Origin of the sequence: Arthrobacter sp. zg-Y1143 (assembly GCF_030125565.1) — a bacterium.
GTDB lineage: Bacteria > Actinomycetota > Actinomycetes > Actinomycetales > Micrococcaceae > Arthrobacter_B.
This window is the reverse complement of the sequence record NZ_JASKLW010000013.1, coordinates 113,731-198,697: the sequence shown is the minus strand read 5'-3', so window position 1 is coordinate 198,697 and position 84,967 is coordinate 113,731. Positions and strand designations below refer to the sequence as shown.

80 protein-coding genes, 3 tRNA genes and 1 riboswitch (1 of these 84 cut by a window edge) are annotated in these 84,967 nt (G+C 66.3%); of the genes, 64 read left to right on the top strand and 19 right to left on the bottom strand.

Annotation, left to right across the window (positions count from 1 at the left end; genetic code table 11):
* Window positions 1–179 precede the first annotated feature (179 nt).
* From QNN98_RS15275 to QNN98_RS15220, 12 genes are all read left to right on the top strand, one after another.
* Entirely contained in the window at window positions 180–515 is a 336-nt protein-coding gene (locus QNN98_RS15275) for a hypothetical protein (protein ID WP_227913887.1), read from the top strand.
* Window positions 516–595: 80 nt separating this feature from the next.
* Complete coding sequence (locus QNN98_RS15270; RefSeq protein ID WP_227913888.1) at window positions 596–901, top strand: pore-forming ESAT-6 family protein; 306 nt, start codon at window positions 596–598, stop codon at window positions 899–901.
* 8 nt (window positions 902–909) lie between these two features.
* Window positions 910–1,299: a DUF6507 family protein gene (locus tag QNN98_RS15265; protein ID WP_283998210.1), complete on the top strand. Its 390-nt coding sequence runs from the start codon at window positions 910–912 to the stop codon at window positions 1,297–1,299.
* 243 nt (window positions 1,300–1,542) lie between these two features.
* Complete coding sequence (locus tag QNN98_RS15260; protein WP_283998208.1) at window positions 1,543–3,732, top strand: hypothetical protein; 2,190 nt, start codon at window positions 1,543–1,545, stop codon at window positions 3,730–3,732.
* Between the two features lie 260 nt (window positions 3,733–3,992).
* On the top strand, window positions 3,993–4,247 hold the full coding sequence (locus QNN98_RS15255; protein WP_229960680.1) for a hypothetical protein: 255 nt from the start codon (window positions 3,993–3,995) through the stop codon (window positions 4,245–4,247).
* Between the two features lie 49 nt (window positions 4,248–4,296).
* Entirely contained in the window at window positions 4,297–5,175 is an 879-nt protein-coding gene (locus QNN98_RS15250) for a hypothetical protein (RefSeq protein ID WP_283998204.1), read from the top strand.
* A gap of 155 nt (window positions 5,176–5,330) precedes the next feature.
* The gene (locus QNN98_RS15245; RefSeq protein ID WP_283998202.1) at window positions 5,331–5,465 is read left to right on the top strand and encodes a hypothetical protein; all 135 of its coding nucleotides are present in this window, start codon (window positions 5,331–5,333) and stop codon (window positions 5,463–5,465) included.
* 150 nt (window positions 5,466–5,615) lie between these two features.
* A complete protein-coding gene (locus tag QNN98_RS15240; RefSeq protein WP_283998200.1) occupies window positions 5,616–5,948 on the top strand; it encodes a hypothetical protein in 333 nt (110 codons plus the stop codon).
* 106 nt (window positions 5,949–6,054) lie between these two features.
* Complete coding sequence (locus tag QNN98_RS15235) at window positions 6,055–6,558, top strand: hypothetical protein (RefSeq protein WP_283998198.1); 504 nt, start codon at window positions 6,055–6,057, stop codon at window positions 6,556–6,558.
* A 661-nt stretch (window positions 6,559–7,219) separates the two neighbouring features.
* The gene (locus QNN98_RS15230; RefSeq protein WP_283998196.1) at window positions 7,220–7,714 is read left to right on the top strand and encodes a hypothetical protein; all 495 of its coding nucleotides are present in this window, start codon (window positions 7,220–7,222) and stop codon (window positions 7,712–7,714) included.
* Window positions 7,715–7,797: 83 nt separating this feature from the next.
* Window positions 7,798–10,074: an NAD-dependent DNA ligase LigA gene (ligA, locus tag QNN98_RS15225; protein ID WP_283998194.1), complete on the top strand. Its 2,277-nt coding sequence runs from the start codon at window positions 7,798–7,800 to the stop codon at window positions 10,072–10,074.
* Window positions 10,071–10,865, top strand: coding sequence for an inositol monophosphatase family protein (locus QNN98_RS15220; protein WP_283998192.1), 795 nt, complete (start codon window positions 10,071–10,073; stop codon window positions 10,863–10,865). Before ligA ends, QNN98_RS15220 begins: the two co-directional genes overlap by 4 nt.
* A gap of 14 nt (window positions 10,866–10,879) precedes the next feature.
* On the opposite strand, the gene QNN98_RS15215 is transcribed toward QNN98_RS15220, so the two are convergent.
* Window positions 10,880–11,494: a GNAT family N-acetyltransferase gene (locus QNN98_RS15215; protein WP_283998190.1), complete on the bottom strand. Its 615-nt coding sequence runs from the start codon at window positions 11,492–11,494 to the stop codon at window positions 10,880–10,882.
* 14 nt (window positions 11,495–11,508) lie between these two features.
* Complete coding sequence (locus QNN98_RS15210) at window positions 11,509–12,300, bottom strand: class I SAM-dependent methyltransferase (protein ID WP_283998188.1); 792 nt, start codon at window positions 12,298–12,300, stop codon at window positions 11,509–11,511.
* Between the two features lie 150 nt (window positions 12,301–12,450).
* On the opposite strand from QNN98_RS15210, the gene QNN98_RS15205 reads away from it, so the two are divergent.
* The 9 genes from QNN98_RS15205 to QNN98_RS15165 all read left to right on the top strand — a co-directional run bounded on the left by QNN98_RS15205 (window position 12,451) and on the right by QNN98_RS15165 (window position 21,242).
* Window positions 12,451–12,897: a TraR/DksA family transcriptional regulator gene (locus tag QNN98_RS15205; protein ID WP_283998186.1), complete on the top strand. Its 447-nt coding sequence runs from the start codon at window positions 12,451–12,453 to the stop codon at window positions 12,895–12,897.
* 170 nt (window positions 12,898–13,067) lie between these two features.
* On the top strand, window positions 13,068–13,562 hold the full coding sequence (locus QNN98_RS15200; RefSeq protein ID WP_283998184.1) for a GNAT family N-acetyltransferase: 495 nt from the start codon (window positions 13,068–13,070) through the stop codon (window positions 13,560–13,562).
* Between the two features lie 320 nt (window positions 13,563–13,882).
* Entirely contained in the window at window positions 13,883–14,179 is a 297-nt protein-coding gene (gatC, locus tag QNN98_RS15195) for an Asp-tRNA(Asn)/Glu-tRNA(Gln) amidotransferase subunit GatC (RefSeq protein ID WP_227913903.1), read from the top strand.
* Between the two features lie 8 nt (window positions 14,180–14,187).
* A complete protein-coding gene (gatA, locus tag QNN98_RS15190; RefSeq protein WP_227927349.1) occupies window positions 14,188–15,690 on the top strand; it encodes an Asp-tRNA(Asn)/Glu-tRNA(Gln) amidotransferase subunit GatA in 1,503 nt (500 codons plus the stop codon).
* Window positions 15,691–17,208, top strand: coding sequence for an Asp-tRNA(Asn)/Glu-tRNA(Gln) amidotransferase subunit GatB (gene gatB / locus QNN98_RS15185; protein ID WP_227927348.1), 1,518 nt, complete (start codon window positions 15,691–15,693; stop codon window positions 17,206–17,208).
* A 130-nt stretch (window positions 17,209–17,338) separates the two neighbouring features.
* A complete protein-coding gene (locus tag QNN98_RS15180; protein WP_227927347.1) occupies window positions 17,339–18,241 on the top strand; it encodes an aminoglycoside phosphotransferase family protein in 903 nt (300 codons plus the stop codon).
* Complete coding sequence (locus tag QNN98_RS15175; RefSeq protein WP_283998181.1) at window positions 18,242–19,048, top strand: hypothetical protein; 807 nt, start codon at window positions 18,242–18,244, stop codon at window positions 19,046–19,048.
* Window positions 19,045–20,148 (top strand): NAD(P)/FAD-dependent oxidoreductase, encoded by a 1,104-nt coding sequence (locus QNN98_RS15170; protein ID WP_227927345.1) that lies wholly within the window; start codon window positions 19,045–19,047, stop codon window positions 20,146–20,148. The genes QNN98_RS15175 and QNN98_RS15170 overlap by 4 nt, the downstream gene beginning before the upstream one ends.
* A gap of 185 nt (window positions 20,149–20,333) precedes the next feature.
* A complete protein-coding gene (locus tag QNN98_RS15165) occupies window positions 20,334–21,242 on the top strand; it encodes a hypothetical protein (RefSeq protein ID WP_283998179.1) in 909 nt (302 codons plus the stop codon).
* Between the two features lie 256 nt (window positions 21,243–21,498).
* Here the strand turns inward: QNN98_RS15165 and QNN98_RS15160 are convergent, their stop codons facing one another.
* Complete coding sequence (locus QNN98_RS15160) at window positions 21,499–21,789, bottom strand: acylphosphatase (protein WP_227913910.1); 291 nt, start codon at window positions 21,787–21,789, stop codon at window positions 21,499–21,501.
* 28 nt (window positions 21,790–21,817) lie between these two features.
* Window positions 21,818–23,386 (bottom strand): histidine ammonia-lyase, encoded by a 1,569-nt coding sequence (hutH, locus tag QNN98_RS15155; RefSeq protein WP_227927343.1) that lies wholly within the window; start codon window positions 23,384–23,386, stop codon window positions 21,818–21,820.
* A gap of 181 nt (window positions 23,387–23,567) precedes the next feature.
* Between hutH and QNN98_RS15150 the strand changes: the two genes are divergently transcribed.
* The 7 genes from QNN98_RS15150 (at window position 23,568) to QNN98_RS15120 (ending at window position 32,802) form a co-directional block, all read left to right on the top strand.
* The gene (locus tag QNN98_RS15150) at window positions 23,568–24,392 is read left to right on the top strand and encodes an IclR family transcriptional regulator (protein WP_227913912.1); all 825 of its coding nucleotides are present in this window, start codon (window positions 23,568–23,570) and stop codon (window positions 24,390–24,392) included.
* Window positions 24,393–24,536: 144 nt separating this feature from the next.
* Window positions 24,537–26,222 (top strand): urocanate hydratase, encoded by a 1,686-nt coding sequence (gene hutU, locus QNN98_RS15145; RefSeq protein WP_283998175.1) that lies wholly within the window; start codon window positions 24,537–24,539, stop codon window positions 26,220–26,222.
* 9 nt (window positions 26,223–26,231) lie between these two features.
* Window positions 26,232–27,458 (top strand): allantoate amidohydrolase, encoded by a 1,227-nt coding sequence (locus tag QNN98_RS15140; protein WP_283998174.1) that lies wholly within the window; start codon window positions 26,232–26,234, stop codon window positions 27,456–27,458.
* Window positions 27,455–28,852 (top strand): formimidoylglutamate deiminase, encoded by a 1,398-nt coding sequence (locus tag QNN98_RS15135; RefSeq protein WP_283998172.1) that lies wholly within the window; start codon window positions 27,455–27,457, stop codon window positions 28,850–28,852. The genes QNN98_RS15140 and QNN98_RS15135 overlap by 4 nt, the downstream gene beginning before the upstream one ends.
* A complete protein-coding gene (locus QNN98_RS15130; protein ID WP_283998170.1) occupies window positions 28,849–30,102 on the top strand; it encodes an amidohydrolase family protein in 1,254 nt (417 codons plus the stop codon). Before QNN98_RS15135 ends, QNN98_RS15130 begins: the two co-directional genes overlap by 4 nt.
* 43 nt (window positions 30,103–30,145) lie before the next feature.
* On the top strand, window positions 30,146–30,934 hold the full coding sequence (locus QNN98_RS15125) for a CPBP family intramembrane glutamic endopeptidase (protein WP_502864774.1): 789 nt from the start codon (window positions 30,146–30,148) through the stop codon (window positions 30,932–30,934).
* 26 nt (window positions 30,935–30,960) lie between these two features.
* Window positions 30,961–32,802, top strand: a complete 1,842-nt coding sequence (locus QNN98_RS15120; RefSeq protein WP_283998167.1) for a glycoside hydrolase family 2 protein — start codon at window positions 30,961–30,963, stop codon at window positions 32,800–32,802.
* A 75-nt stretch (window positions 32,803–32,877) separates the two neighbouring features.
* Here the strand turns inward: QNN98_RS15120 and QNN98_RS15115 are convergent, their stop codons facing one another.
* From QNN98_RS15115 to QNN98_RS15105, 3 genes are all read right to left on the bottom strand, one after another.
* Window positions 32,878–33,708 (bottom strand): alpha/beta fold hydrolase, encoded by an 831-nt coding sequence (locus QNN98_RS15115; protein ID WP_283998165.1) that lies wholly within the window; start codon window positions 33,706–33,708, stop codon window positions 32,878–32,880.
* A gap of 164 nt (window positions 33,709–33,872) precedes the next feature.
* Window positions 33,873–34,811, bottom strand: coding sequence for a type IV toxin-antitoxin system AbiEi family antitoxin domain-containing protein (locus QNN98_RS15110; protein ID WP_227913920.1), 939 nt, complete (start codon window positions 34,809–34,811; stop codon window positions 33,873–33,875).
* Window positions 34,812–35,051: 240 nt separating this feature from the next.
* Window positions 35,052–35,702 carry a VOC family protein gene (locus QNN98_RS15105; RefSeq protein ID WP_227913921.1) on the bottom strand — a complete coding sequence of 217 codons (651 nt, stop codon included), beginning with the start codon at window positions 35,700–35,702 and terminating at the stop codon, window positions 35,052–35,054.
* A 161-nt stretch (window positions 35,703–35,863) separates the two neighbouring features.
* Window positions 35,864–35,980: riboswitch (SAM riboswitch) on the top strand.
* 89 nt (window positions 35,981–36,069) lie between these two features.
* Here QNN98_RS15105 and QNN98_RS15100 point away from each other — a divergent pair.
* Both QNN98_RS15100 and metX read left to right on the top strand, forming a co-directional pair.
* The gene (locus QNN98_RS15100; RefSeq protein ID WP_229960643.1) at window positions 36,070–37,386 is read left to right on the top strand and encodes a bifunctional o-acetylhomoserine/o-acetylserine sulfhydrylase; all 1,317 of its coding nucleotides are present in this window, start codon (window positions 36,070–36,072) and stop codon (window positions 37,384–37,386) included.
* Window positions 37,387–37,393: 7 nt separating this feature from the next.
* A complete protein-coding gene (metX, locus tag QNN98_RS15095) occupies window positions 37,394–38,518 on the top strand; it encodes a homoserine O-acetyltransferase MetX (protein WP_502864773.1) in 1,125 nt (374 codons plus the stop codon).
* Window positions 38,519–38,531: 13 nt separating this feature from the next.
* On the opposite strand, the gene QNN98_RS15090 is transcribed toward metX, so the two are convergent.
* Window positions 38,532–39,305, bottom strand: a complete 774-nt coding sequence (locus QNN98_RS15090; protein WP_227913924.1) for a VOC family protein — start codon at window positions 39,303–39,305, stop codon at window positions 38,532–38,534.
* A gap of 111 nt (window positions 39,306–39,416) precedes the next feature.
* Between QNN98_RS15090 and QNN98_RS15085 the strand changes: the two genes are divergently transcribed.
* A complete protein-coding gene (locus tag QNN98_RS15085; protein ID WP_227927330.1) occupies window positions 39,417–39,839 on the top strand; it encodes an SRPBCC family protein in 423 nt (140 codons plus the stop codon).
* A gap of 30 nt (window positions 39,840–39,869) precedes the next feature.
* Window positions 39,870–40,190: a hypothetical protein gene (locus tag QNN98_RS15080; protein WP_283998162.1), complete on the top strand. Its 321-nt coding sequence runs from the start codon at window positions 39,870–39,872 to the stop codon at window positions 40,188–40,190.
* Here the strand turns inward: QNN98_RS15080 and QNN98_RS15075 are convergent.
* Window positions 40,187–41,050, bottom strand: coding sequence for an SGNH/GDSL hydrolase family protein (locus QNN98_RS15075; protein ID WP_442860187.1), 864 nt, complete (start codon window positions 41,048–41,050; stop codon window positions 40,187–40,189). The two genes, QNN98_RS15080 and QNN98_RS15075, sit on opposite strands and share 4 nt — an antisense overlap.
* A 74-nt stretch (window positions 41,051–41,124) precedes the next feature.
* Here QNN98_RS15075 and QNN98_RS15070 point away from each other — a divergent pair, with 74 nt between their 5' ends.
* Complete coding sequence (locus tag QNN98_RS15070) at window positions 41,125–41,778, top strand: alpha/beta hydrolase (RefSeq protein WP_283998160.1); 654 nt, start codon at window positions 41,125–41,127, stop codon at window positions 41,776–41,778.
* Window positions 41,779–41,814: 36 nt separating this feature from the next.
* On the opposite strand, the gene QNN98_RS15065 is transcribed toward QNN98_RS15070, so the two are convergent.
* Window positions 41,815–42,045, bottom strand: a complete 231-nt coding sequence (locus tag QNN98_RS15065; protein ID WP_227913928.1) for an RNA-binding S4 domain-containing protein — start codon at window positions 42,043–42,045, stop codon at window positions 41,815–41,817.
* Window positions 42,046–42,121: 76 nt separating this feature from the next.
* Here QNN98_RS15065 and QNN98_RS15060 point away from each other — a divergent pair, with 76 nt between their 5' ends.
* From QNN98_RS15060 to QNN98_RS15050, 3 genes are all read left to right on the top strand, one after another.
* Window positions 42,122–43,135 carry a DMT family transporter gene (locus QNN98_RS15060; protein WP_502864771.1) on the top strand — a complete coding sequence of 338 codons (1,014 nt, stop codon included), beginning with the start codon at window positions 42,122–42,124 and terminating at the stop codon, window positions 43,133–43,135.
* Window positions 43,136–43,322: 187 nt separating this feature from the next.
* On the top strand, window positions 43,323–44,711 hold the full coding sequence (locus QNN98_RS15055) for a glycine--tRNA ligase (protein WP_283998158.1): 1,389 nt from the start codon (window positions 43,323–43,325) through the stop codon (window positions 44,709–44,711).
* The gene (locus tag QNN98_RS15050; RefSeq protein ID WP_283998156.1) at window positions 44,711–45,616 is read left to right on the top strand and encodes a GNAT family N-acetyltransferase; all 906 of its coding nucleotides are present in this window, start codon (window positions 44,711–44,713) and stop codon (window positions 45,614–45,616) included. The genes QNN98_RS15055 and QNN98_RS15050 overlap by 1 nt, the downstream gene beginning before the upstream one ends.
* Window positions 45,617–45,717: 101 nt before the next feature.
* Here the strand turns inward: QNN98_RS15050 and QNN98_RS15045 are convergent, their stop codons facing one another.
* On the bottom strand, window positions 45,718–46,296 hold the full coding sequence (locus tag QNN98_RS15045) for a TetR/AcrR family transcriptional regulator (RefSeq protein ID WP_283998155.1): 579 nt from the start codon (window positions 46,294–46,296) through the stop codon (window positions 45,718–45,720).
* 131 nt (window positions 46,297–46,427) lie between these two features.
* Here QNN98_RS15045 and dusB point away from each other — a divergent pair, with 131 nt between their 5' ends.
* The 15 genes from dusB to QNN98_RS14970 all read left to right on the top strand — a co-directional run bounded on the left by dusB (window position 46,428) and on the right by QNN98_RS14970 (window position 64,838).
* On the top strand, window positions 46,428–47,600 hold the full coding sequence (gene dusB / locus QNN98_RS15040; RefSeq protein WP_227913932.1) for a tRNA dihydrouridine synthase DusB: 1,173 nt from the start codon (window positions 46,428–46,430) through the stop codon (window positions 47,598–47,600).
* An 8-nt stretch (window positions 47,601–47,608) separates the two neighbouring features.
* Window positions 47,609–48,892 (top strand): deoxyguanosinetriphosphate triphosphohydrolase, encoded by a 1,284-nt coding sequence (locus QNN98_RS15035; RefSeq protein ID WP_283998154.1) that lies wholly within the window; start codon window positions 47,609–47,611, stop codon window positions 48,890–48,892.
* 146 nt (window positions 48,893–49,038) lie between these two features.
* Window positions 49,039–52,425, top strand: coding sequence for a DUF5979 domain-containing protein (locus QNN98_RS15030; protein ID WP_283998153.1), 3,387 nt, complete (start codon window positions 49,039–49,041; stop codon window positions 52,423–52,425).
* A gap of 120 nt (window positions 52,426–52,545) precedes the next feature.
* Window positions 52,546–54,573: a DNA primase gene (dnaG, locus tag QNN98_RS15025; protein ID WP_283998152.1), complete on the top strand. Its 2,028-nt coding sequence runs from the start codon at window positions 52,546–52,548 to the stop codon at window positions 54,571–54,573.
* Between the two features lie 72 nt (window positions 54,574–54,645).
* Window positions 54,646–54,721: transfer RNA gene (locus QNN98_RS15020), tRNA-Asn, on the top strand.
* A 139-nt stretch (window positions 54,722–54,860) separates the two neighbouring features.
* Window positions 54,861–54,936 (top strand) — tRNA-Asn (locus QNN98_RS15015).
* A 338-nt stretch (window positions 54,937–55,274) separates the two neighbouring features.
* Window positions 55,275–56,447, top strand: a complete 1,173-nt coding sequence (locus QNN98_RS15010) for an NAD(P)-dependent malic enzyme (RefSeq protein ID WP_283998151.1) — start codon at window positions 55,275–55,277, stop codon at window positions 56,445–56,447.
* A 152-nt stretch (window positions 56,448–56,599) separates the two neighbouring features.
* Entirely contained in the window at window positions 56,600–58,030 is a 1,431-nt protein-coding gene (locus tag QNN98_RS15005) for a sugar porter family MFS transporter (protein ID WP_227913937.1), read from the top strand.
* Window positions 58,031–58,159: 129 nt separating this feature from the next.
* A complete protein-coding gene (locus tag QNN98_RS15000) occupies window positions 58,160–59,596 on the top strand; it encodes a sugar porter family MFS transporter (RefSeq protein ID WP_227913938.1) in 1,437 nt (478 codons plus the stop codon).
* A 101-nt stretch (window positions 59,597–59,697) separates the two neighbouring features.
* Window positions 59,698–60,480, top strand: coding sequence for a phage holin family protein (locus QNN98_RS14995; RefSeq protein ID WP_283998150.1), 783 nt, complete (start codon window positions 59,698–59,700; stop codon window positions 60,478–60,480).
* A gap of 36 nt (window positions 60,481–60,516) precedes the next feature.
* Window positions 60,517–61,161, top strand: a complete 645-nt coding sequence (locus QNN98_RS14990; RefSeq protein ID WP_283998149.1) for a CDP-alcohol phosphatidyltransferase family protein — start codon at window positions 60,517–60,519, stop codon at window positions 61,159–61,161.
* Between the two features lie 39 nt (window positions 61,162–61,200).
* Window positions 61,201–62,133 carry a DMT family transporter gene (locus tag QNN98_RS14985; protein WP_227913941.1) on the top strand — a complete coding sequence of 311 codons (933 nt, stop codon included), beginning with the start codon at window positions 61,201–61,203 and terminating at the stop codon, window positions 62,131–62,133.
* Window positions 62,130–63,326 (top strand): glycosyltransferase, encoded by a 1,197-nt coding sequence (locus QNN98_RS14980; RefSeq protein WP_227913942.1) that lies wholly within the window; start codon window positions 62,130–62,132, stop codon window positions 63,324–63,326. Before QNN98_RS14985 ends, QNN98_RS14980 begins: the two co-directional genes overlap by 4 nt.
* 72 nt (window positions 63,327–63,398) lie before the next feature.
* Window positions 63,399–63,472: transfer RNA gene (locus QNN98_RS14975), tRNA-Ile, on the top strand.
* A 181-nt stretch (window positions 63,473–63,653) separates the two neighbouring features.
* Entirely contained in the window at window positions 63,654–64,838 is a 1,185-nt protein-coding gene (locus QNN98_RS14970; RefSeq protein ID WP_227927319.1) for an acyl-CoA dehydrogenase family protein, read from the top strand.
* A 79-nt stretch (window positions 64,839–64,917) separates the two neighbouring features.
* On the opposite strand, the gene QNN98_RS14965 is transcribed toward QNN98_RS14970, so the two are convergent.
* A complete protein-coding gene (locus QNN98_RS14965) occupies window positions 64,918–65,484 on the bottom strand; it encodes a M23 family metallopeptidase (protein ID WP_283998148.1) in 567 nt (188 codons plus the stop codon).
* A gap of 466 nt (window positions 65,485–65,950) precedes the next feature.
* On the opposite strand from QNN98_RS14965, the gene rpsB reads away from it, so the two are divergent.
* The 6 genes from rpsB (at window position 65,951) to QNN98_RS14935 (ending at window position 71,351) form a co-directional block, all read left to right on the top strand.
* On the top strand, window positions 65,951–66,820 hold the full coding sequence (gene rpsB, locus QNN98_RS14960) for a 30S ribosomal protein S2 (protein WP_227913945.1): 870 nt from the start codon (window positions 65,951–65,953) through the stop codon (window positions 66,818–66,820).
* A 130-nt stretch (window positions 66,821–66,950) separates the two neighbouring features.
* Complete coding sequence (gene tsf, locus QNN98_RS14955) at window positions 66,951–67,790, top strand: translation elongation factor Ts (RefSeq protein WP_227913948.1); 840 nt, start codon at window positions 66,951–66,953, stop codon at window positions 67,788–67,790.
* 137 nt (window positions 67,791–67,927) lie between these two features.
* A complete protein-coding gene (gene pyrH / locus QNN98_RS14950) occupies window positions 67,928–68,659 on the top strand; it encodes a UMP kinase (protein WP_227913949.1) in 732 nt (243 codons plus the stop codon).
* Window positions 68,660–69,015: 356 nt separating this feature from the next.
* The gene (gene frr / locus QNN98_RS14945) at window positions 69,016–69,573 is read left to right on the top strand and encodes a ribosome recycling factor (protein ID WP_227913950.1); all 558 of its coding nucleotides are present in this window, start codon (window positions 69,016–69,018) and stop codon (window positions 69,571–69,573) included.
* 77 nt (window positions 69,574–69,650) lie between these two features.
* The gene (locus QNN98_RS14940) at window positions 69,651–70,538 is read left to right on the top strand and encodes a phosphatidate cytidylyltransferase (RefSeq protein WP_283998144.1); all 888 of its coding nucleotides are present in this window, start codon (window positions 69,651–69,653) and stop codon (window positions 70,536–70,538) included.
* A gap of 234 nt (window positions 70,539–70,772) precedes the next feature.
* Window positions 70,773–71,351 carry a DivIVA domain-containing protein gene (locus tag QNN98_RS14935; RefSeq protein WP_227913952.1) on the top strand — a complete coding sequence of 193 codons (579 nt, stop codon included), beginning with the start codon at window positions 70,773–70,775 and terminating at the stop codon, window positions 71,349–71,351.
* Window positions 71,352–71,411: 60 nt separating this feature from the next.
* Here QNN98_RS14935 and QNN98_RS14930 read toward each other — a convergent pair whose 3' ends face one another.
* Genes QNN98_RS14930 through QNN98_RS14915 form a run of 4 tightly spaced genes read right to left on the bottom strand, consistent with a single transcriptional unit; the run spans window position 71,412 to window position 75,343 of the window.
* The gene (locus QNN98_RS14930; protein ID WP_283998222.1) at window positions 71,412–72,911 is read right to left on the bottom strand and encodes a sodium/solute symporter; all 1,500 of its coding nucleotides are present in this window, start codon (window positions 72,909–72,911) and stop codon (window positions 71,412–71,414) included.
* Window positions 72,912–72,931: 20 nt separating this feature from the next.
* Window positions 72,932–73,357 carry a hypothetical protein gene (locus QNN98_RS14925; RefSeq protein ID WP_349643226.1) on the bottom strand — a complete coding sequence of 142 codons (426 nt, stop codon included), beginning with the start codon at window positions 73,355–73,357 and terminating at the stop codon, window positions 72,932–72,934.
* Between the two features lie 26 nt (window positions 73,358–73,383).
* Window positions 73,384–74,121, bottom strand: coding sequence for a LytR/AlgR family response regulator transcription factor (locus QNN98_RS14920; RefSeq protein ID WP_227913954.1), 738 nt, complete (start codon window positions 74,119–74,121; stop codon window positions 73,384–73,386).
* Between the two features lie 10 nt (window positions 74,122–74,131).
* Window positions 74,132–75,343, bottom strand: coding sequence for a sensor histidine kinase (locus QNN98_RS14915; RefSeq protein ID WP_283998142.1), 1,212 nt, complete (start codon window positions 75,341–75,343; stop codon window positions 74,132–74,134).
* Between the two features lie 268 nt (window positions 75,344–75,611).
* Here QNN98_RS14915 and QNN98_RS14910 point away from each other — a divergent pair, with 268 nt between their 5' ends.
* Both QNN98_RS14910 and QNN98_RS14905 read left to right on the top strand, forming a co-directional pair.
* On the top strand, window positions 75,612–75,983 hold the full coding sequence (locus QNN98_RS14910) for a DUF485 domain-containing protein (protein WP_227913956.1): 372 nt from the start codon (window positions 75,612–75,614) through the stop codon (window positions 75,981–75,983).
* A gap of 65 nt (window positions 75,984–76,048) precedes the next feature.
* Window positions 76,049–77,605: a monocarboxylic acid transporter gene (locus QNN98_RS14905; protein WP_227914058.1), complete on the top strand. Its 1,557-nt coding sequence runs from the start codon at window positions 76,049–76,051 to the stop codon at window positions 77,603–77,605.
* Between the two features lie 76 nt (window positions 77,606–77,681).
* On the opposite strand, the gene QNN98_RS14900 is transcribed toward QNN98_RS14905, so the two are convergent.
* Entirely contained in the window at window positions 77,682–78,161 is a 480-nt protein-coding gene (locus tag QNN98_RS14900) for an Lrp/AsnC family transcriptional regulator (protein ID WP_227913957.1), read from the bottom strand.
* Between the two features lie 160 nt (window positions 78,162–78,321).
* Between QNN98_RS14900 and pdhA the strand changes: the two genes are divergently transcribed.
* Genes pdhA through QNN98_RS14885 form a run of 3 tightly spaced genes read left to right on the top strand, consistent with a single transcriptional unit; the run spans window position 78,322 to window position 81,829 of the window.
* Window positions 78,322–79,467, top strand: a complete 1,146-nt coding sequence (gene pdhA, locus QNN98_RS14895) for a pyruvate dehydrogenase (acetyl-transferring) E1 component subunit alpha (RefSeq protein ID WP_502864778.1) — start codon at window positions 78,322–78,324, stop codon at window positions 79,465–79,467.
* Entirely contained in the window at window positions 79,464–80,489 is a 1,026-nt protein-coding gene (locus QNN98_RS14890; protein WP_283998141.1) for an alpha-ketoacid dehydrogenase subunit beta, read from the top strand. Before pdhA ends, QNN98_RS14890 begins: the two co-directional genes overlap by 4 nt.
* Window positions 80,489–81,829 carry a dihydrolipoamide acetyltransferase family protein gene (locus QNN98_RS14885; RefSeq protein WP_283998140.1) on the top strand — a complete coding sequence of 447 codons (1,341 nt, stop codon included), beginning with the start codon at window positions 80,489–80,491 and terminating at the stop codon, window positions 81,827–81,829. Before QNN98_RS14890 ends, QNN98_RS14885 begins: the two co-directional genes overlap by 1 nt.
* Before the next feature lie 86 nt (window positions 81,830–81,915).
* On the opposite strand, the gene QNN98_RS14880 is transcribed toward QNN98_RS14885, so the two are convergent.
* Both QNN98_RS14880 and QNN98_RS14875 read right to left on the bottom strand, forming a co-directional pair.
* A complete protein-coding gene (locus QNN98_RS14880) occupies window positions 81,916–82,383 on the bottom strand; it encodes a GNAT family N-acetyltransferase (protein ID WP_227913960.1) in 468 nt (155 codons plus the stop codon).
* Between the two features lie 60 nt (window positions 82,384–82,443).
* Entirely contained in the window at window positions 82,444–83,073 is a 630-nt protein-coding gene (locus tag QNN98_RS14875; protein WP_227913961.1) for a TetR/AcrR family transcriptional regulator, read from the bottom strand.
* 133 nt (window positions 83,074–83,206) lie between these two features.
* On the opposite strand from QNN98_RS14875, the gene QNN98_RS14870 reads away from it, so the two are divergent.
* Both QNN98_RS14870 and QNN98_RS14865 read left to right on the top strand, forming a co-directional pair.
* Window positions 83,207–84,811 carry a carboxyl transferase domain-containing protein gene (locus tag QNN98_RS14870; RefSeq protein ID WP_227927312.1) on the top strand — a complete coding sequence of 535 codons (1,605 nt, stop codon included), beginning with the start codon at window positions 83,207–83,209 and terminating at the stop codon, window positions 84,809–84,811.
* 6 nt (window positions 84,812–84,817) lie between these two features.
* Window positions 84,818–84,967: the 5' portion of an acetyl-CoA carboxylase biotin carboxylase subunit gene (locus QNN98_RS14865; RefSeq protein ID WP_283998138.1), read on the top strand. It continues 2,010 nt past the right edge of the window; 150 of the gene's 2,160 nt are visible here — the first part of the coding sequence; its start codon is at window positions 84,818–84,820; the stop codon falls past the right edge of the window.

Genomic DNA, 84,967 nt, shown 5'->3' with positions numbered 1-84,967 from the left:
GGATGGGTGGGGGATGGGTAGTTCTGCCCATGTGTTTTCCTTGACCGGTTTTGTTTTGGTGGGTTTGATAGGGGTTACCGGCAACGGAAAGGGATTTACCTGTTGGGGTGAATTCGTCCGGCTGACGGGGGAACAGTTTTGGACGAGGGCGCCGTGGGGTGCCAATAGGGAGTTTTTTCATGAAATTCGATATGGGTTCTTCTACGCTGGGTACGCTGACGCAGCAGACCGGGTCTTCGAATGAGGATTTGGGGCAGCTGGTGCGGAATCTGATGGAGGCTGCTGCTCCGTTGGAGGGCAAGTTCAACGGTGCCGGCCGGGTGAAGTTTGATGAGTTCAAGGCCCGCACTGATGAGGTGGCCAATGAGTTGAACAGTTCCCTGTCGGCGATTCTGACGGGCCAGTCGGAGATGGACCGGTCCTTCCAGACCGGTGACCAGGAGGCTGCGGATAACGCGGCCCAGCAGCAGGGTTCGGCGGCGTTCGACGCCGCACGGTTCGGTTCCTCGCGCTAGCGCGGGTTGAGCTTCTTCTTTTCTTCCTTTTCTTTTTCCGTTGTTGTTTCCGGCTGGTGCCGGTGTTGAAAGGATTTGTTATGTCCCAGGATCGTTTGAGCTATGACACTGATACGTCTTCTGCCGTGCAGGGGGATATCCAGTCGATTGTTGCCCGGTTGGAGTCGTTGATCGGTGAGCGTGAGAAGGCCGTGAACGCGGCGATGTCGGATTTCCAGGCTGATGGTGTGTCGGAGGAGTACCAGGCGGTGGAGAACCGTTTCCGGAATGCGGCTAATGAGACGCGGAACATTATTGCCCTGGTGAAGCAGACGCTGTCGCAGAATGATGAGACGGCTGCCGGTGCCGGTGCGCGGGCGAAGTCCGCCGTCGCCAATATCGGCTAGGACGCGCGGTGACGTACTCCATCCAGCCCGTGGAGGTGAGCGCCGTCCTGCAGGAAGTGGTGAACCACGTCGCCCAGTATGAGGGGCACGCGGTTTCCTTTCAGGGCGGGCTCAACGACCTCCTGGCCGCCGCCAAAAACAGCGGGGCAGTGGCGGACGCGTTGAACGGGTTCAACGAAAGGGTCATTACACCGGGAATGAACACCATTTCCGGGCGGACCCTTGCCGCAACCGAAGCCGTAAACAATGTCCTGAAGATCGTAGGGGCGGCGGACGGCCAGATGGCTACCGACGCCCAGACCGCCGCAGTCCAGCTGGCCCAGAGCACCTCCGGCGGTTCCTACGCGCCTGTTCCCCTGCACAGGCCCTCCCGCGGTGCTTCCATCGCTCAGGCATAGCCTCCCCTCCCGCCGCGCTGCCGGCGGCAGTGCCTGCCACCACCGAGTCAACGATTCGTTGCCCTGAACCGAAAGTGAAACGCCATGCCCGTGTTTGACGTGTCCGCGCTGGAGGCGATCATGCCTGAGCCGGAAGGGATCCGGGCGGCAGCTAAGTCCCTGCTTACAAGCGCCGCCGCCATCCAGTCCATTACGGAAAACGCAGCCCAGTCATGGGGCAAGCTCCAAGCCCAGGACGTGTACGTGATTGACGGCGCGGAGGTGGTTTTTTCTGCCTACCGGCCGATTCAGCGTGCTTCGCGGGACTTTGCGGATGATTTCGGGACGCTTGATGCGGCAGCGAACGTGTTCGCCGACGCGGTGGTGGACCTCAGAACCCGCCTTGCTGATGTGAAAGCCCGGGCGGCAGCCCTCAACCAGAAGGCTGCCGCTGATGACGAATGGACCAAGGACAAGGACCTCATCGCCGAGCAGGATTGGATCACCAATGAGCTCAATACCATCAGCGCTGAGCTCAGCGGCCACGAGCGCGCCTTCGCCCAGTCCATCAGCGACTTGTACAACGGCAACGAATATGTCGAGTACTCGGAGAACGGTCCCGCAGAAGGGCAGTTTGAGCATGGCATTCCCCGCGATGTATTGAACGCGGCAGCAGCCGAGGGCCAAGTGCCGTGGGCTCACCCCCAGGAGTTTGACAAACCCTGGTACCGGGACGCCGGAGACGCCTACTGGGCCTACACCAAAGCCTTTTTCGGAACCGGGCTGGACGCCGTTCTCGGCCTGGCGGCTCTTGCCGGTTTGGGCGGTAAGGACGCATTTGTCCAGAGCTGGAAGGGAGTGGGCACACTGGCGCACGACCTGTTCATCGTGACCGGTGCGGGCATGCCATTCATGATGGCGACGGGGCAGGAACAGAAGGTGAAAGACGCGGCCGGGAACCTGCTGGAAATTGCCAAGGACACCATTCACCTGGACGAGTGGAAGACGGATCCTGCCAGTGCGCTGGGGGCGACCGCCTTCGACGTGGTGACGACGATCGGAACGGGCGGTGCCGCCGCAGGCGTAAAAGGAGTCTCGGTAGCCGGTAAAGCGGCCGATGCAGCCGGTGACGCGGGGAAGCTGGCCAAGGCGGGCGAAGCGGCTGCCGCCGGGGGCCGAATGGCACACATTGCGGAGACCACCGGTATTGCCAAAGGTGTGCGGGCCGTAAAGGAAATCAGCGTCAAAATCGGTGAAATCAAGACCACTGCCGTCCAAACAATTTCGGAATCTCCGAAAACCGATCTCGGGCGCCTAGGCTCCGGCCACGACGCAAAGCACGCTGCGCCGGACACCCGGGCAGCCGCCCCCGATACGGTGACAAGGGCACCCGAAACGCAACCAAAAGCCCCCGGCGTGGACACTCCGGGCGGGCCCGCCCGCGGTCCGCACGTGCCAGAGGGGACCGTTCCTTCCAAAGCCGACCCCGACACGGGGAACGCCGGCAGCAAGCTGCCCGACGACGCCGCCGGTCCGAAGGCACCCGCACCCGGAGACAACGGTCCCCATGCCGGTGATGGGGGACTGGACGGCGGGACCAAGGGGCCGGGGAAGCCGGATGACCTGCCCACGGTTACCGCCGATGCCGCAGGCCAGCCGACCGAGGTAGAGTTCCCGGACGGAACGAGGATTTCGGTCGATTACCCAATAGAGACTCCCCGCAACGACATAATCCGGGAACTTAGTCCAGCATTGGAGTCCATTGGCAAGGACGAAGCCTGGTTGCGCAACGTCGTCGAGCAGGAAGTGGAGTCCCTTTCCGAAGACGAGTTGCAGGCACTGATGGAATTGCGGCATTCGATTCCCTCACTGGATGCGGATACCGTGATGCAGAAAGTGATTGACGGCAAGTCTTTTGAAGCGCTGCTGGACGGTTCGGACCTTTATGGGAACTCTGCGGGCGGCTTCATAACGAGGGCGTCAGACGCTGCGGACCTGCGCACACCGGAAGACGTCTACAACGCTTTGCGGCTTGACTACAAGAACACAAAGTATCTTCCCAACAATGACAAACCGGTGTACGCCGTCCAGTTCCGAGCAGGCAAGGGATTGGATGACATTCAGATTCCGGACGGCAGAGGCCAGGATGAGTTGCGGCGTCATGGCCTCGAGGCTGCCGACCCCACTGGACGACCTTACCCCGAGCCTCACGAAAAGCAGGATCCGTGGCCCAATACCGGCCATGGATGGACCGGGAGCACGGTCGATCACTCCAAGATCATTCCGGAGTACGCAGTCCGACAGGGAACAGGGGTGCCATATAACCATGGCGACGTAATATGGGAAATCAATGAAACCGGGGAACGCGTCCTGGTTGCCATTTTCGATAAGGACATGCCGGGCGCAAATGGAGCGAGAGGGATGTGGCGAAGAGTCGCGGGTTCCGGTGGCTAATTTAAGAATGCTGTTGGAATCCATAGCAATAAAGGCGCGAAAGGGTGCAAAGAGTGGCACAGCATCGTCCGACGGAGAGACTGCCTAATGGGATGCGTGTCCCGCAGTATTACGGGGTATGGCGGGGAGAATGGTTCTCCGCCCAGCTCACTCGTGAGGTTGCATCGCTCACGTCGTATGATCTGCAGCCGCCGAGCGCAGAGTGGTCTCCCTCACGGCACACGGATGAATCCGGCCACCCCAGGTACTGGTTCCTGGATGTGCCCGAAGACGAGCTTGACCGCTTGGTCAAAGTCACGGTGACGGCCAAGTGGAAGGGCAACGAGCTTGGCATCGTCCAGTATGCCGACGGTGTCGTTCACGCCCGGGTGGCGCCGCATCCGGCTCAGCAGGCCAGGATTGACCGGGGAGATATCCCAGAGATTGTCAAGGCTGACCGGATCGAGTATCACGGGACTTTCCGCTGGGAGGATCTGGAAGATGTCCAGATGGTTGAAAAGGACTTGAAGAAGTAGGTTTCGTCGGCACTTATCGCTGCCCGAGGGCAGCAGGAAGCAGAGTCTCGTGATTTTTCAGAAACCGCTCAGCCCGGCGCATGTGCGCACGATGGTGGAGGCCAACCGCGACTCGATCGCCGGGTTTGTCCTGAATGCCGCCGACGTCGCGCAGGTGAAGTCGCCCCGGGAACTGTATGAAGCGCACGGGCTGGGTTTCCCCGGCTCTCCGTGGGACCCGGCGGCGGACTACCTGGACGTGCTGCGTTTCGAGGCGCCGCCGTCGGTCTATGTGCATTCGGCGATGGCGCCGGGGTTCGTGGACCGGCCGCCGTTCACCGGTACCGGGTTTGCCCGCTGGGGCGGGGGAGTGGCCCCTGTGTGGTTCCTGGACGAGTGCCGGATTCCGCCGCGTGCCCAGTTGTGGCGGATCCGGGAGGGGCAGCAGGAGCAGTTGCTGGCTATGTATATAGATGTCGCCTCGGGGTGGGGCGTCTTGGAAGGCTCGGACATCCCCACGCCCCGGCACACCTCTCCGCAGACCGTGATCGGCTGGGTGGCTGTCTGGGACGGTTTCCAGTTCCCGGCGGACGTAGTGGGCGACAAGGCGGTGCTGGCTGCGGCGTCGGAACCGCCGGCCGAGATCGCCGGGTTCCGCCGGACGATGCGCGGGTGCTGGAGCCGCGAGGTGCCGCTCTCGGAACTGGATGACTTGTTCGAGGTCAACGCGGTGTGCCGGTGGCAGGGGCAGCCGTTCCGGATCACGGATGTGGCGCACGACGGCGGGGGCCGGGTTTTCCGTCTCTTCTACACCGGGCACAACGCCGATGTTGCGGAGTCGCTGGGCCTGAACAAGGCCGACGCCGGCGTGTACTGGACCGTCCAGCCGGAGTCTGCGGTGACGGACGTGGAGATGTTCCAGAACCGGCTCAAGCCGGCGGTGGGCTAGCGGCTAGGACAGGGATCGATTCGGTCTTCCTCATGGATGTGTTCGGCACTGTTGGAGGCCGACACAGACGCTGATATGGGATGCTTCGGCCTGGTCCGGGACCGCTTTTATTCACGCGACTCGCTAAAGACCGCGTCCACGGAGGGCAAGGTCCCTTGGGCCCACCTGCCGGTGCCGACCCCAAGGGCGACAACCCCAACACCCTGCCCGACGACGGCACTTCGGCGCCTGGCCAGACGGCGCCCGGACACACCGACGTGGAAACCCCGGGTCGGTCCTCGATGAATTAACTTGTAATTATGTGGAGTTCTAGCGGCCTGAAAATTACCGGCAAGTATGGCACTTGGAACGGCCAGGAAGCTGAATTACATTCGACTGCCCCTGTCGACGGGATGTTGCTGCTAGTCAAGTACGGCGGACAAGCGCCAGGGCCGGAGTGGATGACCATCGACCTTGGGAACCGGTTCCCAATCTCGGGCATAAGGCACGCGCTCGAGGTCCCGGTCGACGAGGTTTCGAATATTCATGCCGTAACAACTACCGGCGAATTGGGCTCGCGGGGCACTGTGACAATCCTTGCCGAGGCCAGGGACGGAAGGCTCGCAGCTTCTGCCAACGACCTTGGATTAAAAGAGTGGCTCATTATGGAATGCGGCTTCCACACCTATTTTGATGAGCCGGTTACCCGGTCATCGGCGTTTGGGTGGCTTCCGGCAGCCCTTGTTAGCAATATCAAATCCTCGGTTTCGTGGCGGAAGGACAATGACTCATAAGGACCTTCCAGGACCGTGCGGAGATGTCGCGGATAGACCGGAATGGCAATGAGGTGCTGGCGGCAATCTACTCTCTTGCGGGTAACCGTTGGATTAGTCTCTAAACATGTGGCTTTCCGATGGGAGAGAACTGACCGGATCTTACGGCACTTGGAAAGGGAAAATATTTGAACTGCGCCAGACAGCGCCTCTTGCGGATGGAACGTTGATTCTTGAGCGTGCGGGCGGGGACTCCCCGGGTCCTGAATGGGTGACTCAGGCCGGGGCCCACTCCTTCGGGAGGCCGCCCGTTGCGCATATACGGTTCGTTCCGGCCGATGAGGTCAAGGATATCCATGCCGTCTCCGCGGAGGGAATTTTCGGTTCCCGGTGCTGGGTATTTGTCCTCGCCGAAGATGGTAAGGGAAATCTTGCTGTTGAGGCGAGTGCGGCAAACCTGGTCTCGGATAAGAAGAGGTTGCTATCGCAATATGGATTCGAGGTCCGTCCGGGTGATCCGGTGGAGCGTACAAGTGTCCTGGGATGGCTTCCCGTCGAGCTGGTCCACGATGTTAAATCTGAAGTGGTGTGGCCCAAAGACGATGACTTACGACGAATCCCATGTTCGTAGGAGAGCAATTCGATAGGTTACACCATTCAAGAATCAGCCGTATGAGGCCAATGATGGCATTCGTGGGTTCCCGGGGGTTCTTTAGTCGTCGCTTGAGATTGGGCATAGGGCCGGTTTTCTTCTGTTCGTCGATGAACGGAGCAAGGCAAAATACCCTTCCCGGTCCTGCAAACCGTTCCAGGACCTAAGAACTCCGATAACCATGGCCAAAGCGAGAAAACGAAAAATCAAGGGACACGAGTAAATGTGCTCATGACTCCTTAAATCTCCCCGGTCACTCGGTCGGCAATTACTGTCCCACACATTGATAAGGTCCGGTCGCTGAGTGGGCCCGAATGTTGGCATCCGGCCTTAGCAAGCGCATTCTTTTGACGGCTTTGATGATTTACCCATGTTTCACCTCCGCGTTGGTGCCCCTGCAACTGGTGCAGATGGAGCTCACCCTACAAGTGGGCTCCGACAGGTCCGGAATGGTCTCCCTCGCCGCAATTTGATGAATCCGGCCAACCCAGATACTGGTTCCTTGGACGGAGCGGAATATCCCGCTCGGCAAAGGACGGACGCGGCGGGTAAAGCTCCTGGACCGTGGAAACGGCGGATGACGGCCGACACGGTGGGACCCGTGGGCCGGTCCATCGAACAATAAAGTAGCCTCGGTCCTATGTGGAGCTCCAGCGGAGAGAAGCTGTCCGGGTCGTACGGTACGTGGCAAGGGCAGGAAGTTGAACTAGATTCACCGGATCCGGATGACGGAATGCTCTTCCTCATAAAGTATGGCGGTGATGCCCCTGGTGCGGGTTGGCTGACGATCTACGACAGGGGAAGTTTCCCAACACCCGGTGTTCGACACTCGCTTGAGGTTCCCGCTGACGAGGTCACGGATATTCATTCCGTTCGGGCGATGGGGGACTTGGGTCTCGGGCGGGAGATTGAGCTTCTCGCTGAGGACCCTGACGGGAATTTTGCTGCCATCTCCGGTGAGTCGCTGCCGCCGGAGGAGCGGCGCCGGCTGGTGAGCGCTTACGGGTTTACCACTTTCTATGATGAGCCGGTTGAGAGATCCAGTGTGTTTGGATGGCTCCCCGGCGAAAAGGTCATAAACATCAAGTCCAACGTCTCGTGGCGGGAAAACGGTACCCCCGGGAAAGCCCCATAGCGGCTAGCGAGGACGGACGCCGTCGTCGGGCCACTGCGGCGCACAACTCCCGCAACCGGGCGGTATACGGCAAGATTGGTTAGGTGAGCACAGCCAAGACATCCCCGGAAACCACGGACACCCAAGCCGCTGTAGAGTCGGTCAGCACCGACACCCCGCCCGCCGGGGACCTGCGCGAGGAATACCAGGCGCTCGCAGAGCAGGTGCGCCGCTACCGGTTCGCGTATTACAACGAAGACGCGCCCCTGGTTTCAGACGCTGAGTTCGACACGCTCTACCGCCGCCTGGAGGAAATCGAGGCGCTGCACCCGGAGCTGGTCACCAACGATTCACCCACCCAGGAAGTGGGCGGCGAGGTATCCGCGGCCTTCGCCCCGGTGGAACACCTGCAGCGGATGTACAGCCTCGAGGATGTTTTCTCCCTGGACGAGCTGGACGCCTGGGTCCGCAAAACCGAGTCCTCCGTGGCCAACATCGCCCCCGGCGCGAAGATCAAATGGCTCACCGAGCTGAAGATCGACGGCCTGGCTGTGAACCTGCTCTACCGCAACGGCGAACTGGTCCGGGCCGCCACCCGCGGGGACGGCACCACGGGCGAGGACATCACCCACAACGTCCTCACCATCGCCTCCATCCCGCGCACGCTGAAGGGCGAAAACCTGCCGGCGGAAATGGAAATCCGCGGCGAGGTCTTTATCCCCTCGAAGGAATTCGCGCACCTGAACGAGACCATGGTGGAGGCGGGCAAGGCGCCCTTCGCCAACCCGCGCAACGCCGCCGCGGGCTCGCTGAGGCAGAAGGATCCCGAAGTCACCGCGCGTCGCCCGCTGAGCATGTACGTGCACGGTATCGGTGCCCGCGAAGGCCTCAACGTGGCCAGCCAGTCCGAAACCTACGAACTGCTGAAGCAGTGGGGCCTGCCGACGTCGCCCTATTACAAGGTGCTGGACACCTACGAGGAAGTGCTCAAGTACATTGCCGACAACGGCGAGCACCGGCATGACCTCTCACACGAAATTGACGGCATTGTGGTCAAGGTGGACGACTTCGGACTGCAGCGCGCGCTGGGCAACACCTCCCGGGTGCCGCGCTGGTCCGTGGCCTACAAGTACCCGCCGGAGGAAGTGAACACCAAGCTGCTGGACATCCGCGTCAACGTGGGCCGCACCGGACGCGTCACCCCGTACGGGATCATGACGCCGGTGCTCGTCTCCGGCTCCACCGTGGAGATGGCCACCCTGCACAACCAGGATGTGGTGAAGGCCAAGGGCGTGAAGATCGGCGACATTGTGGTGCTGCGCAAGGCCGGCGACGTGATCCCCGAAATCGTTGGCCCCGTCGTCGCCCTCCGCGACGCGCAGGATCCGCCGGTTCGCGACTTCGTGATGCCCACGCACTGCCCTTCCTGCGGAACCGAGCTGAAGCCGGCCAAGGAAGGGGACGTGGACATCCGCTGCCCCAACGCCAAGTCCTGCCCCTCGCAGCTGCGCGAACGGGTGTTCCACCTGGCCGGCCGCGGTGCCTTCGACATTGAGGCGCTCGGTTGGGAGGCGGCGATTGCGCTCACCTCGCCCGCCGAGCCGGAAAACCCGCCGCTGACCAGTGAGGCCGGCCTGTTCGACTTGAAAGTCGAGGACCTGGCGGACGTGCGGATCGAACGGCCAAAGCGGGTCAAGGGCGTGGTGGACGGCACCGAACTGGTCCCGTACTTCTACACCAAGGGCACCGCCAAGAAACCGTCGGTTCCTTCTGCCACTACCCGCAAGCTGTTCGAGGAGCTGGAAAAGGCCAAGACCCAGCCGCTGTGGCGGGTTCTGGTGGCGCTGTCCATCCGGCATGTGGGCCCGACGGCGGCGCGTGCGCTCGCCGGGGCCTTCGGGTCCATGGAGGCGATCCGCGCTGCCACCGAAGAGCAGCTGGCACACGTCGACGGCGTCGGCCCCACCATCGCCGCCGCGCTAACGGAGTGGTTCGCCGAGGACTGGCACCGCGAGATCGTGGACGCCTGGGCCGCAGCCGGGGTGCGGATGGCCGACGAGCGCGACGAATCGATGCCCCGCACGCTGGAGGGCCTGACCGTCGTCGTCACCGGCACCCTGCCGAACTTCAGCCGCGACGAGGCCAAGGAAGCCATCCTTACCCGCGGCGGAAAGGCCTCCGGGTCGGTGTCCAAGAAGACGGACTACCTGGTGGCCGGGGAAAACGCGGGCACCAAGCTGGAGAAGGCCGAAGCCCTGGGTGTCCGGGTGCTTGACGAAGACGGTTTCCGGACGCTGCTGGCCGAAGGTTCCGTACCGCTGGACGGCGAAGAGCCCGGTGACGGGAACGCTGCCGAAGCACTGGAGGAAGGTTCCGAATGAGCCCGCTGCCGGACGACGCTGATCCGCTGGAACTGCTGGAGGTGGCCCGTGAGGCCGCCGCTGCCGGAGCTGCGGTGCTGGCCCGGCGTTCGGCTGCGGGGCTGAACCCGGTGAACAAAAGCGCCGACGGCGACTGGGTCACGGACTTCGATACCGCCGCCGAGGTGGCCGTCCGCGAGGTTTTGGCCCGGCTGCGCCCGCAGGATGTGGTGACGGGGGAGGAGCTGGAAGCAGCGGTCCCGGTCCATTCCTCCGGCATCCGGTGGTCCATCGATCCGCTGGACGGCACCACCAACTTCATCCGGAACATCGTCTACTACGCCACCTCCGTGGCTGCGGTGAACGACGACGGCGAGTGGCTGGCCGGCGTCGTCCACGCCCCTGCGCTCGTGCGCGTCTATTATGCCGCCCGTGGGCACGGTGCCTGGCTCGCTGAGCACGGCACCGTCCGGAAACTCACCGGACCGGATCCGGAGCGGGTTGGGAAGCTGTTGGGTACCGGGTTTTCCTACAACGCCTCTGTGCGCGACGAGCAGTATGCCGCGTTGCCGGGCCTCGCCGGGCAGTTCGCGGACGTGCGCCGTCTCGGTTCCGCGGCGCTGGACCTGTGCATGGTTGCCGACGGGACGCTGGATGCCTACACCGAGCGCGGATTGAATGAGTACGACTATGCCGCCGGGGCGCTGGTCGCGGAGGAGGCCGGTGTGCCGGTGCAGCGGCCCGCGAAGCCGGGCAACGATGCCGAACGCGAGGCTGCCTTCACAACGGCCGGAGCTGCGCTGCTGGGCTAAGTGTGGCGGGGCGGCTAAGTGTGGCGGGGCGGTTCCGCCACGGCACTTCCGCCGGACCGGGATGCGCGCCATTCATCGGCCAGGAGTGCGTAGCGGAGGTCATCCAGCCAGCGCCCCGAACGGTGGAGGGACCCCTGGCGGGACCACCCCTCACGCCGCATTCCCGCTTTTTCCATGACCCGCCAGGAAGCGGTGTTGTCGGCGAAACACTCCGCCACCACCCGGCGCAGGCCCAGGTCCTCAAAGCAGACGCGCAGTAGTGCGGCCACGGCTTCGCTCCCATACCCCCGCCCGGCGAACTCCGGTGCAATGACGTAGCCGATCTCCGCCTGTGTACCGCGCGCCAACTCCTCTACTTCCTGCTGCGCCCATGCGTCCTGGCGGGCAAGATATAGGTCACCGATCAGGGTTCCGGCTTGTTCCACGGCGAAGGTGGCTGTCAAATGTTCCGGCTGCCGGAGTCGCTCCACGAAGGCGTCCACGTCCGTGGGCTGGGCTGTCATCCATTGCGCCACCTCGGGCTTCCGCCGGTAGTCAAACATGCGCGGCAGGTCTTCGGCTTCGGCGGGACGGATGGTGAGGCGGGGTGTGATGACGGGCCAGCGGGGGCCGGAGGGAGTCGCGGTCATGGCACCATGATGGCCTATCCGGTTCCCCGGACGCGCCTAGTGGCTTCGGCAGCCGTCTGGCACCGGGCGGCGATGATGATCTCCCGGCTCGTCGCTTCCACAAAGGGGCCGCCGTCCCAGTCCCCGTACCAGTCCGTGGAGCTGAAGCCGGCTTCCTGCAGCAGCCGTCCCAGGAGATCCGCGGGCGGGAATTTGAGGGTGCTTCGGCTGGCGAACGGTTCACCGTCGGATAGGAACGTGGTGCGGTCCTCGAAGATGACCACCGCGCCGTCGCTCTCTTCCTGCACCGAGATCAACTCCCACTCCACCTCGAGGGTCCCGGCGGAAGACTCCTGGCGCTCCGGTCCGGAGCGGCCGGAGTCCCACTCCAGCCACGCCTTGGCTGCCGGGTTCCTGGACTCAAAATAGAAGATGCCGCCGGGGACCAGGCGGGACCTGATGGCAACGAGCGTTGCAAGCATCTCCGCCTCGGTGAGCAGGCACTGGAAGGCGTGGCCGGTCATCACGGCTGCGTCAAAGGGTCCTGCCGGCAGGTCCTCAGCCGTCCCGGGGAGCCAGGTCACCAGGTCGGATCCCGGCCGGGACCGTGCGGCGTCCAGCATGCCGTGGGCGGGATCTATGCCCGTCACCGTGTGCCCCGCCTGCGTCAGCTCGACGGCGAAGCTGCCGGTTCCGCAGCCAACATCGGCGATCCGCAGCGGTTCCGTGCCCAGCAGCCCCGCATAAAAGTCGGTGTCCCACCGGCCGGCATTGTCCTCGTCGTAAAGCGCAACGAGGCGCGGCTCGTTGTAGTGTGCGTCAACCATGGATCCCCTTGTTCCTCCTCCGGATAGCCGGAAGCCTACCGGGATTAAGCCCTGAGGAAAGACCACTCTCCCCAGGCCGGGTTTCCCAGCCGAAGCGCGGATAATCTATGCGACGCATCCCGTGCAGCATCGACTCACAGGAGGTACCCCGTGCCCCGCAAAACAACCACCGCTCCGCGGGAAACCGTGCGGACGGAGCCCGTGTCCGCCCCGGCACTGCCTCGGGTGCAAACACCGCCGGAGCTGGACACCGCCTATTTCGCGACCCTGATCGATGAACGCATCGGCCGGACGCGGGAACAGATCGACACCTTGAACGCCGTCATCCGGGAAGTGACGTTGGCGGCAAAGGACATCCCTGCTGACGACGAACATGATCCCGAGGGCACCACGGTGTCGGTGGAACGCGCCAACGAAGTGGCCCTGCTGGCGGCAGCGGAAACGTCGCTGATCGAACTGCTCGATGCCAGGGTTCGGCTGGATGCCGGCGCCTACGGCATCTGCGAACGCTGCGGAAATCCCATACCGGCGGCCCGGCTGGAGATCCGTCCGGAAACGCGTTTCTGCGTCAGTTGCGCCGCCGCCCGCCGCCGGTGAGCAACCGGTGAGCAACCGGTAATCAACCGGCGAACAACCGGTAAACCCGCGCTAACGGATACAGGCGTTTTCCAGTGATGTGCGTACCCTCACCCCGGTCCGGAAACGGAGCGGGGTGAGGGTAGAATCTACGTGCACTTCAACTAGAGACGTAAGGATTCGTAACGCGCATGAGCATCACCATCCGGCTTGCCACCGAGGTTGATTTTGAAGATATCCGCCGGATCACCCGTGAGGCTTACCTGCACGGCAATCACATCGAGGCCGACAACCCCTACGTCAAGGAACTCGAAAACGTCGAGGACCGCGCCAAGCACACCGAACTGTGGGTGGCGGAACGGGACGGAAAGGTGGCAGCCTCCGCGGCCATCACCTACGCCGGCCAGCCCTACACCGACATCGCCATTGAGGGCGAGCTGGAATTCCGGATGCTCGCCGTCGACCCCGCCGTGCAGCGCGGAGGAGTGGGCCGCGCCCTGGTTAACGCCATCATCGACTACGCCCGGAACAAGGACGGCATCGAGGCAGTGAGCCTGACCAGCATGACCACCATGCTGAACGCCCACGCCCTCTACCTGTCCCTGGGCTTTGTCCGGGTGCCGGAGCGGGACTGGACCGTTCCCGGCGAAGACTACATTCTCTGGGTCTTCCGCAAGGCTGTCTAACCGTCCTTGCCCGCGGGGCCAGCCGCTCCAGCGCCCGACGGCGGCGGGGCGGCTTTCGCGTATCCCTGCCCGGCGACGGGCCGCGCCGGATGCGGTGCCTTGTGTACAGCTGATGCGGGCTACGGCTCCGCCAGGCAGCATCTGCTGTACGGGAGATGAGCCCGACTCAGCATCTGCTGTACGGGAGATGAGCCCGACCCAGCATCTGCTGCACGGGAGTGTGTGGCGGCGGCCTCCATGGGCGGCCGCCGAACGCCGTAGACTGGAACGGATACCGGTTTCATACCGAAACGTTCCTTTAGAAGACGCATGGGAGACTCATGTCTGAGATCAATCGTGAGGCTGTGGCGCATCTGGCGCGGCTGGCCCACATTGAGATGACCAACGACGAGCTGGACAAGATGGCCGGCGAACTCGATGTCATCGTGGATTCGATCAAATCCGTAAGCGAAGTTGCCGGCGAAGACATCCCGGCAACCTCCCACCCCATCCCGCTGACCAACGTCTTCCGCGAGGACGTTGTGGGGCAGACGCTGACCAATGACGAAGCCCTGTCCGGCGCTCCCGACAATGCCGCCGGCCGCTTCAAGGTCCCTGCCATCCTGGATGAGGAGTAAAAACTTCCATGAGTGAACTGATTACATCTTCCGCCGCGCAACTGGCCGCCAAGCTGGCCGCCCGCGAGGTCACCGCCGTCGAGGTCACCCAGGCGCACCTGGACCGCATCAGCGAGGTGGACGGCGCCGTCAACGCCTTCCTGCACGTCAACACGGACGAGGCACTGCAGGTAGCCGCCGACGTCGACAAGGCCCGCGCCGCCGGCGAGCAGCTGCACGAACTGGCCGGCGTTCCCATTGCCATCAAGGACCTGATTGTCACCAAGGGCCAGCCCACCACGGCCGGTTCCAAGATGCTCGAGGGCTGGATGAGCCCGTACGACGCCACGGTCATCTCGAAGATCCGGGCCGCACGGATGCCGATGCTCGGCAAGACCAACCTGGACGAGTTCGCGATGGGCTCCTCCACGGAGCACTCCGCCTACGGCCCCACCCGCAACCCGTGGGACCTGGACCGGATCCCCGGCGGATCCGGCGGCGGATCCGCGGCCGCTGTCGCCGCCTTCGAAGCACCGCTGGCACTGGGCACCGACACCGGCGGATCCATCCGCCAGCCGGCCGCCGTCACCGGCTCCGTGGGCGTCAAGCCCACCTACGGCGGCGTCTCCCGCTACGGGGCGATCGCCATGGCCTCCTCGCTGGACCAGATCGGCCCGGTATCCCGCACCGTGCTGGACGCCGCCCTGCTGCAGGAAGTCATCGGCGGCCACGACCCCCGCGACTCCACATCCCTGACGGACCCCGTGGGTTCCCTGGCCGACGCCGCCCGCAACGGCAACGTCGCCGGAATGCGCATCGGCGTCATCAAGGAACTGCAGGGTGAAGGCTACGAGGCAGGCATCCAGGCCCGCTTCAACGAATCGCTGGACATGCTTCGGGACGCGGGAGCGGAAATCGTCGAGGTTTCCTGCCCCAACTTCAAGTACGCGCTGGGCGCCTACTACCTGATCATGCCGTCCGAGGCTTCCTCGAACCTGGCCAAGTACGACGGCGTCCGGTACGGCATGCGTGAGCTGCCCGCCGAGCCGCCGCTGACCATTGAACGCGTTATGGGTGCCACCCGCGCCGCCGGCTTCGGCGACGAAGTCAAGCGCCGCATCATCCTGGGCACCTACGCCCTGTCCGCAGGCTACTACGACGCCTACTACGGTTCGGCCCAGAAGGTGCGCACCCTGATCCAGCGCGACTTCGACGCCGCGTTCGCGCAGGCCGACGTGCTGATTTCCCCCACCTCGCCCAACACGGCCTTCCGGCTCGGCGAAAAGCTGGACGATCCGCTGGCCATGTACCTGAACGACGTCGCCACCATCCCGGCCAACATGGCCGGCGTCCCGGGCATCTCGATTCCCGGCGGCCTGTCCGACGGACTGCCCGTCGGTATCCAGTTCCTGGCCCCCGCCCGTGAAGACATCCGCCTCTACCGCGCCGGCGCCGCCCTTGAGGGCATGCTGGAGCAGAAGTGGGGCGGTCCGCTGCTGGCCCAGGCACCCGTACTCGGAGGAGTGAAGTAAATGTCCGTCCACATCCAGGATGAAACCCTGTCCTTCGAAGAGGCCATTCAGAAGTACGATCCGGTGCTGGGGTTCGAGGTCCACGTGGAGCTGAACACCAAAACCAAAATGTTCTCCGATGCCCCGAACATCTTCGGCGACGAGCCCAACACCGCCGTCACCCCGGTGGACCTGGGCATGCCCGGCGTGCTGCCGGTCGTGAACAAAAAGGCCGTGGAGTACTCGATCCTGATCGGCCTGGCGCTGAACTGCAAGATCGCCGAATCCTGCACCTTCGCCCGGAAGCAGTACTTCTACCCGGACACGCCCAAGAACTTCCAGACCTCGCAGTACGAAGATCCCATTGCGTACGACGGCTACCTGGACATTGAGCTGGAGGACGGCACCGTCTTCCGGGTCGAGATTGAGCGTGCCCACATGGAAGAGGACGCCGGCAAGCTGACCCACATGGGCGGCGCTGCAGGCCGCATCCAGGGCGCGGACTTCTCGCTGGTGGACTACAATCGCGCCGGTGTGCCGCTGGTGGAGATTGTCACCAAGCCGATTGAAGGCGCCGGTTCCCGGGCCCCCGAGCTGGCGAAGGCCTACGTGGCCGCCATCCGGGAAATCGTGAAGAACCTGGGCGTTTCCGACGCCAAGATGGAACGCGGCAACGTGCGCTGCGATGCCAACGTCTCGCTGCGCCCGTACGGCCAGGAAAAGTTCGGCACGCGCTCCGAAACGAAGAACGTGAACTCGCTGCGCGCCGTCGAACGCGCTGTCCGCTTCGAAATCCAGCGCCACGCCGCCGTCCTGGACTCCGGCAACACGATTGTCCAGGAAACCCGGCACTGGCACGAGGACACCCGCTCCACCACCTCGGGCCGGCCGAAGTCCGACGCCGATGACTACCGCTACTTCCCGGAGCCCGATCTGGTTCCCGTGGTCACGTCCAAGGAATGGATCGAAGAGCTGCGGGCGCAGCTGCCCGAGCCGCCGGCCGAGCGCCGCAAGCGGCTCAAGGAAGAGTGGGGCTACTCCGACGCCGAGTTCCGCGACGTCGTCAATGCCGGCGTCATGGAGGCCATCGAGGAAACCATCGCCGCCGGAGCCTCCGCACAGGTGGCCCGCAAGTGGTGGATGGGTGAAGTGGCCCGCCGGGCCAAGGAAGCCGAAGTGGATCCGGTGGACGTAGGCGTCACGCCGGAACTGATCGTTGAACTGGACCGCCTGGTCCAGGCCGGCAAGATCAACGACAAGCTGGCCCGCCAGGTGCTCGACGGCGTCCTCGCCGGCGAAGGCACCCCGGAGGAAGTCATCGAAAAGCGCGGCCTCGCCGTCGTTTCCGACGACGGCCCCCTGCTCGAAGCCATCGACGCCGCCCTCGCGGCCCAGCCCGACGTCGCGGACAAGATCCGCGGCGGCAAGGTCCAGGCCGTCGGCGCCATCGTGGGCGGAGTCATGAAGGCCACCCGCGGCCAGGCCGACGCAGGCCGTGTGCGCGAACTGATCCTGGAACGCCTGGGCGTACAGGGCTAACACCCGGTATCCGTCCGTTCCGGACCCCGGCAGGCATTCCGCCTGCCGGGGTCCGTCGGGTTAACGGGAGGAATGCGGCGGCCGCGTCACCAACGTGACCGTCGACACAGCTGCCGGGTACTCTGGCGGCATGGCCAACCTTCCCGCTGCCGATATTGCAGCCGACCCCGCCCTGGTCCGGCAGCTGGTGCAGGAACAGCGTCCGGATCTCTCCGGTCTGGAACTCCGGCAGGAGGGCAGCGGCTGGGACAACCACATCTACCGGCTCGGCACCGACTACGCCATCCGGCTCCCGCGCCGGCGGTCCGCAGTCGGACTGACCGCCAACGAACAGCGCTGGCTGCCGGAACTGACGGCGGACGTTCCGGTGCCGACGTCGGCCCCCGTCTTCTGCGGCACGGCGTGCGAGCTGTACCCGTGGCCGTGGAGCATCACCCGCTGGTTCGACGGACAGGACGTCTCCCTGCAGCCGCGGGACCGCAACGTTGCCCTGGCCACCGGGCTCGCCGGCTTCCTCAACGCGTTCCACCGGCCGGCGCCGGCGGACTACCCGCGCAATCCGTACCGCGGCGGCCCGCTGTCCAGCCGGTATGAGTCGGTGCTGCAGCGGCTGGACTCCGGTATGGTCCCGCATGCGGCCCGGGTCCGGGAGCTATGGGACGAGGCACAGCAGATCCAGGCCTGGCCAGGCCCGCCGCTGTGGTTGCACGGTGACCTGCATGCCGCGAATCTCGTCTCCAAAGACGAGGCGCTGCAGGCGGTCATTGATTTCGGGGACATGACCGCCGGGGATCCGGCCACCGACCTGGCCACCGCCTGGCTGGTGTTCGACGCCGATGGCCGGTCCGCGTTCCGCAACGCCCTGGGCCGGCAGTACGCAGCCGATCCTTACATCTGGGACCGCGCCCGGGGCTGGGCGATCTGCATTGCCACCATCCTGCTGGCCAATTCCGACGACGCCCCGGGCCTGAACCTGGTGGGCTCGGAAACCCTGATGGAAATCCTCACCGGCGACCGCGAAGAGACGGACTAGATGGCGACCTGGCGGAACGCGGTCCGCATTTCGGTTGAGGGCGACGGCCATGTGCAGGAAGATATCTGCGGTTATGCCGGAGCGAGTGCCTGGGTGGTGGACGGTGCGACGCCGCTGCTGCCGCAGCTCGGACTGCCCGGACCCTCGGACCCCTCCTGGTATGCGCGCCGGCTGGATCTGCTGCTGACCGAAGCCGCCGCGGCTCCGGAGGCCGGGCACGGCGCCGGATCGGGGGAGCAGGTACTGGCCGATGCACTGGCCCGGATGGATGCCCTGGCGCAGGAGGTGGCAGGGGAGGAGCGGGCCAGGTTCCCGTCCGCAGCCATCTGTCTGGCGCAGCTGACCGAGGACGGCGTGGAGATCGTGGCCTTGGCGGACTGCCATGCGGTGGTGGAACTCGAGGACGCCTCCCTGGTCCACGTCACCCACGAGCCCGCAGACCTGCGGGTGCTGCACTTTGACGATGCCGCAGGCGAACGGGAGCAGTTGATCCGGGACAGGGAACTGCGCAACACTCCCGGACGGCTGTGGGTGGCCCGCCGGGAGCCGGAAGCGGCCCGGCATGCCCGCACAGTGCAGCTGCCCGCACCCCGGCGCGTTGTCCTGGCCTCCGACGGCGCGTGGCGGGCAGTGGACCTGGGCATAGTGGACGGTGCGGGCGGCTTCCTGCACGCCTGCCGCTCCGCCGTCGCCGCGCAGGAGATGCTGCTGGAGCTGCGCCGCCGGCAGCGTGAAACCGGCGAGAGCGCGGACGACGCAACCCTTATTACCGTGGAACGGATCGACGCAGCAGAAAGGCTCCCGTGACCGCAGCGGCAGAACACCTCACCTCCGACATCCTGGTTATTGGCGGCGGGATCGCCGGCCTCTCGTTGGCAGCAGAACTTGCTGCCGGCCACGGTGCGGCCGTGGTGCTGGCAGAGGCTGAACCCACGCTGGGCTACCACACGTCCTCCCGCTCGGCGCGGCAGCTGATCCCCAGCTACGGACCGCAGGTGGTCCAGGACCTGACCCTGCGTACGCTTGCGCTGATCCGGGCGGCCGAAGCCGGACTGCCGCAGCCCATCCTCACGCCCCGGAGCTTCCTGCTGGTGGGCGATGAAGAAGCCGTGCGGGACGGGGCCAGCTCGCACATGCATCCCGTGATGCCCGCCGAGGCACTGGCCCTGGCACCGGAATTGAAGCCCGGATCCTTCACGGCCGCAGGTCTGGACACCACCTCGGTGGCCTGCAATACAGATGCCCTGCTGGAGTACCACCGCGCCCGCCTGCTGGCAGCCGGCGGACAGGTGGTCACCGGCCGGCGGGTCGATGCCGCACGCCGGGCGGCCGACGGGGCCTGGATGGTTTCGGCCGAGGAGACGCGGTTCACCGCGCCTGTGGTGGTCAACTCAGCCGGAGCATGGGCCGACGGCGTCGCCGGTCTTTTCGGGGCCCGCCCCCAGGGGCTCACTCCCTACCGGAGGACGGCCGCCGTCGTCGACGTCGAACGGCCGCTGGAGCCGGGAGCGCCCATGGTGGCCGACGCCGCTGACCGCTTCTACTACCGGCCCGAAGGCACCCGGGTGCTGATCTCGCCGTCGGAAAGCGAGCCCAGCGTTCCGGAGGACGCCCGGCACCGTCCGGAGGACGTGCAGGCCCTGATCGACTTGGTGAACAGCGTCACCACCATGGGTATCTCGGCCGTGTTCCGGGCCTGGACCGGGCTGCGGACGGAAGCGGCCGACGGCGTGCCCGTAGTCGGCTGGGATGCTGCGGTTCCGGGGTTGTTCTGGCTGGCCGGCCAGGGCGGTTACGGCTTCCAAACATCGTCCGCTATTGCCGAATTGGCAGCCGGGATCATCAGCGGTGCGGCCGGGGAAAACAGTGCCTCCCGGGCCCTCAGCCCCGCCCGGCACAAAGTGTGACGAAGATCTCACTGCTTGGCACGTAACGAATCAGCCAAGGGCCGCCCGTATGGTCTTTAGGCGGCCGATCGATGCCTAGAGTTGTAGTACCAAGCTTCTCCGGCCGAAACTCCGGAACATCTCCAAAATCAGTGCCCGAAAGGTCAGTCTCAGTGCCAGAATTCTTGCCGCCAAAAGTCGTTGGTGTGCAGCAGCGTCCGCTCTACATCCGGGTCCGTTCCATCCTGACAATTCTTAGTACGCTGTGGCTGATTGCGGCCGTCATCGGGCTGGGGTTCTTTTCCGGCGGCACCACCTCCCTGGCCTTCTCACTGATCCTGCTCTACACCACCGGCGGTGCCCTGCTCGTAGTGGTCTCGGCAATCTACCGGTTCGTCACCCGGGCGGCACGCCAGCGCGTTGAAACCGTTCCCGAAGACAACGCCGCAGCCGTTTTCGTTGACACCACCCGGTCTGCCACCGAGGAAATCATGGCCGCGCTGCGGCCTGCAGCTCCTGCCGGCCGCCCCGCCGTGCGCATGCCGCAGAATGTAGACGCCCTGGACGTGGCCGCAGCCCTCGCGGCACGAACCGCTGCCCTGACCGCAGCCGCCGTGGCCGAGAAGTCCGCTGTAGCCGCCGCTGCCATGGTTGCGCCGGCCAAGACCGCAACCAAATCGGCGGTCAACAAGTCCGCTACCAAAAAGAAGTCCGGCCCGAAGCAGCCCGCCCAGCCGCAGAAAGCCCAGGCAGGCAAGTCCCGCCCCGCCGCTTCGCGCGCTGCCGGAAGCCCGGCAAACACTGCGCCGAAGAAGACCGCCGGAGGCAAGAAGTCCGGTTCGGCCGGCAAAGGTGCAGGATCCGGTGCCGCTGCAGGAAACGCCAAAGCGTCCGCTGCGCCTTCCCCGGTAAAAGCTTCCCCGGTAAAAGGAGGGGCAACCGGCTCCGCAGGAACCGCCGCAGGGAAGGCGCCGCTGATGAACGTTCCGGGAATCCGTACCGCCCAGCAGGATGTATTGCCGCGCCTTTCCGGCGCCCCGGCCTGCGGGCTCACGGCAGCCCCGGACCGTGCCGCTACAGTGGCCCGGCTCCGCGAATTGGTTTCGGCGGCCTAAGCGCGCAGCACAGTCCCGGACCCCTTCGGATACTCAGGTAGTTGTCAGGTTCTCTTCAGCACCTACCCAGACGGGCCGCTTATCGTAATTAGTACCTCATAAGGGTGCGAGTGATGAATGGACCGAGTAGTGACCGGTCCGGACGCCGGCAGACTAGGGTTGTTTCCCCCCAACCAACCCCAAGTCTGCCGGCGTTTTCCTTTTAACTTTTGGTTCCCCGGGGCTTACCTATGGGGGCAGGCCCGGTGCCGGGAACCTATTGTGCCCGGAACTCCCGGAATTCCGCGGTGGCCTCGGAAAACCGTTCTTCCACCCCGGTTACCGCCCCGGGCGCCTCGGGACCCTGAAGGAATGCCCGCAGCCCGTCCAGGGCCGGGCCGCTGCCCTCGGCAATCACCAGTACCGAGCCGTCCCGGTTATTGGACACCACTCCCGTGAGGCCAAGCCGCGTGGCCTGCTGCATGGTCCGGTAGCGGAATCCCACTCCCTGCACCTCACCGGTGACGACGGCGGTAAGCCGGCGGGTCTGTTCCTGTTCCTGATTCATCCGCCCAGCGTAGTCCCGGCGGAGCAGCTCACAGCAGGCCGGCTCCGATCCGTTCCTCCGCGGCGGCCAGCAAAGAGCCGTCGTCGACCAGGACCCGCACCGCTTCAATCTCGGGTGCCAGGTAACGGTCCGGGCCCGGCCCCGGAACCACGGCACGGATGGCAGAGCGCACGGCCGTAACGGCAGGAGCCGAACGAGGGGCGGCCAGGCCGCCGTCGCGCATGTCCAGGGCCCGGGCCGAGGTCAGCAGTTCGATGGCCAGCACCCGGGTCAGTCCGTCCAGGGAGCGGCGCAGCTTCAGGCCGGCCGCCCAGCCCATGGACACGTGGTCCTCCTGCATGGCGGAGGAAGGAATGGAGTCAACCGACGCGGGCACGGCCAGGCGCTTGAGTTCGGACACTATGCCGGCCTGCGTGTACTGGGCGATCATGTGGCCGGAATCCACTCCCGGATCATGGGCCAGGAAGGCGTTGAGGCCGTGGCTGCGGGACCGGTCCAGGAAACGGTCGGTGCGCCGCTCGCTCATGGACGCCACGTCCGCAACGGCGATGGCCAGGAAATCCAGCACATAGGCTACCGGGGCGCCGTGGAAGTTGCCGTTCGATTCCAGCCGTCCGTCCACGGTCACCACGGGGTTGTCGATGGCCGAGGCACGCTCCGCGCCAGCCACCGATTCGGCGTGGCCCAGGGTGGACCGGGCCGCGCCGTGCACCTGCGGGGCGCAGCGCAGCGAGTAGGCATCCTGCACCCGGGTGAAGCCGCCGGTCTTCTGTTCTTCGATCAGGGCCGACCCGGCCAGGACCGCCCGGATGTTCGCGGCGGACTCGCCCTGTCCGGACTGGGGCCGCAGCGCCTGGAGGTCCGCAGCGAACACGGCATCGCTGCCCAGCAAGCCCTCAACGCTCATTGCCGCCGCCAGGTCCGCGATGGCCAGCAGCCGGTGCAGGTCCGCAATAGCCAGCGTCAGCATCCCCAGCATGCCGTCGGTGCCGTTGATCAGCGCCAGGCCTTCCTTTTCCTGCAGCAGGACCGGTTCCAGGCCGGCCTCGGCCAAACCGGCGGCTGCGGGAACCAGGCGGCCGTCCCGGGTGCGGACCTCGCCCTCGCCCATCAGCGCCAGGGCGCAGTGGGACAGGGGCGCCAGGTCGCCGGAGCATCCCAGTGAGCCGTACTCACCCACCACGGGGGTGATCCCGGCATTCAGGAGACCGGCATAGGCGAGCGCCACCTCCGGGCGGACGCCGGTGCGGCCGGTGGCCAAGGTGGAGAGGCGGTTGAGCATCAAGGCCCGGATGACCTCGCGGTCCACTTCCGCACCGGACGACGCCGCATGGCTGCGGATCAGGGAGCGCTGCAGCTGGGTGCGCTGCTCCGGCGGGATCTGCTTGACCGCCAGGGCGCCAAAACCGGTGGATACCCCGTAATGCGGTTTCTCGTCTGCGGCGAGGCTTTCAATCACACCGCGTGAGGATGCCATCGCGGCCAGGGCCTCGGGGGAGAGGGCAACCTCTGCGCCCCCGCGGGCCACGGCCACGATGTCTCCGCCGCTCAGCGGACCGGTCCCCAGTTCAACGGCCGCCCGGGAAATGATGTCCATGTATCTCCGTCCTCGCGGAGAAAACTCTCCGTCATCCACATTGCCGGTGCATTCCTGTCCCGGCACCTCTGTTCCAGCATGCCTGTACCGGCACCTCTATCCCAGCACCAGTTCGGTGCCGAGCCTACCTCCGGGCAGGATTGTGTTTCTGGGATACCAGACGCTGCCCTAGACTCGGCGCATGTCCGCCAGCTATTCGCGCGTCCAGGTTCCCGCTGCGGCCCAGGTCCTGGCCATCCTCCGTTATCTGGGTACCCAGGCCGGGCCGGTGAGTGCCGCCGCCGTCGCCCGGGACCTGTCCCTGCCGCGGTCCACCACGTACCACCTGCTCGCCGCCCTGGCCGCGGACGGTTTCGCCGTCCACCTGCCCGAGGAACGCAAGTACGCCCTGGGCGCCACCGCCCACGAGTTGGGGACCGGCTATGCCAGGCAGGCACCGCTGCAGCGTATCGGACGGTTTCCGCTGCGGAAACTGGCCGCGCAGTGCCGCGCTACAGCGCATCTGGCGGTGCTGCAGGGCACCGATGTGATCTATGTGGTCGAAGAACGGGCGCCCCGGCAGCCACCGCTTGTGACCGACGCCGGTGTGCGGCTTCCGGCCCACCGCACCGCCAGCGGCAGGGCGCTGCTGGGGCAGATGACCGGTGCCCAGCTCAGGGCGCTGTATCCGGATCCTGCGGCGGTGCGTTCCTCCCGCGCCGGTGGAACGGGCCTGCCCGGCCTGCTGGCACAGATGCGGGAGCGCGGTTATGCCTGGGAAGAGAACGAGGTTACGGAGGGATTCTCCTCCCTTGCCGTGCCGGTGCTGGACCGGGCCGGACATGCCGTTGCCAGCGTTACCGTGACCGCAGACAACCGGGACCACGCTCCGGCTGGCCGGACGGACGGGGAAACGGCGGAGGGAACCGGTGGCAGCCTGGCCGTTCTGGCCGAACGCCACCTGCCGGGCCTAACCCGCTGCGCTGCCGAAATTTCCCGGCGGCTGGGCGGCACCGCCAGGGCCTAGCTGCCGCGACGGCACGGCGGTTCAGGCGGACTGGTCGACGGTCCAGCCTGGACGGGTCGAGGGCCAGCCGGGACAGGTCTGGTATCCCAGACATTGCCGCCGGAGCGGGACCCGGTCCGGGCCCCCTCGGTTACGGTCGGGGCTATGGCAACCACCTCCGATCCGGCCCGGCTGATCCGGGCACCGCGCGGCACCGCACTGACGGCCAAGAGCTGGCAGACCGAGGCGCCCCTGCGCATGCTGATGAACAACCTGGACCCCGAAGTGGCCGAACGGCCTGCAGACCTGGTGGTCTACGGCGGCACCGGCCGGGCAGCGCGCAGCTGGGAAGCCTATGACGCGATCATCCGCACCCTGGCCACGCTGGCGGATGACGAGACCATGCTGGTCCAGTCCGGCAAACCCGTAGGCGTGTTCCGCACGCACGAGTGGGCACCGCGGGTCCTGATCGCCAACTCCAACCTGGTGGGGGACTGGGCCACCTGGCCAGAGTTCCGCCGGCTGGAGGCAGAGGGGCTGATGATGTACGGGCAGATGACTGCCGGATCCTGGATCTACATCGGCACCCAGGGCATCCTGCAGGGCACCTACGAGACCTTCGGCGCCGTCGCCCGCAAACTGTTCAAGGATGAAAACGCCACCCTGGCCGGCACCCTGACCCTGACCGGCGGCTGCGGCGGCATGGGAGGGGCACAGCCGCTGGCAGTGACCCTGAACGGGGGAGCGGTGCTGATTGTCGACGTCGACGAAACCCGCCTCCGCCGCCGGGCCGGCAAACGGTACCTGCAGGAGGTGGAGACGGACCTGGACACCGCCGTCGCCAAGGTGATGGCAGCCAAGGCGGAGAAGCGGGCGCTGTCCGTGGGGCTGGTGGGAAACGCCGCGGAAGTCTTCGAAGAACTGCTGCGCCGGCAGCAGGCCGGAGAGATCAGCGTGGACATCGTCACGGACCAGACCTCCGCACACGATCCGCTGAGCTACCTGCCGGCCGGAATGCCAGTGGAACACTGGGCCGCGGAGGCTGCTGCGGACCCCGAGGGCTTCACCAAGAAGGCCCGCGAATCCATGGCCCGCCATGTTGCGGCCATGGTGGGTTTCCAAGACGCCGGTGCCGAGGTGTTCGACTACGGCAACTCCATCCGCGACGAGGCACGCCAGGGCGGTTATGCCCGTGCGTTTGAGTTTCCGGGCTTCGTTCCCGCCTACATCCGCCCGCTCTTCTGCGAGGGGATGGGACCGTTCCGCTGGGTGGCGCTCTCCGGTGATCCGCAGGACATTGCGGTCACGGACGCGGCCATGAAGGAGCTCTTCCCGGAGAACACCCGCCTGCACCGCTGGCTCGACGCCGCCGCGGAGCACGTCGAGTTCGAAGGACTGCCCGCCCGCATCTGCTGGCTGGGCTACGGGGACCGGGCCAAGGCCGGATTGCTGTTCAACTCCCTGGTCGCCGAAGGCAAGGTCAGCGCCCCGATCGTCATTGGCCGCGACCACCTGGATTCCGGTTCGGTCGCGTCCCCGTACCGGGAGACCGAGGCCATGGCGGACGGGTCAGACGCCGTCGCGGACTGGCCCCTGCTCAACGCCCTGCTCAACACGGCCTCCGGCGCCACCTGGGTATCACTGCACCACGGCGGCGGCGTGGGCATCGGCCGGTCCATCCACGCCGGCCAGGTGGGCGTGGCTGACGGCACCGAACTGGCCGCCCGGAAGCTGGAAACGCTGCTGACCAATGATCCGGGTACCGGGGTGATCCGCCACGCCGACGCCGGGTACGACCAGGCGAACCGGGTTGCCGAGGAGCGCGGTATCCGGATCCCCATGAACGAATAGGCCGGGCCGATGAGGGATAGGTACACGGACAAGATCATCCCCAGCGTCACTTCCCTGCTTGGGTCCATCCAGGACGTTGGCCGGGACCCCCGCCGGGGCGGCTACTCGCGCCCCGTGTTTTCCACCGCGGAGCTGGACCTGCGCGGGTGGTTTGCCACGGAGGCGGAACGGCGCGGCCTGCCGGTGGAAACCGACCGCAACGGGATCCTCTGGGCCTGGTGGGGGCAACCGCAGGAAGGCGCCCTGGTTACCGGCAGCCACCTGGATTCCGTGCCCGGCGGCGGAGCCTTCGACGGACCACTGGGAGTGGCCTCGGCGCTCGCCGCCGTCGACATCCTGCGCAGCCGCGGCGTCGAGCCCCGCCGCTCCCTGGCCATTGCCGTGTTCCCGGAAGAGGAAGGGTCCCGCTTCGGTGTGGCCTGCCTGGGTTCGCGCCTGCTCACCGGCGAGATCGACCCGGACAAGGCACGGAACCTGCGCGACGCAGACGGCACCACCTTCGCCGAAGCAGCCCGCGCCAACGGGCTGGACCCGGAGCTGCTGGGCAGGGACGGGCAGGCCCTTGCCCGCATCGGGGACTTTGTGGAACTGCATGTGGAGCAGGGCAGGGGGCTGGGCGACGGCGGTCCGGCAGTCGCCGTCGGCGGGTCCGTCCTGGGCCACGGCCGCTGGCGGATGAGCATAACCGGGCAGGGCAACCACGCCGGAACCACTGCGATGGCGGACCGCGCAGATCCCATGGTGGCCGCCGCGCAGATCATCCTCGCGGTGCAGCAGGCCGCGTCCGGCGTGGAAGGCGCCCGGGCCACGGTGGGACGGATCGAACCCGTGCCCGGCGGCACCAACGTCATCGCCTCCCGGGTGGATCTGTGGCTGGACGCCCGGCACCCGCAGGACGCCGCCGCGCTGGACCTGGTGGATACCATCCACGGCAAGGCGCAGAAGATCGCCGCGTTCGAGGGCTGCACCGTTTCCCTGTCCCGGGAATCCTGGACCGGGACCACGGACTTCGACGCCGAACTGCGGCGCAGCCTGGAGCTGTCGCTGCCGGGGGCGCCCGTGCTGCCCACCGGTGCCGGGCACGACGCCGGGATCCTTGCCGGGCACGTGCCCGCCGGCATGCTGTTTGTCCGCAATCCCACCGGGATCAGCCACTCGCCGGAGGAGTACGTGGAGGAGGCCGACGCCGACGCCGGAGCGGCGGTCCTGGCGGATGTGCTGCAGGACCTGCTGTGAGTGCGCCGGACCGGCAGGCGTCCTTCTGGTGCGAGCAGGGCTGGATCAACGGGGGCGTTGTTGGCGGTGTCCGGCTGGAGGTCGATGCCTTGGGAACAGTGACACGCTCCGAAACCGGCGTCCCGGCCCGCGCAGGTGACTGCCGGCTGGCCGGAGTGACGTTCCCGGCGGCGTCGAATGCCCACTCCCATGCCTTCCACCGGATCCTGCGCGGCCGCACGCACGACGCCGGCACGGGCAGCTTCTGGACCTGGCGCGAGCAGATGTACGAGGCGGCCGCCACACTGACCCCGGACCTGTACGGGCAGCTTGCTACGGCGGTGTTCACGGAAATGGTGGTCACCGGCTGGACCTCGGTGGCCGAGTTCCACTATGTCCACCACCGGCCGGACGGCAGCCCCTACGGGCAGGCGCATGCCATGGAGCGTGCCCTGGCACGGGCAGCCGTCGCCGCAGGCATCCGGCTGACGCTTCTGGATACCTGTTATCTGGCCGGCGGGTTCGGCGCGCCGCTCACCCGGGGCCAGCTGCGGTTCGGTGACCGCGACGGCGCTGCCTGGCTGCAGCGGCTGGCCTCCCTCCGGGAAGCGTTCGCGGAAGAATTCGATCCGGCACAGGTCAGCGTTGCCGCTGCGCTGCACTCCGTGCGCGGTGTTCCGGAGGAGGAACTGGAACTGATCTCCCGGAACCTTCCCGCGGACCTGCCGCTGCACATCCACCTCTCCGAACAGCCAGCCGAGAACGAAGCCTGTGTAGCAGCCACCGGACTCACCCCGGCACTGCTGCTGGCCAAGCACGGGCTGGTGACCCGGCGGCTATCGGCGGTTCATGCCACCCATCTGGGTGCCGAAGACATCACGGTCCTCGGCAATGCCGGCGCAACTGTGGTTCTGTGTCCCACTACGGAGGCGGACCTGGCTGACGGGATCGGCCCCGCGGCACAGCTGCGCGCTGCGGGTGCCCGGATCGCGCTGGGCACCGACCAGCACGCCGTCGTTGATCCCTGGCTGGAGATGCGGGCGCTGGAACACGGGGAACGCCTCCGCTCCGGGAAACGCGGCCGCTTTGCCCCGGCGGATTTGCACACTGCCGCTTCCCGTGCCGGAGCAGAAGCGCAGGGACGGCCGTCGCCCGGGCTGGCCGTCGGACAAACCTGTGATCTGATGTCAGTGGATCCAGGAACCATCCGTACCGCCGGTTCGGAGGCGGGCCAGCTGGCACTTACCGCTACGGCCGCGGATGTGCACACCGTCGTCGTCGGCGGCCGCATCCTGGCCCGGAACGGGCTGCACACCCGCCTGGGCGACCCGGCCGTTCTGCTGTCAGCCGCCGTCGCCGCCGTGGACTCGTCCCGGCACCGCACGCCACCCGCCGCAACCACGAAAGACTCATGAGCGCATCCACCCAGCCCACGGCAGCAACACTGATCACCAACATCGGCGAGCTCTCCACCCAGGACCAGTCCCGAGGAGCGGACGGTTCCGTGCTGCGGGATGCCGCCGTGGTGTTTGAGGGAGAACGGATCAGCTGGATCGGTGCGGCCTCGGCGGCGCCGGCCGCTGATGTGGTGGTCGACGCCGGCGGACGGGCGGGGTTGCCGGGATGGGTGGACTCCCACACGCACCTGGTTTTTGCAGGGGACCGCGGCGCGGAGTTCGAGGCGCGCATGGCGGGAGAGGCCTACGCCGCCGGCGGCATCGCCGTCACCACCGGCGCCACCCGGGACGCCTCGGATTACGAGCTGACCAGGCTGCTGCTGGCACGCGTTGCCGAGGCCGCAGCCGGCGGCACTACATATTTGGAAACCAAGACCGGCTACGGTCTGGGTGTGGAGGAAGAGCGGCGGCACGCCCGGATTGCGTCCACGGTTGCGAACCAGGTGACCTACCTGGGCGCGCATCTGGTTCCGGCCGGCGCTGATGCAGAGGAATACACGGACCTGGTCTGCACCGGCATGCTCGAAGCCGTGCTGCCGTATGTGCAGTGGGCCGATGTCTTTTGCGAGGTGGGCGCCTTTACCGAGGATCAGTCCCGCCGGGTGCTGCAGGCCTGCCGCGACGCCGGCCTGGGGCTGCGGGTGCACGGCAACCAGCTGGGCCACGGTGCCGGGGTGCGCCTGGCCGTCGAGTTCGGGGCGGCAAGCGTGGATCACGTGAATTACCTGACGAACGAGGACATCGATGCCCTTGCCGGGACGTGGGCACAATGGAACGGCGTTGGGCTTGGTGCTCCCGGTGTCCCCGGAACGGTGGCCACCTGCCTGCCCGCGTGCGACCTGTCCACCCGTGCACCACTGGCTCCGGCACGGCAGCTGCTGGATGCCGGCGTGCAGGTGGCACTCGCCTCCAACTGCAATCCGGGCACTTCCTACACCAGCTCGATGAACTTTTGCGTGGCCACGGCCGTGCTGCAGATGGGCCTTACCGTCCAGGAGGCGCTCCGGGCCGCCACCTTCGGCGGAGCCCTGGCCCTTCGGATGCACACCGGGAAAGAACGGGACGGGCAGCGGGCGGTGGGGTCGCTCGCCGTCGGGCACCGTGCGGATTTGCAGCTGCTGAACGCGCCCTCCGCGGCTCACCTGGCCTACCGGCCCGGCATGCCGCTCACGGGTGCGGTGTGGCGGGCCGGGCAGCAGGTGCGCTGAGCCACGGGGCGGAGCATGCACTTCGTCCGGCAGAATGGACACCATGCGTGCTGCCTCCCCTTCCGCCCCGGCCGGTTCACTGGATCCCCGGGCCCGGCGGATGCTGGTCTTCGAAATCCTGATTGTGCTCGGACTGTCCCTGGGCAGGTCCGGGGTTTACGCCGTCGTCGAGCTGATCGAAAAGGCGACTGAAGCGCCCCTGAGCGGGCAGACCACCACCTTGAATCCGGTGCTGGACGAGCAGCCCTGGTTCGATCTGGTGTACCAGCTGCTGGGGATCTTCTTCTCCCTGGTTCCGGTGGCGCTGGTGCTCTTCCTGCTGACCGAACCCGGTAAGTCGGCTTTCCTCCGGATCGGGTTCACCTTCGAGAAGCCGCTGCGCGATTTCCTGCTGGGGGTGGGGCTGGCGGCAGTGATCTGCGTCGGAACCCTGGGCGTGTATGCGGCCGGCCGGGCGCTGGGGATCACCACCGCGCTGGTTCCCGCTGCGCTGGACACTTACTGGTGGACGCTGCCGGTGCTCATCCTCTCCGCCGTGCGGCACGCGGTGCTCGAAGAGGTGGTTGTGGTGGGCTACCTGTTCACCCGGCTGCGGCAGCTGGGCTGGGGTGCCCCGGCGATCATCCTCACCAGCGCCCTGATCCGCGGCAGCTACCACCTGTACCAGGGCATCGGCCCCGGGATAGGCAATTTCCTGATGGGCCTGCTCTTCGGTGCGGTCTACGTCAAAACCCGGCGCGTGATGCCGCTGGTGATTGCCCACGCACTGGTGGACATCACGGGCTTTGTCGGGTTCGCGCTGTTCGGCCCGGCCATCGGCATCGGCAACTGAGAATGGCATCTGGAGATGGAGACACTGTGGCACTGCTGACCGCCTGGGGATCGGCCCTGGACCCGGACGCGGTGCTCCAGGAATACCCGCGCCCGCAGCTGGTCCGGGACAGCTACCTCAACCTCAACGGGTACTGGGAGTACGCCGTGACCCCCGCCGCGGTGCAACAGCCGCCGGACACATGGGAGGGGCAAATCCTGGTGCCCTTTTCTCCGGAGGCCCCGTTGTCCGGCGTCGGCCGCCAGTTGCAGCCCGACCAGGCGCTTTGGTACCGCCGGACGGTCCGGCTGCCCGAGGGGTTCGCCGGCGAGCGGGTGCTGCTGCACTTCGGTGCCGTGGACCAGAGCTGCACGGTAACGGTTAACGGGATACCGGTGGGCGGCCACGTGGGCGGCTACCTGCCGTTCACGCTGGACGTCACCGATGCCCTGGTCCCGGAAGGGGAGTTCGGGCAGTCCGGGCAGGAAATTGTGGTCCGCGTCCGGGACATCAGTGACACCGGATACCACAGCCGCGGCAAGCAAAAGCTGGACCGCGGCGGGATCTGGTACACCGCCCAGTCCGGCATCTGGCAGACCGTGTGGCTGGAGTCGGTGCCGCGGATCAGCGTTGGGCGGCTGGCGCTGGTCCCTGACCTCGAGTCTGTGGACGTTACGGTGCTGCTCGACGGCGGTGCCGGGCCGGGTGCAGGGGAAGGCGGATCGGTGGACGTTTCGGAAGGCCGAGGCCCGGACCTGACCGCCCTCGTTACCCTCTCCGCCGGCGGACGCACCGTGGCCGAGGCCGCCGTCGTACCCGGTGTGCCCTCGCGTATCCGCGTGCCGGACCCGCACCTGTGGACCCCCGATGACCCGTTCCTGTACGACGTTGAGGTGCGGCTGCTCGACGGCGGCCGCGAAGTGGACCGGGTGCAAAGCTACACCGGGCTGCGGACCGTCGGCATGGGACCCGATGCGAAGGGGCGGCAGCGGCTGCTGCTCAACGGCCGTCCGTACTTCCATGCCGGGCTGCTGGACCAGGGCTACTGGCCGGACGGGCTGTACACGGCGCCGTCGGACGCGGCGCTCGCCTCAGACATCCGCCGCGCCAAGGACCTGGGCTTCACCATGCTGCGCAAGCACATCAAGATTGAGCCGCTGCGCTGGTATTACCACTGCGACCGGCTGGGGATCCTCGTCTGGCAGGACCTGGTCAACGGCGGCAGCACCTACCGGAACTCGGTGATCAGGCCGCCGGCGGCCGGGGCGCCGCACCGCAGCGACGACGCGTACTTGGTTTTCGGACGGGACGACGAGCAGGGGCGCCAAGAGTTTCTGGCCGAACTGCGCGGCACCGTGGAACTGCTGCAGAACGCGGTATCCCTGGCCGTCTGGGTTCCGTTCAACGAGGGCTGGGGCCAGTTTGACGCCAATGCCGCCGCTCACCTGCTGCGCCGGCTGGACCCCACCCGCACCATCGACCACGCCAGCGGCTGGCATGACCAGGGCGGGGGAGACCTGAAGAGCGTGCACGTCTACGTGGTGCCGTTCCGGCTGCGGAAGGGCTGGCTGCGGGGCGGCCGCGCCGTCGTACTGTCCGAATACGGCGGCTACAGCCTGCGCATCCCGGGCCACACGTTCAACGCCAAGGAGCACGGTTACCGGAGCTTCCGGAGCCGCGCGGCTCTGAAACGGGCGTACCGGCGGCTGATGCTGCGGCAGATCGAACCCGCGGTGGCCCGCGGCCTGGCGGCCACGGTCTACACCCAGCTGACCGACGTCGAGGACGAGGACAACGGCCTGCTCACCTATGACCGGGCCGTGCTGAAGATCGATGCCGGCACGGTGCGGGAGCTCAACGCCCGGCTGATCCGCGCTGCGTGTTCCTAGTTAGAGAAATCGACCGGTTTGGGAAATCCCTGCCACGGCGCAGCGGAGGGATTTCCCAAACCGGCAGGAGAATCCCTAACCGGCAGCGGGAATCCGCAGCCAGCCCTCCATGATCCGGACGAAGGCTTCAGGTTGCTCGATCCAGGGGTAGTGTCCGCAGTCGGGCAGGAATGCGAGCTCGGCGCCGAGGGCATTGGCATACGCGCGGACGGGTCCGACGCCGGAGAGGATGTCCTCTTGGCCGCCCACCACCAAGGTGGGCGGCTGCGGCGAGGCAAGGATCCGGGCGGCGGCGTCGCCGGGGATCCGGTTGAACCAGGCCGATGCTGCGGCGAGGGTCATCGTCCCGACGCCGGAGTGCTGCCGCTCCGGTGCTGCCCAGCGGGCATATCCGGCGGGGGCCTCCACCTTCAGGGCATGCTGGAAGTCATCCTCCGTGCCGGGCTGCACCCCGGACATCGAGGTGAGGGCTGCGTCGACCAGCGGCTCGGACCGACGGTCGGCAAGATCAGGGCCGTCGTGCACCGTGCCGGTTAGCCAGGCTGCGGCCGGAGTGACCAGGGCCATTGAGCGGACGCGTCCGGGGAACTGCGCAGCGGCCGCCAGGGCCAGGCGTGTCCCTGCAGAGTGGGCGAGGATATCGAAGCCGGGCAGGCCCAGCGCATCGGCAACCGCGATGGCGTCCGCCGCGTCATTCCACCAACCGCGGGACAGTCCACCGGTCGCGGGGGTTCCCCGGGGATGGAGAACGGCAAGCGGACGCACGGCAGCCAGCCCGGCCAGGCCCACAAGGTAGGCCGGGTCGCGGCACGGTCCGCCCGGAAGCACCAGAACAGGCGGCTGGTCACCGGCGCCTTCGAGCTGCACGCATATCTGCACACCATCCGGTGCCGTGATTCTTTCCATTCGGACCAACTTACCGGTGCGGTATCTCCCTCCTGCGCCGGAAACGCTCCGGTTTGGGAAAATTCAACCGGTTTGGGAAATCCCTGCCACAGCGCAGCGGAGGGATTTCCCAAACCGGCAGGGATTTCCCAAACCGGCAGGGATTTCCCAAACCGGCAGGGAAATCAGTGCCTGCGGCGGGATTGGGGCAACCCGGCCCGGGCCAGTCGCCATGCCATGGACTCCGGGTGCTGCGGAGGTCTGCCCACGTCACGCCAGGACCAGCGGATAACGGCGGCGCCCGTTTCCCGAATAGCGTCTTCCCGGCGCTTTTCCCGCATCAGGGTGTCCCAGGACGGCGCGAGAGCTGAGCCGGCGGCCCCGTATTTCACCGCGCCGTCGAACTCGCCTACGAGACCGTGTTCTTTCCAATAGAAGTCGGTCCGGAAACGTCCTGCTGAAGTGTGGAATTCGTGCTGGAGTTCCGGAACGGGAAAACCCTGCCGGTGCAGTACTGCGCGCGAGTATGATTCCCCTGCCGACTCGGAGCGTGCGTCGGCAAAATCAATGACCCGCTGTGCTTTTGCCTGCTTTCCAGCGGCGGGCAGCGCCCGGGCCAATCCCCGCAGCTCATCCTTCGTGAGGGCAAACCGCGCAGGATCCGGACGCAGTACCCGGTCCATGGCCGGAACAGCCTGCTCAAAGGGGAGGTAGGCGGCCATGTCTATTACGGTCTGTGCCCTCGAAGTCAGGGGCACACCGTCCAGGGTGGTGACCGGCTCCAACAGTGCACGTTCGGCCCAGCGGAGTTCGCCACGGTTATGCCCATGCCTGGGCGGTACGGACAGCAGCAGAACTCCGCGTGAATTGCCAATCACGGGCAGCCCCCACATAACGGCGGCGGATTCCTGAATCAGAATCCGTTGCCCGTCACCCTGTTCCGCGGCTGCCCGGACGCGTAACCGTTGCTGTTCCCAAGGGGAGAGATTCCGCCATTGGTCTGCCTGCGCATAGACGCCGGGACGGAGCCGGACGAGTTGGCCTGCACGGCAGCGCAGGGCCAGGGATCGCCGGTCCGTTCCGAAAGCTTCGGCGTCGGCTGTGAAAATGAGCTCCGGGTCCATGCACCGAGGCTGCGTGGGCATAGGCAGGCCTGCGAGGCTAGACCCCGCTGTTGTGGAAAAACCGCAGGGCTGTGCTCCCGTGCAGGAGTGCTCGGGCCGAAGCCCCGCACTTTGTGGCAACGCCCGCACTTTGTGGCAACGCCCGCACTTTGTGGCAATCCCCGCACTGCGCGGCGCGGGAATCCGGACGCGGCGCGGGAATCCGGACGCGGCGCGGGAATCCGGACGCGGCACCCGAACCTAGATCTCGACGGGACCCTTGCTGGTGTCGAAGGTTACCGACATAACGCCCGGTGTGCCGGCCGGAGCGATCCAGGTGACTCCCAGGCCGTCCAGCGGCTCCTCGACACGGGTGCCCAGCCAGTCGCTGACCCGGGCGGCGGAACCGGCAATGGTCAGCGAGCTCAGCTTCACGGAGCCGGGCATGCCGGGAATGGCGTTGGACGGGTGCAGTGCCTCGGTCCCGTCATCCCAGCGCAGCAGGTAGGGCACCTGCGGATCGGCAATCAGGCCGTTGATGCCGATCTGCTGCCAGGTCAGCTCCTGGCCGTCCGGAAACTTCCGGTTGCCCGGCACGGAGGAACGGCCCAGCCGCTCTTCGAAGGGCGAGAGGTCATCCACCGCAACACACCAGCCCATCCAGCCGCCGCCGGATTCGGAGCGCTGGCGCACGGCCTGGCCGAAGGGGGCCTTGTCCGATGCCGGGTGGTTGAGCACCTCCACAACCTCGACGTACTGGTTGTTGGCCAGGGGGAGGATCATATTGCGGGTACCGAATCGGGGGTGGACGCCACCCTTAACGAAGTCGGCGCCGAGGGCAGCAGCAATCCTCTCGGTGGTGGCCAAAAGACCGTCAGATTCACAGGCGTAAGAAACATGATCCAAGCGCATGCGGCTCATTGTGGCACGTTGTGACCACCGTCTCGACTTAGGACCTCCTTACCGCCAATTTCAGTGCCGGCGGAAGCGAAACGGCGGATCGGGGCGCCACCGGGTTTCACGCAAAGTCATGAAGGTTGCGCTGGGCCCGGCTATCGGTTTTCATAGGTGCAGGTCATGAGTGCCAGCAGATAGCCCCGGCTTGCTGGCCGGCAACCCTCCAACCGCGGTGGGGTGCCCCGGGTGAAGACCTGGCCGTACGCCAAGAGGGCGTCCGGCAAGCGCGGGCCCCGCAGCCCTACCGGAATTCCGGTGTGCACGTTCGTGTACCCAAAACCGGAACGACGGCGTTGTGCGGCCCCTGGTATGAGGGAGCATCATGAGTGCAGATTGGTCTTTTGAAACCCGCCAGATCCACGTAGGCCAGGAGCCCGACGCCGTCACCGGCGCGCGTGCCCTGCCGATCTATCAGACGTCGTCCTTTGTGTTTCCCAGCGCTGAGGCCGCCGCGAACCGGTTCGCGCTGGCCGAACTGGAACCCATCTATACCCGGATCGGCAACCCGACCCAGGAAGCGGTGGAAAACCGGATCGCTTCCCTGGAGGGCGGCGTCGGCGCGCTGCTGCTGGCCTCGGGGCAGGCAGCGGAAACCTTTGCGCTGCTCAACGTAGCCCATGCCGGTGACCACATCGTGGCCAGTCCCAGCCTGTACGGCGGCACCTACAACCTGCTTCGGCACACGTTGAAGAAGTTCGGGATCGACACCACGTTTGTGCAGGACCCGGATGACCTTCAGCAGTGGCGGGCAGCGGTGCAGCCCAACACCAAGGCGTTCTTCGGCGAGGTGGTCTCGAACCCGCGGCAGGACGTGCTGGACCTGGAGGGCATCAGCGCCGTCGCGCACGACGCCGGCGTTCCCCTGATTGTGGACAACACCCTCGCCACGCCGTACCTGATCCGGCCGATTGAGTGGGGTGCGGACATTGTGGTGCATTCGGCCACCAAGTATCTGGGCGGGCACGGGACTTCCATTGCCGGGGTGATCGTGGATTCGGGCAACTTCGACTTCGCCGCCGACCCGGAGAAGTTCCCCGGCTTCAACACCCCCGATGAGAGCTACAACGGCCTGGTCTATGCCCGGGACCTGGGCGTGAACGGTGCGCTGGGCGCCAACCTGGCCTATATCCTCAAGGCCCGGGTGCAGCTGCTGCGTGACCTCGGTTCGGCGGTGTCCCCGTTCAACGCGTTCCTCATTGCGCAGGGACTGGAAACCCTGAGCCTGCGGGTGGAGCGGCACGTCGCCAACGCAGTCGCCGTCGCCAACTGGCTCGAGGGGCACGACGACGTCGTCTCGGTGGCGTACGCGGGTCTGGAATCCAGTCCCTGGTTTGAGCGCGGACGCAAGTATGGTCCGCGCGGCACCGGCGCGATTGTGTCCTTTGAGATCGACGGCGGGGTGGACGCCGGGAAGCGGTTTGTCGACGGACTGGAACTGCATTCCCACGTGGCCAACGTGGGGGACGTGCGCTCGCTGGTCATCCACCCGGCGTCGACCACCCACAGCCAGCTCGGTGCCGAGGCGCAGCTGGCGGCAGGGGTCAGCCCGGGGCTGGTGCGGCTGTCCGTGGGCATTGAACACATCGATGACATCCTGGCGGACCTCGATGCCGGCTTCCGGGCCGCCAAGGGAGCCTGAGCCTTCCGTGGCGATCCGGCACCCCGCTCTGCAGCACCCCGTCACCGACCGGGACGGGGTGCTGCAGTTCGCCTCCATTGGCGGACTCGACCTGGAAACGGGCGGTTACCTGCCCGACGTCGTCCTCGGTTACGAAACGTGGGGACGGCTCGACGCCGACGCCGGCAACGCAGTGTTTATTGCCCATGCGCTGACCGGCAGCACCCATGTGGCTCGGGGCGATACGGATGAACCGGGCTGGTGGGATGACCTGGTGGGGCCGGGCAAAACCGTGGACACCAACCGGTTCTATGTGGTGGCGGCGAACATGCTGGGCGGTTGCTACGGTTCCACCGGTCCCTCGTCCCCGGATCCGCAGGGACTGCCCTGGGGATCCCGGTTCCCGTTTGTCACCGTCCGCGACTCGGTGCGCGCCGAGGCACGGCTGGCCGACCTGCTCGGGATCCGGGCCTGGCACACCGTGCTGGGCGGTTCGCTCGGGGGAGCACGGGCCTTGGAATGGGCGGTTACCGAACCCGGGCGGGTGAAACGCTGCGCCGTCATTGCGGCGACGGCGGCCAGCACCGCGGAGCAGATCGCTTTTGCCCAGGCGCAGCTGGCCGCCATCCGGCTGGACCCGGCGTTCAACGGCGGGGACTACTACAACGGTGCCCCGCCGCTGGCCGGGCTCGGGCTGGCGCGGCGGATAGCCCACATCACCTACCGGTCCGAGCCGGAGCTGGAGTACCGGTTCGGGCGCAGACCGCAGGGAACCGAGGACCCCTTCGGTGCCGCGCTCCCGGCACAGAGGGGCCGCTACGCGGTGGAAAGCTACCTGGACCACCAGGCGGAAAAACTCGTGGACCGCTTTGACGCCAACACCTATCTGGTGCTCACCGAAGCGCTCGCGGGGCACGACGTCGCGCGCGGACGAGGATCCCTGCGCGGGGCACTGCGGGGGACCGGTGCCGAGTTCTTCATCGCGGCGGTCGAGTCGGACCGGCTGTACTTTCCACAGCAGTCAGCCGACCTGGCCGCGGCCCTGCCCCGGGGTACCTCCGTGCACCTGATCCGGGCACCGATAGGGCATGACGGTTTCCTGACCAACGCGCAGGAGATTGCCGGCCCGCTCCGGGCGGCGTTTTTCGCCTGAGCCGCGGGGCGGGCTAGTCTGCCTCGGCCTCCATCAGCCAGAAGGCGGCACCGGTGGGATCAGCCAGCTGGACCATCCGGCCGTAAGGGGAGTCTTCGGGCGGGGTGAGCACCGCCCCGCCCAGTTCCTCGGCCAGGTCGGCAGCGGCGTCAACGTCGGTGTGCCCGAAGTAGAGCTCCCAGTGCGAGGGGATCCCGTCGGGCAGGTCCGCGGCGCCGTCCATCACGCCGGCTACTGGCCGGCCGTTGCTCTGGACGGTGGTGTACCGGAAGTCGGCGGTATCGGAGAGGACTTCGGTCTCCCACCCGAAGACGTCCCGGTAGAACCGCAGGGCGGCCGGATAGTCGCTGGTCAGCAGCTCGTACCAGACCGGTGCCCCCGCCTCGTCGATCCGGGCGAATCCGGAATGGTCCGCCGGCTGCCAGATGCCGATGGTTCCTCCGGACGGGTCACCGAGCAGGGCCATTGATCCCTTGGTCCCCACCTGCTGCGGATCCAGCATCACCTGCCCGCCGGCCTCGGCAGCCGCATCCGCTGAACCGGCGGCATCCCCGAAAGCCAGGTATACCGTCCAGGTATCCGGGTAGGCGGTTTCGGGGGAGTTGGGCATCAGTCCGGCCACCGCCGAGCCCCGATGGAGGAAGTCGGCATACCCGCCCGGTTCGGACACAGCAGCCTCCCACCCCAGCAACCCGGCGTAAAACTCCCTGGCCCGCTGCGGGTCGGAGCTGGCCAGGTCCGCCCAGCACGGGGCGCCGGCGGGAAACGGGGCGGACACTTCGGGCATGGCAGTCCTGCTCTCGGGTGGGGGCCGGGAGTCCCAGCTATATCAACTGGGCCCGCCGGGCAACAGGGCGGTGCCCTTGCCAGCAGGGCCTATCCGTGCGAAAACAATGCCATGACTGACCGGATCCATCTGCAGGGGCGGGCCCAGTGCTCGCCGCAGGCCCTTTGGCATGCACTCGTTGACAACCGGGCGGCGTGGTGGCCGGACATGGATTTCTCGCCGCATCCCGGCTCTCCGCTGCAGGAGCGCTGGATGGAGGACGGGGTGGAGCATACGGCCAGCGGCACGGTCCTGGCCGTGGCCCCGGGCCGCCTTTTTTCCTTCCGCTGGACAGCTCCGGACTGGGAGGCGCACACAGTGGTCAGCTTTGAACTCACGCCGGCGGACGACGACGGCGGGGAGGGCAGCGCGACCGACGTCGCCGTCACCGAGAGCGGGTTCGCCGCCCTGAAATCTGGGCCGGCGTTATCCGAGGCGCACCGTGAGGGCTGGGCCTTCCATCTGGCGAACCTGATCGAGCAGGCAGAGAAGTGAGCAGGCGCGGCGCGGGTTAGTCTTGCCACCATGAGCAATGCAGCAGATGTGCCCGGCCGCCGCAGCCCGGCAGCCAGGATCCTCAAGGCCTCAATGGTCCCGCTGGCGGCAGCGGCGCTTGTGGTTGCCGGCATCGTCCTGGCCGCCACCGCACCGGTGGAGTCCTTCGGCTGGTTTGCCTACGGGCCGCTGGAGGAAGGCACCGGTCCGGGGAAGCTGCTGATGCTCACCGGACGAATGCAGCTGGGGTATCTGCTTGTGGCGGCGGGACTGCTCGCCGCTGCCTTCTGGGGCGGGTTCCGGCTGGGCCGGCGCGGGCGCACCGGCCAGCCGGCCGCGCAGAGCCGCTAGTCGGCTTCGCCGGCGCCCTGCGGCATCGGTGCCCCGAACATGGGGCCGGCCTCGGGCCGCTTGGCGGAAATACCGTCGCCGGAGGACTGGTGGCGCACCCGGCGGACCACCCAGGGCAGGAGGAATTCCCGGGCCCAGACCAGGTCCTCGGACCGGGCGGCACGCCATTTCTTGGCCTGCAGGGGTTTGGTTTCCAGCGGTTCCAGGGTGTGCGGGACATTGAGGGTGTCCAGCACCATGGCCGCAATGGTGTGATGGCCCAGCGGAGAGAAATGCAGCCGGTCCGGAGCCCACATCCGCGGATCGTTCAATTCGCGCAGCGCCCACATGTCCGCAACGACGGCGCCGTGCCGTTTGGCTACGGTCCGCAGGTTCTCGTTGTAGATGGCGGCACGGCCCCGGACACTGCTCAACACCGGAGTGTTCCCGAGGTCCGGTCCGGTAAAGAGGACCACGCCGGCACCGGCGGCGCGCAGCTGGGCCACGGCTCCGTCCATGCGTTCGGCCAGCCGGTCCGGATCGCCGCCGGGACGGATGACGTCGTTTCCGCCGGCGCAGATGGTCACCAGGTCCGGCTTCAGTGCCAGGGCCGGTTCCAGCTGCTCGTCGACAATCTGGTTGAGCAGCCGTCCGCGGATAGCCAGGTTCGCGTAAGCGAAGTCGGGCTGGCCTGACGCGAGTTCCTCGGCCACGCGGTCCGCCCACCCGCGGTTGCCGCCCGGACTGTTCGGGTCGGGATCGCCAATGCCTTCGGTGAAGGAATCGCCCATGGCAACCATCCGGGACCAGAGGTGAGCCGGCGGCTGCTGTCGTCCGGACTCGGGGGCGGGAGCGGCTTGGGACAGGTAATTTGTACTCACCGGTCAATTCTTGCAAACGGCCCGCAGGCTACGCGACCGTAGGTTGTAAATAAGGGCGTGCCAGAATTGGACCCATGACTTTCGAGAATCCCGTTGTCCTGTGGTCCAAGCCTGAAGCCGAACGCGCCGGCACTCCGCTGCTCGTCCTTTTTCACGGTCACCTGGCCAACGAGGAGGACCTCATGGGCCTCACCGACTACCTCCCGGCAGAGTTCACCATCGCCTCGGTGCGGGCCCCGCAGGCAATGGGCCCCGGCTACACCTGGTTCCCGCTGACGGCTGACGCCGACTACTCCGTGGAGGCCGTGGTGGACTCAGTATCCGCCGTGTCCAACTGGCTGGACGGCATCCGCACCGGGCACAGCAGCGTGAGCATGCTGGGCTTCTCCATGGGGATGGCCGTTGCCACCTCGCTGCTGCGCCACCGCCCCCGGGACTTCGCCGCCGTCGTCGGGCTGTCCGGTTTTGTAGTGCCGTCGCAGGACCACGCGTTCTTTTCTGACGGCGAGCTGGCGGAGCGCAAGGTCCCGTTCTTCTGGGGCCGGGACCAGGCCGACCCGGTGATCGACGCAGCCCGGATCGAATACACGCACGCCTGGCTCAATACGCACACTGCGCTGACCAAGATCCTGTACTCGAACATGGGCCACGGCATTAACATGCAGGAGCTGGGGCACGTGAAGGAATTCCTCACGCATACGGTGCTGCGCGGCGCCCGGACGTCCTAAGCCGGACGTCCCAGCGCCGCCGTCCGGGCCGAAAGGTCAGCCTTCGCGGACAATCCGGACAGTTTCACCGTTCACGGTTACTTCGTCACCGGCGTGCAGCTGCCGGCCGCGCCGCTCCTCGATGTCGCCGTTGACCTTCACCAGGCCGTCTTCGATCAGTTGCTTGGCATGGATGCCGTCTTCGGCCAGGTTCGCGAGTTTGAGCAGCTGGCCGAGGCGGATCATTTCGTCGCGGATGGGCAGGTCTTGGGCATCGGGGGAACTCATGCTTCCATTCTGCCCGATGACGACGGCGCCGGACGCAGGGGAACGGCGGGCACGCGGGCGGCGGTAGGGTGGACGCGTGCCAAATGCTGTGCGGATGTCCCCGCTGATCGGTCTGCCCTTGTCCCTCCTCGCCGGCGTCGCCATGCCGGTCCAGACGCGCGTGAACGGAACCCTCGGACAGCGGCTTGACGACGGCCTGGCCGCTGCGCTGGTCAGCTTTACCGTTGGCTTGGTAGTGATGAGCGCAATCAGCGTCATCCTTCCGCGCGGGCGCGCCGGCGCCTCCCAGTTGCTGCCTGCCCTGCGCGAACGGCGCTTTCCGCGCTACTACGTACTGGCCGGCATGATCGGCGGCTATTTTGTTCTTTCCCAGACCCTTACCGTCGCCGTGCTGGGCGTGGCCGTGTTCACGGTGGCCGCAGTCGCCGGGCAGACCCTGACCGGACTGGTGGTGGACCGGCTCGGGATCGGCCCCGCCGGTAAGAAGGCGCTGACCGTGATGCGCGTGGTGGGAGCGGTGCTGACCATTGCCGCGGTGGCCTGGGCTGTCAGCCCGAAGTTGACCGGCGGGCAGGATCCGTCCGCCTGGTTGTTGCCGGTGCTGCTGCCGCTGACGGCCGGCATGCTGATGAGTTTCCAGCAGGCCATGAACGGCACTACGGGCATGCACTACGGCACTCCCATCACGGCCACGCTGGTGAACTTCATCTCGGGCACCGTCCTGCTGGCCGTGATGTGGGGCATCAAGGTGGCTGTGTCCGGTCTGGGCAACCCGCTGCCGGGAGAATGGTGGCTGTACCTGGGCGGCCCGATGGGGTGCGTCTTTATTGGCCTGGCAGCGCTGCTGGTGCGCAGCCTGGGAGTGCTGCTGACGAGCCTCGGCCTGATCGGCGGACAGCTGATCGGCTCCCTGCTGCTCGATATTGTCTTCCCGGCCCCGGGAACCACAGTGGTGGCAGCCACGGTGCTCGGCACCCTGCTGACCCTGGCCGCCATTGTGCTGGCCACCCTGCCGTGGAACATGCCCGGCGGCGGTCCGTTCCGCCGTCGCCGTTCCTCCCGGCCGGACACCGCCGGCACGCCCCGCTGAGACGGGCAGCGACCCACCGAACGGCTCCGGTAGGTGGGCGGGCCCTGCTCGCCTTAAGCTGGTAGTTAAGCTTTGCCCGTTGGCACTGTCCCCGCATGCCCTTTGAAGCTGCGCGGACGGGCCCGGGACCACGAGCGGACCGCACCCAGCGGCCCTGTATACACGAAAAGAACGGCGGTACCATTCCATGGCTTCGACCAAATCCAAGCTGGATCCGATCATCTCCCTGGCCAAGCGCAGGGGCTTCGTTTTCCAGTCGGGTGAGATTTACGGCGGTTCCCGGTCCGCATGGGATTACGGCCCCCTGGGTGTCGAGCTCAAGGAAAACATCAAGAAGCAGTGGTGGCAGCACATGGTCCGCGGCCGCGACGACGTCGTAGGCCTGGACTCGGCCGTCATCCTGCCGCGCCAGGTCTGGGAAGCATCAGGCCACGTGGAGGTCTTCTCCGATCCGCTGGTCGAGTGCCTGAGCTGCCACAAGCGCTACCGTGCCGACCACCTCGAAGAGGCTTACGAGGAAAAGAAGGGCCACGCCCCTGAGAACGGCCTGGCCGATATTGCCTGTGCCAACTGCGGCACCAAGGGACAGTGGACCGAACCGCAGGAATTCTCCGGCCTGCTCAAGACCTTCCTGGGCCCGGTGGCCAACGAGGAAGGGATGCACTACCTGCGCCCGGAAACCGCGCAGGGCATCTTCGTGAACTTCAACAACGTGCTGACCACCTCGCGGAAGAAGCCGCCGTTCGGCATCGGCCAGATCGGCAAGAGCTTCCGCAACGAAATCACGCCGGGTAACTTCATCTTCCGCACCCGCGAGTTCGAGCAGATGGAAATGGAGTTCTTCGTTGAGCCGGGCACGGACGAGGAATGGCACAAGTACTGGATCGATAACCGCTTCAACTGGTACGTGGGCCTGGGCATCGACCCGGAAAACCTGCGGCTGTTCGAGCACCCGCTGGAAAAGCTGAGCCACTACTCCAAGGGCACCACCGACGTCGAATACCGCTTCGGCTTCCAGGGCTCCGAGTGGGGCGAGCTGGAAGGCATTGCCAACCGCACCGACTTCGACCTCGGCACGCACTCCAAGCACTCCGGCACGGACCTGAGCTACTTCAACCAGGCCACCAACGAGCGTTTCACCCCGTACGTGATTGAGCCCGCCGCCGGCCTGACCCGTTCCTTCATGGCGTTCCTGGTGGACTCCTACACCGAGGACGAGGCCCCCAACGCCAAGGGCGGAGTGGACAAGCGCACCGTCCTGAAACTGGATCCGCGCCTCGCTCCGGTCAAGGCCGCCGTGCTGCCGCTGAGCCGCAACGAGGACCTCTCGCCCAAGGCCAAGGACCTCGCCGCGCAGCTGCGCCGGAACTGGAACATCGACTTCGACGACGCCGGCGCCATTGGTCGCCGCTACCGCCGCCAGGACGAGATCGGCACCCCGTTCTGCATCACCGTGGACTTCGACACCCTCGAGGATCAGGCCGTCACCGTGCGTGAACGCGACACGATGGCCCAGGAGCGGGTGAGCCTGGACAAGGTCGAGGGCTACCTCGCCGAACGCCTGATCGGCGCGTAATGGCTCTTTCATTCCGCGAATGGCGTGAAGACGACGATCTCAAGCTGAACCAGCTCTGGGGCGATCCGGAGAGCGTGCAGGCCGGCCAGTTCCGTGCCGTGCTCCGCCCGTCCTCCAACGAACCGTGGAGCCGCTGCATTGTGGCCGAAGACGACGGTATCCCCGTGGCCGCCGGGGTGGTCTACGAGACCAGCCTGCACCCGGACCGGCTCTGGGCCTACGTGGAGGTAGCCCGGGAAAACCGTCGCGCCGGCCTCGGCAGCACCCTGCTGGGCATGCTGCGCAAGGAAGCCGAATCCGCGCCGTCGGGCGTGCGGAAGCTGCGAGCGAAGGTGGAGCCGGGCACCCCGGGCGCCAAGTTCGCCGAAGCTGCCGGGCTGAGCCCCATCCAGCGCTCGGCCGTGATTGTGGTGGAGCCGGGCAAGCTGAAACTGCCCGTTTTCACCGACGACGGTCCCCAGCTGGACGAGGCCGCCACCGGTTCGGTGGAGCTGACCTCAGCGGTGACGGAGTTCTACAACTCGGTGCACGGCTGGGACCGGGCGGACATGAACCTGGGCCGGGCCCAGCAGATGCTGCTTAATGACGCCACCGGTGCCTCCGGAGCCATTGTGCTGCGGGACAAGCCAAAGAAGGACGGCGGGAAGATTGCCGCCTTCGCGGTGAGCTACACGCAGGAACGCACTGACGAGCCTGCCGACGTGCTGGTGGGCTATGACACCACGTTGGACGACGCCGAGGCGCAGGCCGCCGTGGAGTCGCTCATCGCCATGCTGGCGTACCAGTATCCGGTGCAGCTGGAAATCGACGAGTCCATGACTGCCGTGGTCCGCGCACTGGAACCGCTGACCCGCGCCGGGGTGGCCCGGCAGGTCGGCAGCGAAACGCTGATCCTCAGCGACTAGGCGTTATCGGCGCCGAAAGCGGCGGTCCCTGCATCGAGGATTACTTCGATTCCGGGGGCCGCCGCTTTTCTGTTTGCGGCGGCTGCGGCCGGAAAGAGCGGCTAGGACTTGAGCCGGCCGGACAGGGCATACAGCACTGAGTCCGTGACCTTTTCCAGCGGGCGCTCGGGGTCAAACACCAGCCAGTCCATGGCAGCCATCAGGGTGGCGCCGAAAACACTGCCGGCTATCAGCATCACATTGTCCGGGCCGTCGGTCCCGTTCTCCTGCACGGTCTCCCGGATCGGTTCCACGAACTCGGCCAGCGCCTCCTGGCGCAGCAGGTGCATGGAGTGCTGCCAGGTGCGGTCGGTGCGCAGGATTTCCGCGGCCATCAGCTTGGCCAGCGCCCGGTTTGCGCACAGCAGTTCCAGGAGGGCCCGGACCATGGACTCGATGGCCGGCCAGCCCGTTCGGCCGCTTCGTGCTGTCCGCAGCGAATCAGTCAGGGAGCCCACACCCTCCAGCGTCAGCTTCTCGAAAAGCTTGTCTTTGGAGGAAAAGTTGTAATAGAGGCTGCCCTTGGCCACACCGGCCCGTTCGGCCACGTCATCCATGGTGGTGCCGGAGATGCCGTTCGCCGCGGCTAGTTCCAGCGCGGCATCCAGTATGGCGCGCTGGGTTCCGGATTCGCGTGGCATGCGGCAGTACGTCCTTCACGATGGAAAACATCTCTTCCACTGATCTTAGTTGGCGGCGCAACCGGGCGCGTTTACCGGAGGGTGCAGCGGTGTCCTGAGCAGGATTTGCATCCACTTGCGAGAATAGACAGGTGACTGTTCTATCTCCGGAGCTCAAGCTCGAGCTTCCCCCGCTGCAATTAGGCCCCATCACTGTGGACACCCCGGTGATCCTGGCTCCCATGGCCGGTATTACCAACAAGGCCTTCCGCCGGCTCTGCCGTGAATACGGCGGCGGCCTCTACGTGACCGAAATGGTCACCTCGCGCGCCCTGGTGGAACGTTCGCCGGAGTCGATGCGCATCATCAAGCACGACGACGACGAAAAGGTCCGCTCCGTCCAGCTGTACGGTGTGGACCCCAAGACCGTTGGTGCAGCCGTCCGCCTCCTGGTGGAGGAAGACCGCGCCGACCACATCGACCTGAACTTCGGCTGCCCGGTGCCCAAGGTCACCCGCAAGGGCGGCGGCTCGGCGCTGCCCTGGAAGCTGGACCTGTTCACCGCCATTGTGCAGACCGCCGTGAAGGAAGCTTCCCGCGGCAACGTGCCCCTGACCATCAAGATGCGCAAGGGCATTGACGAGGACCACCTGACCTTCCTTGACGCGGGGAAGATCGCCCGCGACTCCGGGGTGGCCGCGGTGACCCTGCACGGCCGCACGGCCTCGCAGTTCTACTCCGGCAAGGCCGACTGGTCTGCCATCGCCGAACTGCGCGAAGCCCTGCCGGACATGAACGTCCTGGGCAACGGCGACATCTGGTCCGCCGAGGACGCGATCCGCATGGTGCGCGAAACCGGTGTGGACGGCGTCGTCATCGGCCGCGGCTGCCAGGGCCGGCCCTGGCTGTTCGGTGACCTGGAGGCCGCCTTCGAGGGCAGCACCGAACGGCACCGGCCCGGACTGAAGCAGGTTTCGGACAGCGTGTACCGGCATGCCGAGTTGCTGGTGGAGACCTTCGGGGACGAAGTCATTGCCCTGCGCGACATCCGCAAGCACATGGCCTGGTACTTCAAGGGCTACGTGGTCGGGGGAGACCTCCGCGCTAAACTGGCGACGGTACCGTCCCTGGCGGTGCTCCGTGAACTGCTGGACCAGCTGGATCCCGAAGCTCCGTACCCCGGCGCCGACGCCGAGGGACCGCGCGGACGGGCCGGCACACCCAAAAAGACAGCGCTGCCGGAAGGCTGGCTGGACGGGCGGGAACTGAATGCCTCCCAGAAAGCCATCATTTCGGCAGCTGAACTCGACGTATCAGGCGGCTAAAGCAACCCATGACCTTCCCGCAGGCAGTTTCCACCGCAGGCTATACCGACGTTGACCTGGCCCGCTGGGTTACCGAGCCGGCCAAAAACACCAACCGCACGCAGTTCGGCCGTGACCGGGCGCGGGTGCTGCATTCTTCCGCGCTGCGCCGGCTCGGGGCCAAAACCCAGGTGGTGGCACCGGATACGGATGACTTCGTCCGGACCCGGCTGACGCACAGCTTGGAAGTGGCCCAAGTGGGCCGGGAGCTGGGCAACGCGCTGGGCTGCGACCCCGACGTCGTCGATGCTGCCTGCCTCTCCCATGACCTGGGGCACCCGCCCTTTGGCCACAACGGTGAGACCGCGCTGAACGACATTGCGCACGCCATCGGCGGGTTCGAGGGCAATGCCCAGACCCTGCGGCTGCTGACCCGGCTGGAACCGAAGATCATCGCTCCGGACGGCACGCCGGCCGGGCTGAACCTCACCCGTGCCAGCCTGGACGCCGCCACCAAGTACCCCTGGTCCATTGCGGACGCCCCGCTGGTCAACGGCCACCGCACCACCAAGTTCGGCGTGTACGAGGATGACCTGCCGGTCTTCACCTGGCTGCGCGACGGCGCCCCCGCCGGACGCTCGTGCCTGGAGGCCCAGGTCATGGACCTGGCCGATGACATCTCCTACTCCGTACACGACGTCGAGGACGCCATTGTGGCCGGCCACGTGCAGCTCAAGTGGCTGGACAACCCCGACCAGCGGGCCCGCGTAGTCGGCTACACGCAGCAGTGGTACCTGCCCGGCGTCGACCCCGCCGCCATTGAGGCGGCACTGGCGCGGCTGGAAGCCACCCGGGTGTGGGTCCGGGAGTCCGACGGCAGCCGCCGCGCCATGGCTGCGTTGAAGGACATGACCAGCCAGCTGATCGGCCGGTTCTGCAACAGTGCCCTGGAAGCCACCCGCGGCATCTACGGCAGGGACCCGCTGACGCGCTACAACGCCCAGATGGTGGTCCCCGAGGACACGGCATTGGAAATCGCGGTGATGAAGGGCCTGGCCACCACCTTCGTGATGACCACCGACCAGCGCCAGCCGCTGTACGAGCGCCAGCGGGAAATTCTCACCGCCCTGGTTGCCCAGCTCTCCGCCACCGGGGACAAGCACCTGGAGCCGATGTTCGCTGCCGACTGGCAGGACGCGGCCGACGACGGCGCCCGGTTGCGCGTGGTGGTGGACCAGGTCGCCTCGCTCACCGACGGTTCGGCGCTTGCCCTGCACGAGCGGCTGGTAGGACCGGTTCCGGCGCTCTGGTAGGGACTTTCCCTGGGATCTTTGCAGGATTGCGCGGCTGCTCTCTGGTGGACGGCCGTTTGGGCAGTTAGCCTCTGGCGCGGGGTGGTTCAGCGTCTTCCGATTCACTGACGGGAGATGTCGGCCGATCGAGCGCACCCGAGGTCCTGATGAGCCCCCAGCAATCCCGTGTACCCCGCCCCCGCCGCCACGTCTTTGGATGGACCCGGCAATCCCGGTTCCGCAGCGTCCTGGTGTTCCTGACGGGCCTGCTGCTGATGGTCGTTCCGCTCGCGGTGCCTGCGCAGGCTGTCATCGATCCGGGACCGCCGCCGAATGAGGCGCCGATCGCGGACGCCAACACCGATATTGTCATCACCTCCACGGGGGCCGGTGTCAGCAATGTGCCGGGAGCACTGCCACCGGTGGGAACCAGCTGGCCGATAACGGCCTATCCCACCAGCATTCCCTCCGGATACGAGAGGGAGACCGTAGGCTTCGCCGGCATCATCAACACCCAGGAAGTCGACGGGACCACCACGGCACAGATGTACTGCATTGATATCCGTACACCTACCGGCATCGGCTACGGGTATGAAAACGGGTCATGGGATGAGTCCAACGTTCCCAACATCGGATACGTTAACCGGATCCTGAACACCTATTATCCGAATACCAATCAGCCCGCCGGACTTACCGATAACCGGAAAGCCGCCGCCGTGCAGGCCGCCATCTGGTTCTTCACGGACGGTTACGTGGTCAATCCCACGAACAACCTGTATTCCGCGGTTGCCTCGATTGTGAACGCCACCATTGCTGCGGGACCGCTTACCGAGCCGGACGCCCCGGACATCTCCATCACGCCGGCCACGGCCGAAGCAGCGGTCACGGGGGTTGCGGGACCCTACACCGTCACTTCGGAGGCAGCGGAAATCACCGTCACGGCTGATGAGGGGTTTGGGCTCTTCGCAGATGCGGCAGGGACCGTGCCGCTAACCAATCCCGTAGCCAGCGGCACCCAGGTGTGGGTGCGGAGCGAGGACGGCGGCACAGGGCCGGCCACCGTGACGGCGCGCGCCACGGTTACCGTCCCCACGGGTAACGTCTATCTCTACGACGGCGCGACCCCCGGGGTGAATGCCGCGCAGAAGCTGATCCTGGCCGCCACCCGGGAGCTGAGTTCCGCTGCCAGTGCCACGGCGGAGTTCTTCGAGGTGGGCTCCCTGGCCGTCACCAAGTCCATTGAAGGCCCCGCCGCCGGCAGCCAGGGCGAGGTCGTGATCAGCATCGACTGCGGACCCGGATATCAGTTCACGTTCAATATCGCCGCCGAATCCACCGGGGCGCCGTCGGAGACCTTCACCGACATCCCGGCAGGTTCCGTCTGTACCATTACCGAGCCCACCAACGGTGCCAATGCAAGTGTCGCGGTGAGCACAAGCATTGTGCCGACTGCAGTGACGATCCCCTCGGGTACCGCGGCGACGGCGACGGTCACGGACACCTACACCTTCACCTCCGGGACACTGGTGGTTACCAAAACCAATACGGGGGAGGCAGCCGGCGCGCAGGGCGAGGTGACGATCTCCGTGGTCTGCACCCTGGACGGGGCCACGGTACTGAATGAAACGGTGACTATCCCTGAAGGGACGCTTACGCCGCAGGCAGCAGAATTCCCCAACATCGCCGTAGGCTCCAGCTGCACGGTGACGGAAACCGGAAGGGGGGAGACCACTGCCGTGGCGGTCACTGTCGAAGGCGAGGGGACTGTGGTCGTTCCGCCGACAGGGAGCGTTACTGCCGCACTGACCAACACCTACACGTTCAATCCCGGGACGCTTGCGGTGCGCAAGGACATCACCGGGTCCGGGGCGGGCCGGCAGGGCGTTGTGACACTGCAGGTCACCTGCAGTTCCGGTGCAGGTCGAACCATCACCATTCCGGCCGGCACCACCGAACCCATAACGGAGGAAATCACGGGGCTTCCCGCCGGGACCACCTGCACGGTCACGGAGACAGCGGACGGTGCGACCACAGAGGTCAGCGTCAGCACCGTGATCGATCCGGCCGGCGGAGCAGTAACCATCCCGTCCGGCGACGGCGTGGAGGTTACTGTCACGGATACCTACACAGTTAATCCGGGGGCAGTTCTTTTGAACAAGACCATTGCCGGCCCGGCAGCGGGCGAGCAGGGCGAGGTCACCCTGGAGGTAACCTGCACCCTGGAGAGCGCGGTGGTGGCAGAGGGGACCTTCACCGTCGCAACCGGTGCCACCGGAACCGTTGCGGCGGGCACCCTGACCGGCATCCCGGAAGGCGCGAGCTGCGCCGTCACTGAACCCGTCACGGGGGAGAGTACTGAAATAGGCGTGGTGGTGGACCTGCCTGATTCCGTGACCATCGCCGCAGGTGCCACCGCCACGGCTACTGTGACGGACACCTATAGCGAGAATCCCGGCACCCTGATCGTCACCAAGCTCATTACCGGTGAGGCAGCCGGAAACCAGGACGCGGTGGAGGTAGCCGTGCTTTGCACTCTGGCCGGGGAAACGGTCTTCGAGGAATCCTCGGAGATCCCTGCCGGAGAGACCGGAGAGATAGGTGCACAGTTCCTGAACATTCCGGCAGGTGCCTCCTGTGCCATCACGGAACCGGTCACCGGAGCCACTGAGTTTGTCCAGGTCAGCTCCGAGCTCCCGACACCGGTCACCATAGCGCCCGGCGGCAGGGACAGTGCGACGGTAACCAACACGTACACCTTTACCCCCGGAACCCTGGCCGTCACCAAGGAGTTTGCCGGTGACGCGGCAGGAGCGCAGGGCGAAGTAGTGCTGCAGGTGACCTGCGGGCCGGACGGTTCGGTCCTGGATGAAACCGTGATCATTCCCGCCGGGACCGCCGAAACGGTGACCAGGAATTTCGAGGAGCTGCCCGCGGGCACGGAATGCACTGTCACGGAGACTGAAAGCGGGGCAACAACGACGGTCTCGGTGGACACGGTGATCACTGATCCGGTCACTATCCCGGCGGCCGGCGGCGCGGAGCTGACGGTGACCAACACCTACGGCTTCAACCCGGGCACGCTGGTGGTGACCAAGGTCATCACCGGGGCCGCAGCCGGCGGGCAGGGTGAGGTTGTCCTGGCAGTCCGGTGCGGCACCGATGGGTCCGCGCTGGATGAAACGGTGACCATCCCTGCCGGCAGCACAGGCGACGTGTCCACGGAATTCGCGGGCCTTACCGCGGGCGCCGAGTGCACCGTCACGGAGACCAGCACCGGGGCCACTGCGTCCGTCACCGTGGAGTCCGAGCTGCCCGGTCCGGTTACGGTGCCGGCCAGCGAAACCGTTACGGCTGCTATCACCAACACCTACACGGCAGTAACGCCGGAACCGAAGCCCGAGCCGACCCCTGCACCGTTCAAGCCGGCTGGACCCAACCTTCCCGCCACGGGGGTTGGATCAGCCACCGGGGCCTATGCGGCCCTGGGTGCGGGCCTATGCCTGCTCGGCGGACTGGGCCTATACCTCAGCCGGCGCCGGGAGCAGGAAAAGTAGGCCGCTGCCGACGGCTTTCCCGGCCGCTGAGAACGTTCCTGCCGGGGCTTCGGCCCCGGCAGGAACGCGGGCGCACTCCACCGGGCAACGGGTTTGGCGGGGAAGAATAGACTGGATGGTATGGCCGGACTGATCAAGCGTGAAGACATCGATGAAGTGCGCCTGCGCACTGACATCAAGGCCGTGATTGACGGATACGTGACACTCAAGTCCGCCGGAATCGGCTCTTTCAAGGGTCTGTGCCCCTTCCACGACGAGCGCTCGCCGTCTTTCCATGTGCGGCCGCAGGTGGGCACGTACCACTGCTTCGGCTGCGGGGAGAGCGGCGACGTCATCTCCTTCGTGCAGAAGATGGACCACGGAACGTTCTCCGAGACGGTGGAGAAGCTCGCGGCCCGGCTCGGCTATGAGCTGCACTACGAAGATGGCGGCACCGGCCCGCGCAAGGAAGACGTGGGCAAGCGCCAGCGCCTGCTGGACGCGCACAAGGTGGCCGCAGAGTTCTTCCGCAGCCAGCTGGGCACTCCGGGTGCCGCTGCGGCGCGCAGCTTCCTGCAGGAGCGCGGCTTCGATCCGGCCGCCGCCGAGCACTTCGGCGTCGGTTACGCCCCGCAGGGCTGGGACTCGCTGCTCAAGCACCTCACCACCAAGGGCTTCACCCGTCCCGAACTGGCCGAAACCGGTATGTTCTCCTCCGGCTCGGACGCCTCCCGGTTCTATGACCGCTTCCGCGGGCGGCTGATCTGGCCCATCCGCGACCTCACCGGCTCCGTGATCGGCTTCGGTGCCCGCAAGCTCTACGAAGATGACCAGGGGCCGAAGTACCTGAACACCCCGGAAACCCCGTTGTACAAGAAATCGCAAGTGCTTTACGGCATCGACCTCGCCAAACGGGACATCGCCAAAAGCCGCCAGATCGTGGTGGTGGAAGGCTACACGGACGTGATGGCCTGCCACCTGGCCGGCATCACCACCGCGGTGGCTACCTGCGGCACCGCCTTTGGTACCGACCACATCAAGATTGCCCGCCGGCTGCTCTCCGACGACGGAACCGGGGGAGAGGTCATCTTCACGTTCGACGGCGACGCCGCCGGGCAGAAGGCGGCACTTCGCGCGTTCGAGGAGGACCAGCGGTTCACCGCGCAGACCTACGTGGCCGTCGATCCCAACGGGATGGACCCCTGCGACATCCGGCAGACGCACGGTGATTCAGCAGTGGTGGAGCTGATCTCCTCACGGCGCCCGCTCTTTGAGTTCGCAATCCGTTCAACCCTGCGCAAGTTCGATCTGAACACCGTGGAGGGCCGGGTCTCCGCCCTGCGGGCCGCCGCACCGGTAGTGGCGGACATCCGTGACCCGGCCATGCGGCCCGCCTACTCGCGCGAGCTCGCCGGGTGGCTGGGCACCGACGTCGACGATGTTACCCGGGCCGTGAACGCGGCCGCCAAGCGCCGCACGGCAGGTTCCGGCGCAGAGAACGCGGACACGCCGGCGTCGAACTCCCGAGGCCAGCGGCAGGGCACGCAGGGCAGGCAGGACTACGGTCAGCAGAGCCGGCAGGACTACGGCCAGCAGGGTCGGCAGCAGTACGGCCAGAACCGTAACCCGCAGGGCCAGCAGTATGGCCAGCAGCAGCAGCAGCAGCAGCCGGAGCCGGAGGCAGCCCCCGCCTTCAACCGCCCCGACCCGAATGATCCCGCCGCCCGAATGGAGCGCCAGGCCCTGGAAGTTGCGCTGCAGCAGCCGGGCCTGCTCGACGCCGGCCAGTGGGAGCGGTTCAAGGCGGCACGGTTCACGGTGCCGGCCTACGTGGCAGTCCATGATGCGATCCGTGCCGCCGGCGACGCCGGAACGGTTCCGGCTGCCTGGGTGGAGCGGGTGCGGGAGGAACTGCCGGACGCGCTGCGCGGTTTCGTCAGTGAACTGGCCGTTACCCCGCTGCCGGCCCGCGACGCCGATGCCCTTGCGCTGTACTGCCGGGACATCCTGAACCGGTTGTTTGAGCTGCAGGTGACGCATTTGAAGGCGGAAAAACTGGGCCAGCTGCAGCGGCTGGATCCCAATGCCGACCCGGAGCTGTTCCACCAGCTCAACCGCGAGCTGATGGACCTGGAGATGCAGCGGCGGGCCCTGCGCGGGGACCAGTAACGGCCCGGATTCTGCGGGCCGGAAGCCGATTTCGTTTCCGGGGAAAACCTCTGTAAAGTAAAACCTGCGCTTTCCCCCGTAGCTCAATTGGCAGAGCATTCGACTGTTAATCGAAGGGTTACTGGTTCGAGTCCAGTCGGGGGAGCCAACGAAGCCCCCGGCCCGTGTTTACATGGGCCGGGGGCTTTTTTCTTGCCTGCTTCGTAAGCCGGGCGGGCAGCACAGACCACTGCACCCCCGCGGTTCGTGGGCACCCGAAAGTTCCTGTATAGTTGAGGACGCCGCTTTCCCCCGTAGCTCAATTGGCAGAGCATTCGACTGTTAATCGAAGGGTTACTGGTTCGAGTCCAGTCGGGGGAGCCAGCATAGGGTCTGTAGCCGGAGTCATCCGGGTGCAGACCCTTTTTGTATGCGCCCGTTTCGCCTCTTCCCGTGGTCCGTTTTCCGGCGCGGCCGCCCGGCATCCCGGCACGCCGAAAGAGCATACTTGCCCGCAGGCACCGCTGTGCGCCTACACTGGCCGTAATCGCGCCCGTCACGGCTCGGCCCGGCATCACCGGGTCCCGCCCGCGGGCAGTAAAGGCATCCCATCCTGTTGCCCCGGCCCGGAGCCCCACGGCTTCCGGTATCCGCTCTGCATGTCCGTTCATCCCGGACCGGCAGGGCGGACCTTCCCTGGACCCAACAGTTGGAGAACCGCTATGTCTGCCACTGCCTCTGAAAACATCACCCAGCCCATCAGCATCGAAGAAATCTTCGCGGCGCACGAGGGCGGCAAGCTTTCCGTGGAAACGAAGCTGCCCTTGGACTCCAAGCGGGCACTGTCCATTGCCTACACTCCCGGGGTGGCCCAGGTCAGCCGTGCCATCGCGGCCGATCCGGCACTGGCGGCAACCACCACATGGGCCTCGCGGTTGGTGGTGGTGGTCAGTGACGGAACCGCCGTGCTGGGGCTTGGAAACATCGGTCCGGCAGCATCTTTGCCGGTGATGGAAGGCAAATCGGCCCTCTTCCGTACCTTCGGCGGACTGAATTCCATTCCGCTGGTGCTGGACACCACCAACGTGGACGAGATCATCGAAACACTGGTCCGGCTGCGTCCCAGCTACGGCGCCGTGAACCTGGAGGACATTTCCGCCCCGCGCTGCTTCGAACTGGAACAGCGGCTGATCGAGGCCCTGGATTGCCCGGTCATGCATGATGACCAGCACGGTACCGCCATTGTGGTCCTTGCCGCCCTGGAGAACGCCGCCCGGGTCACGGACCGGGAGCTCGCCGGACTGCGGGTGGTGATCTCCGGTGCCGGTGCCGCCGGAGTCGCCTGTGCCAACATCTTGCTGGAAGCCGGCATCACCGACGTCGTAGTCCTGGACTCCCGGGGAGTGATCGACCCCGGACGCACAGACCTGACCAGCGTGAAGGAGGACCTCGCCGCCAGGACCAACCCCCGCGGCGTCGACGGCGGGGCAGCCGAAGCGCTGCAGGGGGCCGACGCGTTCATTGGGGTATCTTCCGGAACCGTCGGAGAGGAGCTGCTGGCCGGAATGGCGCCCGATGCGATCATTTTCGCCCTCTCCAACCCGGACCCGGAGGTGCACCCGGACACCGCCCGCCGGTACGCCGCCGTCGTCGCCACCGGCCGCAGCGATTTTCCAAACCAGATAAACAACGTCCTGGCCTTCCCCGGGGTGTTCCGCGGAGCGCTGGACAGCGGTGCCCGCCGGATCACGCCGGCCATGAAGGTTGCCGCTGCAGCAGCGATTGCCAATCTGGTGGGGGAGGAGCTGCGGACGGACTACATTGTGCCGAGCCCGCTGAATCCGCGCGTGGCGCCAGCCGTGGCCGCTGCGGTCGCTGCCGCGGCCCCGGCCTAGCTGCCAATGCGGTACAGAACCCGCACGATTTGCGGTGGGAGGGGTTCCCGGCGAACGCCATGGACGTAGGCTTTTAATTCGCGTGGAGGGGCCTCGGGACACTCCCCGACGGCGCCGTGGGGGACCGGCACAGCTGACCTCGAGGAGCAGGCATGTCATCAGAGGCCGTACCCCCAGCCCCGGAGGACCGGGACCAGGTCAAGCACCCAGTGAAGGCCATCCTAGTCTGCGCCGGTGCGGCGGTGGGCGGGATCCTTTTCGGCTTTGACAGTTCGGCGATCAACGGCGCAGTGGATGCCATCGGCGTGGAGTTCCGCCTCAGCAGCGGTGCCCTGGGCTTCGCGGTGGCCATCGCACTGCTGGGCTGCGCCGTTGGCGCCTGGTTTGCCGGGCAGCTGGCCGATCTGTGGGGCCGGCGGGCCGTGATGGTGGTCTCCGGCATCGTGTTCACCGCGAACTCGATCGGTTCCGCACTGGCCGGCAGCGACGTGGAGCTGATGATCTGGCGGTTCATCGGCGGGCTGGCCATCGGCACGGCGTCGGTGATTGCGCCGGACTACATAGGGGAGATTGCCCCGGTGAAATGGCGCGGCGCCCTGGGCTCCGTGCAGCAGCTGGCCATCACGCTGGGCATCTTCGGGGCACTGCTTTCGGATGCCCTGCTGGCCTCCGGCGGCGGCGCCCTGCAGCAGTTGTGGTGGGGGCTTGAAGCCTGGCGCTGGATGCTGCTGGTGGGTGTGGTGCCGGCCGTTTTCTACGGGATAGTGGCCCTGCTGATTCCCGAATCCCCGCACTATCTGATCCGAAAACACCGGGACAAACAGGCCAAACACGTCCTGGCGGACATCAGCGGCGTCGATGACACAGACGCCAAGGTATCCGAGATCCGGGAGAGCTTCTCCTCCGCTTCCCGTGCCCGCTACCGGGACCTGCGCGGCCCGGCCTTCGGACTGCAGCCCATTCTATGGATCGGGATGACGGTGGCCGCCCTGCAGCAGCTGGTGGGGATCAACGTGATCTTCTACTACTCCACCACACTGTGGCAGTCAGTGGGATTCAGCACAGAGGACTCCTTTACGACGTCGGTGATCACCGCGGTGGTCAACGTGCTGACCACCCTGGTGGCCATCGGATTCGTGGACAGAGTGGGCCGGCGGAAGCTGCTCCTGGCCGGGTCCGTTGGAATGACCCTGGGCTTGCTCGCCACTGCCATAGCCTTCTCCCAATCCGTGGACACCGGCGGCGGCGTTTCGCTGCCCGGCGGGTGGGGACCTGTGGCCCTGATCGGCGCAAACCTGTTTGTGGTCTTCTACGGTGCGTCCTGGGGACCTGTGATGTGGGTGACACTTGGGGAGATCTTTCCCAACCGGATCCGTTCCCTGGGACTGGGCATCGGCGCCATGGTCAACTGGGTCTTCAACTTCATCATCACCCTCGCCTTTCCCTGGGTTAACACCTCGCTGGGCCCGGCATTTGCCTATTCTGCCTTCACTTTTTTCGCCTTCGCCTCGTTCTGGTTCGTAAAGCTGGCGCTGCCCGAGTTCAAGGGCCGGGACCTGGAATCGGGACGCATCGTTCAGTGACCATCTGTCCCCGGTTGGCCATTGCGGCTACCCTGCCCGGACAAGCACTCCTAGGGTTATGCGTAGGCTTAAGTGTTTTGACAGCAGTCTTATGTATTCAGTAATCCAACAGAAAACGAGGAACGGTCGATGGGCGCGACTCAGCCAGGACCAAATAAGGGCGGATCCGAACGGATTGCCCACCCCGGAAGGGTGATTGGCGTCACCGTCGCTGCTGCCGTGGGCGGGTTGCTCTTCGGCTTTGACACCGCCGTCATTAACGGTGCGGTGGACGCCATCGGTGAAGAATTCACCCTGAGCCCGGGCATCCTGGGCTTCACCGTGGCCATTACGCTGCTCGGCTGCGCCGTGGGTGCCTGGTTTGCCGGCCAGCTCGCAGACCGGTTGGGACGCAAAACGGTCATGGTGGGTGCGGCGGTGCTGTTTGCCGCGAACTCGGTGGGTTCGGCCTTCGCCTTCAGCGAGTGGGACCTGATGCTCTGGCGCCTGATCGGCGGCCTGGCCATCGGTACTGCCTCCGTTATTGCCCCGGGCTACATTGCCGAAGTGGCGCCGGCAAAATGGCGGGGTGCGCTGGGCTCAGTCCAGCAACTGGCCATCACGCTGGGTATCTTTGCTGCTCTGCTCTCCGATGCCTTCCTGGCCAACTCGGCGGGAAGTGCGCTGGGGGAACTCTGGGGAGGCATCGCCGCCTGGCGCTGGATGCTCCTGGTGGGCGTTGTTCCGGCCGTGGTTTACGGCGTGCTCGCCCTGACCATTCCGGAATCGCCGCAGTTCCTGGTTCGCCGCAACCGCGACGAAGAAGCCGCGAAGGTGCTCAGCTCCATTTCCGGCGTGACGGACACGGACCGGAAGATCGCCGATATCCGGGACAGCTTCAAGAGCCCGAAGCCGACGTTCCGCGACCTGCGCGGCCCCAAGTTCGGCCTGCAGCCGATCCTCTGGGTGGGCATGGCCATTGCAGCTTTCCAGCAGCTGGTGGGCATCAACGCGATCTTCTACTACTCCACCACCCTGTGGAAGTCCGTGGGCTTCAGTGAAAGTGATTCATTCACGACGTCGGTGATCACCTCCGTGGTCAACGTGGTCATGACCCTGGTCGCCATTGCCTTCGTGGACCGCATCGGCCGGCGCAAGCTGCTGATGATCGGTTCCGCGGGCATGTTCGTCGGCCTGCTGGCCGCCACCATCTCCTTCCTGCAGGCTGAGACGGTCAACGGCGAAGTGTCCCTGCCCGACATCTGGGGTCCGGTGGCCCTGGTAGGAGCGAACCTGTTCGTGGTCTTCTTTGCCGCCACCTGGGGCCCGGTCATGTGGGTCACCCTGGGCGAGGTGTTCCCGAACAACATCCGTTCCCTGGCCCTGGGGCTGGGCGCGATGGTCAACTGGATCTTCAACTTCATCGTGACCCTGGCCTTCCCGTGGGTCAGTGACAACTTCGGGGTCTGGATTATGTACGCCATCTTCACCGCCTTCGCCGTGCTGTCCTTCTGGTTCGTCAAGTCCAAGCTGCCCGAACTCTCCGGGCGCGAACTCGAGGACCGCGAGGGGTTGGAAACCGCCTGACCGGTACGTGATGCGAATGGGCAAGGTGTTAACTATGAGGGGAATGGTAATTTGGGGTTATGGCTACGGTGAATAGTGAACAGGGGACGGAGGCTGGGCGCATGAATCGCTCTGCTAGCACTCGGACACAGCGGACGGCGGGAAGCTCTTCGCTGGTGGGGCTGGCGAAGGTGATGGCCCGGCTGACTCCGCGCCAGCTGAATGACGAGTTCGCCCTCGCCACGGCCGAAATGAAGCAAAAGGGCATCAAGGCCGGCATCGCCGCCGCCTTCATGGTTGTTGCCCTGCTGTTTGTAGCCGCGCTGGCCATCGCGCTGATCGTTGCGGCCATCATGGCGCTGTCCTTGGTGATGCCGGCCTGGCTGGCCGCCTTGCTGGTGGCGGCATTGTTCCTCGTGATCGCGGCAATTGCCGGGCTGGTTGGCTTCAGCCGGTTCAAGAAGACCCTGCCGCTGCTTCCCGAGGAGGCCATCCGCGGGCTGCGCTACGATGTCGGCGTGCTGAAGGAAGGCCGCCGCTTTGATCCGGCCACGCTGGATAAGCCCAAGGAGCCCAAGGAAAAGAAGGACAAGAAGGCAGAGAAGGCCGACAAGCCCGAAGGCCCCAAGCAGCCCAGCCCCGAGGAACTGCGGACCCGCGCCCGCCAGCGCCGCGAGCACCTTGCCGCCGTCCGTGACGGACTTGGCGAAAAGGTGGACGTCAAGGCACGCATCCAGGAGCTGAAGTCCCGCCGCGCAGCCGCGTCCCGCGGCAACGGCAGCTCCGCTGCTTCCCCGGCAGATGACGTGCTGGCCATGATCAAGGAACGCTGGCAGCCGCTTGCGGTTATGGGCGCCTCGCTGCTGGCCATGCTCATCATGTTCCGCCGGCTGGCTCGAAAGTAAGCTGTACTCGTACATCTTTGACGAGGGGAACGGACCGTGATCAGACTCATCGGTGCCGGAACACGTCCTGACACGGAAACAACCGTGACGGACGGGTTCTGGACCGTACCGAATCTGGTCACGGTCCTTCGCTTTCTCGGGATCCCGCTTTTCGTCTGCCTCGTGGCCCAGGACCGGTACGGAAGCGCCTTCATCACGCTGGTGGCGGTGGGCTGCACGGACTGGATTGACGGTTACCTGGCCCGCCGGCTGAACCAGGTGTCCCGGACCGGGCAATGGCTGGACCCGGTGGCGGACCGCCTCGCGCTGATCATTGTGGCCGCAACCTTCGTGGTGGATGGGATTGCCCCGGTGTGGCTCATCCTCAGCATCGCCGTTCCCGACGCCGTGCTGACCATCAACTCCCTGCTCCTTTTCACCGGCAGCCCCGACCTACCGGTGAGCGTGTTCGGCAAAATCCGGACAGCGCTGCTGCTCCTGGGGGCGCCCCTGCTGTTGCTGGACCGTGTGCAGGGTTATGACTTCCAGTGGCTGGCTGCCGCCGGCACCACGGTGCTGGCCATGGGCTGCATCGGACATGTGGCTGCAGCGGCCGGATACCTGGCGGCGGCATGGGATAAGTACCGCCTCCTGCGCGGCCGGGATGTGCCTGCCGGAACCGGAACCGGCCATGCACCCTAGGACCGCAGCGCCGGCCCGCGCCCGGCTTGGACAGTGCCGATGGTAGGAATAGCCGTCGCCTGTGCCCTTGCCAGTGCCTTTTTCCTGGCATTCGGGGCCCAGCGCCAAGGCAGCGCGGTGAGCGCCGACACCGGCGGGCTGGCCCTGAACTCGTCGGGTTTCACCCGACTGCTGCGCAACCCCCGGTGGCTGTTCGGCCTGCTGCTGCTGGGCATCGGCATGGGCCTGAACGTGGCCGCGCTCTCCATGGCCCCGCTGACCGTCGTCCAGCCGATCGGGTCCCTTGCCCTGGTAATCACCACGGTGGTGAACTCACGGGACCAGGGGCTGCGGCTGAACCGCATTACAGTGGCGGCTATCGCAGCATGTGTGGCAGGCAGCATGCTCTTTGTGTCCCTCGCCATCGCGGCCACCCGCTCGGGCCAGCCGGTGGATTCGGCGCAGGAAGTGACAATTGTCCTCATCCTGGCGGTCGTGGTGGTGTTCTTCGGCGGCTTGAACCTGCTTTTCGGGAAGCGGTTGAAAGCCATCGCGCACATTCTGGGGGCGGGTATCCTGTTCGGCTTCGTGGCGGTGCTGACCAAGGTCATCATCGGGGACCTGCTCAACCCCAACGGGCGCTTCCTTTGGAACGTGCCCTGGTACACGCTGCTGGGAATTGCGGTGGCCGGAGCCTTGGGTTCATGGTTTGTGCAGAACGCGTACTCCAGCGGTCCACCGGACCTGGTGATCGCCGGACTGACGGTGATCGATCCAATGGTCGGGATCGCGATCGGAATCGGGGTGCTGAATGAATTGCGTCCCGATGTGCCCGCAGTGACTGCCGTAGCCATGGCCGTGGCAGGTCTGATTGCTATTGTTGGGGTCGTTGCCCTCTCGCGGTACCACCCTGATGTCATTCAGAGGCGGAATGAAGAACGGAGGCGGCAGAAGCTGGCCTCCAAGACCCCGAAAGCAGGACCACTCACGTGACCGATTCACCGGTAGACAAACCGCTGACGATCCTTATTGCCTGTGACACCTATCCTCCCCACCTGAACGGTGCCGCCCAGTTCGGCTACCGGCTGGCGCGCGGGATGCATGGGCGCGGACACAATGTCCACGTCCTGGCCCCGAACGACGTCGACGGCGGCAGCCGTTCCGACCTTGAAGGGCAGTGGCCGGTCCACCGCCTCCGCTCGCACGGAGTGCCCACCCACGAGTACTGGCGGATCTGCCTGCCGTGGGAGATCAAGAAGGAAATCACCCTGCTGTTCGACCGGGTGCAGCCCGACGTCGTACATATCCAGTGCCATTACATGGTGGGCGACTACACCCTCCAGGAAGCCCGGAAACGCGGCATCCGCGTTATTGCCACCAACCACTTCATGCCGGAGAACCTGGACCCGTTCCTGCCGTTCCCTAAGTGGGTCAAGCGGATTGTCGCCAAGAACTCCTGGAAGGACATGGGCAAGGTGATGGGGCAGGCCGCCGTCGTCACCACGCCCACTCCGCTGGCGGCGGAAGCCATGCACCGCCACGCGTTCCTGCACGAGGTGATGCCGCTGTCCAACGGTATCGACGCCTCCGTCTACGAGCTGCATCCCGGTGAGGAAATAGCTCCGCACCCGGGCCCCACCGTGCTGTTTGTCGGCCGGCTCGCCGAAGAGAAACACGTGGACGTCCTGATCGACGCCGTGGCCAAGACCCCGGCGGAGCTGGGCGTACGTGCCGAAATTGTGGGCGGCGGAGAAGTGAAGCCGGCGCTGCAGGCCCAGGCGCAGCGGCTTGGTCTGGGGGACCGAGTGGTGTTCCGCGGGCTGGTCAGTGATGAAGAGCTGCGGGAGGCCTACCTCCGGGCGGATATTTTTTGTATGCCCGGCACTGCCGAACTGCAGTCCCTGGTAACCCTGGAAGCCATGTCCGCGTCCAAGCCGGTCCTGCTGGCGGACGCCATGGCGCTGCCGCACCTGGTGGACAAGGGGCGCAACGGCTACCTCTTCACCCCGGGCAACAGCGACGAGCTGGCGGGCCGCCTCACGGAAATCCTGGAACTCTCGCCCGAGGACCGGCAGAAGATGGGTGAGGCGAGCCGCGACATGGTGGACAGGCACAGCCTTGATGCCACGCTGGCCACGTTCGAGAAGCTCTACCGCCAGGCAGAACCCGAGGCTGTACGGCCCTAGCGGGCGCAGACGGCAATTGGTTCTGCGGCGCCCGCACGCACTAGGATGGCTTCATTGCCTGCGGGCAGCCACGGGGCTGTAGCTCAGCTGGTCAGAGCAGCGGACTCATAATCCGTGGGTCGTGGGTTCAAGCCCCACCAGCCCTACCCGTGTGAAGAGCCGGACAACCGTTTCCGGCTTGGCATCGCCAACACCCCGGTCTTCGGACCGGGGTGTTTTCTTTTGCGCTGAACATTGTGATCGTTGTTACTGGTGGGTAACATAGGTTCTGCCGGTCCCCGAAGGGTGCCGGTGATCACCGATGATCAGCAGCGAAGGATATTTTCCATGGCAACTATCGACGTCGACAACCTTCCGTACGCGGACGGCGACTTCTACGCATTCGAGGACCTCCTCACGGACAAGGAGCGCGACCGCCTGCACGAGATCCGTGCCTGGCTCGCCAAAGAGGTCAAGCCGCACGCCGCTGATTGGTGGAACGCCGGTGAATTCCCGCACCACATGATCCCCAAGATTGCCGAACTGGATGTCATGAGCCCGGTGTACCGCCAGGGCTACTCCAACCTGTTCGCCGGCCTGTGCCACGCAGAGGTCACCCGCGCCGACACCTCCTTCGCCACCTTCCTGGGTGTCCACGACGGACTCTTCACCGGCTCCATCGAGGCGCTGGCCTCCGAGGAGCAGAAGGCTGCCTGGCTGCCGGACATCTACGCCATGAAGAAGATCGGCGCCTTCGGCCTGACCGAGCCGCTCGGCGGGTCCGACGTGGCCGGCGGCACGCGCACCACCGCCCGCCGCGACGGCGACAACTGGATCCTGAATGGCGAAAAGCGCTGGATCGGCAATGCGACGTTCTCCGACTGGGTAGTCATTTACGCCCGCGACGTTGAGGACAATCAGGTCAAGGGCTTCATGGTGGACACCAAGACCCCCGGCTACAGTGCCACCAAGATCGAGAACAAGATCGCCCTGCGCACCGTCCAGAACGCTGACATTGTGCTGGACAACGTGGTGGTCAGCGACGACTTCCACCTCAAGGGCGCCAACAGCTTCCGCGACACCAACAAGGTCCTGAAGGTCACCCGCCTTGCCGTCGCCTGGCAGGCCGTAGGCCAGCAGATGGCCGCCTTCGACATTGCCCGCAAGTACGCGGTGGAACGGCACCAGTTCGGCAAGCCGCTGGCCTCGTTCCAGCTGGTGCAGGAACAGCTCGTGAAGATCCTGGGCAACACCGTCAGCTCCCTCGGCATGATGGTGCGCCTGGCGCAGCTCGAGGACCTGGGCCAGGCGAAGGACGAACAGTCAGCGCTGGCCAAGGCCTTCACCACTGCACGGATGCGTGAATCCGTGGCCATGGGCAGGAGCATCCTGGGCGGCAACGGCATTGTCACCGACTACGGCATGGCCAAGGTCTTCGCTGACGCCGAGGCCATCTACTCGTACGAAGGCACCTACGAAATCAACACACTGGTCACCGCCCGGGCAATCACCGGCGTGGCCGCGTTCGTCTAGGAACGCCGTGTCCGGTTGATGAAAGCCGGCACATGAATACCGGCCGGAGTCCCGCAAGGGTTCCGGCCGGTTCCGTTTACTAGCCGGAATCCGGCACCGGCAGCAGCACCGAGGGGCGGCGGTCGCCAACGTAGTTGAGTGGATTCACGTACGCCCCGTGCAGCCGGACGCCCCAGTGCAGGCACTGCCCGCTGCAGTGCACCCCTCCAGCCCCGCCGGACGCGGATGCCACCATCCCGACGGGGGAGCCGCGGGACACGGCGCTGCCGGCCGGCACCAGCGGTTCCACGGATTCGAAGCTGCTCTTGAGGCCACCGCCGTGGTCGATCGTGATCAGGGGACGGTTGACCACCACACCGGCGAAGGCCACGCGGCCATCCGCCGGCGCCAGGACGAGCACGCCCGGAACAGCGGGAAGGTCCACCCCGCGGTGCCCGGCCTGCCAGCGCCGGGACGGGGGATCGAAGCCGCGGATCTGCTCCGGCGCCGGGACCGGATCCAGCGGCCAGCTCCACGGCGGGGAGTATGCGGCGGGCGGGGTACGCAAAGCCGATGCTGACGGCGGGGTGGGCAGCGCAAGGACCGGCACCGCCAGGCCCGCGGCCAACAGTGCCGCGGCAGCACGGCGGAAGCGTCCATTTGGCATGGGGCACAGCCTGGGCTTTTCCCGGCGCGGAGAGACCGGTGCGGGCCCCCGGGTGGATGGATCCGGGCCCGAATCCGGCAGGGGAGGAAGGGTGGGCCCGGATGGTGCGGGCGGACGCCGGCAGTCCTGGGCTGTAGTACACTTGTCGGAGCAGCTTGCTGTGCCATGGGACCTGCCCGGACGTGTTTTATCCACCGCCGGTCCCGCGCCTGGGAGTCGGACCATATCGGCCCGCATCCCATTCACTGGCACTGGAATCTGACTACGCGTGTCCCAATTATCCCCGTCAAAGGGGGTGCTTCTCCAACGGTCCGGCAACGCCGGCAGGGGGAGCGCGTCGATGCCTGAAAGGGCAGCGGCTGATGGACACCAGGAGCTCCGCCCGACCGGGCGTACAGCTAAAACCGTCAATTGGCAGTAGGACCAGTGCGCCGTGCGCACGGCTGCTGCCGGAAGGAGTGACGACATGCCCGTCGTTACCATGCGCCAGCTGCTCGACAGCGGCGTTCACTTTGGTCACCAGACCCGCCGTTGGAACCCGAAGATGAAGCGCTTCATCTTCACCGAGCGCAACGGCATCTACATCATTGACCTGCAGCAGTCGCTGTCCTACATCGACCGTGCCTACGAGTTCGTCAAGGCCACTGTGGCCCACGGCGGTACCGTACTGTTCGTCGGTACCAAGAAGCAGGCTCAGGAAGCCATCGCCGAGCAGGCCACCCGTGTTGGCCAGCCGTACGTCAACCAGCGCTGGCTCGGTGGCATGCTCACCAACTTCCAGACTGTTGCCAAGCGTATCCAGCGCATGAAGGAACTCGAAGAGATCAACTTCGAGGACGTCGCTTCCTCCGGCCACACCAAGAAGGAGCTCCTGCTCCTCAAGCGTGAACTGACCAAGCTGCAGAACAACCTCGGCGGTATCCGCAACCTGACCAAGGCACCGTCCGTGCTCTGGGTTGTTGACACCCCGAAGGAACACCTCGCCATTGACGAGGCCAAGAAGCTGAACATCCCCGTTGTTGCCATCCTGGACAGCAACTGCGATCCGGACGATGTCGACTTCCCGATCCCGGGCAACGACGACGCCATCCGCTCCGTGAACCTGCTGACCCGCGTCATTGCCGACGCCGTTGCCGAAGGCCTCATCGCCCGCAACAACAAGGCCGCAGGCAACACCGAAGCACCGGCTGAGCCGCTGGCTGAGTGGGAGCGCGAACTGCTCGAGGGTGCTGCAGAGACCCCGGCAGCCGACGCTGCTGCAGAAGCTCCCGCTGCCGAAGCAACCGGCGTCGACGCCGTTGTGGATGCTCCGGCCGCTGAAGTAACCGAGAAGTAAATAACGAATTCCTTAGTCCGGGCGGTCCACCGCCCCGGACCAGGTACCTGCGAGTGCGGCTGGCCGGTAATCCGGCCAGCCGCACTGGCGGAACCGCACCAATACTTATTACGGGAGGACTGGAGTCCAAATGGCGAACTACACCGCTGCTGACATCAAGGCACTGCGCGAGCGCACCGGCGCCGGCATGATGGATGTAAAGAAAGCTCTGGACGAGGCCAACGGCGATGCCGACAAGGCCATGGAGCTCATCCGCATCAAGGGCCTGAAGGGCGCTACCAAGCGTGAAGGCCGTTCCACCGCTGAGGGCCTGGTTGCTGCCAAGGTCATCGACGGCACCGTCGGCGTCATGATCGAACTCAACTGCGAGACCGACTTTGTTGCCAAGTCCGCCAAGTTCATCGAGCTGGCCGACAAGGTCCTGGCCGCTGCTGTTGAGTCCGCTGCTGCTGACGCCGAGACCCTCCTCGCCTACAACGTGGACGGCAAGCCCCTGTCCGAGATTGTTGTCGAAGAAGGCGCCATCCTGGGCGAAAAGGTTGTTGTCCGCCGCGTTGCACGCGTCGAGGGCAAGACCGTTGACGCCTACCTGCACAAGACCTCCAAGGATCTTCCGGCACAGGTTGGCGTGCTGTTCGCCGTCGACGGAGAAGGCGCAGAAGCTGCCACCGCCGCACACGACGTTGCCGTGCACACCGCTGCATACGCTCCGACCTACCTGACCCGCGAGGAAGTTCCGGCAGAGACCGTCGAGAACGAACGCCGGATCGCCGATGAGACGGCACGCGCCGAGGGCAAGCCCGAAGCCGCGCTGACCAAGATCGTCGAAGGCCGCCTGACCGGTTTCTTCAAGGAAATCGTCCTGCTGGACCAGCCGTTCGCCAAGGACGCCAAGAAGACCGTCGGTAAGGTTCTCGAAGAAGCCGGTGTCACACCGGTCGGCTTCGCCCGCTTCCGCGTAGGCGCCTAATAACTTAGGACCAAACGGTTTCGACGAATACGTCATCATGACAGAGGGGGTGGTCACCGCGGGTGACCACCCCTTTTGCCTGTCCAGAACACCTCACTAGTCTTTAAAAGCAGCAGTACCTATGCCCGGGAGGCACAATGGCCCACGTACTCAAAGAATCCGATTCCCCGCGACGCCGCGTCCTGCTCAAACTCTCGGGTGAGGTGTTCGGCGGCGGCAAGCTCGGCGTGGACCCCGACACCGTGCGGGCAGTGGCCAAGCAGATCGCTGCAACTGTCGGCGAAGTGGAAGTGGCGATCGTCGTCGGCGGCGGTAACTTCTTCCGCGGCGCCGAGCTGTCCGTCAGCGGCATGGACCGCTCGCGCGCGGATTACATGGGGATGCTCGGCACCGTCATGAACTGCCTGGCCCTGCAGGACTTCCTGGAGCAGGCCGGCGTTGAAACCCGCGTGCAGAGTGCCATCACCATGGGCCAGGTTGCCGAGGCCTACATCCCGCGGCGTGCCATCCGCCACCTGGAAAAGGGCCGCGTGGTCATCTTCGGCGCCGGTGCCGGGCTGCCTTACTTCTCCACGGATACCGTCGCCGCCCAGCGTGCCCTCGAGGTCCATGCGGATGAGGTCCTTATGGCCAAGAGCGGCGTGGACGGCGTCTACACCGCCGATCCGAACAAGGATGCTTCTGCTGTTCGGCTGGAGACCCTGACGTACGACGACGCCCTGCGCCAGGACATCCGCGTTATGGACCAGACGGCCATGACCATGTGCAAGGACAATGACCTGGACATGGTGGTCTTCGGCATGGAGGGCGAAGGCAACGTAACCCGTGCCATCCGCGGCGAGAAGATCGGCACCATCGTTTCCAACTAGCGGGTGCGGCTCTCGGGTCCCGAAGGGACCTGGAGCGGCGGCAACGAAATCCCCTCGGCCGCAAGCGGCCTCCGGGATTTAAAGCCGCCTTCCTCCAGGTCCCTGCGGGACCGGCACGTCCTCCCAGTGGGGGACGGCAGCCAGTGACTTTTCCTGGGTGGTCACGGTTTGCGTTGCGGCCCGCAGAGTGGGGCTTCGCTCGGTGCAGGGAACCCGCACCCTTTTGCGCCGAAAGGGTTCCCCTCCACCTCGCTTCGCTCGGTGCAGGGAACCCGCGCCCTTTTGGCTTAGGATGATATTAGAGTCCGGCCACTGAGCGAGAGTGCTTGGTGGACACTGTTTTTAGAGGAGATACCGTGATCGAAGACACCTTGAAAGAGGCCGCCGACAAGATGGACAAGGCGGTGGAGGTTGCCAAGGAGGACTTCTCCTCCGTGCGCACGGGCCGCGCCAACCCGGCACTGTTCTCGCGCGTGCTGGTGGACTACTACGGTTCTCCCACGCAGCTGCAGCAGCTGGCGTCCTTCGCTACCCCTGATGCGCGCACCCTGCTGATCACCCCGTACGACGTGACGGCCCTGCGCGCCATCGAGCGGGCCCTGAGCGACTCCGAAGTGGGCGCCAACCCGTCCAACGACGGCAAGGTCATCCGGGTCATCATGCCCGAACTGACCCAGGACCGCCGCAAGGAATACGTCAAGATTGTCCGCGGCAAGGCAGAAGACGCCAAAGTGTCAGTCCGGAACATCCGCCGCAAGGCCAAGGACGGCATCGACCGCCTGGTAAAGGACAGCGAGGTGGGCGAGGATGACGGCGCCCGCGCGGAAAAGGACCTTGACGCCCTGACCAAGGCGCACACCGATTCCATTGACGATCTTCTCAAGCGCAAGGAAGCCGAGCTTCTCGAGGTCTGATGAGTGACGCCCAGCCTTCCAACCAGGCTGGCGGTGCACCGTCCGTCGAGACAGTTCCGGCAGCAAAGGCCACGGATATGAGCGCAGCCGATTCCGGCCGGGTGCCGAGCCGTCGTACCCGGAACCGCAAAGCCGACGCCAAGCCCGCCAAGGCCTCACGCGCCGGACGCAACCTTCCGGCGGCCATCGCCGTCGGGGTCATCCTCCTGGGTGCCCTGCTGATCGGCCTGCTGTTCTTCCCCTTCGCCATTGTGGTCATTGCCGTGGCCTTCGCTGCGGTAGGGGTATGGGAAGTTAGCCGCGCGCTGGAAGTGCGCGGCATGAAGGTGCCGCTGGTGCCGGTGCTGGTGGGATCCGTAGGACTGCCGTTTGCCGCGTTCTTCGGCGGCACTGAAGCCCTGGCCTTCGCAATGGTGGCCACCGCCGTCGCGATCCTGCTGTGGCGGAGCATCGATACCGCCGAAGAAGCCATCCAGAGCATTCTCGCGGGAATCTTCGTGGTGCTCTGGGTGCCGTTCCTGCTCAGCTTCGCGTTGCTGCTCCTGCGTGAGCCGGACGGCCAGATCCGCGTCGCCGTGCTGCTCCTGCTGGTGGTCTCCAATGACACCTTCGGATATCTGGTGGGCGCTTTCTTCGGCAAGCACCCCATGGCCCCCAAGATCAGCCCCAAGAAGTCCTGGGAAGGCTTCGCCGGATCCGCCGGCGGCGCCACGATCGTGGGTGTTGCAGCGGCCGTGTTCTTCCTGGACCAGCCCTGGTGGTTCGGCGTGGTGCTGGCCGTGGCAACGGTAGCGGCAGCCACCGCGGGCGACTTCTCCGAATCCATGGTCAAACGCGAGCTGGGCGTGAAGGACATGTCCAACCTCCTGCCCGGCCACGGCGGTGTGATGGACCGGCTGGACTCCGTGGTGTTCGCTTCTCCGGTGGTCTTCCTGCTTTCCGTGCTGCTCACCGGCGTGTCCTAGCCGCCTTCCGGCAATGCCTGCCGGGGGACCGGCCGCCTACCAGCCGGATCACCGCGGCGGCACCGTAATACCGTAACGGTCCGGCAACGTCCGGTGTGCCTGCACACATACGCGGGTGGCGGCGTCGTAAGATGTTTCAGAGTTTTTCATACATTGCCCATGCGCCGGATCCTGGATATCCAGCCCTGGCGCAGTAACTCCGTAAGGCAATAACCACAGAGGAACAGTAAATTCATGGACGATGCGCGGCAGGCCAGTGCTCCTTTCGAACGCGTGGGACGGCGGGACTTCGGCTACAACATCCGCCAGGTCGATGAGTTCCTGACCAAGGCCCGTAACTACTACAACTCCGATTCGAAGGCATCCAACCCGGTCACCAGCGCCGACGTGCGTTCCATGGCCTTCGACCCGGCCAAGGGCGGTTACGAGCCGCAGGCCGTAGACGCGGCACTGGACCGCCTCGAAGACGTTTTTGCACAGCGTGAGCGGGACCAGCTGATTGAAGACCGCGGCGAAGAAGCCTGGCTGCTGCAGATCGGGCGCATCTCCGCCGTCCTGCGTGCACGGCTGCACCGCAAACCGGGGGAGCGGTTCCGCCGTCCCGCCCGCAAGCGCGTGGCCAGCTACAACGTCAAAGACGTGGATGCCCTGTGCAACGAATTGCTGGGCTACTTTGAACACGACCGTCCGCTGAGCGTTGACGTTGTCCGCCGTGCGGTGTTCCGCGAAACCAAAGGCGACCAGGGATATGAAGAAACGCAGGTGGATGCGTTCCTGGACCGCGTTGTCGAACTGATGGCCTCCATCGACTAACCAGCCCTCCCGGCTCTAAAGCGGACATCCTTCAGCAACGGACTTTCAGCAGCGGAGCCTTCAGCTTCGAGGCGCACTGCCCGGGCGGGGACGCTCCAGCGGCTCGGGGGTGTGCAGCCGCGCCAAGAACTTCGCGGCGCCTCCCGGCGTCGAGCCGGCCGTTATCCGGGACACCACCACGGTGACCGCGAAGGCCGCGGGTACCGTCCACGCCGCCGGTTGTTCAATCCAGGCCGGAATCTGCAGTTCGAGCCTCGGCAGGACGGCGGCAGCCGCCATGGACCCGCCGCACAGCAGCGCTCCGATCAGCATGCCGGCCCCGGCACCGGGCGCAGTGAGCCGGCGCCACCAGATCCCCAGTACCAGCAGCGGGCAAAGCGTGGAGGCGGTGAAGGCGAACACCATGCCGATGCTGCCCGCCAGGGCCGAGGACTCGGTGAGCAGGGCAATGGCCAGCGGTACGACGGCGGCCAGGACGGCGGAGAGCCGGAACCCGCGGACACTGCCGCGGAAAAACTCCTGGCTGATCACCCCGGCGAGGGATACGGTGAGCCCGCTGCTGGTGGACAGGAACGCGGCAAACGCACCGGCCGTGACCAGCGCTGCCAGCAGATCCCCGGTGGCTCCGTCGAAAACACGTCCGGGCAGCAGCAGCACGGCTGCGTCCGTGGCGCCGGCGTCGGCGAGATCCGGTGCGTAGATCCGCCCCAGTACGCCGAAGGTGATGGGAAAAAGGTAGAACAGGGACAGCAGCCCCAGCACGATCATGGTGGTGCGGCGGGCGGACGCGCCGTCGGGGTTGGTGTAGAAGCGCACCAGCACATGAGGCAGTCCGAGCGTGCCGCACAGCAGGGCGATGCTCAAGGAAATGTTCCGGTAGAGCGGGGCGTGGGTCTGCGGGTCCAGTGCTTCAGCCAGCACCGCTGCGCCGTCCGGGCCGGGCGGCCCGTCGCCGGCGAGCCGGAAGAGGATGAACAGCACCGGAACGGCGATCGCCACCAGTTTCAGCCAGTACTGGAACGCCTGGACGAAGGTGATGGAGCGCATCCCGCCGGTCACCACGCTCAGGCAGACGACGCCGGTCACGGCCAGGCAGCCGATCTCCGCCGGCAGTCCGGTGGTGATCCGGATGGTCAGCGCCGCGCCGTGCAGCTGCGGGACGATGTACAGCCAGCCGATGGCGATCACCAGCAGGCTGGTCAGGCGCCGCACAGGTAGGGACTCCAGCCGGGCGGAGGCAAAGTCCGGGACCGTGTAGGCCCCGGACCGGCGTAGCGGTGCGGCCACAAACAGCAGGAGCATCAGGTATCCGCCGGTGTAGCCGATGGGAAACCACAGGGCGTCGACGCCGGAGGCCACTATCAGCCCGGCCACGCCCAGGAAGCTGGCGGCGGAGAGGTACTCGCCGCCAATGGCCGAGGCGTTCCACCAGGGCTTGACGGTGCGGGAGGCAACGTAGAAGTCGCTGGTGGTCCGGGAAATCCGCAGCCCGTAGAACCCGATCAGCAGGGTCGCCGCGGCCACCGCGGCCAGCGCCGTGTAGCCGATGCCCGGACTCATGCCCGGGGCAATGTCCCAGCTCACCGGCCCTCCACCAGATCGCGGTAGCGGTTTTCGTTGCGCTGGGCACTGAGCATGTAGAGCAGCCCGCAGCCGATCACCAGCGGGTACACCCCCACGCCCAGGAGGATCCACGGGGCCGGGATGCTGCCGATATGCAGGTCGGCACTCACCGGAAGGAAAGCAAGGAGCACGGGAACGCCCAGCAGGATCAGCAGGAACCCTCCGCCCACCACCAGGGCCAGCCGCAGCTGGCTGCGGATCAGCGAACCGATAATCAGTTCACCCACTTCGGACTGTTCATCCAGTTCCCGGGACACGGGGAAAGGCGCAGCCCCGGGTGAGGCGCCGGCGGCAGTGACACGGATCCGCGGCGGGGCAGGGTCGGCGTGCTCAGGTGCCGAGCCGTCAGGCGCAGCCCGGTCAGGCGCCGACCCATCAGGCACAGCCCGGTCCGGGGCGGCTCCGGCGGTCACTGGGCGGGCCTGACCCGGCCGGCGTCGAGTGTGTTCCGCACGGCAGGCAGATGCCGCCGGCTGACCGGCAGGTCCACCTCGCCCAGCTGCACACTGGCCCGGCCGCCGGCCAGCCGCACCTGGCGGATGTGGTTCCGGGCCACCAGATAGGACCGGTGGATCCGCACGAAGCCCGCCCCCGACCACTGTTCCTCCAAATCCGCCAGGGGGACCCGGATCAGGTAGCTGGCATCGGTGGTGTGCAGGCGGGCGTAATCGCCCTGCGCCTGGACGTAGCGGATGTCGGCGCGGGCAATGATCCGTGTGGTGGCGCCCTGGACCACGGTCACCATGTCGGCCTCGGCCTCCGGTTCAGTGACCGATTCGCAGATCCGGCGCACGGATTCCGCAAGCCGTTCCGGCCGCACCGGCTTGAGCAGGTAATCCAGGGCGGCCAGGTCAAAGGCCCGCAGTGCCTGGTCTTCGTCGGCCGTCACGAACACCACCGCCGGTGGCCGTTCCCGCTGGCCCAGCGCTTTTGCAATGTCCAGGCCGGACAGGGCGGGCATATGGATGTCGAGGAACACGGCGTCGACGTCGCGGGTGGAGATCTCGTGAAGGGCTGCCGCGCCGCTGGCGGCCCGGTAGACCGTGCCCACCCGGGAGTCCAGGCCCAGCAGGTAGGCGAGCTCCTCGACGGCGGGGGCTTCGTCGTCTGCCACCACAACGCTGAGGGGGCGGGGAGGTTTGCGCATGCGATACAGATTACGCGTTGGTGGGCCGGTTCTCCGGCTGCGACTTCGGCACACGCATGGTGATCAGGGTGCCGGCGCCGGGCGCAGTGTCGATGACCAGGCCGTGCTGCCCGCCGTAGACCTGCCGCAGCCGCACATCAACGTTGCGTAGGCCTACATGGTCCCCGTCGGCATGCCCGGCCAGGACGGAGCGCAGATGGACCGTGTCCATCCCCACCCCGTTGTCCTCAATGGTGATCACCGCGTCCGCACCGGCGTCGACGGCGGCAATGGTGATGCGGCCCTGCCCGTCCTTGGCCTCCAGCCCGTGGCGGACCGAGTTTTCCACCAGCGGCTGCAGGGACAGGAACGGAATGACGGTGCCCAATACCTCCGGGGCAATCTGCAGGCTGACCTTCAGGCGCTCCCCGAACCGGGCCCGTTCCAGGAGCAGGTACCGGTCCACGGATTCCAGTTCCTCGGCAATGGTGGTGAAGTTCCCGTGCCGGCGGAAGGAATAGCGGGTGAAGTCGGCGAACTCGACCACCAGCTCCCGGGCGCGCGCCGGGTCGGTGTTGATATAGGAGGCGATGGCGTTGAGCGAGTTATAGATGAAGTGGGGGCTGATCTGGGCCCGCAGGGCCCGCACTTCCGCTTCCATTAGCTGCGCCCGGGACGTGTCCAGCTCGGCCAGCTCCACCTGGGTGGCCAGCCACGCGGCCACCTCGTTGGCCGCCCGGACCAGTCCGGCCCGGACCGAGGGGGCAAACACCGCGACCGTTCCCACGGTCTTTCCGTTGACCGGCAGCGGGGAGACAAGCAGTTCCCGCCCGCAGTCCTGCAGGCCCAGCGCGCGCAGCGCCGCCCCGCGGAACACCCGGGTCCGGCCCGATTCCAGCACCAGCCGCGCGGCGGACAGCAGCCGTTCGCGGCGGGCCGGAGTATCCGCAACTGCGCCGTCCCAGGCCAGTACGGCCACCGCGTCGGTAATGACCAGCGTGTCGCAGTCCAAAAGGTCCCGCAGGTGCCGGCTCGCCTTGCGGGCACCGGCCGGAGTCAGGCCCGAGCGCAGGTGTGCAGAGGCGAGCGACGCCGTGTGCAGGGTGGCGTAGGTGGCACGCTCCGCGTCCGAACCCAGGTCCCGTGCCGAGCGGCTGAGGCGGAAACCGAGCACGGCCACCACCGCAACCGTGAGGACGGCGATGGCGCAGACCAGGGCTATGTCGACGGCGGGGCTAAGCATGGACCCACCCTAGCGGCCTTCGGCGGCAGCCCGGCCGGCCCGCCCAGCCCGCCCACCCGCGCCCCCCGCCCGCCCCGCACCCGGCTTACCCGGCGCCGAACGCTGCCGTTCACCGCACGGAACGCACCGTTCACCGACGCCCGGCGGCGTCGTGCAGACGATCCGGACCGGCCTGTAGGAAAGTGATGAGCGTCACAGCTTGCACAGCGTCGTGTCCCGGCCTCTTGGCGGGTCAACGCGTGGAGCGTGCCCCAACAGAGGAGGAACAATGGCTGAAGAGCAGCCGGTTTCACACGCTGCGCACCCGGAGCAGGTGGACTTCCGGGAAGTCCAGAGCTCACCCGAGTTCCGGGAACTGCGCCAGCGCCAGCGCAGCTTCATTTTCCCGATGGCCGTGGCCTTCCTGGTCTGGTACTTCGCGTATGTGCTGCTGGCCGATTACGCGCACGGGTTTATGTCCACCCCGGTAATCGGCAACATCAACATGGGCCTGATCCTGGGGCTGCTGCAGTTCGTCAGCACCTTCGGCATCACCATGTGGTACGTCAGCTATGCCAACCGCCGGATGGATCCCATTTCCTCGGAGATCCGCGGAGAACTTGAGGCCAAGGGCGTCAGCCGGCCGGAGGAGACCAAGTGAACAACGTGCACATCGCGGCCGCGGAGGTAACGGCCGAGTCCATCAAGGACACCGGGCTGCTGAACATGGTCATCTTTGGCCTGTTTGTGGCCGTCACCCTGATAGTGGTGCTCCGCGCAAGCCGCAACAACAAGACCGCCGCGGACTACTACGCAGCCGGCCGATCCTTCACCGGACCCCAGAACGGTACCGCCATTGCCGGCGACTACCTCTCCGCTGCCTCCTTCCTGGGTATTGTCGGCGCCATCGCCGTAAACGGCTATGACGGCTTCCTGTATTCCATCGGCTTCCTCGTCGCCTGGCTGGTAGCCCTGCTGCTGGTGGCGGAAATGCTCCGCAACACCGGCAAGTTCACCATGGCCGACGTGCTGTCCTTCCGCCTCAAGCAGCGTCCGGTGCGGATTGCGGCAGCCATCACTACCCTGGCAGTCTGCTTCTTCTACCTGCTGGCGCAGATGGCCGGCGCCGGCGGGCTGGTGTCCCTGCTGATGGGCATCGACAGCAAGATCGGGCAGTCCCTGGTGATCACCGTGGTGGGCGCCCTGATGATCATCTACGTACTGATCGGCGGCATGAAAGGCACCACGTGGGTGCAGATCATCAAGGCCTGCCTCCTGATCGCCGGCGCCGCCGTGATGACCGTGTGGGTCCTGGCGAACCACGGCTTCAACCTCTCGGAACTGCTCGGCCACGCCGTGGAAACCACGGGTAACCCCGCCATCCTGGATCCGGGGCTGCAGTACGGCAAAACCGAAACCTCCAAACTGGATTTCATCTCGCTGGGCCTGGCCCTGGTGCTTGGCACCGCCGCCCTGCCGCACGTGCTGATGCGCTTCTACACGGTGCCTACCGCCAAGGAAGCCCGCCGGTCCGTGGTCTGGGCCATCTGGCTGATCGGTATCTTCTACCTGTTCACCCTGGTCCTGGGCTACGGCGCCGCGGCAATGATCGGTTCCGAGGCGATCAAGAGCGCTCCCGGCGGCGTGAACTCGGCAGCACCGCTGCTGGCCTTCGCCCTCGGCGGGCCGGTCCTGCTGGGACTGATCTCCGCCGTCGCGTTCGCCACCATCCTGGCAGTGGTTGCCGGGCTGACCATCACGGCGGCTGCTTCCTTTGCCCACGACATTTACGCCAACGTCATACGCAAGGGCCAGGTGGACGCAGACGGCGAGGTCAAGGTAGCCCGCACCACGGTGGTGGTCATCGGCATCATCTCGATCCTGGGCGGCATCGGAGCCCAGGGCCAGAACGTTGCCTTCCTGGTGGCCCTCGCCTTCGCGGTGGCTGCCAGCGCCAACCTGCCCACCATCATCTACTCGCTGTACTGGCGGAAGTTCTCCACCCAGGGCGCAATCTGGAGCATGTACGGCGGCCTCGGGTCGGCCATCCTGCTGATTGCTTTCTCTCCGGTGGTTTCCGGTACGGAAACATCCATGATCAAGGGCGCGGACTTCTCCTGGTTCCCGCTGAGCAACCCGGGACTGGTGTCCATCCCGCTGGCCTTCTTCCTGGGCTGGCTGGGCACCGTGCTGGATAAGAACACTGAATCCGCAGTCAAGCAGGCGGAAATGGAAGTCCGGTCCCTGACCGGCGTCGGCGCCGAAAAGGCCGTCGACCACTAGGACTGTCCTTCCGCATAACGCAAGCAGGTAACCCAGGCAGGTCCCGCTCCGGCGGGGCCTGCCTGCGGCGTTGCAGCTAGGAAACCCCGTGCCCCGGCCCTGTGCGCAGCAGGGGAGTGGCGCGCAGGGGGATTAGTTCGCCCATGGCGAGGTTGGTGTCGCACCGCTGCACGCCGTCGATGGCCAGGATCAGCTTGTTGATCCGGAACAGGTCCTCCGCGTCCGCGGCCACCACGCGCAGCAGCAGATCCGCGTCTCCGGTGAGCCCGTGCGCCTCGATGACTTCAGGCAGCTCCGCCAGATCGGCGGTGATCCGGGACAGTTCCGGCTGATGCACGTGGACGTGGACGAAGGCCATCAGCGGATAGCCCAGTGCGGCCGTGTTGATCCGGCGTTCGAACGGCAGGAACGCACCCTTGCGCTCCAAACCGGCCAGCCGGGCCTGGACAGTATTCCGTGAAAGCCCGAGCACGGCGGCCAGCGCCACGGCGGTGCGGGTGGAATCCTCCGCCAGGGCAAGCAGGAGCCGGCGGTCGGTGGCGTCGAGGGGCTGCATAGTGCGCAACGCTAGCACGGCCCATCGGCCGCTTATAGGGCAGGATGCTCGGTCTTTTCGCTAATGGTTGTGCTGGATGCCGGGTGTGAGTAGGGTCACATTTACGCGGGCAATGGAGCCCGGCGTGGCCCCGCGACCCCTGGGGCCCAACCACGGAAGGATGCGTATCCCAGTGTCCCTGCATACCCCGGTGCGGCACCCGGAAAACTCCGGCAGCTCACCCACCGATCCCTATGTCCAGCTGATCACACCGGAGGGCGTACGCGTCCCGGACCCCCTGTATGACCGCTGGGTGAAAGACGTCGACGGCGCCCGGCTCCGGGAACTCTTCCTGGACATGGCAGTCATCCGCCGGATCGATACCGAAGCCACCGCACTGCAGCGCCAGGGCGAGCTGGGGCTGTGGCCCCCGCTGCTGGGCCAGGAAGCCGCCCAGATCGGCTCCGGCCGGTCGCTGCGCAGCTCCGACTTTGCGTTCACCAGCTACCGCGAAAACGGCGTGGCCTACTGCCGCGGCGTGGGCATGGAAGACCTGATGCGGGTTTGGCGCGGCAACGCCGCGGCCGGCTGGGACCCCTACAGCGTCAACATGGCCCCGACCCAGGTCATCATCGGCGCCCAGGCCCTGCACGCAGCCGGGTACGCCATGGGCATCAGCTATGACGGGTCCGACGACGCCGCCATCAGCTACTTCGGTGACGGCGCCACCAGCCAGGGCGACGTCAACGAAGCCATGGTTTTCGCTGCCAGTTACCAGGCGCCGGTGGTCTTTTTCTGCACCAACAACCAGTGGGCCATCTCCGAACCGGTCACCCTGCAGGCCCAGGTGCCCATCGCCAACCGCGCCCCGGGCTTCGGCATCCCCTCTATCCGCGTGGACGGCAACGACGTACTGGCGGTAATGGCCGCCACCCGGGAGGCACTGGACCGTGCCCGCACCGGCAACGGCCCCACCTTCATTGAGGCCGTGACCTATCGGATGGGCCCGCACACAACGGCCGATGATCCCACCCGGTACCGGGACGCAGCCGAACTGGAGCAGTGGCGCGGCAAGGATCCGCTGGCCCGGGTCCAGGCGCTGCTGGAAACCATGGGGCTTTTCGACGCCGCCTTTGCCGCCGACGTCGATGCCCGCACCGACGCAGCAGCGGCGGAACTGCGTGCCGCCTGCCTGGGCATGCCGGACCCGCAGCCCGCCGACGTTTTCGCGCATGTCTACGCGGAGCCGCATTCCTGGCTGGACCGCCAGCAGGAACAGTACTCGCGTTACCTCAGCGGTTTCGCCGGCGAAGGGACCCGCTCATGACCACCATGACTTTCGGCAAGGCCATTACCGCCGGGCTGCGCCGGGCAATGGAAAACGACCCCAAGGTCCTGATCATGGGGGAAGACGTGGGCAAGCTCGGCGGCGTCTTCCGGATCACGGACGGACTCCAGAAGGATTTCGGTGCGCACCGGGTGGTGGACACCCCGCTGGCTGAATCCGGCATTATGGGCACCGCCGTGGGCCTCGCCTTCCGCGGCTACCGGCCGGTGGTGGAAATCCAGTTTGACGGGTTCATCTATCCGGCTTTCGACCAGATTGTGTCCCAGGTGGCGAAGATGCATTACCGGACCCGGGGAGCGGTCAAGCTGCCACTGACTATCCGGGTGCCTTTCGGCGGCGGGATCGGCTCCCCGGAGCACCACTCCGAGTCGCCGGAGGCCTACTTCACGCACACCTCCGGGCTGCGCGTGATCAGCGTGTCCAACCCCCAGGACGCCTACACCATGATCCAGCAGGCGATCGCTTCCGACGATCCGGTCCTGTACTTCGAGCCGAAGCGCCGCTACCACGTCAAGGGCGAGGTGGAAGAGGCGGCTGAAGCGCAGCTGCCCATGGGAGCGGCCCGCGTGGTCACCCCGGGCAGCGACGTCACCCTGGTGGCTTACGGTCCGCTGGTTCCCACCGCCCGCGACGCGGCCGTGGCGGCCTCGGACGAGGGAGTGTCCGTGGAGGTCATTGACCTGCGTTCGCTGGCGCCGGTGGACTTCACCACGGTGGAGGCCTCGGTGCGCAAGACCGGCCGGCTGGTGATTACCCATGAGGCGGCACAGTTCGGCGGACTGGGTGCGGAAATCGCCGCGAGCATCACCGAACGCTGCTTCGACTACCTGGAGCACGCACCCGTCCGGGTGACCGGTTTCGACATTCCGTATCCGCCGGCCCGGCTGGAGTCCCACCACCTTCCGGACCTGGACCGGATCCTGGACGGGGTCGACTGCGTCCTGCGCCGCCCCAGCTCCCTTGCCCCGGCTGCCGGCCGCTCCGTCTCGGCGGTGGGTTGATGCTGCGCGAATTCCGGCTTCCGGATCTGGGTGAAGGCCTCACTGAGTCCGAGATCGTCAACTGGCACATTGCCGTGGGGGATACCGTCACGCTGAACCAGGTGATTGCCGAGGTGGAAACCGCCAAGGCAGTGGTGGAACTGCCCTCCCCGTACGAAGGCGTGGTGGCATGCCTGCACGAGCAGCCCGGAACCGTGGTGGAGGTCGGCTCGCCGATTGTATCGTTCGAGGTTGCTGCGGCCGCCGGTGCCCAGCCGGAGCAGGCACCTGACGCCCCGGCCCGGCGCGAACCGAACCTGGTGGGCTATGGGGCGGTGCCGGATTCCACCGGCCGGCCCGCCCGACGACGCCGGGCAGCGGCGTCGGCAGCGGCAGAACCGGCACCCCGCCCGGCGCCCCAACCGGCGCCCGTGTCCGAAGCGCCCGTGTCCGAAGCGCCCGTGTCCGAAGCGCCCGTGTCCGAACGCCCCCGGTCCACGCCTCCGGTCCGCAAACTGGCCCGGGACATGGGAATCGACCTGGCCCAGGTCCGGGGTACCGGACCCGAGGGGCTCGTGGTGCGGGCCGACGTCGTACGCGCCGCCTCCCCGGCGGCAGCGCCGGCCACCGGGACGGCCGCAGAATCCGAGCTGCAGCCGGGACGGGAAGAGCGCATTCGGATTTCAGGGGTCCGGAAGCACACCGCCGCGGCCATGGTGGCCAGTGCCTTTACCGCACCGCATGCCACCGTGTTCCTGACCGTGGACGTCACAGCCACCATGGACCTGCTGGCCCGGCTCCGGGCTCAGCCGGACTTTGACGGTGTGAAGCTTTCACCGCTGACCCTGGCGGCGAAGGCAGTGTGCCTGGGCCTGCGGCGTTTCCCGGCAGTGAATTCCCGCTGGGACGCGGACGCCGGGGAGATCATCCGCTATAACTACGTGAACCTCGGCATCGCGGCAGCCACGCCCCGCGGACTGACCGTTCCGAACATCAAGGACGCCCAGAAGCTGAGCCTGCACGGCCTCGCGGCCGCCGTCACCGCGTTGGCACAAACGGCACGGGACGGGAAAACCGCACCAGCGGACCTCGCCGGAGGCACTATTTCCATCTCCAACGTGGGTGTGTTCGGCGTGGATGCGGGCACACCCATCCTGAACCCGGGGGAGGCGGCCATCCTTGCCCTGGGTGCGGTCCGCCGCCAGCCCTGGGAGTACAACGGCGATATTGCGCTGCGTTCGGTGATGACCCTGAGCCTGTCCTTCGACCACCGGCTGGTGGACGGAGAACAGGGAGCCGGGTTCCTCCGCGCGGTGGGCGACGTGCTGGCCGAGCCGGTGCTCGCCTTGGCGATGGCCTGACCAACGCGGGCAGGACCCGTACCGGATCATCTCCGGTACGGGTCCTGCCTTGTTACAGTCCGCTTTTCGCTGCCTGTAACTATTGCCTAGTTCAGTTCGAGCTCGAGTTCCTTGACCACGGCGCCGCGCGCGTTGGCGAAGCCCTGGGTTTCACCGATTACCTTGAAGCCGTACTTCTCCAGGATGCGGATGGAACTCACATTGTCCGCAACCGCCCGGGCGCGGACGGGACGGTCGCTGAACTCTTCCAGGAACAGGCCGACGGCGGCGGTGGTGATGCCGCGGCCCCAGCGTGCCTTGTCGATCCAGTAGCTGATTTCGGGGACGTCGCCGTCGCGGTAGGCCAGGATGCTGCCGACTACCTCGCCGTCGGACACGATGGTGCGCACCGTAATGGATTCATCGTTGAGGATGCTCTGCCAGTGATGGTCAAAGACGCCGCGGTCCGACGGGTTCTTGGCGGTGAAGGCCGCCATATGGTTGGCGCTGGGATCCAGCTGATGGGAGAAGAATTCCTCCAGATCGGCGGGAACTACGGCACGAAGCTCAATCACAGCAGGTCTTTCTGCTCGGGGTTTGGGGAGTGTTCGGAGGGAAGGAAAAAAGTCCGGCAGCTACTCGGCGTTCAGGGCCGCCCACGCCATTCTATCGAGCAGGGAGCGCAGCCGTGCGGTCTCCCGGGCGCTGGTGCGCCCGTGCATCGAGTGCGACGTTGAGTTGATCAGGCCGAAAACGCCCTGCGCCCGGTGCCGCAGCAGCGGCAGGTCGGAGCCGGGATGCAGGGCGGACAGTGCGTCCACCCATACCCCCACGTACTGGCGCTGCAGGGACCGGACCCGGCGTTCGTCGTCTTCGGGAAGGCTGCCCAGATCCCGGTCCTGGACCCGGATCACGTCTGCCTGCCGCAGGGCGAAGTCCACCTGGAATTCCACCAGGCCGCGCAGGGCAATTTCGGGCGTGGCTGATTCGGCCACCACTGCTTTGCCGCCCTCCAGCAGGTCCTGGCTGACTCCCACCAGCAGGGCGGAGAGCACGGCCGGTTTGCCGCTGAAGTGCCGGTATACCGCGGGGCCGCTGACGCCGGCGGCCGCACCGAGTTCTTCAATGGAGACCCCGTTGTAGCCGCGCTCGGCAAACAGGGCCGCGGCGGCGTCGAGCATCGCGGCCCGGCGCGACGCTTTGGCGAGGCTGCGCCCCGTCATCCGGACCTTCTCGTTGGTTGCATCGTCTTTAGCTGCGTCCATACCCACCCCTTCTGATCGGACAGAGCATTTCTCCCATTGTGGTGGACAGGTCAGTTAATAACCAATAACCTGACTTGGGTTAGGGGTCATTAACTCGGGTTTGGGCCGGTTAGCCCCTCGGCAGGAGGACGTCATGGAGACACTGAAATCCGGGCTCGACACCGCGGCGGACGCGTTTGCGCTCAATACTGCAGCCCAGCAGGCCCTGGCCGATGAACTGCGCAACCGGCTGGCTGCAGCCGCCGAGGGCGGGCCGCAGCGCTCCCGCGAGCGGCACACCGCGCGGGGCAAGCTGCTGCCCCGGGACCGGGTGAGCCGCCTGCTCGATGTTGGCAGTCCCTTCCTGGAGATCGCTCCGCTGGCTGCCGAGGACATGTACGACGGCGAGTGCCCCGGCGCCGGCCTGATCGCCGGCATCGGCCTGGTTCAGGGCCGGCAGGTGATGGTCCTGTCCAACGATGCGACGGTCAAGGGCGGGACCTACTATCCGATGACCGTCAAGAAGCACCTGCGCGCCCAGGAAATCGCGCTCGAGAACCGGTTGCCGTGCATTTATCTGGTGGACTCCGGCGGCGCGTTCCTGCCGCGCCAGGACGAAGTGTTCCCGGACCGTGAGCACTTTGGCCGGATCTTCTTCAACCAGGCGCAGATGTCCGCCCGCAAAATTCCGCAGGTCGCCGCGGTCCTGGGCTCCTGCACCGCCGGCGGCGCCTATGTGCCGGCCATGAGCGACGAGACCGTGATTGTCCGCAACCAGGGCACGATCTTCCTGGGCGGACCGCCGCTGGTCAAAGCTGCCATCGGCGAAATTGTGACCGCCGAGGAGCTGGGTGGCGGCGAGGTGCACTCGCGCACCAGCGGCGTGACGGACCACCTCGCCGAGAATGATGCGCATGCGCTGGAAATAGTGCGCAGCATCGTGGAGACCTTTCCGCAGCAGCAGCCCGCGGCTGACCTGGTGGAAACCCGCCCGCCCGCCGAAGATCCGGCGGAAATCTACGGCGTGGTGCCGACGGACCTGCAGACCCCCTACGACGTCCGCGAACTCATTGCCCGCCTGGTCGATGCCAGCGAATTCCACGAATTCAAAAAGGACTACGGCACCACCCTGGTCACCGGGTTCGCCCGGCTGCACGGCCACCGGATCGGCATTGTGGCCAACAACGGGGTGCTCTTCAGCGAATCGGCGCTCAAGGGTGCGCACTTCATTGAACTGTGCGACCAGCGAGGCATCCCCCTGGTCTTCCTGCAGAACATCTCCGGCTTTATGGTCGGCCGGGACTACGAGGCCGGCGGAATCGCCAAGAACGGCGCGAAGATGGTCACCGCTGTCGCCACCGCCCGGGTACCCAAACTGACCGTGGTGGTGGGCGGCTCCTTCGGGGCCGGCAACTATTCCATGTGCGGCCGGGCCTATTCACCGCGCTTCCTGTGGATGTGGCCGGCGGCCCGGATCTCCGTGATGGGCGGCGCGCAGGCGTCCTCGGTGCTGGCCACCGTCAAACGCGACCAGTTGGAGGCCCGCGGCGAGCAGTGGCCGGCGGAGGCGGAAGAAGCCTTCAAGGCGCCCATCCGCGAGACCTACGAAGCCCAGGGCAGCCCCTACTATTCCACCGCCCGGCTGTGGGATGACGGCATCATCGACCCCCTCGACACCCGCACCGTCCTGGGCCTGGCCCTGGACGTCTGCGCCAACGCACCCCTGCCGGAGACCTCCTTCGGCCTGTTCCGGATGTGAGCCCCCATGACACCCTTTGACGCTCCGCTGTTCCACACCGTGCTGGTGGCCAACCGCGGTGAAATCGCCTGCCGGGTCATCCGCACCCTCCGCGAGCTGGGGATCCGCTCGGTGGCGGTCTACAGCGACGACGACGCCGGGGCGCGGCACGTGCGC

Bases quoted from the DNA above. Each gene is read 5' to 3' on its own strand.
- QNN98_RS15275 (WP_227913887.1), top strand. From the start codon at position 180: ATGAAATTCGATATGGGTTCTTCTACGCTGGGTACGCTGACGCAGCAG.
- QNN98_RS15270 (WP_227913888.1), top strand. From the start codon at position 596: ATGTCCCAGGATCGTTTGAGCTATGACACTGATACGTCTTCTGCCGTG.
- QNN98_RS15240 (WP_283998200.1), top strand. From the start codon at position 5,616: ATGACCATCGACCTTGGGAACCGGTTCCCAATCTCGGGCATAAGGCAC.
- QNN98_RS15235 (WP_283998198.1), top strand. From the start codon at position 6,055: ATGTGGCTTTCCGATGGGAGAGAACTGACCGGATCTTACGGCACTTGG.
- QNN98_RS15230 (WP_283998196.1), top strand. From the start codon at position 7,220: ATGTGGAGCTCCAGCGGAGAGAAGCTGTCCGGGTCGTACGGTACGTGG.
- QNN98_RS15220 (WP_283998192.1), top strand. From the start codon at position 10,071: ATGAGCCCGCTGCCGGACGACGCTGATCCGCTGGAACTGCTGGAGGTG.
- QNN98_RS15215 (WP_283998190.1), bottom strand. From the start codon at position 11,494: ATGACCGCGACTCCCTCCGGCCCCCGCTGGCCCGTCATCACACCCCGC.
- QNN98_RS15210 (WP_283998188.1), bottom strand. From the start codon at position 12,300: ATGGTTGACGCACACTACAACGAGCCGCGCCTCGTTGCGCTTTACGAC.
- QNN98_RS15200 (WP_283998184.1), top strand. From the start codon at position 13,068: ATGAGCATCACCATCCGGCTTGCCACCGAGGTTGATTTTGAAGATATC.
- gatC (WP_227913903.1), top strand. From the start codon at position 13,883: ATGTCTGAGATCAATCGTGAGGCTGTGGCGCATCTGGCGCGGCTGGCC.
- gatA (WP_227927349.1), top strand. From the start codon at position 14,188: ATGAGTGAACTGATTACATCTTCCGCCGCGCAACTGGCCGCCAAGCTG.
- gatB (WP_227927348.1), top strand. From the start codon at position 15,691: ATGTCCGTCCACATCCAGGATGAAACCCTGTCCTTCGAAGAGGCCATT.
- QNN98_RS15180 (WP_227927347.1), top strand. From the start codon at position 17,339: ATGGCCAACCTTCCCGCTGCCGATATTGCAGCCGACCCCGCCCTGGTC.
- QNN98_RS15175 (WP_283998181.1), top strand. From the start codon at position 18,242: ATGGCGACCTGGCGGAACGCGGTCCGCATTTCGGTTGAGGGCGACGGC.
- QNN98_RS15160 (WP_227913910.1), bottom strand. From the start codon at position 21,789: ATGAATCAGGAACAGGAACAGACCCGCCGGCTTACCGCCGTCGTCACC.
- hutH (WP_227927343.1), bottom strand. From the start codon at position 23,386: ATGGACATCATTTCCCGGGCGGCCGTTGAACTGGGGACCGGTCCGCTG.
- QNN98_RS15150 (WP_227913912.1), top strand. From the start codon at position 23,568: ATGTCCGCCAGCTATTCGCGCGTCCAGGTTCCCGCTGCGGCCCAGGTC.
- hutU (WP_283998175.1), top strand. From the start codon at position 24,537: ATGGCAACCACCTCCGATCCGGCCCGGCTGATCCGGGCACCGCGCGGC.
- QNN98_RS15140 (WP_283998174.1), top strand. From the start codon at position 26,232: ATGAGGGATAGGTACACGGACAAGATCATCCCCAGCGTCACTTCCCTG.
- QNN98_RS15130 (WP_283998170.1), top strand. From the start codon at position 28,849: ATGAGCGCATCCACCCAGCCCACGGCAGCAACACTGATCACCAACATC.
- QNN98_RS15125 (WP_502864774.1), top strand. From the start codon at position 30,146: ATGCGTGCTGCCTCCCCTTCCGCCCCGGCCGGTTCACTGGATCCCCGG.
- QNN98_RS15115 (WP_283998165.1), bottom strand. From the start codon at position 33,708: ATGGAAAGAATCACGGCACCGGATGGTGTGCAGATATGCGTGCAGCTC.
- QNN98_RS15110 (WP_227913920.1), bottom strand. From the start codon at position 34,811: ATGGACCCGGAGCTCATTTTCACAGCCGACGCCGAAGCTTTCGGAACG.
- QNN98_RS15105 (WP_227913921.1), bottom strand. From the start codon at position 35,702: ATGCGCTTGGATCATGTTTCTTACGCCTGTGAATCTGACGGTCTTTTG.
- QNN98_RS15100 (WP_229960643.1), top strand. From the start codon at position 36,070: ATGAGTGCAGATTGGTCTTTTGAAACCCGCCAGATCCACGTAGGCCAG.
- QNN98_RS15090 (WP_227913924.1), bottom strand. From the start codon at position 39,305: ATGCCCGAAGTGTCCGCCCCGTTTCCCGCCGGCGCCCCGTGCTGGGCG.
- QNN98_RS15085 (WP_227927330.1), top strand. From the start codon at position 39,417: ATGACTGACCGGATCCATCTGCAGGGGCGGGCCCAGTGCTCGCCGCAG.
- QNN98_RS15080 (WP_283998162.1), top strand. From the start codon at position 39,870: ATGAGCAATGCAGCAGATGTGCCCGGCCGCCGCAGCCCGGCAGCCAGG.
- QNN98_RS15070 (WP_283998160.1), top strand. From the start codon at position 41,125: ATGACTTTCGAGAATCCCGTTGTCCTGTGGTCCAAGCCTGAAGCCGAA.
- QNN98_RS15065 (WP_227913928.1), bottom strand. From the start codon at position 42,045: ATGAGTTCCCCCGATGCCCAAGACCTGCCCATCCGCGACGAAATGATC.
- QNN98_RS15055 (WP_283998158.1), top strand. From the start codon at position 43,323: ATGGCTTCGACCAAATCCAAGCTGGATCCGATCATCTCCCTGGCCAAG.
- QNN98_RS15050 (WP_283998156.1), top strand. From the start codon at position 44,711: ATGGCTCTTTCATTCCGCGAATGGCGTGAAGACGACGATCTCAAGCTG.
- QNN98_RS15045 (WP_283998155.1), bottom strand. From the start codon at position 46,296: ATGCCACGCGAATCCGGAACCCAGCGCGCCATACTGGATGCCGCGCTG.
- QNN98_RS15035 (WP_283998154.1), top strand. From the start codon at position 47,609: ATGACCTTCCCGCAGGCAGTTTCCACCGCAGGCTATACCGACGTTGAC.
- QNN98_RS15030 (WP_283998153.1), top strand. From the start codon at position 49,039: ATGAGCCCCCAGCAATCCCGTGTACCCCGCCCCCGCCGCCACGTCTTT.
- dnaG (WP_283998152.1), top strand. From the start codon at position 52,546: ATGGCCGGACTGATCAAGCGTGAAGACATCGATGAAGTGCGCCTGCGC.
- QNN98_RS15010 (WP_283998151.1), top strand. From the start codon at position 55,275: ATGTCTGCCACTGCCTCTGAAAACATCACCCAGCCCATCAGCATCGAA.
- QNN98_RS15005 (WP_227913937.1), top strand. From the start codon at position 56,600: ATGTCATCAGAGGCCGTACCCCCAGCCCCGGAGGACCGGGACCAGGTC.
- QNN98_RS15000 (WP_227913938.1), top strand. From the start codon at position 58,160: ATGGGCGCGACTCAGCCAGGACCAAATAAGGGCGGATCCGAACGGATT.
- QNN98_RS14995 (WP_283998150.1), top strand. From the start codon at position 59,698: ATGAATCGCTCTGCTAGCACTCGGACACAGCGGACGGCGGGAAGCTCT.
- QNN98_RS14985 (WP_227913941.1), top strand. From the start codon at position 61,201: ATGGTAGGAATAGCCGTCGCCTGTGCCCTTGCCAGTGCCTTTTTCCTG.
- QNN98_RS14970 (WP_227927319.1), top strand. From the start codon at position 63,654: ATGGCAACTATCGACGTCGACAACCTTCCGTACGCGGACGGCGACTTC.
- QNN98_RS14965 (WP_283998148.1), bottom strand. From the start codon at position 65,484: ATGCCAAATGGACGCTTCCGCCGTGCTGCCGCGGCACTGTTGGCCGCG.
- rpsB (WP_227913945.1), top strand. From the start codon at position 65,951: ATGCCCGTCGTTACCATGCGCCAGCTGCTCGACAGCGGCGTTCACTTT.
- tsf (WP_227913948.1), top strand. From the start codon at position 66,951: ATGGCGAACTACACCGCTGCTGACATCAAGGCACTGCGCGAGCGCACC.
- pyrH (WP_227913949.1), top strand. From the start codon at position 67,928: ATGGCCCACGTACTCAAAGAATCCGATTCCCCGCGACGCCGCGTCCTG.
- QNN98_RS14940 (WP_283998144.1), top strand. From the start codon at position 69,651: ATGAGCGCAGCCGATTCCGGCCGGGTGCCGAGCCGTCGTACCCGGAAC.
- QNN98_RS14935 (WP_227913952.1), top strand. From the start codon at position 70,773: ATGGACGATGCGCGGCAGGCCAGTGCTCCTTTCGAACGCGTGGGACGG.
- QNN98_RS14930 (WP_283998222.1), bottom strand. From the start codon at position 72,911: ATGAGTCCGGGCATCGGCTACACGGCGCTGGCCGCGGTGGCCGCGGCG.
- QNN98_RS14920 (WP_227913954.1), bottom strand. From the start codon at position 74,121: ATGCGCAAACCTCCCCGCCCCCTCAGCGTTGTGGTGGCAGACGACGAA.
- QNN98_RS14915 (WP_283998142.1), bottom strand. From the start codon at position 75,343: ATGCTTAGCCCCGCCGTCGACATAGCCCTGGTCTGCGCCATCGCCGTC.
- QNN98_RS14910 (WP_227913956.1), top strand. From the start codon at position 75,612: ATGGCTGAAGAGCAGCCGGTTTCACACGCTGCGCACCCGGAGCAGGTG.
- QNN98_RS14905 (WP_227914058.1), top strand. From the start codon at position 76,049: ATGGTCATCTTTGGCCTGTTTGTGGCCGTCACCCTGATAGTGGTGCTC.
- QNN98_RS14900 (WP_227913957.1), bottom strand. From the start codon at position 78,161: ATGCAGCCCCTCGACGCCACCGACCGCCGGCTCCTGCTTGCCCTGGCG.
- pdhA (WP_502864778.1), top strand. From the start codon at position 78,322: ATGCGTATCCCAGTGTCCCTGCATACCCCGGTGCGGCACCCGGAAAAC.
- QNN98_RS14890 (WP_283998141.1), top strand. From the start codon at position 79,464: ATGACCACCATGACTTTCGGCAAGGCCATTACCGCCGGGCTGCGCCGG.
- QNN98_RS14885 (WP_283998140.1), top strand. From the start codon at position 80,489: ATGCTGCGCGAATTCCGGCTTCCGGATCTGGGTGAAGGCCTCACTGAG.
- QNN98_RS14875 (WP_227913961.1), bottom strand. From the start codon at position 83,073: ATGGACGCAGCTAAAGACGATGCAACCAACGAGAAGGTCCGGATGACG.
- QNN98_RS14870 (WP_227927312.1), top strand. From the start codon at position 83,207: ATGGAGACACTGAAATCCGGGCTCGACACCGCGGCGGACGCGTTTGCG.